This window comes from Nocardia sp. NPDC060249 (genome assembly GCF_042728755.1).
GTDB lineage: Bacteria > Actinomycetota > Actinomycetes > Mycobacteriales > Mycobacteriaceae > Nocardia.
Window position 1 is genome coordinate 1373300 of the sequence record NZ_JBHXAQ010000001.1, and the last position, 113415, is coordinate 1486714.

Annotated in this window: 111 protein-coding genes and 1 riboswitch (2 of these 112 only partly in view); of the genes, 65 read left to right on the forward strand and 46 right to left on the reverse strand. The window is 68.9% G+C overall.

Going from position 1 to position 113415, the window contains the following annotated elements; all coding sequences use genetic code 11:
• On the reverse strand, positions 1-760 hold the 5' portion of the coding sequence (locus ACFWFP_RS06180; protein ID WP_379293436.1) for an epoxide hydrolase family protein. The gene continues 380 nt to the left of window position 1, outside the view; the window shows 760 of its 1140 coding nt (coding positions 1-760); it begins with the start codon at positions 758-760; its stop codon lies beyond the left edge, outside the window.
• An 85-nt stretch (positions 761-845) separates the two neighbouring features.
• Between ACFWFP_RS06180 and ACFWFP_RS06185 the strand changes: the two genes are divergently transcribed.
• Positions 846-1853 (forward strand): helix-turn-helix transcriptional regulator, encoded by a 1008-nt coding sequence (locus tag ACFWFP_RS06185; RefSeq protein WP_379293437.1) that lies wholly within the window; start codon positions 846-848, stop codon positions 1851-1853.
• A 97-nt stretch (positions 1854-1950) separates the two neighbouring features.
• Here the strand turns inward: ACFWFP_RS06185 and ACFWFP_RS06190 are convergent, their stop codons facing one another.
• Complete coding sequence (locus ACFWFP_RS06190) at positions 1951-2370, reverse strand: RidA family protein (RefSeq protein ID WP_379293438.1); 420 nt, start codon at positions 2368-2370, stop codon at positions 1951-1953.
• A gap of 64 nt (positions 2371-2434) precedes the next feature.
• On the opposite strand from ACFWFP_RS06190, the gene ACFWFP_RS06195 reads away from it, so the two are divergent.
• Positions 2435-3415: a helix-turn-helix transcriptional regulator gene (locus ACFWFP_RS06195; RefSeq protein ID WP_379293439.1), complete on the forward strand. Its 981-nt coding sequence runs from the start codon at positions 2435-2437 to the stop codon at positions 3413-3415.
• 122 nt (positions 3416-3537) lie between these two features.
• On the opposite strand, the gene ACFWFP_RS06200 is transcribed toward ACFWFP_RS06195, so the two are convergent.
• The 4 genes from ACFWFP_RS06200 to ACFWFP_RS06215 form a co-directional block, all read right to left on the reverse strand.
• On the reverse strand, positions 3538-8025 hold the full coding sequence (locus ACFWFP_RS06200; protein WP_379293440.1) for an SbcC/MukB-like Walker B domain-containing protein: 4488 nt from the start codon (positions 8023-8025) through the stop codon (positions 3538-3540).
• Between the two features lie 2 nt (positions 8026-8027).
• Positions 8028-9407, reverse strand: a complete 1380-nt coding sequence (locus ACFWFP_RS06205; protein WP_379293441.1) for a TIGR02678 family protein — start codon at positions 9405-9407, stop codon at positions 8028-8030.
• A 73-nt stretch (positions 9408-9480) separates the two neighbouring features.
• Complete coding sequence (locus ACFWFP_RS06210) at positions 9481-10983, reverse strand: TIGR02677 family protein (protein ID WP_379293786.1); 1503 nt, start codon at positions 10981-10983, stop codon at positions 9481-9483.
• Between the two features lie 132 nt (positions 10984-11115).
• Positions 11116-12255, reverse strand: a complete 1140-nt coding sequence (locus tag ACFWFP_RS06215) for an XRE family transcriptional regulator (RefSeq protein ID WP_379293442.1) — start codon at positions 12253-12255, stop codon at positions 11116-11118.
• 348 nt (positions 12256-12603) lie between these two features.
• On the opposite strand from ACFWFP_RS06215, the gene ACFWFP_RS06220 reads away from it, so the two are divergent.
• On the forward strand, positions 12604-12909 hold the full coding sequence (locus ACFWFP_RS06220) for a hypothetical protein (RefSeq protein WP_056809962.1): 306 nt from the start codon (positions 12604-12606) through the stop codon (positions 12907-12909).
• 297 nt (positions 12910-13206) lie between these two features.
• On the opposite strand, the gene ACFWFP_RS06225 is transcribed toward ACFWFP_RS06220, so the two are convergent.
• Entirely contained in the window at positions 13207-14037 is an 831-nt protein-coding gene (locus ACFWFP_RS06225) for a PAC2 family protein (protein ID WP_266295485.1), read from the reverse strand.
• A 192-nt stretch (positions 14038-14229) separates the two neighbouring features.
• Between ACFWFP_RS06225 and metH the strand changes: the two genes are divergently transcribed.
• The 8 genes from metH (at position 14230) to hisG (ending at position 25706) form a co-directional block, all read left to right on the forward strand.
• Positions 14230-17826: a methionine synthase gene (gene metH / locus ACFWFP_RS06230; protein ID WP_379293443.1), complete on the forward strand. Its 3597-nt coding sequence runs from the start codon at positions 14230-14232 to the stop codon at positions 17824-17826.
• Positions 17827-18058: 232 nt separating this feature from the next.
• Positions 18059-20008 (forward strand): protein kinase, encoded by a 1950-nt coding sequence (locus tag ACFWFP_RS06235; protein WP_379293444.1) that lies wholly within the window; start codon positions 18059-18061, stop codon positions 20006-20008.
• Positions 20009-20088: 80 nt separating this feature from the next.
• Complete coding sequence (locus ACFWFP_RS06240) at positions 20089-20760, forward strand: HAD family hydrolase (RefSeq protein ID WP_379293445.1); 672 nt, start codon at positions 20089-20091, stop codon at positions 20758-20760.
• A 180-nt stretch (positions 20761-20940) separates the two neighbouring features.
• The gene (locus tag ACFWFP_RS06245) at positions 20941-21804 is read left to right on the forward strand and encodes an arpA protein (RefSeq protein ID WP_379293446.1); all 864 of its coding nucleotides are present in this window, start codon (positions 20941-20943) and stop codon (positions 21802-21804) included.
• 12 nt (positions 21805-21816) lie between these two features.
• Positions 21817-22632 carry a class I SAM-dependent methyltransferase gene (locus ACFWFP_RS06250; protein WP_379293447.1) on the forward strand — a complete coding sequence of 272 codons (816 nt, stop codon included), beginning with the start codon at positions 21817-21819 and terminating at the stop codon, positions 22630-22632.
• Between the two features lie 9 nt (positions 22633-22641).
• The gene (locus ACFWFP_RS06255; protein ID WP_379293448.1) at positions 22642-24462 is read left to right on the forward strand and encodes a choline/carnitine O-acyltransferase; all 1821 of its coding nucleotides are present in this window, start codon (positions 22642-22644) and stop codon (positions 24460-24462) included.
• Positions 24463-24517: 55 nt separating this feature from the next.
• Complete coding sequence (locus tag ACFWFP_RS06260) at positions 24518-24799, forward strand: phosphoribosyl-ATP diphosphatase (RefSeq protein WP_174562637.1); 282 nt, start codon at positions 24518-24520, stop codon at positions 24797-24799.
• A 55-nt stretch (positions 24800-24854) separates the two neighbouring features.
• Positions 24855-25706: an ATP phosphoribosyltransferase gene (gene hisG / locus ACFWFP_RS06265; protein WP_379293449.1), complete on the forward strand. Its 852-nt coding sequence runs from the start codon at positions 24855-24857 to the stop codon at positions 25704-25706.
• Between the two features lie 69 nt (positions 25707-25775).
• On the opposite strand, the gene ACFWFP_RS06270 is transcribed toward hisG, so the two are convergent.
• A complete protein-coding gene (locus ACFWFP_RS06270; protein WP_379293450.1) occupies positions 25776-25979 on the reverse strand; it encodes a hypothetical protein in 204 nt (67 codons plus the stop codon).
• A gap of 95 nt (positions 25980-26074) precedes the next feature.
• On the opposite strand from ACFWFP_RS06270, the gene ACFWFP_RS06275 reads away from it, so the two are divergent.
• The 3 genes from ACFWFP_RS06275 (at position 26075) to ACFWFP_RS06285 (ending at position 27680) form a co-directional block, all read left to right on the forward strand.
• Positions 26075-26281: a hypothetical protein gene (locus ACFWFP_RS06275; RefSeq protein ID WP_379293451.1), complete on the forward strand. Its 207-nt coding sequence runs from the start codon at positions 26075-26077 to the stop codon at positions 26279-26281.
• Between the two features lie 134 nt (positions 26282-26415).
• Positions 26416-26550 (forward strand): hypothetical protein, encoded by a 135-nt coding sequence (locus tag ACFWFP_RS06280; protein ID WP_255532827.1) that lies wholly within the window; start codon positions 26416-26418, stop codon positions 26548-26550.
• A complete protein-coding gene (locus ACFWFP_RS06285) occupies positions 26550-27680 on the forward strand; it encodes a YeiH family protein (RefSeq protein ID WP_379293452.1) in 1131 nt (376 codons plus the stop codon). The genes ACFWFP_RS06280 and ACFWFP_RS06285 overlap by 1 nt, the downstream gene beginning before the upstream one ends.
• A 19-nt stretch (positions 27681-27699) precedes the next feature.
• Here ACFWFP_RS06285 and ACFWFP_RS06290 read toward each other — a convergent pair whose 3' ends face one another.
• Entirely contained in the window at positions 27700-28101 is a 402-nt protein-coding gene (locus tag ACFWFP_RS06290; RefSeq protein WP_379218177.1) for a nuclear transport factor 2 family protein, read from the reverse strand.
• A gap of 92 nt (positions 28102-28193) precedes the next feature.
• Positions 28194-29093, reverse strand: a complete 900-nt coding sequence (locus ACFWFP_RS06295) for a RecB family exonuclease (protein ID WP_379293453.1) — start codon at positions 29091-29093, stop codon at positions 28194-28196.
• A 123-nt stretch (positions 29094-29216) separates the two neighbouring features.
• Between ACFWFP_RS06295 and ACFWFP_RS06300 the strand changes: the two genes are divergently transcribed.
• Positions 29217-30050, forward strand: a complete 834-nt coding sequence (locus tag ACFWFP_RS06300; RefSeq protein ID WP_379293454.1) for a tRNA (adenine-N1)-methyltransferase — start codon at positions 29217-29219, stop codon at positions 30048-30050.
• Here ACFWFP_RS06300 and ACFWFP_RS06305 read toward each other — a convergent pair whose 3' ends face one another.
• Positions 30051-31331 (reverse strand): acyltransferase, encoded by a 1281-nt coding sequence (locus ACFWFP_RS06305; RefSeq protein WP_379293455.1) that lies wholly within the window; start codon positions 31329-31331, stop codon positions 30051-30053.
• A 205-nt stretch (positions 31332-31536) separates the two neighbouring features.
• Complete coding sequence (locus ACFWFP_RS06310) at positions 31537-32067, reverse strand: hypothetical protein (protein WP_379293456.1); 531 nt, start codon at positions 32065-32067, stop codon at positions 31537-31539.
• A 187-nt stretch (positions 32068-32254) separates the two neighbouring features.
• Here ACFWFP_RS06310 and arc point away from each other — a divergent pair, with 187 nt between their 5' ends.
• Entirely contained in the window at positions 32255-34015 is a 1761-nt protein-coding gene (gene arc / locus ACFWFP_RS06315) for a proteasome ATPase (RefSeq protein WP_379293457.1), read from the forward strand.
• Between the two features lie 296 nt (positions 34016-34311).
• On the opposite strand, the gene ACFWFP_RS06320 is transcribed toward arc, so the two are convergent.
• Both ACFWFP_RS06320 and ACFWFP_RS06325 read right to left on the reverse strand, forming a co-directional pair.
• The gene (locus ACFWFP_RS06320; protein WP_379293458.1) at positions 34312-34992 is read right to left on the reverse strand and encodes a peptidylprolyl isomerase; all 681 of its coding nucleotides are present in this window, start codon (positions 34990-34992) and stop codon (positions 34312-34314) included.
• Between the two features lie 165 nt (positions 34993-35157).
• Positions 35158-36279 (reverse strand): methyltransferase, encoded by a 1122-nt coding sequence (locus tag ACFWFP_RS06325; protein ID WP_379293459.1) that lies wholly within the window; start codon positions 36277-36279, stop codon positions 35158-35160.
• A gap of 230 nt (positions 36280-36509) precedes the next feature.
• Here ACFWFP_RS06325 and ACFWFP_RS06330 point away from each other — a divergent pair, with 230 nt between their 5' ends.
• Both ACFWFP_RS06330 and ACFWFP_RS06335 read left to right on the forward strand, forming a co-directional pair.
• Positions 36510-37148, forward strand: coding sequence for a TetR/AcrR family transcriptional regulator (locus ACFWFP_RS06330; protein WP_379293460.1), 639 nt, complete (start codon positions 36510-36512; stop codon positions 37146-37148).
• Positions 37145-38647 carry an ArnT family glycosyltransferase gene (locus ACFWFP_RS06335; protein WP_379293461.1) on the forward strand — a complete coding sequence of 501 codons (1503 nt, stop codon included), beginning with the start codon at positions 37145-37147 and terminating at the stop codon, positions 38645-38647. Before ACFWFP_RS06330 ends, ACFWFP_RS06335 begins: the two co-directional genes overlap by 4 nt.
• Positions 38648-38674: 27 nt before the next feature.
• Here the strand turns inward: ACFWFP_RS06335 and ACFWFP_RS06340 are convergent, their stop codons facing one another.
• Positions 38675-40069: an aminotransferase class I/II-fold pyridoxal phosphate-dependent enzyme gene (locus tag ACFWFP_RS06340; protein WP_379293462.1), complete on the reverse strand. Its 1395-nt coding sequence runs from the start codon at positions 40067-40069 to the stop codon at positions 38675-38677.
• Positions 40070-40192: 123 nt separating this feature from the next.
• On the opposite strand from ACFWFP_RS06340, the gene ACFWFP_RS06345 reads away from it, so the two are divergent.
• From ACFWFP_RS06345 to ACFWFP_RS06375, 7 genes are read left to right on the forward strand one after another with little or no spacing between them, the layout of a single operon-like run.
• Positions 40193-41032: a nitrilase-related carbon-nitrogen hydrolase gene (locus ACFWFP_RS06345; protein ID WP_379293463.1), complete on the forward strand. Its 840-nt coding sequence runs from the start codon at positions 40193-40195 to the stop codon at positions 41030-41032.
• On the forward strand, positions 41032-42450 hold the full coding sequence (gene hydA / locus ACFWFP_RS06350; RefSeq protein ID WP_379293464.1) for a dihydropyrimidinase: 1419 nt from the start codon (positions 41032-41034) through the stop codon (positions 42448-42450). The genes ACFWFP_RS06345 and hydA overlap by 1 nt, the downstream gene beginning before the upstream one ends.
• Before the next feature lie 28 nt (positions 42451-42478).
• Positions 42479-43522: a TIGR03842 family LLM class F420-dependent oxidoreductase gene (locus tag ACFWFP_RS06355; protein WP_379293465.1), complete on the forward strand. Its 1044-nt coding sequence runs from the start codon at positions 42479-42481 to the stop codon at positions 43520-43522.
• A gap of 40 nt (positions 43523-43562) precedes the next feature.
• Positions 43563-44498, forward strand: coding sequence for an ABC transporter permease (locus ACFWFP_RS06360; RefSeq protein WP_379293788.1), 936 nt, complete (start codon positions 43563-43565; stop codon positions 44496-44498).
• Between the two features lie 47 nt (positions 44499-44545).
• A complete protein-coding gene (locus ACFWFP_RS06365) occupies positions 44546-45385 on the forward strand; it encodes an ABC transporter ATP-binding protein (RefSeq protein ID WP_379293466.1) in 840 nt (279 codons plus the stop codon).
• A complete protein-coding gene (locus ACFWFP_RS06370; RefSeq protein WP_379293467.1) occupies positions 45382-46146 on the forward strand; it encodes an ABC transporter permease in 765 nt (254 codons plus the stop codon). The genes ACFWFP_RS06365 and ACFWFP_RS06370 overlap by 4 nt, the downstream gene beginning before the upstream one ends.
• A gap of 13 nt (positions 46147-46159) precedes the next feature.
• Positions 46160-47302 carry an ABC transporter substrate-binding protein gene (locus tag ACFWFP_RS06375; RefSeq protein WP_379293468.1) on the forward strand — a complete coding sequence of 381 codons (1143 nt, stop codon included), beginning with the start codon at positions 46160-46162 and terminating at the stop codon, positions 47300-47302.
• 52 nt (positions 47303-47354) lie between these two features.
• On the opposite strand, the gene ACFWFP_RS06380 is transcribed toward ACFWFP_RS06375, so the two are convergent.
• A complete protein-coding gene (locus tag ACFWFP_RS06380; protein ID WP_379293469.1) occupies positions 47355-47858 on the reverse strand; it encodes a nitroreductase/quinone reductase family protein in 504 nt (167 codons plus the stop codon).
• 58 nt (positions 47859-47916) lie between these two features.
• On the opposite strand from ACFWFP_RS06380, the gene ACFWFP_RS06385 reads away from it, so the two are divergent.
• Positions 47917-48285: an arsenate reductase family protein gene (locus ACFWFP_RS06385; protein ID WP_379293471.1), complete on the forward strand. Its 369-nt coding sequence runs from the start codon at positions 47917-47919 to the stop codon at positions 48283-48285.
• 1 nt (position 48286) lies between these two features.
• On the opposite strand, the gene ACFWFP_RS06390 is transcribed toward ACFWFP_RS06385, so the two are convergent.
• The 5 genes from ACFWFP_RS06390 to ACFWFP_RS06410 all read right to left on the reverse strand — a co-directional run bounded on the left by ACFWFP_RS06390 (position 48287) and on the right by ACFWFP_RS06410 (position 52128).
• Positions 48287-48835: an NUDIX domain-containing protein gene (locus tag ACFWFP_RS06390; RefSeq protein WP_379293473.1), complete on the reverse strand. Its 549-nt coding sequence runs from the start codon at positions 48833-48835 to the stop codon at positions 48287-48289.
• 75 nt (positions 48836-48910) lie between these two features.
• Positions 48911-49795, reverse strand: coding sequence for a membrane protein insertase YidC (gene yidC / locus ACFWFP_RS06395; RefSeq protein ID WP_379293474.1), 885 nt, complete (start codon positions 49793-49795; stop codon positions 48911-48913).
• 94 nt (positions 49796-49889) lie between these two features.
• The gene (locus ACFWFP_RS06400) at positions 49890-50189 is read right to left on the reverse strand and encodes a DUF6412 domain-containing protein (protein ID WP_379293475.1); all 300 of its coding nucleotides are present in this window, start codon (positions 50187-50189) and stop codon (positions 49890-49892) included.
• A 35-nt stretch (positions 50190-50224) separates the two neighbouring features.
• Positions 50225-51238, reverse strand: a complete 1014-nt coding sequence (locus tag ACFWFP_RS06405) for a DUF4873 domain-containing protein (RefSeq protein WP_379293476.1) — start codon at positions 51236-51238, stop codon at positions 50225-50227.
• The gene (locus tag ACFWFP_RS06410; RefSeq protein WP_379293477.1) at positions 51235-52128 is read right to left on the reverse strand and encodes a diiron oxygenase; all 894 of its coding nucleotides are present in this window, start codon (positions 52126-52128) and stop codon (positions 51235-51237) included. Before ACFWFP_RS06410 ends, ACFWFP_RS06405 begins: the two co-directional genes overlap by 4 nt.
• A 110-nt stretch (positions 52129-52238) precedes the next feature.
• Here ACFWFP_RS06410 and ACFWFP_RS06415 point away from each other — a divergent pair, with 110 nt between their 5' ends.
• Positions 52239-52964, forward strand: coding sequence for a TetR/AcrR family transcriptional regulator (locus ACFWFP_RS06415; protein ID WP_379293479.1), 726 nt, complete (start codon positions 52239-52241; stop codon positions 52962-52964).
• A gap of 1 nt (position 52965) precedes the next feature.
• Here ACFWFP_RS06415 and ACFWFP_RS06420 read toward each other — a convergent pair whose 3' ends face one another.
• On the reverse strand, positions 52966-54147 hold the full coding sequence (locus ACFWFP_RS06420) for a DUF418 domain-containing protein (protein WP_379293480.1): 1182 nt from the start codon (positions 54145-54147) through the stop codon (positions 52966-52968).
• Between the two features lie 148 nt (positions 54148-54295).
• Here ACFWFP_RS06420 and dop point away from each other — a divergent pair, with 148 nt between their 5' ends.
• From dop to pafA, 5 genes are all read left to right on the forward strand, one after another.
• The gene (gene dop / locus ACFWFP_RS06425; RefSeq protein ID WP_379293481.1) at positions 54296-55795 is read left to right on the forward strand and encodes a depupylase/deamidase Dop; all 1500 of its coding nucleotides are present in this window, start codon (positions 54296-54298) and stop codon (positions 55793-55795) included.
• A 120-nt stretch (positions 55796-55915) separates the two neighbouring features.
• The gene (locus tag ACFWFP_RS06430) at positions 55916-56110 is read left to right on the forward strand and encodes a ubiquitin-like protein Pup (RefSeq protein WP_019047503.1); all 195 of its coding nucleotides are present in this window, start codon (positions 55916-55918) and stop codon (positions 56108-56110) included.
• Complete coding sequence (gene prcB, locus ACFWFP_RS06435) at positions 56107-56952, forward strand: proteasome subunit beta (RefSeq protein ID WP_379293482.1); 846 nt, start codon at positions 56107-56109, stop codon at positions 56950-56952. The genes ACFWFP_RS06430 and prcB overlap by 4 nt, the downstream gene beginning before the upstream one ends.
• Entirely contained in the window at positions 56949-57722 is a 774-nt protein-coding gene (gene prcA, locus ACFWFP_RS06440; protein WP_379293483.1) for a proteasome subunit alpha, read from the forward strand. Before prcB ends, prcA begins: the two co-directional genes overlap by 4 nt.
• Positions 57723-57887: 165 nt before the next feature.
• The gene (pafA, locus tag ACFWFP_RS06445) at positions 57888-59246 is read left to right on the forward strand and encodes a Pup--protein ligase (RefSeq protein ID WP_194824832.1); all 1359 of its coding nucleotides are present in this window, start codon (positions 57888-57890) and stop codon (positions 59244-59246) included.
• A gap of 93 nt (positions 59247-59339) precedes the next feature.
• On the opposite strand, the gene ACFWFP_RS06450 is transcribed toward pafA, so the two are convergent.
• Positions 59340-59975, reverse strand: a complete 636-nt coding sequence (locus ACFWFP_RS06450) for a TetR/AcrR family transcriptional regulator (RefSeq protein WP_379293484.1) — start codon at positions 59973-59975, stop codon at positions 59340-59342.
• Positions 59976-60103: 128 nt separating this feature from the next.
• Here ACFWFP_RS06450 and ACFWFP_RS06455 point away from each other — a divergent pair, with 128 nt between their 5' ends.
• The 7 genes from ACFWFP_RS06455 (at position 60104) to ACFWFP_RS06485 (ending at position 65861) form a co-directional block, all read left to right on the forward strand.
• A complete protein-coding gene (locus ACFWFP_RS06455; RefSeq protein ID WP_379293485.1) occupies positions 60104-61255 on the forward strand; it encodes an acyl-CoA dehydrogenase family protein in 1152 nt (383 codons plus the stop codon).
• A gap of 16 nt (positions 61256-61271) precedes the next feature.
• Positions 61272-62024, forward strand: coding sequence for a 3-oxoacyl-ACP reductase FabG (gene fabG, locus ACFWFP_RS06460; protein WP_379293486.1), 753 nt, complete (start codon positions 61272-61274; stop codon positions 62022-62024).
• Positions 62025-62040: 16 nt separating this feature from the next.
• On the forward strand, positions 62041-63198 hold the full coding sequence (locus ACFWFP_RS06465) for an acyl-CoA dehydrogenase family protein (protein ID WP_379293487.1): 1158 nt from the start codon (positions 62041-62043) through the stop codon (positions 63196-63198).
• Positions 63195-63413, forward strand: coding sequence for a hypothetical protein (locus ACFWFP_RS06470; protein ID WP_379293488.1), 219 nt, complete (start codon positions 63195-63197; stop codon positions 63411-63413). Before ACFWFP_RS06465 ends, ACFWFP_RS06470 begins: the two co-directional genes overlap by 4 nt.
• A gap of 17 nt (positions 63414-63430) precedes the next feature.
• Positions 63431-63823, forward strand: coding sequence for a hypothetical protein (locus ACFWFP_RS06475; protein WP_379293490.1), 393 nt, complete (start codon positions 63431-63433; stop codon positions 63821-63823).
• A gap of 92 nt (positions 63824-63915) precedes the next feature.
• Complete coding sequence (locus ACFWFP_RS06480) at positions 63916-65409, forward strand: long-chain fatty acid--CoA ligase (RefSeq protein ID WP_379293491.1); 1494 nt, start codon at positions 63916-63918, stop codon at positions 65407-65409.
• Entirely contained in the window at positions 65406-65861 is a 456-nt protein-coding gene (locus tag ACFWFP_RS06485; RefSeq protein ID WP_379293492.1) for a MaoC family dehydratase, read from the forward strand. Before ACFWFP_RS06480 ends, ACFWFP_RS06485 begins: the two co-directional genes overlap by 4 nt.
• A gap of 51 nt (positions 65862-65912) precedes the next feature.
• Here the strand turns inward: ACFWFP_RS06485 and ACFWFP_RS06490 are convergent, their stop codons facing one another.
• From ACFWFP_RS06490 to ACFWFP_RS06500, 3 genes are read right to left on the reverse strand one after another with little or no spacing between them, the layout of a single operon-like run.
• Positions 65913-66296: a VOC family protein gene (locus ACFWFP_RS06490; protein ID WP_379293493.1), complete on the reverse strand. Its 384-nt coding sequence runs from the start codon at positions 66294-66296 to the stop codon at positions 65913-65915.
• 4 nt (positions 66297-66300) lie between these two features.
• Entirely contained in the window at positions 66301-67107 is an 807-nt protein-coding gene (locus ACFWFP_RS06495; protein WP_379293494.1) for a helix-turn-helix domain-containing protein, read from the reverse strand.
• 17 nt (positions 67108-67124) lie between these two features.
• Positions 67125-67430 carry an MTH1187 family thiamine-binding protein gene (locus tag ACFWFP_RS06500; protein WP_379293495.1) on the reverse strand — a complete coding sequence of 102 codons (306 nt, stop codon included), beginning with the start codon at positions 67428-67430 and terminating at the stop codon, positions 67125-67127.
• A 100-nt stretch (positions 67431-67530) separates the two neighbouring features.
• On the opposite strand from ACFWFP_RS06500, the gene ACFWFP_RS06505 reads away from it, so the two are divergent.
• The 7 genes from ACFWFP_RS06505 to ACFWFP_RS06535 all read left to right on the forward strand — a co-directional run bounded on the left by ACFWFP_RS06505 (position 67531) and on the right by ACFWFP_RS06535 (position 75532).
• Positions 67531-68526: a helix-turn-helix transcriptional regulator gene (locus tag ACFWFP_RS06505; RefSeq protein WP_379293496.1), complete on the forward strand. Its 996-nt coding sequence runs from the start codon at positions 67531-67533 to the stop codon at positions 68524-68526.
• The gene (locus tag ACFWFP_RS06510) at positions 68523-69506 is read left to right on the forward strand and encodes a helix-turn-helix transcriptional regulator (RefSeq protein WP_379293497.1); all 984 of its coding nucleotides are present in this window, start codon (positions 68523-68525) and stop codon (positions 69504-69506) included. Before ACFWFP_RS06505 ends, ACFWFP_RS06510 begins: the two co-directional genes overlap by 4 nt.
• Positions 69503-70531 (forward strand): 2-dehydropantoate 2-reductase, encoded by a 1029-nt coding sequence (locus tag ACFWFP_RS06515; protein WP_379293498.1) that lies wholly within the window; start codon positions 69503-69505, stop codon positions 70529-70531. The genes ACFWFP_RS06510 and ACFWFP_RS06515 overlap by 4 nt, the downstream gene beginning before the upstream one ends.
• A 92-nt stretch (positions 70532-70623) precedes the next feature.
• Positions 70624-70896, forward strand: coding sequence for a Sec-independent protein translocase subunit TatA (tatA, locus tag ACFWFP_RS06520; RefSeq protein WP_379293499.1), 273 nt, complete (start codon positions 70624-70626; stop codon positions 70894-70896).
• 109 nt (positions 70897-71005) lie between these two features.
• Positions 71006-71959 (forward strand): twin-arginine translocase subunit TatC, encoded by a 954-nt coding sequence (tatC, locus tag ACFWFP_RS06525; RefSeq protein WP_379293500.1) that lies wholly within the window; start codon positions 71006-71008, stop codon positions 71957-71959.
• A 3-nt stretch (positions 71960-71962) separates the two neighbouring features.
• Positions 71963-74662 carry a DEAD/DEAH box helicase gene (locus ACFWFP_RS06530; protein ID WP_379293501.1) on the forward strand — a complete coding sequence of 900 codons (2700 nt, stop codon included), beginning with the start codon at positions 71963-71965 and terminating at the stop codon, positions 74660-74662.
• A 120-nt stretch (positions 74663-74782) separates the two neighbouring features.
• Positions 74783-75532 (forward strand): DUF4333 domain-containing protein, encoded by a 750-nt coding sequence (locus ACFWFP_RS06535; protein ID WP_379293502.1) that lies wholly within the window; start codon positions 74783-74785, stop codon positions 75530-75532.
• A gap of 116 nt (positions 75533-75648) precedes the next feature.
• Here ACFWFP_RS06535 and ACFWFP_RS06540 read toward each other — a convergent pair whose 3' ends face one another.
• Positions 75649-76623 carry a 5'-3' exonuclease H3TH domain-containing protein gene (locus ACFWFP_RS06540; protein WP_379293504.1) on the reverse strand — a complete coding sequence of 325 codons (975 nt, stop codon included), beginning with the start codon at positions 76621-76623 and terminating at the stop codon, positions 75649-75651.
• A 97-nt stretch (positions 76624-76720) separates the two neighbouring features.
• Between ACFWFP_RS06540 and ACFWFP_RS06545 the strand changes: the two genes are divergently transcribed.
• Positions 76721-77848 (forward strand): M24 family metallopeptidase, encoded by a 1128-nt coding sequence (locus tag ACFWFP_RS06545; protein WP_379293505.1) that lies wholly within the window; start codon positions 76721-76723, stop codon positions 77846-77848.
• A 51-nt stretch (positions 77849-77899) separates the two neighbouring features.
• On the opposite strand, the gene ACFWFP_RS06550 is transcribed toward ACFWFP_RS06545, so the two are convergent.
• Positions 77900-78298 carry a PPOX class F420-dependent oxidoreductase gene (locus ACFWFP_RS06550; protein WP_379293506.1) on the reverse strand — a complete coding sequence of 133 codons (399 nt, stop codon included), beginning with the start codon at positions 78296-78298 and terminating at the stop codon, positions 77900-77902.
• Between the two features lie 75 nt (positions 78299-78373).
• Between ACFWFP_RS06550 and ACFWFP_RS06555 the strand changes: the two genes are divergently transcribed.
• The 3 genes from ACFWFP_RS06555 to ACFWFP_RS06565 all read left to right on the forward strand — a co-directional run bounded on the left by ACFWFP_RS06555 (position 78374) and on the right by ACFWFP_RS06565 (position 81364).
• On the forward strand, positions 78374-79126 hold the full coding sequence (locus ACFWFP_RS06555; protein WP_379293507.1) for an SDR family NAD(P)-dependent oxidoreductase: 753 nt from the start codon (positions 78374-78376) through the stop codon (positions 79124-79126).
• Positions 79123-80397 (forward strand): precorrin-6y C5,15-methyltransferase (decarboxylating) subunit CbiE, encoded by a 1275-nt coding sequence (gene cbiE / locus ACFWFP_RS06560; RefSeq protein ID WP_379293508.1) that lies wholly within the window; start codon positions 79123-79125, stop codon positions 80395-80397. The genes ACFWFP_RS06555 and cbiE overlap by 4 nt, the downstream gene beginning before the upstream one ends.
• 214 nt (positions 80398-80611) lie before the next feature.
• Entirely contained in the window at positions 80612-81364 is a 753-nt protein-coding gene (locus ACFWFP_RS06565; RefSeq protein ID WP_379293790.1) for a cobalt-precorrin-6A reductase, read from the forward strand.
• Between the two features lie 24 nt (positions 81365-81388).
• Here the strand turns inward: ACFWFP_RS06565 and ACFWFP_RS06570 are convergent, their stop codons facing one another.
• The 5 genes from ACFWFP_RS06570 to ACFWFP_RS06590 form a co-directional block, all read right to left on the reverse strand.
• Positions 81389-81931, reverse strand: coding sequence for a PadR family transcriptional regulator (locus ACFWFP_RS06570; RefSeq protein WP_379293509.1), 543 nt, complete (start codon positions 81929-81931; stop codon positions 81389-81391).
• Between the two features lie 151 nt (positions 81932-82082).
• The gene (locus ACFWFP_RS06575) at positions 82083-82574 is read right to left on the reverse strand and encodes a ubiquitin-like domain-containing protein (RefSeq protein ID WP_379293511.1); all 492 of its coding nucleotides are present in this window, start codon (positions 82572-82574) and stop codon (positions 82083-82085) included.
• A 277-nt stretch (positions 82575-82851) separates the two neighbouring features.
• Positions 82852-84441 carry a precorrin-3B C(17)-methyltransferase gene (cobJ, locus tag ACFWFP_RS06580; protein WP_379293792.1) on the reverse strand — a complete coding sequence of 530 codons (1590 nt, stop codon included), beginning with the start codon at positions 84439-84441 and terminating at the stop codon, positions 82852-82854.
• Positions 84442-84446: 5 nt separating this feature from the next.
• Complete coding sequence (locus ACFWFP_RS06585; RefSeq protein WP_379293512.1) at positions 84447-85082, reverse strand: precorrin-8X methylmutase; 636 nt, start codon at positions 85080-85082, stop codon at positions 84447-84449.
• Positions 85083-85125: 43 nt separating this feature from the next.
• The gene (locus ACFWFP_RS06590; protein WP_379293513.1) at positions 85126-85563 is read right to left on the reverse strand and encodes an Lrp/AsnC family transcriptional regulator; all 438 of its coding nucleotides are present in this window, start codon (positions 85561-85563) and stop codon (positions 85126-85128) included.
• Between the two features lie 131 nt (positions 85564-85694).
• Here ACFWFP_RS06590 and ddaH point away from each other — a divergent pair, with 131 nt between their 5' ends.
• A complete protein-coding gene (gene ddaH / locus ACFWFP_RS06595; RefSeq protein WP_379293514.1) occupies positions 85695-86558 on the forward strand; it encodes a dimethylargininase in 864 nt (287 codons plus the stop codon).
• Positions 86559-86580: 22 nt separating this feature from the next.
• Here ddaH and ACFWFP_RS06600 read toward each other — a convergent pair whose 3' ends face one another.
• The gene (locus ACFWFP_RS06600; protein WP_379293515.1) at positions 86581-87672 is read right to left on the reverse strand and encodes an RNA ligase (ATP); all 1092 of its coding nucleotides are present in this window, start codon (positions 87670-87672) and stop codon (positions 86581-86583) included.
• A gap of 80 nt (positions 87673-87752) precedes the next feature.
• Positions 87753-89039, reverse strand: coding sequence for a precorrin-3B synthase (gene cobG, locus ACFWFP_RS06605; protein WP_379293516.1), 1287 nt, complete (start codon positions 89037-89039; stop codon positions 87753-87755).
• A gap of 193 nt (positions 89040-89232) precedes the next feature.
• Here cobG and ACFWFP_RS06610 point away from each other — a divergent pair, with 193 nt between their 5' ends.
• From ACFWFP_RS06610 to ACFWFP_RS06635, 6 genes are all read left to right on the forward strand, one after another.
• Positions 89233-89907, forward strand: coding sequence for a hypothetical protein (locus ACFWFP_RS06610; protein ID WP_379293517.1), 675 nt, complete (start codon positions 89233-89235; stop codon positions 89905-89907).
• A gap of 33 nt (positions 89908-89940) precedes the next feature.
• Positions 89941-90696: a MerR family transcriptional regulator gene (locus ACFWFP_RS06615; RefSeq protein WP_379293518.1), complete on the forward strand. Its 756-nt coding sequence runs from the start codon at positions 89941-89943 to the stop codon at positions 90694-90696.
• A gap of 85 nt (positions 90697-90781) precedes the next feature.
• Entirely contained in the window at positions 90782-91252 is a 471-nt protein-coding gene (locus tag ACFWFP_RS06620) for a hypothetical protein (RefSeq protein ID WP_379293519.1), read from the forward strand.
• Positions 91249-91731, forward strand: coding sequence for a hypothetical protein (locus ACFWFP_RS06625; RefSeq protein ID WP_379293520.1), 483 nt, complete (start codon positions 91249-91251; stop codon positions 91729-91731). The genes ACFWFP_RS06620 and ACFWFP_RS06625 overlap by 4 nt, the downstream gene beginning before the upstream one ends.
• A 56-nt stretch (positions 91732-91787) precedes the next feature.
• A riboswitch (cobalamin riboswitch) is annotated at positions 91788-91915 on the forward strand.
• Positions 91916-91949: 34 nt separating this feature from the next.
• A complete protein-coding gene (cobN, locus tag ACFWFP_RS06630; protein WP_379293521.1) occupies positions 91950-95612 on the forward strand; it encodes a cobaltochelatase subunit CobN in 3663 nt (1220 codons plus the stop codon).
• 90 nt (positions 95613-95702) lie between these two features.
• Positions 95703-96557, forward strand: coding sequence for an acyl-CoA thioesterase domain-containing protein (locus tag ACFWFP_RS06635; RefSeq protein WP_379293522.1), 855 nt, complete (start codon positions 95703-95705; stop codon positions 96555-96557).
• A gap of 72 nt (positions 96558-96629) precedes the next feature.
• Here ACFWFP_RS06635 and ACFWFP_RS06640 read toward each other — a convergent pair whose 3' ends face one another.
• A complete protein-coding gene (locus ACFWFP_RS06640) occupies positions 96630-97085 on the reverse strand; it encodes a hypothetical protein (RefSeq protein WP_379293523.1) in 456 nt (151 codons plus the stop codon).
• Between the two features lie 133 nt (positions 97086-97218).
• Here ACFWFP_RS06640 and ACFWFP_RS06645 point away from each other — a divergent pair, with 133 nt between their 5' ends.
• Positions 97219-98061 (forward strand): NAD-dependent protein deacetylase, encoded by an 843-nt coding sequence (locus tag ACFWFP_RS06645; RefSeq protein ID WP_379293524.1) that lies wholly within the window; start codon positions 97219-97221, stop codon positions 98059-98061.
• Between the two features lie 237 nt (positions 98062-98298).
• Complete coding sequence (locus ACFWFP_RS06650) at positions 98299-100707, forward strand: MFS transporter (RefSeq protein ID WP_379293525.1); 2409 nt, start codon at positions 98299-98301, stop codon at positions 100705-100707.
• Positions 100708-100730: 23 nt separating this feature from the next.
• On the opposite strand, the gene ACFWFP_RS06655 is transcribed toward ACFWFP_RS06650, so the two are convergent.
• Positions 100731-100994 carry a helix-turn-helix domain-containing protein gene (locus ACFWFP_RS06655; RefSeq protein WP_379293526.1) on the reverse strand — a complete coding sequence of 88 codons (264 nt, stop codon included), beginning with the start codon at positions 100992-100994 and terminating at the stop codon, positions 100731-100733.
• A 119-nt stretch (positions 100995-101113) separates the two neighbouring features.
• Here ACFWFP_RS06655 and ACFWFP_RS06660 point away from each other — a divergent pair, with 119 nt between their 5' ends.
• Entirely contained in the window at positions 101114-101929 is an 816-nt protein-coding gene (locus ACFWFP_RS06660; protein ID WP_379293527.1) for a mycofactocin-coupled SDR family oxidoreductase, read from the forward strand.
• A gap of 59 nt (positions 101930-101988) precedes the next feature.
• Positions 101989-102756, forward strand: a complete 768-nt coding sequence (gene map / locus ACFWFP_RS06665; protein WP_379293528.1) for a type I methionyl aminopeptidase — start codon at positions 101989-101991, stop codon at positions 102754-102756.
• 45 nt (positions 102757-102801) lie between these two features.
• On the opposite strand, the gene ACFWFP_RS06670 is transcribed toward map, so the two are convergent.
• Together ACFWFP_RS06670 and ACFWFP_RS06675 are read right to left on the reverse strand one after the other, a co-directional pair.
• Positions 102802-103566 carry a 2-phosphosulfolactate phosphatase gene (locus ACFWFP_RS06670; RefSeq protein WP_379293529.1) on the reverse strand — a complete coding sequence of 255 codons (765 nt, stop codon included), beginning with the start codon at positions 103564-103566 and terminating at the stop codon, positions 102802-102804.
• A gap of 86 nt (positions 103567-103652) precedes the next feature.
• The gene (locus ACFWFP_RS06675) at positions 103653-104441 is read right to left on the reverse strand and encodes an AraC family transcriptional regulator (RefSeq protein WP_379293530.1); all 789 of its coding nucleotides are present in this window, start codon (positions 104439-104441) and stop codon (positions 103653-103655) included.
• Positions 104442-104496: 55 nt separating this feature from the next.
• On the opposite strand from ACFWFP_RS06675, the gene ACFWFP_RS06680 reads away from it, so the two are divergent.
• Positions 104497-105066 (forward strand): class I SAM-dependent methyltransferase, encoded by a 570-nt coding sequence (locus ACFWFP_RS06680; RefSeq protein ID WP_379293531.1) that lies wholly within the window; start codon positions 104497-104499, stop codon positions 105064-105066.
• A gap of 30 nt (positions 105067-105096) precedes the next feature.
• On the opposite strand, the gene ACFWFP_RS06685 is transcribed toward ACFWFP_RS06680, so the two are convergent.
• The gene (locus tag ACFWFP_RS06685) at positions 105097-106095 is read right to left on the reverse strand and encodes a hypothetical protein (RefSeq protein WP_379293532.1); all 999 of its coding nucleotides are present in this window, start codon (positions 106093-106095) and stop codon (positions 105097-105099) included.
• Positions 106096-106133: 38 nt separating this feature from the next.
• Positions 106134-106847 (reverse strand): glyoxalase, encoded by a 714-nt coding sequence (locus tag ACFWFP_RS06690; protein WP_379293533.1) that lies wholly within the window; start codon positions 106845-106847, stop codon positions 106134-106136.
• 115 nt (positions 106848-106962) lie between these two features.
• Between ACFWFP_RS06690 and ACFWFP_RS06695 the strand changes: the two genes are divergently transcribed.
• Together ACFWFP_RS06695 and ACFWFP_RS06700 are read left to right on the forward strand one after the other, a co-directional pair.
• Positions 106963-107343: a PPOX class F420-dependent oxidoreductase gene (locus ACFWFP_RS06695; protein ID WP_379293534.1), complete on the forward strand. Its 381-nt coding sequence runs from the start codon at positions 106963-106965 to the stop codon at positions 107341-107343.
• A 76-nt stretch (positions 107344-107419) separates the two neighbouring features.
• Positions 107420-108709: an acetyl-CoA C-acyltransferase gene (locus ACFWFP_RS06700; RefSeq protein WP_379293535.1), complete on the forward strand. Its 1290-nt coding sequence runs from the start codon at positions 107420-107422 to the stop codon at positions 108707-108709.
• A gap of 5 nt (positions 108710-108714) precedes the next feature.
• Here ACFWFP_RS06700 and ACFWFP_RS06705 read toward each other — a convergent pair whose 3' ends face one another.
• On the reverse strand, positions 108715-109125 hold the full coding sequence (locus ACFWFP_RS06705) for a VOC family protein (RefSeq protein WP_379293536.1): 411 nt from the start codon (positions 109123-109125) through the stop codon (positions 108715-108717).
• A 12-nt stretch (positions 109126-109137) separates the two neighbouring features.
• Positions 109138-109845, reverse strand: coding sequence for a TioE family transcriptional regulator (locus tag ACFWFP_RS06710; protein ID WP_379293537.1), 708 nt, complete (start codon positions 109843-109845; stop codon positions 109138-109140).
• Between the two features lie 81 nt (positions 109846-109926).
• On the opposite strand from ACFWFP_RS06710, the gene ACFWFP_RS06715 reads away from it, so the two are divergent.
• A complete protein-coding gene (locus ACFWFP_RS06715) occupies positions 109927-111078 on the forward strand; it encodes an erythromycin esterase family protein (RefSeq protein ID WP_379293538.1) in 1152 nt (383 codons plus the stop codon).
• Here ACFWFP_RS06715 and ACFWFP_RS06720 read toward each other — a convergent pair.
• From ACFWFP_RS06720 to ACFWFP_RS06730, 3 genes are all read right to left on the reverse strand, one after another.
• Positions 111071-111907 carry an HAD family hydrolase gene (locus ACFWFP_RS06720; protein ID WP_379293539.1) on the reverse strand — a complete coding sequence of 279 codons (837 nt, stop codon included), beginning with the start codon at positions 111905-111907 and terminating at the stop codon, positions 111071-111073. The genes ACFWFP_RS06715 and ACFWFP_RS06720 overlap by 8 nt on opposite strands.
• Positions 111908-111970: 63 nt before the next feature.
• Positions 111971-113350: a metallopeptidase TldD-related protein gene (locus tag ACFWFP_RS06725; protein WP_379293794.1), complete on the reverse strand. Its 1380-nt coding sequence runs from the start codon at positions 113348-113350 to the stop codon at positions 111971-111973.
• Between the two features lie 8 nt (positions 113351-113358).
• On the reverse strand, positions 113359-113415 hold the final stretch of the coding sequence (locus ACFWFP_RS06730) for a TldD/PmbA family protein (RefSeq protein ID WP_379293540.1). The gene runs 1476 nt beyond the window's last position; the window shows 57 of its 1533 coding nt (coding positions 1477-1533); its start codon lies beyond the right edge, outside the window; its stop codon occupies positions 113359-113361.

Sequence of the window (113415 nt, forward strand, 5' to 3'; positions counted from 1 at the left end):
AATCGTTCCAGCCCGCCGCGAAGGTTTGTGGCGCCGCCCGCAACAGCGCGTGGTGGTCGACGCCGCCGGTCATCCACTGCTGCATGTCCGCCCACTGCGCGCGGTCCTCGGCCGACATCACCGGCACGTCGGCCTCGGTCGGCATGCCGATCCCGCCGTCGAGATGGACGCCGATCACGTGCTCGGGGGCGGTCAGCGCCATTTCCGGCGCGATGTAGGCGCCGAGGTCACCGCCCTGGGTGCCGTAGCGGCCATAACCGAGCCGGTCCATGAGGCTCGCCCACATCGCGGCAACCCGGGCAGTGGTCATCCCGGGTTCGCGCGGCGCTGCCGAGAAGGCGAAGCCGGGGACGGACGGGATCACCACGTCGAAGGCGAGTGCGGGATCGAGGCCGTGGGCGCGCGGATCGGTGAGCGGGCCGATGGTGTGGGTGAACTCGACGAACGAGTTGGGCCAGCCGTGGGTCAGCAGCAGCGGCACCGCGTCGGGCTCGGGGGAGCGCACGTGCACGAAATGGACGTCGAGGCCGTCGATCTCGGTGATGAACTGGGGAAACGCGTTCAGCGCGGCTTCTTGTGCCCGCCAATCGAATTCATTCGCCCAGTAGGTGGCGAGCTCGTTCAGGTACTCGGTGGGGATGCCGCGTTCCCAGCCCTCGCCCGGCAGCGGAGCCGCCCAGCGGGCCCTGCTCAGCCGGTCGTGCAGATCGTCGATGTCGGCCTGGGGGATGTCGATGCGGAACGGGCGGATGGTGGTCATCGGGACTCCTCGTCGTCGGTGTGATGTCGACGCTATCGACCATCTAGGACAGTTCCGGTCCTAGATCTGCGGAAGAATGGACACCATGACCGACACCGCTGCCCGTCTGCTCCGACTGCTCTCCCTGTTGCAGATGCCACGGGAGTGGCCGGGCAGCGAACTGGCCGACCGGCTCGGCGTCACCGATCGGACCGTGCGACGCGACATCGATCGCCTGCGTGACCTGGGCTATCCGGTAGTCGCCGCGATGGGTGCGGCCGGCGGCTACCGGCTCACCGCGGGCTCGGCGCTCCCACCGCTGATCCTCGACGCGGACGAGGCCGTCGCCGTCGCGGTGGGGCTGAGAGTCGCCGCGGGACAGGCGGTCGCGGGCATCGAGGACGCGTCGGTGCGAGCCTTGACCAAACTCGAGCAAGTCCTGCCCGCGACACTGCGCAGACGAGTGCGCGTGGTCGGCGCAGCAGTCGTGGTCCGAGCGGGCGAGGGCCCCACCGTAGACCCGGAGGTCCTCACCACCCTCGCCGCCGCCGTCACCAACCGAGAACGCCTCCGCTTCACCTATCGCGACGCCACCGGCGCCGAATCCCGCCGCCACACCGAACCCGCGGGCGTCGCCGCCGCGGGCCGCCGCTGGTACCTCGTCGCCTACGACCTCGACCGCGCCGCCTGGCGCAGCTTCCGCGCCGACCGCATCGAAACCCCCCACCCCACCGGTGCCCGGATCGCCCCCCGCGACCTCCCCGCCGCCGACCCGTCCGACTACGTCGCAGGCCGCCGAACCGACTGGGCCACACCCGAATACCAGGTGGATGTCACCATCGAAGCTCCACGCGGCCGAATCGCAGGCCGACTCGGCGAGGAACCGGACACCCTTCGCGCCGACAGCAACGCCACCTGCCGCCTCATTGCCACCCGAGACGACGACCCCACCTGGCTCGCCGGGCAACTGACGTCCCTGGGAGTGCCGTTCCGCGTCCATGATTCGCCGGAACTGACCGCGGCATTGCGTGCGCTCACGAGTCGACTGCAAGCCGCCCTGGGTGATCGAGCGACCGCCCGTGCTCGTTCGAGCGTCTCGGATCGTCACCGATGAGGTTGCGGCCATCGACCATCTGTTCGTGCGGAAAGCGGCCCGGTAACTCTCCCCACCTGCACCGGGTTCGACAGCCCGAGGCAGGTGGGGAGAACACTCAGGGGCGGGCGGCGACGGCTTCGACCTCGAACAGGACGTCGGGGGTGGCGAGGCTCGCGACGCCGATCAGGGTTTGGGTGGGCGGGGTGGTGCCCCAGTGCGCGTGGACGGCACCGGCGATGGGGCCCAGTTTGCTGACATCGTGATTCACGACGTAGGTCCGGAGCTGGACGACGTGGCGGAGGTCGAGGCCGTGGGCGGCCAGGGCGGTGGCGATGTTGCGGAAGGTTCGGTCGACCTGCTCGGTGAAGTCGGGGGAGACCACTGCGCCGTCGGGTCGGGATCCGTACTGTCCCGAGACGAGAACCAGTTCGGTACCAGCGGGGACGACGGCGGTGTGGCTGTAGCCGAAGGGAGTCGGGTCGTGCAGGCCGTCGGGGTTGACGAGGGTGTGCGGCGCGTGTTCGGTGTTTGTCATGCCGATGAACCTGCCAGGAATACACGACATCCTCTGTCGTGTATTCCTGGCATAGTTTTCGCGTATGCGAGCTGACCGGTTGGTCTCCCTGGTGCTGCTGTTGCGGCGGCACGGTCGGCTGTCGGCGGACAGCCTGGCCCGCGAACTGGAGGTGTCCACCCGGACCGTGCTGCGCGATATCGAGGCGCTGTCCACGGCGGGCGTTCCGGTCTACGCCGAACGGGGCAGGCACGGCGGGTTCGCGTTGCTGCCCGGGTTCCGGACCGAGCTGACCGGGCTGAACCACGAGGAGGCGCTCGCGTTGCTGATCGCCGGATCACGGCGTGGCGCACAGGCATTCGGGCTCGGCTCGGCGCTCGCCTCGGCCATGCTCAAGGTGGTCGACGCCCTGCCGGAAAGCTATCGGGAGACCGCGAGCGACGCGGCCGAACGATTGCTCATCGATCCCGAGACCGATCTGCTCTCGCGCCGATTGGACGCCGAGGAGCTGCCCGACACCCTCCTCACCGAGGTCCGGCGCGCGGTGCTCGCCGGACACAAGCTACGCATCCACTACGCGGCCGTCGACCAGAGCCCCGAATGGCGCACGGTGGACCCGATCGGCCTGGTCACCGTCCGAGGCCAGGGCTACTTGCTCGCCACCAGATCCGGCGCGGACCGCACCTACCGGCTGTCGCGGATCGTGGCCGCCGAGGCGCTCGCCGAACCGGCCCGGCGACCGGACCGGGTCGATCTGGACCGGGCATGGCGGGAGCGCGGCGCCCGCTTTCGCGCAGGCGGCGATCTCGTCACCGTGCGGGTTCTGGTCGATCCGGCGCGGCGCGAGGAGTTGGTCGGCACCGCGGTGGCCGTCCACCGCGAAGAAGCGGACGACGAGGGACGCCTGCGGCTGGAGGTGGCCTTCCAGGATCGCCGACACGCCGAATGGGCGATGTGGCAGCTCGCCGCGAACGCGGAAGTCGTTGACCCGCAGTGGTTGCGCACCGCCTTACGTGACCGTGCCGCAGCGATCGCGGCCAGGTACGCGGTGTCATCAGAACGATGAGGCCCGCGCCGCATCCGACCGCCGCGGTTGCGCTGACACGCTGTGCGCGGGTGGGAGCGGTCGCACCGTACGAGGCTGCCGCCAGTCGTGGACGGGACGCGTCGGCGAACCCGCAGCGCTGATCAGCCCACCCGGGCGGGTTCGCCCGGCATCCCTTCCAGGGTCAACCCGCCCTCGATCGTGTTCGGGACGCGGCGGCGGTTGGGCGAGCCCAGCGCCGTGGTGAGGTCACCGCCGTCGTGCTCGGCGAGGAGCTCACCGCTGTCCCAGACGAGCAGGGTCGCGCTGACGGTGTTCTCGGCGGTGGAGTGGGCCAGGTCGTAGTGCGCGCAGCCGGGGACGTGGGCGTAGGTGATCCACAGGTCGTAGCCGGTCATGAACAGATCGAGGTCGAATTGCACACTGAGACCGAGCAATTCGCTGCGCCCGTTGTCGTCGACGCCGGCGAAGGCCTCATCGAGCGCCAGCAGGCGAGGGGCCTGCGGGTCGGCGGAGTCGAGCATCACGTGGGCGGCGGCGAACAGGGGCAGGTGCAGGGAGACCGACTGTTCGCCACCGGAGAGGGCGCTGTGCCGGGCGACGGTGAGTTTGTCCTCGGTACCGTCCCCGGAGATGAGCGTGAAGGAGAACACGCGCCAGGTGCGGTAATCGAGGGTGGCGGCGAGGATTTCGGGGTAGGAACGTTCCGGGTGCGCGGTGCGGGCCGCGCGGATCTCGGCGGCGAAGTGGGCGCGCACCGAGCCGAGGTCTTCCGGGCTCAGGGCGGTGGTTTCGCGGTCGAGGAGTTTGCACATGGTGCGCGCGGACTCCGACAGGCCGTCGGCGAGGATCCAGTGCACACCGATGGTGTTGCCCGACGACATCCGTCGCTGCTTCATCTCCGCGCCCATGCGGGAGATGAGTTCGCGTGCGTCGGTGGTGCGTTCGTGGATCTGCTGGGCCAGGCCGGTGAGCAGCGCGTCCTCGAGGATGCGTCGTTCGGCATCGGTGAGCAGCAGTTCCTGGTCGCGGCGGGCGGCGTCGATGCGGGCGGCGAAGTCGGCCAGGGCCGCCTGGCCGTTCTCGTCGTGGACGGCGACGACGGTGAGTCCGTCGGCGGCGTCCCAGTTCAGCCGGTAGTCGCGGCCGGACGCGGTGAGTGCGGCGTCGAATTCCTGGAGAGCGCTGGTGACCGCGGACCGGGTGGACTTGCGACCCGCCTCGGTGGCGCGTACCTGGCTGGTCGCGGTGTCGAGGTCGGCGTACAGGGCGGCCACCTCGTCGGGCAGCACCACCGGATCGGCTTGCGGCCCCGCGGCGACGATGCGGTATTGCAGTTGCTCCGGGGTGGACCACGCGGCATCGCTGCTGGGCCAGCGGTGTTCGACCGAGGCGCCGAGCAAGCTCAACAGGTCGGGCCGGGCGTAGGGTGCCAGTGAACGCACCTCGGCGAGCACTTCGGTGAGTGCGGTGGCGAGCGCTTCGTTGGCGGTGCGATAGGCCGCCTCGGCATCACCGACCGCCTCGATGGCGGCATTGGCGGCCTTGCGCGCGGCCCGCTGCTCGGCCTTGGCCGCCTCGATGGCACCGCGAGCCAGGTCGAGATCGCGATCGATATCGGCGGCGCCGGCGCCCAACGCTTCGCGCAACGTGTCGAGTTTGCGCTGCTGCTCGGTGAAGCCCAGCCGGGCTGCCTCGGCCTCTTCGGCGAACGCCTCGGCGAGTGCGCGGGCTTCGTCGTGCCGGTCCGTGCCCTCGCGTTCGCGTTCGCGTTCGCGCTCGTGTTCGGCGCGCAGCCGCAGCAGGCCGGTGCCGGTGTTCTCGAAATGGCGGATCGCGGCGGCCAGCGCGTCGAGTTCGCGTGCCTCGCGCGGGGTTCGGTGCGCCTGGGCGGCGGCGCGCGCCTTCTTGTCCAGGGCCGCGACGTCGGCGACGGTCTGGTCGAGTTCGCGCTCGGCCTGGGTGGCAGCGTCGACGCGCGAGCGCATCAGGCCCGCGGTCTCGGCGACCACCCGCAAAGCCGATGTCACCGTCGACGGGCGTGGCAGAGACTTGGCGGCGGCGGCCAACGCGGCCAATTCCGCAGTGGCCGAGGAATCTTCGGCTCGCGCGGCGTCGTACTCGGCAGCGGCCGTCTCGATCGCCGCTTCGATCTCGGCGAGCCGGGCCTCACGCCTGCGGGCCCGCGCGGTCGTTCCGATGAACTCGGCCTCGGGCTTGTGATGGTGGCCGACGAGAACGCCCTGCCGGAAGGACCCAGCGGGGCAGACGACGACCTGCGGTGTGTCAGCGGTGGTCAGCGCGGTGAGGGCGGAGACCGCACCTGTCTTCGGAGGCCCGGCGTCTCCGGGAGCTGTCACGCTCTCGGCGGAGAGCGTGTGTTCATCGTTGGCGCGGTCCGCTGGGGTAGACGCGTGCAGCGCGATCGAGGCGAGTACGGCAGAGACGGTATCGGTCGGGATGGTGAGTTCGGCCGAATCCTCTTCGGCGACAAGGACATCGGCGAGGGTGCGGCCGGTTGGTCGCTGGTCGGCGGGCAAGGGCAGCAGAAAGTGACCGGAGTCGATCTCGGCCGGCAGCGTCGGGCCGCAGATCCAGCTGTCGAGGAGACCACCGGACTGCAGTGCCGCTTCGATACCGGCCGCGTCGTGCGCAGAGACCGCATCGGCGAATCGCACCAGCCGCCACAGCGGCGCACCCGGAAGTCCTTCGCGGACAGCGGCTCTGGCGGGATGCGGCGGTGGAGCATCGTCGCGCTGGGCCGCGATCCGCTGGCGCTCGGCGACCAGGGCATCGCGACGCGCGGCAGCGGTGGTGGTGCGCGAGCGCGCCTCCTGGCGGCGGGTGCGGATCTGTTCTCGGAGCGGCTCGCACCACTCGGCCAAGACCTCTGATGCGGACGGAACATCCTCCACGCCCGCACCGGCCATCGCGGCGTCGAGCGCCGCGAACAAGCCGGTCCCACCGGCGGTCACCTTCGGCACGCTGGTGCTCGCAGTGCCCTGGTCATCGGGATGCGCGTCCGTGCGCCCACCTACCGGCCCGGCTGCCGGGTCGCCGGCACCGATCGATCTGTCCGACTCGACCATGCCACCGGTGTTGTCCACCGACACGCTCGCCGGCTCGGCGACAGCGGCGAAGATCTCGGTGTTCGCGTTCCACCAGGTGCGCAGGGTGGCGGCGGATTCGCTGCGGGCCAAGGCGACGGCGGCTTCGGCGTGCGCGACTTCGGCGGCGGCCGCGTCGCGCAGTTCGATGGCGCGTTCGGCCAGTCGCTCGGAGCGGGTGCGGTCGGCGGCGGCGGTTTCCCACTTGCCCACCGCTTGTCGCACGGCACGGACGTCGGCGTCACGTTCCTCCGCGTGGCCCCGGACCGCCGCGGTGAACTGGTCGCCGCGGCCTTCGGCGCTCGGCGGGGTCCACTCGATGCCCGCCTCTTCGGCGGCGGCGCGGACGGCGTCTTCGCCACGGACGAGGGCGGCGGCGGCCGTGCGCACCGCTTCGGTGGCGCGGGAGGCTTCTTCGGCGCGCCGTTGCAGCGTGTGCGAGGCTTCGGCGGCCTTGTCGCGGTGGGCCGCGGCGGAGGATTCGAGGCGGCGGACGGCGTCGGCCAGATCGTCGAGTTGCTGTTTGCCCTCGTACGCGCTGGAGCGCTGGAGGTTCTCGCGGTCGGCGATGGCCTGTTCGTAGGCCTGGTCGGCGTTGTCGGCCCTGGTCTCGGCTTCGGTGCGTTCGGTCTCGCGGCGGGTGCGCAGGGCGGTCGCGGCGAAGAGCGCGGTGGCGGCGAAGGTGGCGGCGTCGAGTCGGCTGCGGAGCTGGTCGACATCCGTTTTCGCCTGTACCGCAAGGTATTTGCGGTACACGTCGACGAAGCGGCGGGTAGCGGTGTCGGCCTGGACGAGACCGTCGAGGGTGCGGCCGACCTCCTCCATATCGCTGAACGACCGTGCGGCGTCGAGGATCATCTGCTCGTCGAGGGGGCGAAGGCCGTCGGTGAGTGCCTGGGAGAGACCGCGCGGGTCGAGGTTCTTGGCGAGCTGGGGCCTGCGCAGGGTGAGGATCAGATTGATCAGCTGGTCGTAGCGCTGCACGCCGAGCCCGAACATCCGCGCGTCGATCGCCGCCCGGTACTCCACGGGCCGGTCCACGATGGCGTCGCTGCCGATCTGCTCGGCCAGCTGCTTGCGGGTGAGCGGGCGGTCGTCGGGACCGATGAGGGAGAAGTCGACCCCGGCGCGGCCGTCGGCGACGAAGTACCAGCGGGTCACCTTGTCCGAGGAGCGGGTGGCCCGCATGCCGATGCCGACGGTGACGGTCTCGGGATCGTCCCAGCTGCCGCGCGCGAACTCCATCCACACATACGAGTAGGCCGATTCCTGCTTGCGGTAGAGCAGATTCGACTTCATGGTGCGTTCTTCACCGGCGAACGGATTCAGCCTGCGCGGTTCGATCCGCCCGTCCAGCACGAACGGGAACAGCACCTCCAGGGCCTTGGTCTTGCCGGAGCCGTTGGGCCCGCGTAGCACCAGACGCCCGTCGGCGAAACTGAACTCCTGGTCGCGGTAGTCCCACAGGTTGACGATGCCGGCCCGGGTCGGGACGAACCGCACTCCGCCGTGAATGAGTGACATGCTCAGACCCCTCCCTCTCCGGTGCTGCCGTCGGTATCGGCGGCGGTGACGAACAATTCCTCTGCCTTGCGCACCCGCACGGTGACCACCGCGCCGCGATACCTGGCCAGCGCGGGCAGGACCAGCAGCCCGTCCTCGACCGGCCGGATCAGCCGCAGCTTGGTGAGCAGCGCGAGTACCTCGGTGGTGAGCCCGACGGCATCGGCCTGCCACTGGGCGGCGAAGGTCGCGCCGTAGCGGTCGGTGAGCGCGGTGACCGTGGTCCGCACCCAGGCGTGATCCAGGAACGGAGAGGTGACCGCTTCACCGGCCGCGTTCTCGTCGTCGACGAAATCGGTGGTGGCAGTGCGGGGTTCGACGTCATCGGCGAGTGGTGTGAACACACCGGCCGTCGGGATGGACGCGTCGAGCTGGTCGAGCAGCGCGTCATCGGCGGTGAGCGCGCCGGGACGCCGGGGGATCGGGTTGTCGATGTCGAGCACCACGTCCGCGATTTCGCCGATCAGCAACAGCGCCACCTGTGCCAGGGTCCCGGTACCGGGGAATCGGGTGTCGGACAGCCGGCCCGAGGTGTCGATCAGGGCCACTCCCTCGGCCCGGCGCTCGGCTCGCAAGCCGGTGCAGTATTCGACCTCGTTGATCAGCCGGTCCTGGCCGAGTAGTGCGCGCTCGTCCTGCGACAGCTCCTCGAGATAGACGACCGGACGCTCCACCAGTGCCCGGCGAACCCGCCGGGCCTGATCGGACGGTGCCTGTTCGGTGTCCTCGGCCAGCAGGCCACGCACGCTGTGCAGGTGTTGCAGCGCTCGCGGGGGCCGGAACAGCGCGAAAACCACCGGCCGGTCGATGTCGTAGAGTGCCTCGCCCGCCTCCGGGTCGCTGGCCCAGCCGCCCGCGTCGCCGTCGGCCAGGGTCAGCGCACCTCGCGCGCCCAGCCAGCCGACGGCATCGACGAAGGCGTCGCGATCGGCGGCCCGCTCGGTCGACAGGTCGAGGCCCTCGATCCGGCTCGCGTAATCGGCCACGTGCTCGGCCAATTCCGACAGGGTGATCTGGTCGCCGGCCCGGCCGAGCGCGGCCAGCGCCAGCGACAGATAGGCGTAGCGGCGGCGGTCGAAGACGCGATCGTTGACGCTGCGGGCGGGCCGGGCGTCGTCGAGCCGATCGTGCACCGGGTACAGCCGGGCCGTGGTCTCGGTGACCTCCAAGCGGTAACCGAACAATTCGGCCAGATCCTCGCGCAATTCCGTCGCCCACCGCCGAATCAACGGCAACGCGATCCGGTCGGGATACACCCGGGTGATGAGGTGATTGGCCAGCATCATTCGCGCCGCTCGCTGATAGCTGTCGAGTGCGAGCGCATCGATCCGTTGTCGCTTCACAGTCTCGCCTCTCGCGCCGGCGTCGGTCGCGCCGACCGGTGGACGCCGCGATCGAGCGAGTCGATACGCCGTCTCATCGCGCCACCCCGCGACGGCTCGACTCGCGAACTTCGAGACGACGGTTGTTCAGATGGAGCAGCCCCGCCGCGGTGCGGATGACCGTCGACCCGTCGCAGGGGCGCACTGTCAACGTGACACCGTTGTCGGAACCTGTGGTGCCGTCGACCTTTCCGCTCACCGGAACCCATGCGGTCGAGGCGGCGTCGATCAGCCGCAACAGCACCTCGGTCTCACGCTGATCCAGCACTCGTTCGTGCACATTGCCCCGCGACAGCGAGGCGGCGGCCGCGGTGCGTTCGCGCTGTGCCGCCAGTTGCGCCTCCCGCAGCCGCCGCACGCCCGCGTCGTTGCGCGCGATCCGGGCCGGGGCGCCCGCCGTGGGCGCGCGACCGGTTTCGGCGAGCGTGCGCGAGATCTCCAAAGGCGGTGCTTCCCACCAGGATCGGCTGGTGGGGATCAGCTCCGCGTCGGGATGCTCGAGTGACAGATGGCGCGGCCTGCCCAGCCCGAACACCGCGTCGTAGAGCGCGTGCGCGCTGCCCGCGCTGGGGGTGGCGACGAACCATTCGGCCAGGTGGCGCAACGCCGATTCCCGGCTGACGCCACCGCGGCGGGTCTCGGTGACCCGGCGCAACAGCGACAGCACCGCCGCGATCGCGCTCATCGTCGCCTCGCGCAGCCGATCGGCCTCGCAGGTTTCCGACGACTCGCTGCCCGCGGTGACGAACCAGGTGCGCAACCCGTCCCAGCGGGAACGCCAATCCGCTTCGCGCTCGGCGAAACTCAGCAACACCCGCTCGTCGCACCCGGCCGCGCGGTCGATCAACTGCTCGACCCCCGTCGCCTCGACGTCGCCGATCGCCGCCGCCAACCGCGGGGCGAACCGGGCCAGATCCATGCTGAACTCCCGCATGTGCGCCAGCAGCGCGTCCTTGTGCGCGAGAAAGGATTCCGGCGTGATCTCGGTGGTGCGCACCAGATCGCCCAGTGACAGGTAGAAATGCGCGGCGCGCGCGGCCATGTCGGTGAGCGCGGCGTCGAGCCTGCGCAAGGTGGTGTAGACCCGCTCGGCGTCGCCGTCGCGGTTGGCGGTGGCGAGGGTGTGCAGGTCGGCGAGCAGCTCGGGCAGCACCAGCCGCGACAGCGACGCGTCCTCCATCCGCGCCGCGAGCACGCCGGCCACCGCCCGGTAGGCCTGGAACCCGGCCTGGGCGAACTGGTAGACGTAGTGCCGGTTGCGGTACTCGGCCAGGGTGGCCGCGCGGGTGCCGTCGTAGCTGCGTTCGAGCACGCCCCAGCGATGCAGTTGCTCGAGCAGTGGCCCGATCTCGACCGCGGGCAGTGGGACACCCGCGGCCGCCTCGACCCGACCGCCCGCCTCGGCTCTGACTATCCACTCGGCGACGTCGTCGGCGTGCAACAACACCACGTAGGCGGCCCGAGCGCTGTCGAAGGCGCGCAGCACCCGCAGGTAGTCGGCGCGCTTCTCGGCGGTCGCGAACGAGAACAACCGCAGACGCTCGTCCCAGAGGGCGGGTACGGCGCTGGGCAGGCCGTCGGCGGAGTCGGTCACCGTAGACAGGTTAGTGGTGGCCTTCCCGTGCTCCGCCGGACCCGTCCCCGATCGGCGTGGCATCGCCGCGTGAGCTCACCCGACATTGAGCGATCGCAGCTGCTCGAGGAACGTTTGGGTGCGCTGATCTCCTGGGTAGCGTTCGATGATCTCCCTGGCCGCCTCGCCCGCGATCCATGCCAGCGACGGCAGCGACTTGCGTCCCGCGGAGAACGCCGCGACACCCTCCTCGACCGCGCGCTCGAGGTCGCGATCGCGCACGGCCACGACGGCCAGGGTCAGCCGCGCCTCCGAGACCCGCATGGGATTGCGGATCGAACCGTCCGGTCGGGTCGAATCGCTGATCACCTGCTGGGCGTAGCGCTCGGCCAGTCGATCCTGGCCCGCCACCCGGCAGCAGTCCATCGCGTAGAAGTCGAATTTCGTGGCATCGACGACGAAGTGGTTGTCCAGATCGGCCGGATGACCCATCCGCGACAGGATCGCCCTGCCCTCGTCGAGGGCGGTCTGCACATTGCGGCGATCACCGAGCCGGGCCCAGCCCTTGGCGCGCTGCGCCGCCAGCTGCACCCCCACACTCGACGACGTGGTGCCGGCCATCGCCTTCTCCGAGACATCGATCGCGCCACGGAAGTTGCCCTGCGTCAACGCGAACCACGCCGACATCTCCGCGGCCCACCCGACGATCTCGGCATTGCCTGCCTCGCGGCCCAGCGAATCGGCGGCCCGGCGGGTGGCTTCGGCGCCGCCCCGCCGGCCCAGATCGTAGTCGACGCAACCGACCAGCAACGCGACCCAGCCTGCCAGGACGAGGATTTCCCGATGCTGGCTCAGCGTCAGTCTGCCATCGAGCAGAGAGGTGATCCGGCGCAGCCACGCGGTCCCCTCGGTGTGCAGTGCGTAGGGGTCGGCGTAGGCGTATTCGCAGCACAGCCTTTCGGCGGTGATCCGCACCGCGTCCAGGGTGGCGCTGTTGACGTCGGACATTCTGAGTCGCCCGATGAACTCCAGTGTGTCCATACCGGTTGCCGATAACAGCTCGTCATCCCGGTTGGGACGGGCCTTCGGGAAGAACGCGGCGGGGACGGTGTCGAACGCGGCCGCGATGATCGGCGCGTAGAAGTCGTCAGGTCGCGATTCCCCGGATTCCCAACGGCGCCAGTTGCGCAGCAGGGTACTGTCCGTCGGCAGGTTGTGGGAGGACTTGGCACGCATCGCGCGAACGGCATCGGCTTGCGACCACCCCCTCGCGTCACGTTCCGAGCGCATCCGAACAGCCCAGACGGGTCGATCATCAGTTGCGGTCACGGCGGTAGTATTCCACCAGTTAACGTTCGGCGTCCCGGATAGGGCAAGGAGATGTCATCGGATTGACATCTGCTGCCGGGGGCCATGATTGTTCATCATGGAAGCAGGTACTCGGCTCGACAACCGGATGCCGGCTCTGCAGGAGAGCTTGCAGGGCAACGCAGTACCCCCGCGTGGCGCGTCGCGCGACGCGGGGGGATCGGTACACAACAGGTCCGACAACAGAACAGCGATCCCAATCCAACGGAGGTTCGGGTGGAAGCGTTGATCTATGGATACTTGCGGGACGATCTGGCCGATGGTCAGAGCGACCAATTGGAGGATGCGCTACGCAGCCTCGCACGGACCGCGGGCATGTGTTTCGCCGCGACGTTCCACGAAGCACCCGCGGGTGACGGTGCGGCGTTCGCCGAACTCACCCAGGAATTGAAGCGGGCCGATGCGCACCACGTGGTGGTGCCGTCACTCGATCACCTTGCCGGTCAGACGATTCCGCGTGACCTGCTGATCGCGAAGCTGGCGCACGAGGCGGCCGCTCAAGTGCTGACCCTGGAGCGTTAGCCATGGGATCCGATGACTGCGCCGATCCACCATCTCGGTAGTGGCCGGGCAGACCCCCAGTGCGCGCCGGTCGGGGAGCATCGTGGTGAGCGAGTTCCCCGGCGGCGGCGCCGTCGACCGGTGTCACGGTGAAATGTCTTCCCGGGACCGCGATTCCGACGCGATCGGGGTGCTCGTCCGCCGAGACCGGTGGGACACAGACCATTCGGCGCTGGCCTCGGTCCGGCCGTACACGGAATCCGCGCGACGCTGATCCGGTCGAGGAGCCGACGGTCCCGGGCACCGCGGCGCACGAGGCTACAGGCCGAAGCTGCCCGGCCCGCGTCTGCGCAGGTACTTCTCGAACTCCGCCGCGATGGCGTCGCCGTCGATCTTGGACATGGTCTCGTTGAGATCGATCGCCGCGTCGCCGCGCTCCTCGAGCGAGCGCACGTATTCGCTGATCTCCTCGTCGCCGAGAGTCATCTCGTTGACCGCGGCTTCCCACTCCTCGGCCTGTTTCGGCAGCTCACCCAGCGGAACCTCGATATCGAGGACGTCTTCGACCCGGTGCAGCAGCGCGATCGTCGCCTTCGGGTTCGGCGGCTGCGACACATAGTGCGGGACCGCGGCCCAGAACGACACCGCGGGCACCCCGGCCTTCACGCACTGGTCCTGCAGCACGCCGGTGATTCCGGTCGGGCCCTCGTACCTGGTCTGTTCCAGATTGAACCGCTCGGCGGCCTCGGGACTGTAGGCCGAACCGGTCACCGGCACCGGCCGGGTGTGGGGGGTATCGGCCAGCAGCGCGCCGAGGATGACGACCGTCTCCACGCCGAGTTGCTCGATGAACTCGAGCAGGTCGTCGCAGAAACTGCGCCATTTCATGTTCGGTTCGATGCCACGCAGCAACACCACATCGCGGTCGCTACCGGGCGGGGAGCACACCGACAGCATCGTCGAGGGCCACTGGATCTCCCTGGTCACCCCGTCGACCTGACGGACGGTCGGCCGGTTCACCTGGTAGTCGTAGTAGTCCTCGGAATCGAGCTCGGCCAGCGGCTCGGCATCCCAGATCAGCTCCAGATGCTCGATGGCGCCACTGGCGGCATCGCCGGCGTCGTTCCAGCCCTCGAAGGCGGCAACCATGACGGGATTGCGCAAGGTCGGCAGTTCCGTCTCGGGGGTCTCACTGGCATCCACCCGGTCAGCCTAGTGTCTTGTGCGAATTGTTTTGCGGTGACCGACGGTGTTGCGTGTTTCCACGGGCAACAGTGGCGCAGGCCACTCGATTCACCCACAGTGGTCTTGTCCGTCGGGGGCGCCCTCTAGTCTTGACTCATGTCTGCGTCCTTGCCCACCGGGTTCGATACCACGCTCCTCGACACGCTGCGGCGGCGTGTCGTCATCGGCGACGGCGCGATGGGCACGATGTTGCAGGCCGCGGATCTGTCGCTCGACGACTTCCGCGGCCTCGAGGGATGCAACGAGATCCTCAACGACACCCGCCCTGATGTGCTCGCCGAGATCCACCGCGCCTACTTCGCCGCGGGCGCGGACGCGGTGGAGACCAACACCTTCGGCTGCAACCTGCCCAACCTCGCCGACTATGACATCCAGGACCGGATCCGTGATCTGTCCGAGCGCGGCACCCGGATCGCCCGCGATGTCGCCGACGAGATGGGCCCGTCCGCCGACGGCACCCCGCGCTATGTGCTGGGTTCGATGGGGCCCGGCACCAAGCTGCCGACCCTGGGCCACGCGCCGTACGTGTCGCTGCGTGATGCCTACACCGAAGCGGCGCTCGGCATGCTCGACGGCGGCGCCGACGCCATCCTCGTCGAGACCTGCCAGGACCTGCTCCAGGTCAAGGCCGCGATCACCGGCAGCCGCCGCGCCATGATCGCGGCCGGCCGCCGGATCCCGATCATCACCCACGTCACCGTGGAGACCACCGGCACCATGCTGGTCGGCAGTGAGATCGGCGCGGCGCTGACCGCGCTGGAACCGCTCGGTATCGACATGATCGGGCTGAACTGCGCGACCGGGCCCGCGGAGATGAGCGAGCACCTGCGGCACCTGTCGCGGCACGCGAACATCCCCGTATCGGTGATGCCGAACGCGGGTCTGCCGGTCCTCGGCGCCAACGGCGCGGAATACCCGCTCACCCCCGAAGAGCTCGCCGTCGCGATGAGCGGGTTCGTGTCCGAGTTCGGGCTCTCGCTCGTCGGCGGTTGCTGTGGCACCACCCCCGAGCACATCCGGCAGGTCGCCGAGGCGGTCCGCGAGGTCGAGAAGACGCTGCCGCCGATCACCGATCGTCGCAGGCCCGAGCACGAGCCCGCCGTGTCGAGCATGTACACCGCGGTCCCGTTCGAGCAGGACGCGTCGATCATGATGATCGGTGAGCGCACCAACGCCAACGGCTCCAAGGCTTTCCGTGACGCGATGCTGGCCGCCGACTGGCAGCGGTGCCTCGAGATCGCCAAGGACCAGACCCGCGACGGCGCGCACATGCTCGATCTGTGCGTCGACTACGTGGGCCGCGACGGTGCCGACGACATGAACGAGCTGGCCTCCCGGCTGGCCACCGCCTCGACGCTGCCGATCATGCTCGACTCCACCGAAGTGCCGGTGTTGCAGGCAGGTCTGCAGCACCTGGGTGGCCGGTGCGCGGTGAACTCGGTGAACTACGAAGACGGCACGGGCCCGGACTCACGGTTCCAGCAGATCATGCGGCTGGTCTCCGAGCACGGTGCCGCCGTCGTCGCGCTGACCATCGACGAAGAGGGTCAGGCTCGGACGGCCGATCACAAGGTCGCGATCGCCGAGCGGCTCATCGACGACATCACCGGCAACTGGGGCCTGGCCGAGTCCGACATCATCGTCGACACCCTGACGTTCACCCTGGGCACCGGACAGGAGGAGTCGCGCAAGGACGGCGAGGAGACGATCAAGGCCATCCGTGAGCTCAAGCGCCGCCGCCCGCAGGTGCAGACCACCCTGGGCCTGTCGAATATCTCCTTCGGGCTGAACCCGGCCGCTCGGCAGGTGCTGAACTCGGTGTTCATGCACGAATGTGTCGAAGCGGGCTTGGATTCGGCGATCGTGCACGCGTCGAAGATCCTGCCGATGAGCCGGATCCCCGACGAGCAGCAGCAGGTCGCCCTCGACCTGATCTATGACCGCCGCACCGAGGACTACGACCCGCTGCAGAAGCTGATGGCGTTGTTCGAAGGCGTCTCCACGGCCTCGTCGAAGGCTTCGCGCGCCGAGGAAATGGCTCTGCTGCCCTTGTTCGAGCGTCTCGAGCGGCGCATCGTCGACGGTGAACGCAACGGTCTCGGTGACGACCTCGACGAGGCGATGCAGACCGTGCCGCCGCTGCAGATCATCAACGAGACCCTGCTCTCGGGCATGAAGACCGTCGGTGAGCTGTTCGGTTCGGGCCAGATGCAGCTGCCGTTCGTGCTGCAGTCGGCCGAGGTGATGAAAACCGCTGTCGCGCACCTGGAACCGCACATGGAAGCCTCCGACGACGCGGGCAAGGGCCGGATCGTGCTGGCCACGGTGAAGGGCGATGTCCACGATATCGGCAAGAACCTGGTCGACATCATCTTGTCCAACAACGGCTACGAGGTGGTGAACCTCGGCATCAAACAGCCCATCGCGACCATCCTCGACGCCGCGCAGGACAAGAAGGCCGACGTGATCGGCATGTCCGGGCTGCTGGTGAAGTCGACCGTGGTGATGAAGGAGAACCTCGGTGAACTCAACTCCAAGGGTGTCGCCGAACAGTTCCCGGTGCTGCTCGGTGGCGCCGCGCTGACCCGTTCCTATGTGGAGAACGATCTGACCGCGGTCTACGACGGCGACGTGTACTACGCCCGTGACGCCTTCGAGGGTCTGCGGTTGATGGACGAGATCATGACCGTCAAGCGTGGCGGCGGGCTCGACCCGGACAGCCCGGCGGCGATCGCGGCCAAGGAGAAGGCCGCCGAGCGCAAGGCGCGCCACGAGCGGTCCAAGCGGATCGCGGCCGAACGCAAGGCCGCCGAGACGCCGATCGTGGTGCCCGAACGCTCCGACGTGGCCACGGATCTGCCCGTGCCGACGCCGCCGTTCTGGGGCACCCGGGTGATCAAGGGTCTGCCGCTGGCGGAGTATTCGGGTCTGCTGGACGAGCGGGCGCTGTTCCTTGGTCAGTGGGGTCTGCGAGGGCAGCGGGCCGGCGAAGGCCCGACCTACGAGGATCTGGTGGAGACCGAGGGTCGGCCGCGGTTGCGCGCCTGGCTGGACCGGCTCGCCACCGAGGGCGTGCTCCAGCACGCGGCCCTGGTGTACGGGTACTTCCCCGCGGTGTCGGAGGGCGACGAGGTCATCGTGCTGACCGAGCCGAATCCTGATGCGCCGGAAAGGTATCGGTTCACCTTCCCGCGTCAGCAGCGCGACAGGTTCCTGTGCATCGCCGACTTCATCCGCTCGCGCGAGCAGTCTCGCGAGACCGGGCAGGTCGACGTGTTGCCGTTCCAGCTGGTGACGATGGGGCAGCCGATCGCCGACTTCGCGAACGCGTTGTTCGCCGCCGACAACTACCGCGACTACCTCGAGGTGCACGGAATCGGCGTGCAGCTCACCGAGGCGCTGGCCGAGTACTGGCATCGCCGGGTGCGCGAGGAACTGACCGTCGACGGCAAGTCCATCGCGGCCGACGATCCCGCCGACGTTCAGGAATACTTCAAGCTCGGCTACCGCGGCGCGCGCTACTCCTTCGGCTACGGTGCCTGCCCGGACCTGGAAGATCGTGCCAAACTGGTCGACCTGCTCGACGCGGGCCGGGTCGGGGTGACGCTGTCCGAAGAGCTGCAGTTGCACCCCGAACAGTCGACGGACGCGTTCGTGCTGCTGCATCCGGAGGCGAAATACTTCAACGCCTGAGACACTGCAGGCAGCGAAATACGCCAGGCGTCGGCAGATCGGACCGGTCCCGCGGACCGGTCCGATCGTCGTTGCCGCGCATGTGAGTCTGGTCACGATGCGGCGCCGGGTCCATGGACCGGGCTGTCCCGCAACAGGATCGAAGCAGTTCAGCACGTAGGATTTTCGGAAGTTTCATCCCGCTGTGGCGCGGAGGGCGAGACGACTCAGCGGTAAGCAGGAGGGGCACGATATGACATCGGATCGGTTGATCGCGGGACGCTATCGACTCACCGACCCGATCGGCACGGGCGCGATGGGAGTCGTGTGGCGCGCCACCGACGTCCGGCTGCGGCGCACCGTCGCGGTGAAGCAGGTGCTGCTCGCGCCCGGTCTCACCGGTACGCAGGCACTCGAAGGAAAGCTGCGCGCGATGCGGGAGGGCCGGATCGCGGCCCGTCTGCACCATCCCAACGCCATCACCGTCTTCGATGTCGCCGAAGAGGACGGCCAGCCGTGGCTGGTCATGGAATACATGAACGCGCCGAGCCTCGCGGTGAAGCTGGCGGGTGGGGTGACGCTGCCGCCGATCGAGGTGGCGGGGATCGGCGCTCAGGCCGCCGCGGCGCTGTCGGCCGCGCACGACGCCGGGATCATGCACCGCGATGTGAAACCGGCCAACCTGCTCGTCGGCGACGACGGAACGGTCAAACTCACCGACTTCGGCATCTCGCACGCGACCGGCGATGTCACCGTCACCGCCACCGGCTTCCTGGCGGGCACGCCCGCCTACCTGGCGCCCGAGATCGCGCGCGGCGACAACCCGAAACCCGCCGCCGACGTGTTCGCCCTCGGCTCGACGCTCTACGCCGCCTCCGAAGGCGCTCCGCCGTTCGGCGAGGGCGACAACCCGCTGGCTGTGCTGCACGCCGTCGCGCGCGGGGTGGTGCCGGAGCCGAAGAACGCGGGCCCGCTCGCCCCGGTCCTGATGTGGCTGCTGACCGCGTCCGCCGAGGACCGGCCGACGATGGCGCAGGCCCGGGTCGCGCTGGAAGACGTTGCGGCGGGCCGTGTTCCGGCACTGCCCGCCTCGGCCACGAAGATTCTGCCGATGAGCGAGGCGGCCACGACACTGATCCCGCCGGCCGGCGCACCCGCGAACGGGGGAGCGAAGTCGGGCGCGGCCGCGTTGTTCGGCAGTGGTCTCGCCAAGGCCAAGGCTGCCCGCTCGGCCATCTCGGGCCGAAATTCGACCGGCGCGCCGCAGTCGCCGGAGGTGAGCGGGAGTGCGGCGTCGGGCGCGGTCGGCAACGCGGCGGAAGGGGGCGTGGAGAACGGCCGAGCGGCAGCAGGCGGGATCGGGCAGGCAGGCGCGGTGCGGCAGGCAGCGGCAGGCGATCCCGGCCTCGTTCGCCCGCGCGACGCCGCGTCCTCGACCGCGGACGGCGTCGAACGCGCCGGTGACCAGGCTCAGCTGCGTGCCAGGGCCGCGGCTGGGCCGACGGACGGCTCGGGGCTGCATCCCGCGTTCCCCGCCCCGCCCTCGCGCACCGATCGCGCGAACAACAGCCGCGCCGTGCTGCTGTTGGCCGCGGCCGTCGCCGCCTTCACGGTCATGCTGGTGGTGCTGGTGGTCACCCGCGACCGGGGCGGTGAGTCCGATCAGCAGGCGCAGGTCCCGGCATCGCCGGTCACCGTCACGACCGTGGTCGACGGCAAGGTGAGCACGGTCGTCATCGTGCCCGAGCAGGAAACGATCACCGTGTCGGCCCCGCCCGAGGCTCTGCCGGGCGGTGCGACGAGTACCGGTGCGACCCCGACCAGCACCTCCGCCAAGCCCACCCCCACCACTCCGAAACCGACCGGCACGACCATCACCACCACGCCGTTCGGTCCGCCGACCCCGGACCGGATCAACCAGTTCATCGCCGGGTACTACGGCATGCTGCCCGGCAATATCGGCGGGGCCTGGGCGCAGCTCGCTCCCGGTTACCAGGCGCAGACCGGCGGGTTCGGGCAGTACTCGTCGTTCTGGTCGTCGGTGCGGTCGGTGACTGTCGGCTCGATCACCCCCAGCGGCCAGAACCGCGCGGTCGTCACGCTCACCTATCAGCTCACCAATGGCACCGTGACCTCGGAGAACCGGTGGATCCAGGTCTCCGGTGACGCGGGCAACCTGCAGATCGCCGGATCGGGTGTCTGAGGCGGACCCGTTACCCTGAACGGGGTCCGGCGTGCGCCGGGCACTTCGGTGATGTGTGACGAGAACGAGGCGAGTAACAGGTGAGCGCGCGACCGGCCGCGGTGCTGTGGGACATGGACGGCACGCTGCTCGATTCGGAGAAGCTGTGGGACATCGCGGTTCGCGAACTGGCCCGCGAACACGGTCGCGAGCTGACCGACGAGGTCCGGCACGCCCTGATCGGCGCCTCGGGTCCGAACGCGCTGCGCATGCTCTTCGACGGCATCGGCGTCGACCCGTCGCCGCAGACGGTCGCCGAGGCCGGGGAGTTCCTGGAGCGCCGGGTCACCGAGTTGATGCTCGGCCCGATCCCGTGGCGTCCGGGCGCCAAGGACGCACTGGGCATGGTGCGCGAGGCGGGCATGAAATCAGCGCTGGTGACCAACACCAAGCGCTCGCTCACCGAATACGGCCTCGACACCCTCGGCCGCGACTTCTTCGACACTTCCGTCTGCGGTGACGAGGTGGCGCACGGCAAGCCCGATCCGGCCATCTACCGCCGCGCCGCGGAACTGCTCGGGGTCGACCCGGGTGACTGTGTCGCGATCGAGGACTCGCCGACCGGTTCGCTCGCGGCCCAGGGCGCGGGCTGCGGTCTGATCGTGATTCCGTGCGAGATCGCGGTTCCCGAGGTGCCGGGGCGGGTGTTCCGGGAGTCGCTGGTCGGCTTGTCGGCCGACGATCTGCGGGCCGCACTCGACGCACGCGTGTGAATGTTTCGACAGCGTCGCGTGATAGAGCGCAATAGCCTACCGTGATAGTACCGAAACCCAGGTTGAATTTACGAAAACTGTTGCCGCACAGTTGAATTCGCACGATTGTGATCTTCCCGGGATACGCCCGATTTGTCGAAACCACGGGCGCTCGCGCGAATATTCCCGCAAACTGGGTACATGACGGGCACGCGGGGGCTTGACGAAATCGTCGACATCGCACGGTATCCACTCACCGATCTCGGTGGTTCGGGCAGGCAGGCGGCCATCGACGCCGCCCGCGCCGAGCTGGCCGAGGACGGCTGCACGGTGCTGCGCGAGTTCATCCGTCCGCAGCTGCTCGACACGCTGCGCGCCGAGGGGGAGGCGATCGCACCGCACGCCCACTACAAGGTGGAGCGGGTCAACGCCTACAACATTCCCCTCGACGCCGACCTGCCCGCAGGCCATCCGGCGCGGATCGTGCTCGACCGCGGTAACGCGTTCGTGGCCCGCGACCGGATCCCCGCCGAGGCGCTGATCCAGCGCCTCTACACCGACCCGGTGTTCCAGCGCTTCGTCGCCGACTGCTTCGAACTCGAGGATCTGCACGAATTCGCCGACCCCCTCGCGGGTTTGTGCCTGAACGTGGTGGAGCCGGGGATGTCGCATCCGTGGCATTTCGACACCAACGAATTCACCGTCAGCATGCTCACCCGCACACCCGACGCCGGCGGGGTGTTCGAATACTGCCCCAATATCCGCGACCCGCACGCCGAGCACCTCGACGACGTGCGCGACGTGCTCACCGGTGACGGCGCCCGCCTCATCCGCGCGCTGGAACTGCGCCCCGGCGATCTACAGCTGTTCAAGGGCCGCTTCTCCCTGCATCGCGTCACCGAGGTGGCCGGTGCGGGTCAACGACATTCGGCGATTTTCGCCTACACGGACCGTCCAGGGGTGATCGGCACGGTCGAACGCACCAGGCAGTTGTTCGGCCGTGTCCTGCCCGACCACGTGGCCGCCGCGGCCGACGCCGTCCGAGGTGACCGACTGCTCGACTGAGAGGAACCGCCCATGTCCGTTCCGTTGCACACCACCGGCAAAGCATCCTTCGACGACATCTACGAAAGTCCCGATCCCCGTGCGTATTTCGCCCGGATGAACGAGCTGGACTACCGGATCCCGGAACTGGCGAAGCCGCACTTCGCCGAGCAGCTGCGCCAGTTGCGGGCCGCTCGGCCGGGCCGGATCCCGACGGTCCTCGACCTCGGGTGCTCCTACGGGGTGAACGCGGCGCTGCTGCGCAGCGACACCACCGTCGACGAATTGGCCGGGCACTACCGCGATCACGCCGACACCGACAAGATCGGGCTGATCGCCGCCGACCGGGAGCGGTTGCGCGGTGATCTGATGCCCGACGTACGCTTCATCGGGATGGACGCCGCACGCCCGGCGCTGACCTACGCCCACGCCGCCGGACTTCTGCACGACTACGTGCACGCCGACCTCGAGGCCACCGAGCCCACCGAGGCGCAGCGCCGTGTGCTCGCCTCCGCCGATCTGGTGATCTCCACCGGATGCGTCGGCTACATCACCGAGAAAACCCTGTCCAGGGTCGCCCAGGCAGATCCGCGCAAGCGACCGTGGATGGCGCATTTCGTGTTGCGGATGTTCGATTTCGGTCCCATCGCCGAGGAACTGGCCGCGCTCGGCTATCGCAGCGAGCAACGTCCCGGTATGTTCCAGCAGCGGAGGTTCGCCTCGTCGCAGGAACGGGAACAGGTGCTGGATGCGTTGGCGGCCAAGGGAATCGACACCACCGACCACGAAGCCGAAGGCTGGCTCTATGCCAACCTGTTCCTGTCCCGCCCGCATCCCATCGAGACCTGAGGACTTGGATTGAACCAACCCACGTTCGCCGCCGAAGACACGCTGCCCCGGGTACCGCTGCCGAGTCTGGACGACAGTTGCGCGCGGTTCCTGCAGTGGTGTCAGCCCCTGCTCGGCGCCGAAGAATACGCCACCACCGAGGGCGCGGTAGCCGAGCTGCTGCGCCCCGGTGGGGCGGGGCGCGCGCTGCACGCCGCCCTGGCCGACTACGACGCCACCCCCGGCGTCGGTAGCTGGCTCGACGAGTTCTGGCCGTCGCGGTACCTGGGCCGCCGGGACCGGATCGCGATCAACGCCAACTTCGTGTTCCTGTTCCGTGACGACACCCCGCTGGCGGCGTCGACCATCGCCGGGCAGACCGAGCGGGCCGCCGCGATCATCGGGGCGGCAGTCGACTACAAGCTGGCACTGGACGCGGAGAAGATCGCGCCGGTGACCCAGCGCGGGCAGGCCCTGTCGATGTGGCAGAACAAGTACCTGTTCTCCGAGACCCGGATTCCCGGCGAGATCCAGGACAGCGTCCGCAAGCCCTACAGCCCGGAATGGCCCGGCCCCTCGGATGCCCGCCACATCGCGGTCTTCTACCGCGGCAACATCTTCCGGATGGACGTCATCGGACCCGACGGCGCGCCGTACGCGTTCGACGACGTGGTCGACGGGCTGCGAGCGGTGATCAAGGGCGGCACCAAGCCCGCCGCGACCGACACCTCGGTCGGCCATCTCACCACGAAAGCCCGTGCGGCATGGGCGCGCAGCCGCGAAGTCCTGCGCAGCGAGCCCGCCAATGTCGAAGCCTTCGACGCGGTGGAGACGGCACTGTTCTCGGTGTGCCTGGAAGACTTCGCCCCGCGCGACGAACTGCACGCCTGCGATCAGCTGCTCCACGGTGACAGCGGCAACCGCTACTTCGACAAGTCGGTGTCGTTCATCGTCTTCGCCGACGGTCAGTCCGGCATCAATATCGAGCACTGCGGACTCGACGGCACCACCGTGCTGTCGTTCGTCGACGCGCTGCTCGAGCGGACCGCCCAGGACCACGCGGCGACCAGCGGCGCGCAGTCGCAGGGGCTGCCTTCGGTGGAGCCGATCGAGTTCGTGCTCGACTCCGCCGCCCGCGCCGACATCGCCGCGGCGGGCGCCGACTTCGCCCGCTTCGCCGCCGACACGGCCACCTCGCTGGTCTCGTTCGACGACTTCGGCACCGGCGAGGCCAAGAAGCTGGGCATCTCACCCGATGCCTTCGCTCAGCTGAGCTACCAGCTCGCCCACCGGCGCAGCAAGGGGCTCACCGGCGCCACCTACGAATCCATCGCCACCCGGCAGTTCCGCAACGGCCGCACCGAAGCCATGCGCGTGGTGACCCCGGAGATGGTGGCCTTCGTCGACGCGATGGAGTCCGGCGACGCCGACCCCGAGACCAAGCTGGCCGCGGCGCGCACCGCCGCGTCCGCCCACGTCGCGCGGGCCAAGGAATGCCAAGCCGGGCAGGCGCCCGAGCAGCACCTGTGGGAACTGGAGTGGATCCAGCGTCGCCGCGGCGAACAGCTCGGCGTCGCCGAGGAGCGGATCGCGCTGTTCGACAGCCCCGGCTGGACGATCATGCGCGACGACTACCTCTCGACCAGCTCGGCCCCGTCGAAGTACATCCGCTACTTCGGTTTCGGCTCGACCAGCCCGCGCTGCATCGGCATCGCCTACGTGCTGCTCCCGGATCGGTGGAACATCTACCTGGCCACGCCGAAATCGGTGTCCGACCAGATGTACGCCTTCGCCGATCACCTGCGCACGGCCGTAGCCGACCTGCGCGAACTGCTCGCTCAACCGGCGTGATCGTTTCCCGGCGTGCCGCACCGCGCGGTGCGCCGGGAAAACCGCTGGGTCGGGTATGAAACAATCTCTACTCGTGAAGAACTTCGAATCCCTGTTCGCCGAGCTGACCGAGCGTGCCCAGACCCGTCCCGAGGGCTCTGGCACCGTGGCCGCGCTGGACGCAGGCGTTCATTTCCAGGGCAAGAAGGTTCTGGAGGAGGCAGGCGAGATCTGGCTGGCCGCCGAGCACGAGAGCGATGAAGCGCTCGCCGAGGAGATCTCCCAGCTGCTGTACTGGGTCCAGGTGATGATGCTGGGACGTGGGCTGAAGCTCGAGGACGTGTACCGACATCTGTGACGGCTGATCCGTCCCGATCGACACGTTTCTCACTTCCCCGAAAGGATCCCATCCCATGTTGCGCGTCGCAGTTCCCAACAAGGGTTCGCTGTCGGAAGCCGCCACCTCCATCCTGAGCGAGGCCGGATACCGCAAACGGACCGATTCCCGCGATCTCACCGTTCTCGACCCCGCCAATCAGGTCGAGTTCTTCTTCCTTCGCCCCAAGGACATCGCCATCTACGTCGGCTCCGGCGAGCTCGACCTCGGCATCACCGGCCGTGACCTGGCGCTGGACTCCGGTTCCCCGGTGAGCGAGCGGCTGTCGCTCGGTTTCGGACGCTCCAGCTTCCGTTACGCGGCCCCCGCGGGTGAGGACTGGAAGGTCGAGGATCTGGCGGGCAAGCGCATCGCCACCTCGTACCCGAACCTGGTCCGCGCCGACCTCGCCCGCTTCGGCATCGAAGCCGAGGTGATCCGCCTCGACGGCGCGGTCGAGATCTCGATCCAGCTCGGTGTCGCCGATGCCATCGCCGACGTGGTCGGCTCCGGGCGTACCCTGCGTCAGCACAACCTGGTCGCGTTCGGCGAGTCCCTGTGCGACTCCGAGGGCGTCCTCATCGAACGCACCGGTTCCGATCGCGACGACCGCGCCCGCAACCAGCTCATCAACCGCATTCAGGGTGTCGTCTTCGCCCAGCAGTACCTGATGCTCGACTACGACTGCCCCAAGTCGCTGTTCGACCAGGCCGTCGCCATCACTCCGGGTCTCGAGTCACCGACCGTCTCCCCGCTGACCGACCCGGACTGGGTCGCCGTGCGCGCCCTCGTCCCGCGCAAGCAGGGCAACGAACTGATGGACCAGCTGGCCGACCTCGGTGCCAAGGCGATCCTCGCCACCGACATCCGTTCCTGCCGAGCCTTCTGATCCGTTACCGGCGAAACCCCTCACCCGTGTTCTCTCCGGTGAGGGGTTTCGTGTTCTCGGTGCCTGAAGCTACTGGGCCGACAGACTCTCGAGCGCCTCACGCACGAAACACAACGGGCAGATCGGGTCGAACGGTGGTGTCGGCGCGCCGTTGACGATGGGCTGGGCGACGGTCGGCGCTGTGGCTGGGCTCGCGGAGGCGACAGCTGGAAAGGTTGCCACCGCCAGCGCGATTCCGGCGGCTGCGACGGTCCGGGACAGGCTGCGGTTCATTGGTTTCTCCTCGCCGTGCGGGATTCGCTGTATGCCCGCGACCTGCATTTTACGGGGGGCGAGGTGCTACCGGAGGACCCGGAATATCGGGGCATGTGGCCGCCACCGTGTGTGCCGGGTCGACGCCGTGGCCGGGCACAGCGCCGCGAGTAGGCTGGACGGCAGATTTGTCCGGGCAATCCATGATCGGGGCGAACATGTCGAACAAGAACGAGCACGAAGAGAAGATCGAGAAGGAGCAGGTCGAGCGCGAAGAAGAGCGGCGCCGCTTGCAAGAAGAAGAGGAACGCCGCCTGCAGTAGGCCGGCCCCTCGTACATCATGCGGCCGATCGTGCGGTCAGCGGCGAGATCCGCTCAGGCTGAACGCAATCGGTGTGCCTTCGCGATTCCGTTGCTACCTTGCGTTTTCTCGATGAGGAACAGCAAGGAGTCACCGTGTCGCAGACAGAGCCCGAGCCGCGGCCGGGCAGCGCATTCAGCTGGAACGAAGACTGGTTGGCTACCGTCGTCGGGCTCGTTCTGATCGGCCTTGTGCTGGTCGGGGCGATCCCGGATTGGCTGGTGCCGTGATGGGGGAGACGGCACGGACTACGTCGGAAACCGCGGCGTTGCAGGGGAATTCGCGGCCCGCGGTGGCCGATATCGTGGCGGGGATCGCGCTCGTGCTCGTGCTGGGCGCGTTGACGCGGTTCTTCGACACCCATGTTCCACAGTGGGCGGCGGATACGCCGTTCAAGCGGGTCGCGAAGACAGTCGAGTACCCGGTCTACGCGATCGTGATCGGGTTGATCGGCAATGTGGTGTTGAACAAACTGGGGCTGCGAGAACGGCTTTCAGCCGGGTTCCGTACCGAGTTCTTCATCAAGACCGGCGTGGTGCTGCTCGGTGCGTCGATCAATCTGAAGATCCTGGTAACAGCCGCCGCGCCGTCGATCGTGCAGGCGCTGGCCTTGATCACCATCGTCTTCGGGTTCACCTGGTGGTTGGGCGGGGTGCTCGGCCTCGACGACAAGTTGCGGGCGCTGCTGGCGTCGGCGGTGTCGATCTGCGGGGTGAGCGCGGCCATCGCGGCGGCGGGTGCGGTGCAGGCACGGCGCGAGCAGATCGCCTACGCCGCGTCGCTGGTGATCATCTTCGCGTTGCCCTCGATCTTCCTGCTGCCCTGGCTCGCTGACGTTCTCGGGCTCTCCGATGCGGTGGCGGGCGCGTGGATCGGTGGCAATATCGACACCACCGCCGCGGTGGCTGCCGCGGGTGCGCTGGCGGGTGAGCAGTCGTTGCAGATCGCGACGATCGTCAAGACCACTCAGAACGCGCTCATCGGTCTCGTCGCGATCGCCCTCACCGCCTGGTTCGCGTTCCGCGTGGATCGCACCGAAGGTGCGGCGCGTCCGAGCATCGGTGAATTCTGGGCCAGGTTCCCGAAATTCGTGCTCGGGTTCATCGCCGCCTCGATCATCGGCACGCTGTATCTGCAGTCGGTCGACAAGAAGACCGGCGCCGCGCACATCGCCGTCATCAACGACCTGCGCACCTGGTTCCTGATCCTGGCCTTCGTCTCGATCGGCCTGGAGTTCTCGCTGCGTGGGCTGCGCGAAGCCGGGTGGCGGCCGATCGTGGTCTTCGGCTCGGCGGCGGTCGTGAATCTCGCTGTCGGCCTCGGTCTCTCGGTACTGCTGTTCCGCGACTTCGCGGTCTGAGTGCCCGCCGCGGGCAGCCTCAGGAATCGGCCCGGCTGCTCGCGGTCGCCTCGGCCTTGATCTGTTCGAACTGCGCGCCCATCCGCGCGGCCAGGGCGGTCGCCGCCGACAGCGGACGGACCATCACCATCAGCTCGTCGATCTTGCCGTTCTCGTCGAGGTGGACGAAATCGCACCCGGTGAGTTGCTTGCCGTCCACGGTGGCCTCGAACACCAGGGCGTGATCGCGTCCCTCGCCGATCTCGCGCACGTAGCGGAAGTCCTCGAAGACGCGGATCACCGCGCGCAAGATGGCCGCGGTGATGGCCTTGCCGGGATAGGGCTGGAAGGCGACAGGGCTGGTGAAGACCACATTCTCGGCCAGCAATGCCTCGATGGCCGCTTCGTCACGCGCTTCGACCGCCGTGCGGAAAGGATGCATCTGTCACTCATTTCATATTCAACGAGTTGCATAGGGTGTTCGCAGCTTAACCCGGACAACCGCGCCGGTGTGGCGATGCGAGCAGTTCGCTGTCACACGTCTTCGGGAAGCCGTTCTGTCACCAGGTCGGCCGGGGCCGTGGCCTGGACCGGCCACCCCGGGTACGGCGGCGGCGTGCCGCCGAATTCGGGGCACAGGGGTTTGAAGTCGCAGAACTTGCACATCGAGTTGCGAGTGGGCGGGAAGTCCCCGGTTCTGCCCGCGTCGATGATGGCTTGCCAGAGCGCGGTGAGGATGCGCTGGAAGCGATCCAGCTCCTCGCGCTCGGGTGTGTAGGTGAGAATGTTCTTGTCGGCCAGATAGATCAGGCGCAGTTGGGCCGGGACGATATCGCGGGTGCGCAGGATCATCAGCGCGTAGAACTTGAGCTGGAACAGCGCTCGCGCTTCGTGCAGGGGGCCGGGGGAGCGACCGGTCTTGTAGTCGACAACCCGCAGCAGCCCGTTGGGCGCCACGTCGATGCGGTCGACGAAACCGCGCAGCGGGATGTCGCCGTCGAGGTCGACCTCGACCCGTTCCTCCAGCGCGTGTGGCTCGAATCGGCGCGGGTCCTCGAGCTCGTAGTAGCTCGCGACCAACGTGCGCACCTCGTCGAACAGCGCCTCCGGCCCACCCTCGGCGACGAGCTCGTCCATCCCGTCGCGCTCCGCGCGCACACGCTCCCAGGCCCCCGCCACCAACTCGGCGGCCCGCGCCGGCTGACGCTCGGCCGCGGGCAACCCGAACAGATCTTCCAGCACCGCGTGCACGACGGTCCCGCGCACCGCCGCTCGCGACGGCGGTTCCGGCACCCGATCGATCGCCCGCAACCGGTATTTCAGCGGGCACTGCTTGAAATCGCTTGCCCGCGAAGGCGACAACGCCGGACGCGACCGATGCGCCGGCGCGCCGGCGGTGTCATCGGTCAGGGGCACGGACAGGGGCACGGACATGTTTCGCAGGGTAACCGCACACACCGACACGATCGCGCGGTCGCCGCGAAACAGCTGACCCGTCGATCGCGCGGATCGGCGCGCCTGGCAGGCTGACAGGTCCATTCGAAGAACGGGAGATCAATGACGGCCAGACGAACCGGTCCATTCGCTATCGGGGACCGCGTGCAGCTGACCGACGGTAAGGGACGCCTCTTCACCGTGGTGCTCGAGGAGGGTAAGGAATTCCATACCCATCGCGGCGGCATCAAGCACGACGACCTCATCGGCAACGACGAGGGGACCGTGGTGAAGTCGGTGAACGGCACCCCGTATCTGGCCCTTCGCCCGTTGCTCACCGACTATGTGCTGTCGATGCCGCGTGGCGCCGCGGTGATCTACCCCAAGGACGCCGCCCAGATCGTGCACGAGGGCGATGTGTTCCCGGGTGCGCGAGTGCTGGAAGCCGGCGCCGGTTCGGGTGCGCTGACCTGCTCGTTGCTGCGCGCGGTCGGTCCCGGGGGCGAGGTGATCTCCTACGAGATCCGCGACGACCACGCCGAGCACGCCGTCCGCAATGTGGAGACCTTCTTCGGCGAGCGGCCGGCGAACTGGTCGATCACGATCGCCGACGTGGCCCGGTACGAGGGGCCGCAGGTCGATCGCGTCGTGCTCGACATGCTGGCGCCGTGGGACGCGTTGCCCGCGGTGTCGAAGGCGCTGGTTCCCGGTGGGGTGCTGGTGGTGTACGTCGCCACCGTGACCCAGCTGTCCAAGGTGGTCGAGGCGCTGCGTGAGCAGGAATGCTGGACCGAACCACGCTCGTGGGAGTCGATGGTGCGTGGCTGGCACGTCGTCGGTCTGGCGGTGCGCCCGGAGCATCGCATGCAGGGTCATACCGCGTTCCTGGTGAGCGCGCGGCGGCTGGCCGAGGGCACCGTCACGCCCAAGCCGCAGCGGCGTCCGTCCAAGGGCTGATCACGCACGGGTGAGCAGGCGGGCGGCCAGCAACGCCGCCGCCGCGCCCGCGAACCAGATCCCACCGTCCACGGTGAGGCCCCATCGGGTGGCTTGCAGGATCGCGATTCCGGCCGCGACCACGGCAAGCACGGTGGTGGCCGAGCGGACGCCGCGCACCGCCGCCACCGGCCCGTCCCACCAGCGCAACGGCGTGTTCTCCAGGCCACGCAGGCCGAGGAACAGTGCGCCGGTGAGCGCGGCGGTCGCGGTGAGCTGCACCGCCGTGAGCAGCCAGAACCCGGATTCGGTTGGTGCGGCGCGGTCGGCGTCCGCCAGGTGGCTGAGTACCAGCACGGTGAGCAGGGCGGGCATGTGCCACAGATACAGCGTCATGGCGCCGGTGTTGCCGATGACCGTCAACCACCAGACCCGGGGGCGTGCGGCGAGACGGCGCAACCACGGCGCCGCGGCGACGGCGGCGCAGCACAGCATCACCGCGTGCCCGGCCAGCAGCAGCGAGGGCGGCGCCAGGTTCGACAGCTGTTGGCCCGGCACGGTGACCATGCTCACCTCGTACGGGCCGACAAGGACCAAGAGCGCGTCGGCGAGCAGCACCGCCGCGGCCAGCACCGCCGCGGTGCGCCGGCGCAGCAGGCCGCGCAGATACCCGATCCCGAGCACCGCGGGCACCAGCCAGACGAACATGTTCAGGTAGCCGAGCTCGCTCGGCCCGCCGGCGAACCGCACCGCGTCGACGATCGCCGTGACGGCCACGATCACCGCGACCGCGGCGAACATCCGGCGACCGCTGGTGATCCGCGCCGCGAGCAAGGGCACGAACGCCAGCACCGCCAGGTACGTTCCGAGAAACCACAGCAGCTGCACGCTCGTCACCGCGAGTGGACGGTGCCACCCCGGCGCGAGCACCAGATCGGCCACCGTCACCAGCGCCACCGAGGCGGCCACGAAATAGCCGAGCGGTCGCACCAGCCGCTGGGTGCGTCGGAAAAGCCAAGCGCCCCATGATGTCCCGGGTCCGATGCGGCGCGCGCCCGCGGCGACGCCCGCGAAGAAGAACAGCGGAAGCACCTGCAGCACCCAGGTCAGCGGCCGCAGCATCGGCAGCTCGGCGAGCACATTGCCGAAATGCACCTCGGGGCCCGACACCGTCACGGTCAGCATCAGGCAATGGCCGGCGACGACCACCACCAGCGACGAGATCCGCAGCAGATCCAGGAACCGGTCACGATCGGCCGGGGTGTTCGCAGCGACCACCGCGACACTGGGAACAACGCTCATGCCCGAGACCATCGCAGAATTCGCGCCACGGTCACAGCGCGGAACTACCCCGGTCGCTGAGTGGAACTACGCGGCGTGGACCGCTGGTCGCGCCGGTGAGCGGTGGCGATCGATCCAGCCCGGGTGATCTTGTGGCCTGCGTGCGGTGCAGAGCGACGGCACGGCCCGGGTGGTACTCACGGACCATCCAGGCCGTGCCGAGCGGTCAGGCGGGCGCGCAGGGAGCCTGGGCGAAGCCGAGCAGCAGGCAGCCGCTGGCGTCGGAGAGCTTCCACGTGCCGTTCTCCTTCTGCCAGGTGACCGGGAACGAGGGCGCCGTGCCGTGCGGAGAGGTGATCGTCACATCCGCGGTGGCGGTGTCACCACTGGTCGCGACGTTGTCGACGGCGAAGGTCAGGGTGTAGCCGGCGAGCATGCCGTTCATCTGATCGATGTTGGACTTGTGCGCGTCGCCGTTGACGATCAGTTTCGCCTTGTCGTCGGTGGATACTCCGGGATCGGCGAACTTGATGAGAGTCGCCTTCAGGGAATCAGCGGTGGGGGCGGCGGCGTTGTCACCCGAAGCTGCCGGGGTTGCCGAAACGCTGGACGGAGCGGCCGCGATACTGGTACTGCTCGTGGTGGCGTTCGTCGAGGAATCGTCGGAATCGCCGCAGCCGGTCAGTCCGACGGTGACGGCGAGCGCCGCCGCCGCGGCGGCGACGGTGACACGGATCGTGCGGGGAGGAAGGAGCATGGACAGCAACCTTTCGACTCGTTCGGCGAGTGCCCCGTACGGGGTGTTAGGGGAGCCTAACAGGTGCGAATGTGTGGTTGATGTCGTACCGACCGTACAAGATGTGATCACGACGAAACCATGTCGGAAAGCGAGAACGGACCGCGCCCGGTAGCGTTGATAGACCGGGACTGGGAGGAGCAGCATCATGAGCCCCAACGAGAATTCGGATTCGGCGGCCTGGCGAGAGCTCGAGGCGGTACGCGCCGAGTCGGCTGCTCTTCGCAGGCAACTCGCCGATTCGCCGGATCGCGCACGCGAATTGGAAGCCAGGATCGATTCGCTGACCATCCGCAACGGCAAGTTGATGGACACGCTCAAAGAAGCGCGCCAGCAGCTGATCGCGTTGCGCGAGGAAGTCGATCGCCTCGGCCAGCCGCCGAGCGGATACGGCATCGTCATCCACGCCTACGAGGATCAGACGGTCGACGTCTTCACCTCCGGTCGCAAGATGCGCCTCACCTGCTCGCCCAACATCGACGCCGACGCACTGGAATACGGCCAGACCGTGCGCCTCAACGAGGCACTCACCGTCGTCGAGGCCGGAAATTTCGACGCCATCGGCGAAATCGGCACGCTGCGTGAGATTCTCGACGACGGCAGGCGCGCCCTCGTGGTCGGTCACGCCGACGAAGAGCGGGTGGTGTGGCTGTCGGGCCCGCTGTCCAAGATCGCCGAATACGACGACATGGCCGACCCCGATTCGCCGATTCGCAAACTGCGCCCGGGTGATTCGCTGCTGGTCGACACCAAGGCGGGCTTCGCGTTCGAGCGCGTTCCCAAGGCCGAGGTCGAAGACCTTGTGCTGGAAGAGGTTCCCGACGTCGACTACACCGACATCGGTGGCCTCGGCCGTCAGATCGAGCAGATCCGCGACGCGGTGGAACTGCCGTTCCTGCACAAGGATCTGTTCCGCGAGTACGCGCTTCGCCCGCCCAAGGGTGTGCTGCTCTACGGTCCGCCCGGCTGCGGTAAGACGCTGATCGCCAAGGCGGTGGCCAACTCCCTCGCCAAGAAGATCGCCGAATCGCGTGGTCAGGATGCCAAGGAAGCCAAGTCGTTCTTCCTCAACATCAAGGGCCCCGAGCTGCTCAACAAGTTCGTCGGCGAGACCGAGCGCCACATTCGGATCATCTTCCAGCGGGCCCGCGAGAAGGCCTCCGAGGGTACTCCGGTGATCGTGTTCTTCGACGAGATGGACTCGATTTTCCGCACCCGTGGTTCCGGTGTCTCCTCCGATGTGGAGACCACCGTTGTGCCGCAGCTGCTTTCGGAGATCGACGGTGTGGAGGGCCTCGAGAACGTCATCGTGATCGGTGCCTCCAACCGGGAGGACATGATCGATCCCGCGATCCTGCGGCCGGGCCGTCTCGATGTGAAGATCAAGATCGAGCGCCCCGACGCGGAGTCGGCGCAGGACATCTTCTCGAAGTACCTCACCGAGACGCTGCCGCTGCACGAGAGCGATCTGCACGAGTTCGACGGCGACAAGCAGGCGTGCGTCGAGGCGATGATCGAGAAGGTCGTCGAGCGGATGTACGCCGAGAGCGATGACAACCGGTTCCTGGAGGTCACCTACGCCAACGGTGACAAGGAAGTCCTGTACTTCAAGGACTTCAACTCCGGCGCGATGATCCAGAACATCGTCGACCGGGCGAAGAAGTACGCGATCAAGTCGGTGCTCGACACGGGTAACCCGGGTCTGCGGATCCAGCACCTGTTCGACTCGATCGTCGACGAGTTCGCCGAGAACGAGGACCTGCCCAACACCACCAATCCTGATGACTGGGCGCGGATCTCGGGCAAGAAGGGTGAGCGGATCGTCTACATCCGCACGCTCGTCACCGGCAAGAACGCCTCGGCCAGCCGGGCGATCGACACCGAGTCCAACACCGGTCAGTACCTGTAGTCACGAGCCGCGAAGGCCGCGTCCCGGTGGGGCGCGGCCTTCGCGTTTTCTGTTCACTTTTTTGGCCGAAACGCTGCGCGACGACAAGTGAATAAGGCACGCTTCACTTGTTCGTTTCACCTGATGAGGACTTACGAGGAGCGTTGTCATGGCCGGTTCCGCCGCTGAATTGCTGACCGAGATCATCCTGCAGACCATCCAGAACCTGTTCAGTTCGATCAGCGCCGGCTGATCGAACCAGCTGCTGCGACGAGGGCCGCGTCTCCCGAAACGGGAGGCGCGGCCCTCGTCGTCGCTCAGCTCTGAGTGGTGGTCACGGCGTTGAAGACCACATCGGCCACCGGGGCGCCATCGGCACCGCCACCCGCGACGCCGGCGTTGGCGACGTTGGTCAGGGCACCCAGGCCCTCGGTGATGGTGCCGAAGGGGGTGTAGTTCGGGGGCAGCTGGGTGTCGCGGTAGACCAGGAAGAACTGGCTGCCGTTGGTACCGGGGCCCGCGTTGGCCATCGCGACGGTGCCCGCCGGGTAGACCGCGCCCGCGAGGTTCTCGTCGGTGAACTTGTAACCGGGGCCGCCCATGCCGGTGGCGGTGGGGTCGCCGCACTGGAGCACGAAGATGCCCTGGGTGGTGAGCCGGTGGCAGCGGGTGTGGTCGAAGTAGCCCTCGCGGGCCAGGAAGGCGAACGAGTTCACCGTGCGCGGGGCCGCGGCGGCGTCGAGCGCGATGGTGACTGTGCCGCAGGTGGTGTCGAGGGTGGCGGTGTGGCTCGCCGCGGTGTCGATGGTGATCGCGGGCTCGGTGGGCCACTGCTTGCCGTTGGGCTGACCCGCCACGGCGGGCGAGCAGCCGGGGATGACTGCCTGACGCATCGGTGCGGTCTGCGCGGCGGGGGCGAGTGCCACCAGGGCGGCCGCGGCGATGCCGACGCCGACGAGCGCGCGAATGAAGGGTCGGTCCTGCGAAATGCTGGTCACCTTGGCGGGATCTCCTCGAAAGCGGGTGCTGGCGGACGATGTACCGCGCATCCTGCCAGCCACACCGGCTCGCGTGGGGACAGACCACCGGATCCGGTCCGCTCGTCGTGTGATCGACACAGAATCCGGCGCTTTCGGGCCGATCGACGGGCGAGAGCCGGTTCGCTAGCGGGCCCGCAAACGCCACAGCGTGGTCGTCTCGGCGGTGCGAGCCGCGGCGAGGGGGTCATCGCGATCGGTCGCGCGGGGATGGCGCGGCCGCGTGGTGAGCGTGCCCAGCACGGACAGGCCCGCGTCGTCGAGCAGGCGCGGGATGTGGTCGGCCGGGCGCAGGCCGAGCAGTTCGGCGAGGTCGGACAGCACCAGCCAGCCCTCGCCGTGGGGCGTGAGGTGCGCGCGCAGGTCGCGGACGAACTCGGTGAGCATCGACTGATCCTGGTCGTAGACACCACGTTCCAGGTCCGAGGTCGGCACGCCGGGCAGCCAGGGTGGATTGCACACCACCAGATCGGCGCGGCCGGGCGGGTACAGGGCGGGCCCGGTCACGGCGATCATCCGGCCGAAGCCGAGCCGTTCGGCGTTGTCCTTCGCGCACCGTAGCGCCCGCGGGTTGATATCGGTGGCGACGATCTCGGGGACGCCGCGGGTGGCGAGCAGCGCGGCCAGCACGCCGGTGCCGGTGCCGAGATCGAACGCCGTGCGGATCTCGGGATCCAGGGGCGCGTCGGCGACGAGATCGACGTATTCGCTTCGAGTGGGCGAGAATACGCCGTAGCCGGGGTACACGCGCGCTCCGAGCGCGGGCACTTCGACCCCCTGCTGCTGCCAGCGATAGGCACTCACCACACCGAGTAGTTCGGTGAAGGTGACCACGCGTTCGGCCTCCGCCGGACCGTACGCCGCCTCGCACGCCGCCGCCACCTCGGGAGCCCGGCGCAGATCGAGCTCGTAGCCCTTGCCCAGCCGGATCAGGAGCCCGCCGAGAATGCCCGCTCGCGTGCGCCTTCGGATTCGTTCGTGCTCGTAGAGCGCGCCGAGATCACCGGCAGCGGGCTTCTTCGCCGGTGTGCGATCGGCGCGCCGGCCCAGCGCCTGTAACAATTGGCGACCATTGTTGTAATCGCCCTGCCACAGCAGCGCCTCGCCCGCCCTGATGCGGCGAAACGCGTGATCGGCCGAGAGCCGGTCGTCGGCGGTGGTGACGATGCGCGGCGCGGGCGCGCCGTTCTCCGAATGCCAGACGGCGGTGTAGTGAACGTGGTCTTCGGTCCAGGCGATGGTGGACACGGACTGCTCCCGGTGATCGACGGTGCTGGTGACACGTGCGTGCCGACGTGGAACGCGACGCCGAGCGCCGGCGGTCGCTATCGCGTCGGGATACGCGCTGCCGCGTCGCCGAGGGCCATACCGGGCGTCACCACTGCCACCTTTCCGAGAGGGATGGTCCATTCTGCCGGATCGGCCCGCATCGCCGTCATCCAGGCGCGGATTCTGTCCGAACGTGCTAATTTCTGACCATGCGGCCAGAAAATTACCCGGATGGGCAGCAGCGGTCGTTCATCGAGGAGGCGCGGCGCCGCCAGATCATCGCGTCGGCCGCCGAGGTGATCTCGGAACTCGGCTACGCCAACGCGTCCCTGGCCCGGATCGCCGAGCGCGCGGGGATCTCCAAGGGCGTGATCTCCTACCATTTCGACGGCAAAGACGAGCTGATGTCGCAGGTCGTGATCCAGCTGTTCGTCGCCGGTGCCGAGTTCATGGGGCCCTTCATCGAGGCGGCGGCCGCGGATGGCTCCCGCGCGATCCTGCACGCCTATCTGTCGTCGAATCTGCAGTTCATCGACAACAACAGAAGCTATGTCGCCGCGGTCGCCGACATCGTGCTCAACCTGCGCGGACCGGATGGCACGCTGCGGTTCGACACCCCCGACGGGGACCGCGAGATGATCGCGCCGCTGGTCGCCGCACTGGCCGAGGGGCAACGCGCAGGCGAGTTCGGCGACTTCGACCCGACCGTGCTCGCGCGGTTGATCCGGGACTCGATCGACGGCGTCGCGAACCGGGCGGTGCGCGAACCCGATTTCGACATGCGCCACTACCGCACACATCTGCTCCGGATGTTCGACGCGGTGACCAGGAAGGACGACAACCGATGACGACGATGACGGCATCCACGGAACCCGGTGTGGCACGCGAGGTTCCGCCGTTCGCCACGCTGGGTGTCGGCGCGATCGCGCTGTCGGCCGCGATCGCCTTGTTCGCCGTGCTCGGGCAATACGGATTCTTCGGCGACGAGTTGTACTTCCTGGCGGCGGGCGGGCACCTGTCGTTCAGCTACGCCGACCAGGGTCCGCTGGTACCGCTGATCGCGCGGCTGATGGACACGATCGCGCCGGGTTCTCTGGTGGCACTGCGACTTCCGGCCCTGGTGATCACCGTCGCGGGGATCGTCCTCGCGGCGGCGATCGCGCGGGAGTTCGGCGGTGGGCGGGGCGCGCAGCTGATCAGCGCGGCCGCCTACGCGACGTCACCGTTTCTGCTCGTGCAGGGCGGCCAGCTCGCGACCAACACGATCGACGGGCCGCTGTGGGTGCTGATCACCTGGTTGCTCGTGCGCTGGGTGCGGACTCGCGCCGACGTGCTACTGGTCTGGGCGGGGATCGTCACCGCGATCGACATGCAGGTCAAATGGCTCATCCCGGTCTTCTGGATCTGCGTGGGGATCAGTGTGCTGGCCTACGGGCCGCGCGATCTGTTGCGCAGGCCCGCACTGTGGATCGGGGCCGCGGTCACCGCGGTCTCGATGGTGCCCAGTGTGCTGTGGCAGGCAGCGAACGGCTGGCCGCAGCTCGAGATGGGAGCGGTGGTCAGCGCCGAGCAGGAGTCGATCGGCGGGCGGCTGATCTTCGTGCCGCTCGCCCTCGGCGCGGCCGGGCTACTCGGCGCGATCCTGCTGGTCTACGGAACTGTTCGGTTGTTCCGCGCGGAATCGTTGCGGCCCTACCGGTTCCTCGGCCTGGTGGTCGTGCTCGTCGTCGTCGCGTTCGTGGCCACCGGCGGGCGGCCGTACTACGTCGTCGGCGTCTATCCGGTCGCGATGGCCGCCGGTGCGGTCGGGCTGGTCGAGGCCAGGATCGCCTGGCAGCGGATCGCGGCGGTCCCGGTGCTCGTGCTGTCGGTCGTTCTCGCGGCGGGGTCGCTGCCCTGGCAGCCGGAGTCCTCGATCCCGCCGAGTACCGGCGGCGTCGACCTGTTGCTGCACGGCAGGTTCGGGTGGCCCGAACTGGCCGCGTCGACCGACCTCGCGTATCAGGCCTTGACACCCGCCGAGCGTGCGCACTCGGTGATCGTCGCCGAAAGTTATTGGCAGGCAGGGGCTCTCGAAACCTACCGGCAGCAGTACCGCTGGCCCGCGGTGTACAGCCCGAATCGTGGGTACGGCTACCTCGGCACGCCACCGGACTCGGCGACCACGGTGCTCTACGTCGGTGGGGAGCTGGAGCGGCTGCGCGCGCACTTCGGCTCGGTGACGCCGATCGGCCGGGCGGATGCCCGACTCGGCTACGAGGGCGTCACCCGCGATGTGACGATCTGGCGCTGCGAACAGCCGGTGCGGCCGTGGTCGCGGATGTGGACCGACCTGCGTGCGATGTAGCGCGACGACGCGACCGCGCACCGCACGTCAGGATCTGCGGATACGCCGGTAGGTCGCGGTGGCGGTGGCCGCGGCGGCGAGTTCGGCGGCGAGCCAGGCGATATCGGTGTCGCCGAGGGCGCCCAGCGTCAGCCGCAGATGGTCGCTGACAGGCCGCTCGCCCGCTTCGAACGGGCCGCCCGGCGCGACCTTGATGCCCGCGGCGGCGAGGCTGATCATCGCGGCGTTCTCGTCGCAGACCGGCAGCCAGAGATTGATGCCGTCGCCCGCGGCCACGACGACATCGTGGCGGGCCAGCGCGCGGCGCACAACGGTGGCGCGCCTGCGGTATTCGAGGCGCGCGCCCGCGACGGTGGCGCGCGCCCCGGCATCGTGGAGCATCGTCAACAGCACGCGCTGCAGGAGCCGGCTGGACCACCCCGGCCCGAGCATCCGGCGTTCGACCACCGGATCCAGCAGTGCCGCGGGCCCACCCGCGACGGCCAGCCGCAGATCGGCGCCGTGGGACTTGGAGTAGGAGCGGATGTAGACCCCGCGGTCCGGGAAGCGCGCGGCCAGGGAGCGCAGCGGGGTGGTCGCGATGCCCGCGGAGTGGTCGTCCTCGATGATCAGCGCCGGGTGCGAGCCCAGGATCGCCGCCAGTTCGCGAACTCTGGCCGCGCTGAGAGAGGCTCCGGTCGGGTTGTTGGCGCGCGGCTGCAGGATCACCGCGCGCGGTGCCGGTCCGTCGAACGCGCGCGCGAACTCCTCGGGCAGGAACCCGGATTCGTCGAGGCCGACGGCGATCGGGCGCGCCCCGAGGCGGGCGAGCAGGTCGAGGAACGGGGGGAAGCACGGATCCTCGACGATCACCGGGTCGCCGAAACGCACATGGGCGGCGAGCAGCCGGTCCACCGCGTCCAGGGCGCCGTCGAGGACGGTCAGCCGTTCGCACGGCCACGGCCAGTCGGCGCGCAGTGTCTCGGCGAGCGCGGGCAGCACCGCCTCGCCGAGATAGTGGGCCGAGAGATCGCCCGGCGCGGTATCGCGTGAGAGCGCGTGCAGTGCGGCGGCCAGGTCGGGCAGCAGCGCCGGATCGGGGGTGCCGTGCGACAGGTCGACGCGAAAGGCGTTGTCGGACTGTGAGTGCAGGCGCTGATACCGCCCGATCGGCGCCTGCTGTGTCTCGCCGACGAAGGTGCCCGCCCGTCCGCGCGCGGTGATCGCGCCGGTCGCGGCCAGCGCGCGCCAGGCCTGGCTGACGGTGGCGGGGGAGACCCGGAGTTCGCGGGCCATCTCGCGCACCGTGGGCAGCCGGGTGCCGGGGGCGAGTGCGCCCGAGCGGATGCGGCGACCGATCGCGGCGGCGATTCCGGCGGCGGTTCGTTCGTCGAGGTCCCCGGCGAAATCCGCGGGCAGTGCGGTCGGCGAGGCTTCGGTCATCGGCTCATTCTGCGCGGTGGTGCGGGGCGGATCCTGGGTGCACCGCCAACGTTTACGGCACCGAAACTGTTTCCGCGCACTTGTAACACAACAGAATCAGTTGTAGGTGCAGTATAACAAAGCATGGGAATCGTCAGAGCGGCGCTCGTCCAGACCACCTGGACCGGTGACAAAGAATCGATGATCACGGCGCACGAGGACTACGCACGGGAGGCGGCGGCGCAGGGCGCGCAGGTGATCTGCTTCCAGGAGTTGTTCTACGGCCCGTATTTCTGCCAGCTACAGGACACCAAGTTCTACGAGTTCGCCGAATCGGTGCCGGGCCCGACGACCGAGCGGTTCGCCGCTCTGGCCGCCGAGCTGAACATGGTGATGGTGTTGCCGGTGTACGAGCGCGAGATGGAGGGGCTGCTCTACAACACGGCGGCGGTGATCGACGCCGATGGCTCCTACCTCGGTAAATACCGCAAACACCACATCCCGCAGGTGACCGGATTCTGGGAGAAGTTCTACTTCCGGCCGGGCAATCTGGGCTGGCCGGTATTCGATACCGCGGTCGGCAAAGTAGGCGTCTATATTTGTTACGACCGCCATTTCCCGGAGGGCTGGCGGGCGCTCGGCCTCGCGGGCGCGGAAATCGTGTTCAATCCGTCGGCGACGTCGAGGGGGCTTTCCAGCTATTTGTGGAAACTCGAGCAGCCGGCCTCGGCGGTGGCCAACGAGTATTACATCGGTGCGATCAACCGGGTCGGCATCGAGAGTGAATACGGCGACGACGACTTCTACGGTACGAGCTATTTCGTCGACCCCGAGGGGAAGTTCGTCGGCGAGGTCGCCTCCGATACTTCGCCGGAATTGGTTGTCCGTGATCTCGATATGGATCTGATCACGATCGTGCGCGAGAGATGGGCGTTCTATCGCGACCGTCGCCCGGAGGCCTACGGATCGCTGGTGAACCCCTGATGCGCACCTTCATCCACGGCGGGACGGTGGTGAGCGCCACCGGGTCCCAGCTGCTCGACGTGCTGATCGACGACGAGACGATTGTCGCTGTCCTGCAACCGGGTTCGACCGCCCTCGGCGCCGATCTGGCCGCCGGCGCGGACACGGTGATCGACGCGACCGGCAAGTACGTGATCCCCGGCGGCGTCGACGGGCACACGCACATGCAGCTGCCGTTCGGCGGCACCGAGGCCAGCGACACCTTCGAAACCGGGACAAGGGCCGCGGCCTGGGGCGGCACCACCACCATCGTCGACTTCGCCGTACAGAAACCGGGCCAGCGGGTGCAGGACACTCTCGCGGAATGGCACGGCAAGGCCGCCGGGCGGTGCGCGATCGACTACGGGTTCCATCAGATCATCGGCGATGTCGACGACGAATCCCTCAAAGGGATGAGCGAACTCGTCAGCGAAGGCGTCACCAGCTTCAAACTGTTCATGGCCTACCCGGGCGTCTTCTACTCCGACGACGGCCAGATCCTGCGCGCCATGCAGTCCGCGGGCGACCTCGGTGCGTTGATGATGATGCACGCGGAGAACGGCATCGCCATCGACGTTCTCGTCGAACAGGCCCTCGCACGCGGGAACACCTCGCCCTACTTCCACGGCACCAGCCGCCCGTGGCAGATGGAAGAGGAAGCCACCCATCGCGCGATCATGCTGGCGCAGTTGACCGGCGCCCCGCTGTATGTGGTGCACGTCTCGGCCAAGCAGGCGATGGATCAGATCGTGACGGCGCGGGACAACGGGCAGAACGTGTTCGCCGAGACCTGTCCGCAGTACCTGTATCTCTCACTCGAAGAACAGCTGGGCGCACCGGGTTTCGAGGGCGCCAAGTGGGTCTGCTCCACACCGCTGCGCTCGCGCGCCGAAGGCCATCAGGACGAGCTGTGGCGCTTCATCCGCACCGGTGACGTCACCGCGGTGAGCACCGACCATTGCCCGTTCTGCATGAAGGACCAGAAAGAGCTCGGGGTGGGCGATTTCAGCAAGATCCCGAACGGGATCGGCGGGGTCGAGCACCGGATGGATCTGCTGTTCCAGGGGGTCAAGGACGGGCGGATCTCGCTCGAACGGTGGGTGGAGGTCTGCTGCACCAGCCCCGCCCGGATGTTCGGCATGTACCCGCGCAAGGGTGTGATCAGCCCGGGCGCCGACGCCGACGTCGTGATCTACGACCCCAACGGGCACACCAGCATCGGTCTGGGCAAGACCCACCACATGAACATCGATCACTCCGCGTGGGAGGGCTTCGAGATCGACGGTCATGTCGACACGGTGCTGTCGCGCGGCCGGGTGATCGTCGACAACGGCGCCTACCACGGTCGCGCCGGGCACGGCCGGTTCCTCCGGCGCGGCCTGTCACAGAACCTGCTGTAGAAACCAACTGCCGAAACGGAGAGTGCCGATGGACATCGGAGTCGTCCTGCAGTGCACACCACCCTCGTCGCGGGTGATCGAACTGGCCAGAGTGGCCGAAACCCACGGGTTCTCGCACGTGTGGACCTTCGACTCGCACCTGCTCTGGCAGGAGCCCTATGTGATCTACAGCCAGATCCTGGCCGCCACCCGGAAGGTGACCGTCGGGCCCATGGTCACCAACCCGGCCACCCGGGACCAGACGGTGACCGCGTCCGTGTTCGCCACGCTCAACGAGATGTTCGGCAACCGCACGATCTGCGGCATCGGGCGGGGTGACTCCGCGGTCCGCACCGTCGGCGAGGAACCGACGACGTTGGCCACCCTGCGCGAATCGGTCGAGGTGATCAGGGCACTGGGCAACGGTCGCAGCGCCCGCGTCGGTGACATCGAGGTGCGATTCCCGTGGGCCGCCGATTCGCGGCTCGAGGTGTGGGTGGCCGGATACGGGCCCAAGGCTCTCGAACTCACCGGGCAGGTCGCCGACGGGTTCATCCTGCAGCTCGCCGACCCCGACATCACCGCGTGGACCATCGGCAAGGTACGGGCCGCGGCCGAGGCGGCAGGCCGAGATCCGCTGTCGGTGAAGATCTGTGTCGCCGCGCCCGCCTACGTCACCGATGGCTCGCAAGCCGGCCTGGAACACGCCCGTGAACAGTGTCGCTGGTTCGGCGGCATGGTCGGAAATCACGTCGCCGACATCGTCGCGAAATACGGTACGGGCGGCGATGTTCCGGCGGCGCTGACCGACTACATCGCCGGCAGGCAGGGCTACGACTACAACCAGCACGGGCGCGCGGGCAACACGCATGCCGATTTCGTGCCCGACGAGATCGTGGACCGGTTCTGCCTGATCGGGACCCCGGACGAGCAGCTCGCCCGGTTGTGGGAGCTCGAGCAGCTCGGCGTCGGCCAATTCGCGGTGTATCTGCAGCACGATGCCAAGACGGCCACGCTCGAGGCCTATGGCGAGCAGGTGCTGCCGCGGCTGAATCAGCAGGTCACCGCGATACAAGCGGCCGGTCTGTCGTGATCGCCGGGCAACAGCGGGTGGGAGTGCGCCGGTGACCACGATGACCATCGATCCGGCGACAGCTGCTGTCCCGCAGCAGATCCGCGCCTCCACACCCGGTCGGACCCGGTTGCTGCGCGCGGTCTACACGGTGAGCGCGTTCGTGCTCGTGGCGGTGATCTGGGAGCTGGTGAAAGTGCTGGTGCCCGCCGACGGCGTGAGCATCGCGGGCACCCGAGTACTTCCGCGCACCAGCGACGGCGCCCTCCCGCACGTCTGGGCGGTGCTCACCGTGCTCGGTGACGCGGACGGCAAGGGCACCGTCGGTGAAACACTGTTACGCACAGCAATTTTCACGCTGGCGCTGTCGTTGCTCGCGTTGTTGCTCGGCGCCGCGGTCGGCGTGGCGCTGGCGGTCGCGATGCAGCGGTTCGGCTGGCTCGAACGCGGACTGCTGCCGTATGTGGTGCTCTCACAGACGGTTCCGCTGATCGCGCTCGCTCCGCTGGTGGCGGCTTGGGGCGGCAAGCTGTCCATCGGTGGTGAGCCGTGGCGGCCGTGGATGAGCATCGTGGTGATCGCGGCCTATCTCGCCTTCTTCCCGATCGCCATCGGGATGCTGCGCGGGCTCCAGGCGCCGTCGGCGGCCTCGGTCGAATTGATGCGCAGCTGTTCGGCCGGTTGGTGGGCGACGTTGACGCGCTTGCGGTTTCCCGCCGCCGTGCCCTCGCTGATTCCGGCGCTACGACTGGCCGCGGCGGCCGCGGTGATCGGCGCGGTCGTCGCCGAGATCTCCACCGGCACCGCGGGCGGGATCGGACGCCAGATCATCGTGTTCTCCCAGCAGGCCACCGGCGACGCGGCCCGGCTGTACGCCGCCGTGTTCGCCGCCGCGCTGCTCGGTGTCGTCCTCACCGCGCTGGTCGGGCTGGTGGAGCTGGCGCTGCGCCGCTACAGCCACCCGCCGGGCACCGGCACAGCGGGCGATGGCCGATGAGCGCCGCCGCAACACTCTCCACGACAACGTTTCAGGAAGAAGTACCCATGACCACCCCAGCCGCCGAACCCGGCAGCCCGGTGCCGCCGGTCTCGGCCGCGGTCGAGCTGAGCCACCTCGGCAAGACCTTCGCCGCCGGTGCGGTGACGGCACTGTCGGATGTCTCGCTCACCGTCGCGGCGGGCGAATTCGTCTCGCTCATCGGACCTTCCGGCTGCGGCAAGTCCACCCTGCTGCGGATCGTCGCCGACCTCGAGACACCCAGCAGCGGCACGGTCACCGTGCACGGCAAGCCCGCGCGGCAGGCCCGGATCGACCAGGACTACGGCATCGCGTTCCAGCAGGCGGGTCTGCTCGACTGGCGCACGGTCGCGGCCAATGTCGAACTGCCCCTGGAATTGCACAAGGTGCCGAAGGCGCAGCGCAAGGCACGCAGCGCCGAACTGCTCGCCATGGCCGGGCTCAGCGAGTTCGCCGGCCGATATCCGGCCGAACTGTCCGGCGGCATGCAACAGCGCGTCGCGATCGCCCGCGCGCTGGCGCGCACACCGTCGCTGCTGCTGATGGACGAACCGTTCGGTGCGCTCGACGAGATGACCAGGGAACGCATGCAGGGCGAGCTGCTGCGCATCGCGGGGGAGACCGGCGCCGCCGTCGTGTTCGTCACCCACTCGATCCCCGAGGCGGTGTACCTGTCGGACCGGGTGGTGGTGCTGTCCGCACGACCGGGCCGGATCAGCGACATCGTGGCGACCGGCGGCTGGGATCGGGAGGCGGGCACCGATGTTCGGGCGTCCGCGGAGTTCTTCGCCGCCGTCGCCGCGGTGCGCGCGGCGCTGCGCGGCGAGCACGACGACACCGCCGTGGCCGGACGGGATCTGCGATGAAGACCTGGCTGCCGCCGGTACTGGTCGGCGTCGTCGTCCTCGCGCTGTGGCAGGTGCTCACCGCGGTGGCGGGCGTGCCCTCGTTCCTGCTCCCCGCGCCCAGCGCGATTGCCACCCAGTTCGGTGAGAACGCGGGCCGAATCCTCGATGCCTCGCTCGCCACCGGCACGAACGCGCTGATCGGGTTGGTCGCCGGGACGGTCCTCGGCCTGGCCGCCGCCGTTCTCGCGGTGCGGTTCGCACTGATCGACGGGCTGCTCACGCCGCTGGCCGCCGCCGCGGCCGCGGTACCGATCGTGGCGCTGGCACCACTGCTGAACTCGATGTACTCCACGACCACCGAGACGCCGCGACGGCTCGTCGTCACCATCGTCGTGTTCTTCCCGGTCTTCGTCAGCACCGCACGCGGACTGCGGCAGGTGCCGAAGGTGCAGGCCGACCTGATGACCTCCTACGCCGCGTCGGGCTGGCAGATCACCCGCACCGTGCGCCTGCCCGCCGCGCTGCCGCACCTGTTCACCGGACTGCGGATCGCCGCACCCGGCGCGGTCATCGCGGCGATCATCGCCGAGTACTTCGGCGGCCTGCAGAACGGACTCGGCAGCCGGATCACCTCCGCCGCGGCCAACACCGCCTACCCGCGGGCCTGGGCGTATGTCGTCGGTGCGATGTGCGTGGGCCTGGTGTTCCTGGCCGCCGTGCTGCTGCTCGAACAACTCACCCGCCGACCCCGAACCCCACTGCTGTCCACGATCCGATGAGGGAGATCAATCCATGACCCAGACCGCACTCCGGTTGCGTATCGCGGTGGCGCTGGCCGCCGTGGCCGCCGCCGCGCTGACCGGCTGTAGTACCACCGACAGTGACTCCGAGACCACCGCCGACGGCCTCATCAAGGTGACCTTGCAGCTGCAATGGTTCAAGCAGGGGCAGTTCGCGGGCTACCTGGCCGCGGTGGACCAGGGGTTCTACAAGGAACAGGGCCTGTCGGTGGAGATCCTCGACGGCGGCACCGACATCGTGCCGCAGACGGTGCTCGCCCAGGGCCAGGCCGACTACGCGGTGGCCTGGGTACCCAAGGCCCTCGCGTCGCGCGAGGCGGGCGCCGGGATCACCGAGATCGCCCAGATCTTCCAGAAATCGGGCACCAAGCAGGTCTCGTTCAAGTCCGAGAACATCGCCGGGCCCGCCGCGCTGCGGGGCAAGACCGTCGGAAACTGGGGCTACGGCAACGAATTCGAGCTCTTCGCCGGGATGACCAAGGCCGGCATCGACCCGGCCAAGGACGTGAAACTGGTCCAGCAGCAGTTCGACATGAACGCCTTCCTCGCCAAGGACATCGCCGCCGCCCAGGCCATGTCCTACAACGAGTACGCTCAGCTGCTCGAAACCGAGAACCCGGCCACCGGAAAGCTCTACACCGCGGACGATTTCACCACCATCGACTGGAACGACGAAGGTGTGGCCATGCTGCAGGACGCGCTGTGGGCCAACACCGAGAAGCTGAAGGACAGCAAGTACCAGGATCAGACGGTGAAATTTCTCACCGCCTCGCTCCAGGGCTGGGCCTTCTGCCGCGACAATCTCGACAAGTGCCGCGACATCACCGTGGCCGCGGGCGCCACGCTCGGCGCCGGGCACCAGCAGTGGCAGATCAACGAGGTGAACAAACTGATCTGGCCCGCACCCGCGGGTATCGGCACCATCGACAAGACCGCATGGGATCGCACGGTCTCGATCGCGAAGAACACCAAGAACGCCGAGGGCGCAACGGTGCTCACCAAGGACCCGGATGCCGATGCCTACACCAGCGAGTACGTCACCACGGCGCTCGATCGCTTGAAGGCCGCGGGCGTGGACGTGACGGGTGCGAGCTTCCAGCCCGCGCAGGTCACCCCGACCGAGGGCGGTAAGTAGTCACCCACCTGCGACGGTCCGTCGGGGCGGCCGATGGACCGTCGCCGTGCGTTCAGCGCGGTGTCAGGCCGATGACCACACCGCCCTGCTGCCAGGTCTGGTAGATGTCGGCCGCGGACGGTTCGCCGTCGGGGAGGTAGCCGATGCCGTTGAACTTCGCGTTCTGCTTGTTGTCGCGCGCGATCACCGCGAACAGCTCCAGGACGTGCTGTTCGTCGGTGTACACGGTGGCGGTGAAGGTTTCGGGTGCGCGGCCGCGCGACAAGCGCACCTGCGCGCCGCCCTGGAGGTTTTTCACCCACGGCCGCAGCGCCGTGCCGATCAGCAAGTCGCCGCCGTGCACGGTGTAGGCCACCGGGACGTTGTAGACGGTGCCGGATTTGCGGCCGACCACGTGCAGGGTGGCCAGCCGTTTGCCGACGATGCCGGAGAGCACCGGCACCTTCAGCAGGCCCCGGATGACGGTATTGAGCCGGGACTGAGAGGAGCGGATCGGCTCGGGGCCGGTGGTCGTCGGTGTGCCGTAAGGGTTTTCGGGAGACACGGAATCGCTCATGGTTCCAGTATCGCCACGGGCCGCCAGGCCCGCAGCGCAGGTGACCTACGCTGCGACGATGACATCTGGGCAGACCGAGATCTGGCACAACCCGCGCTGCACGAAGAGCCGCAACGCCACCGCGCACCTCGACGCGGCCGGCGTGGAGTACACCGTGCGGCGCTACCTCGACGACCCGCCGACGGTCGAGGAACTGCGGGGGGTGCTCACCCGGCTGGGTGCGCAGCCGTGGGATATCACCCGCACCGGCGAGCAGATCGCCAAGGATCTCGGCATGGCGGACTGGGGGCGCACCGAGGCGGATCGGGACCGGTGGCTGCACGCGCTGGCGCAGCATCCGAAGCTGATCCAGCGCCCCATCGTGCTCACCGCCGACGGCGGCGCGGTGCTGGCGCGCGACGAGGAATCGCTGCGCGCGCTCGACTGAGTCAGGGTCGCGAGCCGCCGCCGGTGAGCAGCCCGTCCAGGACTGCCCGCGTGTCGGGAACGAACGGCCACGCCGGATCACGCAGGTGCGCACGCAGTTCGGCATCGGTCCACCACCAGCCGTCCGCGATCTCGGACGGCTGGTGGACGATCGGCCCGTCGCAGCGGTACTCGTAACCGAACAGGTGGCAACGCAGTGGGCGGCCCGCCCAGTCGCCGTCCCAGGACGCGGTGGCGCGCAACGGAAGTACCGTGCCGGCGGGGACGCCGATGCCCAGCTCCTCGCGGAGTTCGCGGATCGCGGTGTCGGACGGGGTCTCACCCGCGCCGACCACCCCGCCCGCGAGGCAGTCGTGCATGCCCGCGAAGACGAGTTTGGTGCCGGTGCGCCGGTGGACGTACACGCGGGTTCCGTCGGACGAACGCACGAGAACGCCGGCGCTCGCGTGCCACAGACCGTCGCGGTACACGGTGCCCCGATCGGCTGCGCCGATCACCAGCCCCTCGGCGTCGTAGACGGCGAGCAGTTCGTCTTCCGGATTCGCTGACACCGCCCGAGGGTAACCGCCGGGAGCGCTGGCCGGCCGCGAGTGCGGGCAGTGCGGTCCGCGCTCGCGGCCTGCGATTCACCGTTTCCGGCGCTGTGGTTTCACCCCCGGTCGCGGTGCGGCGGCTCGGGCCGCGGTGGCGACCAGCGACTTCTTCCCGGCTTCCTCGGCAGCGAGGGTACGCCGGATCAGATACTGCTGGCCGCAGGTCCACAGGGCGTTGGTGGCGAAATAGGCGAGCACGATGACGGGCAGGACGGCGCCGCTGATGAGCGCGCCCGCCGGGAACACCCACAGCGACAAGGTGCGCATGATCGCGGCCGTGCTGTTGTCCGCGACCGCCGGGGTGAGCCGGGCCGTGCAGTGCGTGGCGAGGGCGGCGATCAGCACCAGCGGTACGGCGAGCGCGGCGACCGCGACGACCACCTCACCCGCGCCGGACAGGGTCGCCGACAGCGGTGCGCCGAACAATCTGGCGTCGAGGAACGCGCGGACCTCGGGTGCGCCGAACACATAGTTGGCGGTGGCGTTGTTGACCTCGACCGACAGCGGGTGCTCCGTCGAGGTGAACGGGCCCACCGCGTAGGCGCCGGTCCGGTCGAACGAGCGCAACACGTGGAACAGGCCGAGGAAGACCAGCCCCTGCGCGATCAGCGGTACGAACCCGGCGAACATGCTGACGTTGTGTTCGCGATGGAGCAGCCGGATCTTCTCGGCCTGGGCGCGCGGGTCGTCGCGGTGGGTGCGGCGGATGGCGTCCATCTGGGGTTGCAGTGCGCGCAGGACTTGCTGGGAGCGGGCTTGCCGGAGTGCGGTGCGCACGAGCAACGCGCGGACGGTGACGACCAGCGCGACGACGGCGAGTAGCCAGGCGAGACCACTGGCCGCGCCGAGCGGCATCGCGAAGAGCTGGTGCCAGCACCACAGGACCGCGGACACGGGAAAATAGACGACATCGAGCATGGCGGGACGACCTGTCCGTGAAGCGTGCGCGAACGCACGGAAGGGGGAGTGGGATCACGAAATCCGACAGGCGGCGCCGACGGCGCGGCACCTGTCAGCGGTGATCGGTCCCCGGAGCTCGTGGACGTGGACGACCGGCGGCATCCGGATTGCTCTGCCGCAGAAAGGAACCGCGCAAGCGGCGCTGCGCCGACCGCGGCGGACCCACACTCGCGATCCGGACAGGCAGCCGGCTGCGGCCGGTGACCGCGACCAGCGCACACACCATCGCGGCGGCGACAGCACCGAACGCGAGCATGCGGGTGGCCTCGCCGCCCGGTGTGGAGATGAGCACGAAGGCGGGCAGCACGCACGCGAGAACCGCGTACGCCATCACCATCGCCCGTGCCTGCATGTCACCGAGCATACCGGCGGTGGCGGGTGGCGCTACTACGTCCGCAGCGCGAAAGGTGGGGTGCCGACGCCGGTCACGCGGAGATTGCCCCACGGGTCGCGTTCGGTGAGCTTCGCTGCCGCGGGTGCGCGGCCCGGCAGGACGAGGAAGGCGGATGCTCGCGTCGGTTCGGGCAGCGCGCTGGTCTCGGCGGGGTCGAGGCGGCCGTACCAGTGGTAGTGGCCGTCGATCGGATCGGTGTGGCCGGTGAGAGTGGCGATGACGCGATATTCGGCGCCGGGGAGGTCCAGGACGGCCGGCCCGGCGTAGTCGTGATCCGGGTGCCGGTCGGCGGCGACGGTGATGTCGAAGTGATGGGGTTTCGGGCGGCCCAGGCGAGGAGTGCCCGGGGTCAGGCCGCGTCGGCGGTGGTATTCGTGCTGGGTGCTGGCCCGCACTTCGATCCGGGTACCCGAGTGCCGCTGCAGAGTACGGACCCAGGTGGCGATGAGATCGACCCTGGCCGACTCCGCGGACCATAGTTGCTCGACCCGGGGGTCGGTGTCGCCGGCGAAGAACAGGTTCGGGAAGCCGTGGGTCGCGATACCGCGAAAGGTGACTGGAGCGTGCGACCACGCCGCGTCGAGTGCGTGGCCCTCGCGTCCGGTGACCGGCAACCGGACGCCCGACGATGTCTCGGGCAGGACGTTGACCGGGCGGTCTGTCGTTTCAGGTGCCGTGTCGGCGCGGAGACGACGGGTCGTGTCGGCAGTCAGAATCACTACCCTCGCGTTGGCGGCCTGGTTCCCGACCAGGTGGATCACCCAGTGGTCCTCGCTCTCGTCGAAGACGAGTTCGCTGACATCGACCGCGTGCCGCGGAACCGGCCGATCCTGGCGAGACAGCCACCGGTGCCGAGTCCTCCACGGAATCCGGCGCTGGCTGCCGACCGGGGATCGCGACGGACACCCTGCTGAAACCGGTTGGTAGACACTCACTTCGGCGATGCCCACCGCCCGCAGCCGCCGCACGATCGCCCGGAACTCGGTCCCGATGACAGCGACGCTCACAGCAGACCCACCGCCCGCCACCGCCTGCGTCCGGCCGATCCGATCAGTCCGTGCTGACCCAGAAACGTCACCAGCTCCGCCGCCCCGGCCGCCCTCGATTCTCGCGCGACCGGATTACCGAGCGCCGCACGGTGCGCCTGCCGACCGTCGAGTCCGGCGCGAACGTACAGGTGCCGGTTGGTGATCAGTGACACGAACAGCGGACCGGCCACCGCCACACACAGCCGGATATAGGCCCGCTCACCCGCCGACATCGCGGGAACGCGCCGCGCCAGCGCGTCCCTGGCGAAGCCGATATGGCGTGCCTCCTCGGTGACGTGGATGCGCATGGCGCGCGCGACGATCGGCTGCAACTGCGGATCGTCGAGCATCCGCCGCTGCAGTGCGTCGAAGATCTCCTCACCGACCAGCGCCGCCACCCACACCATCGGGCCGCGCAGCACGGCGGGTAGCGCGGTGATCGCGAGCCGCGCCGCCGGACGCGGCCAGTACGGGCGGGCCTCGACGCGCTCGATGAGTTTGCCGAACATCATCATGTGCCTGCACTCGTCGGCCATCTCGGTGAGCGTGTAGTGCGAGGTCGCCGACGTGGGGTCGCCGCGCAGCAGCTCGCGCAGCAGCAGCCGATTGAGCAGGTTCTCGAACCAGATGCCGACCGAGAGCACATTGGCCAGTTCCTGGCGGGAGAGTTCGCGCTGCTGGCCGGGCGTCATCGCCTCCCACAGATCGGTCCCGTAGAGCGAGATGACGCGCGGTGGCAGGAACAGCTTCGCCGGGTCGAGGGGCTGCGCCCAGGCGATGTCGACCACCGGGTCGTAGGTTTTTCGCACCGAGCCGATCAGCAGGCGCTGGGCGAAAAAATCGCGCGGGGAGGCGGTAGCGTTGCGCATCGCGGGCTCACTCTCGGCGGAACGTGCCACACTAGGTGTTACGGCGTGTATCACAAAGGTTAGTGGAACATGGTGTCACGGTCAATGTCGGCACGGGTATCGTTAGCACTGTGACTGCACCATCCGCGCACGCCGAGCAGACCGCCGCCGACGGTCGCGCCACCCGCTGGCACGGGCACAAAGAGCGCCGCCGCGCGGAGATGATCGACGCCGCCATCGAGGTGATCGAGGAACACGGTCTCGAGATCTCGGTGCAGCTGATCGCCGAGCATCTGGCGCTGCCCCGACCGGTGGTCTACCGCCATGTCGGCGGCCGGGCCGAACTCGACGCGCTCGCGCGGCAGCGGATCCTGGAACTGCTGCTCGCGGAGTTGCTGCCCGCGCTGCAGTCCGAGGGCGCCCTCAAAGAAGCCGTGCGCGGCGCCATCGGCACCTACCTCGGCTGGATCGAGCGCCACCCGAACCTGCACCGCTTCCTCGGCGACGCCGCACCACAGGGTGCCCCGAGTCTCAGCGGCGCGGGCCGCGCGGTGGGTGGACAGCTCGCCGACATCTTCGCGGCCACCCTGGCCCGCTTCGGTATCGATCCGGCGCGCGGGCGGCCGATGGCGTTCGGCATGGTCGGCCTCGTCGACGGCGTGGTGGCGAGCTGGCGGGCGGAATCGGAGCCGGTGCTCACCACCGAGCAGGTGCAGGGCATCCTGACCGAGTCGGTGCTGTCGCTGTTCGAGGGCAATGCCCGCAGTCTCGGCGTTCCGCTGCACCGGGATTCGCTCATCGCCGACCTGCTCATCGCGCCGGACGCGGCCCCGCCGCCCGACAAGCGGCTGCGCTGACTCACCCGGCCAGCGCGCGATAGGTTCGATTCCACAGCCACTCCACGGGACCGCGCTCGAAACGTCGCAGCCACAGGTGCGCGCAGGTGATGATCGCGACGGCCACGACCAGGTAGATCGCCACCGTGAACGGCACCCTGGCCGAATCCGACACCCGCGCCGCCAGCCCGAAACCCCAGCCGTAGCAGAGGATTCCGGCGATCAGGTTCTGCAGGATATAGCAGCTCAGCGCGGTGCGGCCGACTTCGCTCAGTCGTGTGCCCGCGAACCCGAGGTGCGGCCTGCGCAGGTAGAACTCGGCAACCGCGGCCAAGATACCGAGGGCGACGAACGGTGCCGTTCCGTACCGCGTGACGAAGATGACGTCGCCGCCGCCCGCGATGCCCAGCGTCAGATCCAGCGGCGCGGCGACCGCGAACCCGATCACCATGAGCCGCCGTCGAATGCGCGCGCCCTCGGGCTGGAAGACGCCCGCCCGGAACAGGCGCGCGCCGACCAGGAACAGGGCGATCGACATCGCGAACACGAAGATCGGCTCGAGCCGGAAGATCAGCGCGTTGTCGAGGCGGAACAGCACCAGATCCCAGAAGGAGCCGTCCGCGTAGGGATTCGGATCCAGCGGTGCGGCCTGCGCGCTGTCCGGCTGTGGCGCGAACGCCAAGGCGGTGGCGATCAACGTCAACATCGTCACGTGGACCGAGGCGGCGATGATAAGCCAACGGCGTTGTGCTCGTTCGGTTGTCGCGAGAATGTAGGCGACGACCAGGCCGGTCATCGCATAACCCATCAGGACGTCGAATTCCGCGACCAACAGGAAGTTCAGCAACCCGTCGAGGAACAGCAGCCCCGCGCGGTACGGATATCTGCCCGGCCACGGCCGACCTGCCCGCTGCGCCGAACCCTGCTGGATGGCCAGGCCGATCCCGAACATCACCGTCAGCAGGCCGAGGAACTTGCCCTGCGCGAGCTGCTGGAGCACCCGCTCGGACCACATCCAGGCGTTGTCGGGGGTCGCGGCGAGCTGGTCGAGGTAGCCGACCATGCCCGCCGGGTTGGTGAAGATCCAGATATTGGTGCCGAGGGTGCCCAGGATCGCGATGCCGCGCAGCACATCCAGCGCGATCATGCGAGCGGGCCGGGGCGCGACGGGCGCTGCGGTGGTGGGTGCGACGGCATCGGTCATGCACCGAGTATCGGCGCGTGACCGGCCCGGCGGATCGCTCACGAGAACGATTCCGGGGTCCCTCTCTTGGGGGACGTTGCCGGCCCCCAGCAGCCCCGCTGGGCGGAGATGCGGGTGCGGGTACAGCGCGTCGCCTAGGCTCGACGGTATGCAGCGCATCATCGGAATCGAGGTCGAATACGGCATCTCGACCCCCACGGAGCCGACGGCCAACCCGATTCTCACCTCCACGCAGGCCGTTCTCGCCTATGCCGCCGCCGCGGGAGTGCCGCGAGCCAAGCGCACTCGCTGGGACTACGAGGTGGAATCCCCGCTGCGTGACGCGCGTGGTTTCGACCTCAGCCGGATGAGTGGGCCCGCCCCGGTCATCGACGCCGACGAGGTCGGCGCGGCCAACATGATCCTCACCAACGGCGCCCGGCTCTACGTCGACCACGCCCACCCGGAGTACTCCGCCCCCGAGGTCGTCGACCCGCTCGACGCGGTGATCTGGGACAAAGCGGGCGAGCGGGTGATGGAGGCGGCCGCACGGCACGCGTCGAGCGTGCCAGGAGCGCCCCGGCTGCAGCTGTACAAGAACAATGTCGACGGCAAGGGCGCGTCCTACGGCACCCACGAGAACTACCTGATGAGCCGCGACACCCCGTTCAGCCACATCATCGCGGGACTGACCCCGTTCTTCGTCTCACGTCAGGTGATCTGTGGCGCGGGCCGGGTCGGCATCGGTCAATCGGGTGACCACGCCGGTTTCCAGCTGTCCCAGCGTGCCGACTACATCGAGGTCGAGGTCGGCCTCGAGACCACGCTCAAGCGCGGCATCATCAACACCCGCGACGAGCCGCACGCCGACGCCGACAAGTACCGGCGGCTGCACGTGATCATCGGTGACGCCAACCTCGCCGAGATGTCGACCTACCTCAAGGTGGGCACCACCGCGCTGGTGCTCGACATGATCGAGGCGGGCGAGGACCTCTCGGAGTTCCAGCTGGCCCGCCCGGTCACCGCCGTACACCAGATCAGCCACGACCCGACACTGCGCGCCACCGTCGCGCTGGCCGACGGTCGCGAGCTGACCGGGCTTGCGCTGCAACGGCTCTACCACGAGCGCGTGGCCAAGTTCGTCCAGCGCGAAGCCAACGAAGATCCGCGCGTGCTCGACATCATCGACAAGTGGGCGATGGTCCTCGACCTGCTCGAGCGCGATCCGATGGAGGCCGCGCACCTGCTCGACTGGCCCGCCAAACTACGCCTGCTCGAGGGGATGCGCAGCCGGGAGGGCCTGGGCTGGGCCGCGCCCAAACTGCACCTGATGGACCTGCAGTACTCCGATGTTCGCCTGGACAAGGGGCTCTACAACCGCCTGGTGGCCCGCGGGTCGATGCAGCGGCTCGTCAGCGAACAGCAGGTGCTCGACGCGATGACCAACCCGCCCACCGACACCCGCGCCTACTTCCGTGGTGAGTGCCTGCGTCGCTTCGGCGCCGATATCGCCGCCGCCAGTTGGGATTCGGTGATCTTCGATCTCGGTGGCGATTCGCTGGTCCGGATTCCCACGCTGGAACCGCGCCGGGGCACGAAAGCGCACGTCGGCAAGCTGCTCGATGCCTCGCGCACGGCCGCGGAACTGGTCGACCAGCTCACCCACTGACGCGATCGAAGGGGTCGACTGCGCGACAATCCGATCGCTATCGACCACCTTGTCGGATCCGCTCGGTAGGGTTGTGGGACACACACGATCATCGTGATGAGGAAGAGGAGGTCGGCTGCCATGGCACAAGAGCAGACCAAGCGCGCCGGGGGTGGCGACGAGGACGAGGGCCCCGAGGGCGTCGACGCGGCAGGGCAGGAACGTCGCGAGAAGCTCGCGGAGGAAACCGACGACTTGCTCGATGAAATCGATGACGTGCTCGAAGAGAACGCCGAGGACTTCGTGCGGGCATATGTGCAGAAGGGCGGCCAGTGACCTCAGGTGACCCCTTGCGCCTCCACGCGGGGCGGGCTCTCTCCTCGTTCACCGAACATCTGCGCATGCACGCTCCGGACCTGTTGCCCGCCAACAGGTTTCCGGCCTCGGATCTGACCGCGACGAAGGATCTGGCGCCACACGGCACCACCATCGTCGCGGTCAGCTACCGTGGCGGCGTGCTGATCGCGGGCGACCGCAGGGCCACCATGGGCAACCTGCTCGCCAGCCGCGACACCGAGAAGGTGTACATCACCGACACCTTCTCGGCCGCGGGCATCGCCGGTACCGCGGGCATCGCGATCGAGATGGTGCGGCTGTTCGCCGTGGAGCTGGAGTACTACGAGAAGATCGAAGGCGTGCCGCTCACCTTCGACGGTAAAGCCAACAAGCTGTCGAAGATGGTTCGCGACAACCTGCCTGCCGCCATGCAGGGCCTGGCCGCGATCCCGCTGCTGGTCGGTTTCGACGACCAGATCCTCGACCTCGACCGGTCCGGCCGCATCGTGTCCTACGACGTGGTCGGCGGGCGGAGCGAGGAGCGGTTCGGCTACACCGCCGTCGGGTCCGGTTCGACGTTCGCGAAGTCGTCGCTGAAGAAGCTCTACCAGCGCGGCATCGACCAGGACCGGGCGCTGCGGATCGCGGTGGAATCACTGTTCGACGCCGCCGACGACGACACCGCCACCGGTGGTCCCGACATGCTGCGCGGGATCTACCCGACAGCGGTGGTGATCGACGCCGAGGGTGCGGACGAGATCGGTGAGGATCGTCTCGCCGAGATCGCCCGCGGTGTGATCGCCGACCGGGAAGCCGCGGAAGAAGGGGGCGCCGTCCTATGACGCTGCCGTATTACGCCTCGGCCGAGCAGATCATGCGCGACAAGACCGAGCTCGCCCGCAAGGGCATCGGTCGCGGTCGCAGCGTGGTGGTGCTGGTCTACGCCGACGGCGTGCTGTTCGTCGCCGAGAACCCCTCGGCGACGTTGCACAAGGTCAGCGAGCTCTACGACCGCGTCGGGTTCGCCGCGGTCGGCAAGTACAACGAGTTCGAGGCACTGCGCCGCGGCGGCATCCTGCAGGCCGACCTCAAGGGCTACCAGTACGACCGGCGCGATGTCACCGGCCGTGGGCTGGCCAACCTGTACGCGCAGAGCCTGGGCTCGATCTTCACCGATCAGCTCAAGCCCTACGAGGTGGAGCTGTGTGTCGCCGAAGTGGGTTATCCGGAACAGTCGCCGACCTCGGTGCTGTACCGGATCACCTTCGACGGGTCCATCGTCGACGAACGCGAGTACGTCGTCATGGGCGGCACCACCGAGCCGATCCTGACCCAGCTCAAGGCCGCCTACAAGCCGGGTCTGTCCCTGGACGACGCGTTGAAGGTGGCGATCGGCGCACTGCTGGCCGGTCAGCCCGAGGCCGACAAGGACAAGCGGTCGCTCGGTGAGGCCTCCCTCGAGGTGGCCACACTCGAGCAGCAGCGCCCGCGCCGGGCGTTCCGCAGGCTGCAGGGCCCCGCCTTGGAGTCGGCGCTGGCCGCCTCCAAGCCGAAGGCCAAAGCGGTGAAAGAGGCGAAGCTGCCAGAACCCGACGACGACGCGGGGAAATAACCCACCGTCACGATCATGATCGGGCCTGCGAATCACACCGGTTCGCAGGCCTGATCTCGTCGTGTGCGCGCAGGTCGTTCGCTGTCCGAATCGTTGTGAACACGTATGCGAATGGGATGTCAGGAGCGCCGCGCGGGCACTGGTCATGGCTGTACTGTCGATAGTGTGCAGCGACGAATCATGGGGATCGAGACCGAGTTCGGTGTGACATGCACCTTCCACGGTCACCGTCGGCTGTCCCCCGACGAGGTAGCCCGGTACTTGTTCCGCCGGGTGGTGTCCTGGGGCCGTAGCTCCAATGTCTTCCTTCGCAACGGTGCCAGGTTGTACCTCGACGTCGGATCGCATCCCGAGTACGCCACCGCCGAATGCGACAGCCTGGTGCAGTTGGTCACCCACGACCGGGCGGGCGAGCGGGTATTGGAAGACCTGCTCATAGACGCCGAACAGCGCCTCGCCGAGGAAGGCATCGGCGGCGACATCTACCTGTTCAAGAACAATACCGACTCCGCGGGCAACTCCTACGGCTGCCACGAGAACTTTCTCGTGGTCCGGGCGGGCGAGTTCTCCCGGATCTCGGATGTGCTGCTCCCGTTCCTGGTCACCCGCCAGCTCATCTGTGGCGCGGGCAAGGTGCTGCAGACGCCGAAGGCGGCCACGTTCTGCCTGTCACAGCGCGCCGAGCACATCTGGGAGGGCGTCTCCTCGGCGACCACCCGCTCGCGCCCGATCATCAACACCCGCGACGAGCCGCACGCCGACGCCGAGAAGTACCGGCGCCTGCACGTGATCGTCGGTGACTCCAATATGGCCGAACCGACCACCATGCTCAAGGTCGGCACCGCCTCGCTGGTGCTGGAGATGATCGAGGCAGGAGTGTCGTTCCGCGATTTCGCGCTCGACAACCCGATACGGGCCATTCGCGAGGTCAGCCACGATCTCACCGGTCGCCGTCCGGTGCGCCTGGCGGGCGGACGCCAGGCCAGTGCCCTGGAAATCCAGCGTGAGTACTACGCCCGCGCCGTCGAGCACCTGCGCAATCGCGATCGCGATCCACAGGTCGACGCGGTGGTGGACCTGTGGGGTCGCACCCTCGACGCGGTCGAGGCGCAGGACTTCGCCAAGGTCGACACCGAGATCGACTGGGTGATCAAGCGCAAGCTGTTCCAGCGCTACCAGGACCGCTACAGCATGGAGATGTCGGATCCCAAGATCGCCCAGCTGGATCTGGCCTACCACGACATCAAGCGCGGGCGCGGGGTCTTCGACCTGCTCCAGCGCAAGGGTCTGGCCAAGCGGATCACCGAGGATGACGCCGTCGACGCCGCCGTGGACACCCCGCCGCAGACCACCCGGGCCAAGCTGCGCGGTGACTTCATCACCGCCGCCCAGGAGGCCGGCCGCGACTTCACCGTCGACTGGGTGCACCTCAAGCTGAACGATCAGGCGCAGCGCACGGTGCTGTGCAAGGATCCGTTCCGATCGGTCGACGAACGCGTCGACCGGCTGATCGCCTCGATGTAGGCGAACCCCTCAGACGGGGGGACCGACAACAGAACCGGTGGCGCATGGGAGCGATCGCGTAGGCGCCACCGGTTTTGTTGTGTGCGGGCGCGCTCAGTCCGCGATCACGACCGTCGCGTAGGTGGCGGTGAGGCCGGCGATGAACGCGGTGAGCGCCAATTCGAAACTGTCGTCGTCGATTTCGTCGGCGATCGCCCGCAGCAGGTGGGCCTGATTCAGGTGCGGGTAGCGGTCGCGGTAGACCTGCACGTCGTCGGCGAAGCCGCCGGCGAACGAGCCCACTGTCGAACCCATGACCAGGTAGCGGGTGGCCGCGCCGATCATGGTGGCGTAGCGCGGTGGCCAGCCCGCACCGACCAGACCCCCGTGTACGGCGTCGGCGGCGCGCAGGTTCTCGGCTCGGCGGCCCGGGCCGGTGGCCAGGTACGGCACGAAGTTCGGATGGGTGGCCAGTGCGCCGCGATAGCTGCGCGCCCAGTCCGCGAGTGCGCGATCCCAGCTCATGGTGTCGAAGGCCGAGGTGTCGACCAGGCTCATGACGCCGGTGGCGATGTCGTCGAACAGGTCGTCCTTGTTCGGGTAGTGGCCGTAGAGCGAGGCGGCCTGGACGCCGAGCTCGGCGCCCAATTTGCGCATGGAGACTTCGGCGAGCCCGTCGCGGTCGATCAGGACCAGCGCGGCGTCGCGGATGCGCTCGCGGCTCAACAGCGGTACGCGCGGCCTGGCCATGCGGTACTCCCTCTCTCGTCGGGAATGGAACGGTATCACCGATGCCGAAAACAGCTCTTGATTAACCGAACAGCGTTAGGATACGGTGCCCGAGTAAACCTAACGCCGTTTGGTTCAGGAGTGGTTCCGTGGATTTCCAGCTCACCCCCGCGCAGTCCGACCTGCGTGCACTCGCCCGTACGTGGGTGGACAAGGAAGTCGTGCCGTACGCCGCGCAGTGGGATCGCGACGAATCGGTGGACCCGGCGATCGTCGGCAAGCTCGGCGCTCTCGGCTTCCTCGGCATCGGGATCGCCGAGCAATACGGTGGCTCCGGCGGCGACACCTTCGATTACTGCCTGCTGCTCGAGGAGCTCGGCCGCGGTGACAGCGCGGTGCGCGGCATCGTGTCGGTCTCGCTCGGGCTGTTCGGCAAGTCGATCGCCGCGTACGGCACCGAGGAACAGAAGCAGCTGTTCCTGCCGGGGATCTGCGCGGGCGACCAGCTGGGCTGTTTCGCGCTGACCGAGCCCGGCACCGGCTCCGACGCGGCGAATCTGGACACCCGCGCCGTTCGCGACGGGTCGGACTGGGTGCTGTCCGGCACCAAGATCTTCATCACCAACGGGACCTGGGCCGATCACGCGCTGGTGTTCGCGCGGACCGGCGGGCCCGGCCCCAAGGGCGTCACCGCGTTCGTGGTGCCGACGGACGCGCCGGGCTTCGGCCGGACCGAGATCAAGGGCAAGCTCGGGCTGCGCGGCCAGGCCACCGCCGAACTCGTCCTCGACGGGGTCCGGGTGCCCGACGCGCTGCGCCTCGGCGAGGAGGGGCAGGGCTTCCGGATCGCGATGTCGGCGCTCGACAAGGGCCGCATCGGGGTCGCGTCCGGCTGCGTCGGCGTGGCCCGCGCCTGCCTCGAAGCATCGGTGCGTTATGCCGGTGAGCGCGAACAGTTCGGCCGGCCGATCGCCGGTTACCAGCTGGTCCAGGAGCTGCTGTCCGATATCGCCGTCGCGACCGACGCCGCACGGCTGCTCGCGTGGCGCGCGGCCGATCTCGCCGACCGCGGGCAAGCCTTCGGCACCGCCGCGTCGATGGCGAAGCTGTTCGCCTCCGAAGCCGCGGTCTCGGCCGCCAACAACGCGATCCAGGTGTTCGGCGGCTACGGCTACATCGACGAATACCCCGTCGCCAAGTACCTGCGCGACGCCCGCGTGCTGACCCTCTACGAAGGCACCACCCAGATCCAGAAACTGCTCATCGGACGCGCCCTCACCGGCGTGAACGCCATTGTCTGACACAGGAGTACGACCCATGACCCACAGAACAGCCCTCGTCACCGGGGCGGCCCGCGGGATCGGCGCGGCGACCGCCGCCCGCCTGGCCGACGACGGGTTCGCCGTGGCCGTCGTCGATCTCGACGCCGACGCCGCGGTGCTGGCCGCCGGGAAGATCAACGCGGCAGGCGGCACCGCGATCGGCCTGGGCTGCGACGTCGCCGACGAGACGCAGGTGGCCGACGCCGTCGCACGCACCGTGGCCGACCTCGGCTCGCTCGACGTGCTCGTGAACAACGCGGGCGTGCTGCGCGACAACCTGCTGTTCAAGATGTCGGTGCAGGACTGGGACACCGTCATGGCGGTGCACCTGCGTGGCGCGTTCCTGTGCAGCAAGGCCGCGCAGAAGCACATGGTGGACAACGGTGGCGGCGCCATCGTCAACACCTCGAGCGTCTCGGCGCTCGGCAATCGCGGACAGGCCAACTACGCGGCGGCCAAAGCGGGCATCCAGGGCCTGACCCGCACGCTCGCCATGGAACTCGGCCCGTTCGGGATTCGCGTCAACGCCGTCGCTCCCGGCTTCATCGCCACCGAGATGACCGCGGCCACCGCGGCGCGAATGGGGGTGAGTGCCGAAGACCTGCAAGCCAAGACGGCCGAGATCACCCCACTGCGACGGGTCGGCGTGCCCGCCGATATCGCGAACGTGGTGGCGTTCCTCGTCTCCGACGATGCCGGCTTCGTCACCGGGCAGACCGTGTACGTCGACGGCGGACGCCGTCTCTAGATAGCGGAGAAACCTCATGCAGAGAACAGTTTTCAACGATGAGCACGAAGCATTCCGCAAGACCGTGCGGGCATTCATCGAAGCGAAGGTCGCACCGGTCTACGACCAGTGGTACGAGGCGGGCATCGTGCCGCGCGGTTTCTACGCCGACCTGGCCGACCTCGGGGTGTTCGGGATCGAGGTGCCCGAGGAATACGGTGGCGCCGGCATCGAATCGTTCAAGTTCCAGGCGATCCTGCTGGAGGAGACCACCCGCGCCGGTGTGTCTTTCGGCGGCTCCGGCGTCCACGTGGGCCTGTGTCTGCCGTATCTGAAGAACCTCGCGACCGACGAGCAGAAGCAGCGCTGGCTGCCGGGGTTCGTCTCGGGCGAGATCATGTTCGCGATCGCGATGACCGAGCCCGGCACCGGCTCCGATCTCGCCGGAATGCGCACCACCGCGCAGCTGTCCGAGGACGGCACCCACTATGTGCTCAACGGGTCGAAGACCTTCATCACCGGTGGTGTGCACGCCGATCGGGTGATCGTCTGCGCGCGGACCGCCCCGCCGTCGGACACCGATCGCCGCCACGGGATCTCGCTGCTCGTCGTCGATACGAAGTCGCCGGGATACGCGGTGGGACGCAAGCTGGACAAGCTGGGTCTGAAGGTCTCCGACACCGCCGAGCTGTCCTTCACCGACGTGCGAGTTCCGGTGTCGGACCTGCTGGGGGAGGCGGACAAGGGGTTCAGCTACCTGGGCCAGAATCTGCCGCAGGAACGGCTCTCGATCGCGCTCGGCGCCTACGCCCAGGCCAAGGCGGCGATCCGGTTCACCCTCGAATACACCAGGGGGCGCAATGTTTTCGGCCAGCCGGTCGCGCAGTTCCAGAACACCAAGTTCGAACTGGCCGCCTGTCAGGCCGAGGTCGATGCCGCCGAAGCGGTCGTCGACCGGGCGCTCGAGGCCCTCGACCGCGAGGAACTCACCGCCGCCGACGCGGCCTCGGCCAAACTGTTCTGCTCCGAGGTGGCCTCGCGGGTGATCGACCGCTGCCTGCAACTGCACGGCGGCTACGGCTACATCAACGAGTACCCGGTGGCCCGCCTGTACGCCGACAACCGGGTCAACCGGATCTACGGCGGCACCAGCGAGGTGATGAAGATGATCATCGCCAAGGACATGGGCTTGTGACCGGCACCGCGTACCTGGTCGACGGCGTGCGAACGCCGTTCGGCCGGTACGGGGGCGCACTGGCCGGGGTGCGACCCGATGACCTTGCCGCGCACGCGATCACGGCCCTGATGCAGCGTCCGCCGAGCGTGGATTTCGGCGCACTCGACGATGTGGTGCTGGGGTGCGTCAATCAGGCGGGCGAGGACAATCGCAATGTCGCGCCGCGCTCCTGATCGCCTCCGAAGACGCGGTGCGCCGGTACGGTCTCACCCCGCTCGCGCGGGTCGGGGCGGTCGCGGCGGCGGGTGTGCAGCCACCGACGATGGGCATCGGCCCGGTGCCCGCTGTCGAAAAGCTGCTCACCCGAACAGGTCTGGGTATCGACGAGATCGACGTGCTCGAACTCGACGAGGCCTTCGCCGCCCAGGCGCTGGCGGTGTTGCGTGGTCTGGGCCTGCCCGATGACGCCGAGCACGTGAATCCCCACGGCGGCGCGATCGCACTGGGTCACCCGCTCGGGGCGAGCGGTGCCCGGCTCGCTCTCACCGCCGCGCTCGAACTGGTCGAACGCGATGCCCGGCATGCCATCGCGACCCTGTGTGTCGGCGTCGGCCAAGGTCTCGCCGTACTCCTGCACCGCTGACCGGTGCGGTGACCGCCCCGGTCGCCGCCGCACCAGGCCCCGCTCCGGGCGGTGGCCGCTCTTTCCGCCAACGCTGTCGTTAGGAACCACCCGTGAACGCCACTCTTTCCCTGGCGAGCATCCTCGCCGAACCCGCCCGCCGCCGCCCGCATCACCTCGCGCTGATCGAGGGTGAGCACCGCATCACCTTCGCCGATCTGTGGCGTGAAGCCCGCGAACAGGCGGGCGCCCTGATCGCGCGCGGTGTGCAACCCGGCGACCGGGTAGCGCTGCTGTGTCCCAATACCGCCGACTTCCCGCGTGCCTACTTCGCCGTCCTCGCCGCGGGCGCGACGGTGGTGCCCGTCCATCTGCTGCTCACCGCGCCGGAGATGGAATACGTGCTGCGCGACAGCGGCGCCTCGCTGCTGATCTGTCATCCGATGGTCGCGGCGACGGGGAGCGAGGCGGCCAGGAACGCGGGAATCGACGTCGTGGCGCCCGAAGAACTTGCCGGCGCGGCGATCTCGAACTTCGTCTCGCGTGGTCCGCTCGATACGGCGGTGGTCTTCTACACCAGCGGCACCACCGGCACGCCCAAGGGCGCCGAGCTCAGCCATCTCAACATGGTGATGTGTGCGACGGTGAACACCTTCGACGCCAACGAGATCCACCGCGACGACATCGCGCTGGGCGCGCTGCCGCTGTTCCACGTGTTCGGGCAGACGGTGTCGATGAATTCGCAGTGGCGGGTCGGCGGCACCCTGGTGCTGATGCCGAGATTCGACGCGGCCGCGGCGTTGTCGCTGATGGCGGCCGAGCAGGTCAACCTGTTCCACGGCGTGCCCACCATGTACCTGTCGTTGATCGAGGCGGCAGGTGCGGCCCCGGTACTGCCCGCGCTGAAACTGTGCATCAGCGGCGGCGCCGCGCTGCCCGTCGCCGTGCTCGAGGATTTCGAGCGGATCTTCCACGCGCCGGTGCTCGAGGGCTACGGCCTGTCGGAGACCTCGCCGACCGCGGCGGTGAACCAGCCGTGCTTCGGCACCGAGGCGGGCACTGTCGGCCATCCGGTGTGGGGCGTCGACGTGGAGATCGCCGATCCCGCGATCACCGACCGCATCGAACTGGTGCCCATCGGCGACGTGGGCGAGGTGGTGGTGCGCGGGCACAATGTGTTCAGTGGCTACACCGGCAGACCGGAGGCGAGCGCCGCGGCCGTGGTCGACGGGTGGTTCCGGACCGGTGACCTCGGCACCAGGGACGACACCGGTCGGGTGCGCATCGTCGACCGGATCAAGGAGATGATCCTGCGCGGCGGTTTCAACGTGTATCCGACCGAGGTCGAAGCCGCCCTGCTGCGGCACCCGCGGATCGCGCAGGTAGCGGTGATCGGTGTGCCCGACCCCCATTACGGTGAGGAGATCGTGGCGGTTGTCGTGCCGGCGGGCCCGCTGACCGAGCGGGAAGTGATCGACTTCGCCAAGCAGCAGGTCGCGAAGTACAAGTACCCGCGCCGCGTCGAATTCGTGACCGAACTACCGCTCGGCCCCACCCACAAGGTTCTCAAACGCGCACTGCGCCAACGTTTCGGAGGAACTGCATGACCACGGATTTCGCTGATTTCGACGCCCTGCGGGCGGCGATCGGCACAGAACTCGGCCCCAGCGACTGGATCACCGTCGACCAGCGGCGCATCGACCTGTTCGCCGAAGCCACCGACGACCACCAGTGGATCCACGTCGACGCCGAACGCGCCGCCGCGGGCCCCTACGGCACCACCATCGCCCACGGCTTCCTCACCCTGTCGCTGATCGTGCCGATGACCCAGCAGATCATGTCCGTCAGCGCGGCGAAGGCAGGCATCAACTACGGCCTCGACCGGGTTCGCTTCCTCTCGCCGGTTCCGGTCGGCAGCCGTATTCGCGCCCACCTCACGCTCACCGAGGTCACCGAGGTTCCCGGCGGCGTCCAAGTCCACCGCCATGTCACCGTCGAACTCGAAAACGCCGACCGCCCAGCGTGTGTGGCCGACTCCATCGCTCGCTGCCTGCTGTGAAAGCCGGCCGTGGCGAGCGCGCCCCGCACTCGCCACGGCCGGTTCGGTGCCCTACCGGAGTTCGCCGCTGAGAACCCAGAGGTGCCCGAAGGGGTCCTTCACCCTGCCTTGCCGCTTGCCGTAGGGACGGTTGCCGACGGGGATCACGACCTCGGCTCCGTGCTTGACCATCCGGTCGGCTGTCGCGTCGGGGTCGGCGACGGTGAGCACGAGGAGAACGGGCGAGCCGCCCACCGATCCGGGGTCGGCCCACCCCCATTCCTCGGCACTCTGCGCCAGGGCGAACACGACGGAGCCGAGCGTGAGTTCGCCATGATGCACCACCCCGTCCTCGGCGACGCGCAGACTCAGCTGCGCTCCGAGCGCCTCGGTGTAGAAGGTGATCGCGGCGTCCGCGTCGGAGACCAGCAGTTTCGGGACAAGGTGGCTGTTCATGTCCCTATGGTCGTGGACCGCCAGGTTGCCTGCCTTGTAGATTTCGGTCCTCTTCCGCGAGCCAGTCCGTCGGCGTGGTGTTCATGAGGTCGCGGAACTCGCGCACGAGGTGGCTCTGGTCGTGGTAGCCCGACTCGGCGGCCACCCGTGCCCAGGACGTCGCGCCCGTGCCGGCGCGGCGAACCGCGCACTCCAGGCGCGCCACGCGGGAGGCGAACTTCGGGGTGACCCCCAGCGAGCGTCGCATCACCTCGCGCAGACGCCGGGCGCTCAGGTGCACGCGGTCGGCGAGATCATCGACCGACAGCGTCCCGCTACCTGCCCTGATCCGATCCAGCGCGCGCAGGGCGTGGTCGGCCGCGGTGTCGTACTCGGCCCGGTCCAGCTGCTCGAGCAGACGGATACGCAGGACACCCTCACGTCGACCGGCCGGGTGCTCCGCCAACTCCTCGCACAGCGAGTGCACCCACGGCAGTACGGCGTCGGCGATCACGCCGCCCGCGTCCACCTCACTCAGCGGCATGCCGAGCAGGCGGCGCATTGCCGCCGGTGACAACTCCAGATAGGCCGTCGGCTGCCCCGGCAGCAGGGCGGTGACCGGCGTCGCGACCCCCGGCCGCATCAAGCCGGCCACGACCGCCTGCGTGCGCAGGGTCTGTCCGTCGTAGTCGACCTCGAGCGGAGCTCCGAGACTGACAACGAGTCGAGCCGACAAGGTGGGGACAGCTCGATGGGCCCGAGCTGGACCAGCGTGCTCGCTGATCGACACCACGCCGATGCCCGCGGCGCGGCATGCCGGACGGAGTTCCATCCCCGCATTCTCGCAGGCTATCCGTCGGCGAGGTAGCGCTCGATCGTCTCGACCTTGCTGGTCAGCGCGTCGGTGACCCCGGGGCGGATGTCGGCCTTGAGTACCAGGCTGCACCGGGGCGCGGTGACGAGAACGGCGTCGGTGGCGGCCTTGATCACCGCCATCACCTCGTCCCATTCGCCCTCGATGGTGGTGAACATCGCGTCGGTGCGGTGGGGCAGGCCGGATGCGCGGACCACCCGGACCGCCGCGGCGACCGCTTCGCCGACCGAGCCGTCGTGGTGGGCGGAACCGCTGGGCGCAACGGAGAAGGCGACGAGCATCGTGATCCTTTCGACGGGTGGGCCCCGAGGTCTGCCGGGGTCGTTGCCCAAGTGTGCGCCGACGCGCGGGGGAGCGGGCGCGACCATTACCCTCTATCGAGTGGCGATATCCAAGGTCGAGCGGCTGATGAATCTGGTCATCGCGCTGCTGTCGACCAGGCAGTTCCTGAGCGCGGAACGTATTCGCGCCAGCGTGGCCGGTTACGAGGACTCCGCGACCGACGAGGCGTTCAGCCGGATGTTCGAGCGCGACAAGAACGAATTGCGCGATCTGGGCATCCCGTTGGAAGTCGGCCCGGTGGGACGGTTCTCGACACTCGAGGGGTACCGGATCAACCGGGACGCCTACGAGCTGCCCGATATCGATCTGTCCAGCGAGGAAGCCGCGGCGGTTGCCGTCGCGGTGCAGATGTGGGCCTCACCGGAATTGGCGGGCGCGGCCGAGGGCGCGCTGTTGAAGCTGCGCGCGGCCGGGGTCACCGTCGAGACCGACAACGTCGGGGTTTCGGTGCCCGCGGTGCCCGCACGCACCCGGGGGTCGGAGCCGGTGTTGCGGGAGCTGCTCGCGGCGATCGACGCCGGGCAGGCGGTGCGATTCGGCCACCACAGCGCCGTCACCGATCCGTTCGTGACCCGCGATGTCGAACCGTGGGGCGTGGTGACCCGGCACGGGCGCTGGTACCTGGTCGGGCACGACCGCGAACGCGATGCCGTTCGCACGTTCCGGCTGTCGCGGATCGGGGGACAGGTGCGGCCGTACGGTCCGGTCGACGCTGTCCACAAGCCCGCGCACACCGATCTGCGCGCGATCGTCGACCGGGTCACCGGTGACGCCCCCGTCACCGGGTCGGCCACCGTGTGGGTCGCCAAGGGCCGCGGTCGCGAACTGCGCCGCATCGGCACCGAAATCGACACCCGTGACCTGGGCGGACGGCCCGGCTCGGTCCTCGACGTGCCGGTCCGATCCCGCGACTGGGTGGCCCGGCTGATCACCGGCCTCGGACCCGATGTTCTCGTCCTGGAACCACCGGAACTGCGCGCCGACGTGATGAACCGGCTACGGTCGGTACTCGACCACACGGAGGTCACGTCGTGAGTTCGCGTCTGTCCCTACGCCTTTCGCGCCTGCTGAACATGGTGCCGTACTTACTCGCGCACCCGGGTATCAGCGCGGCCGAGGCCGCCGCCGAACTGGGTGTCACCACCAAACAGCTGATGAGCGACCTCAATCAGCTGTGGATGTGCGGCTTGCCGGGCTACGGTCCCGGCGATCTGATCGACCTGTCGTTCTCCGAGGAGAGCATCGAGGTCACCTTCTCGGCCGGTATCGAACGGCCGCTACGGCTGACCTCCACCGAGGCCACCGCGCTGCTGGTGGCGCTGCGCTCGATCGTGGAGATGCCGGGCATGGTCGACCCGACCGCCGCGCACGCCGCCATCGCCAAGATCGAATCGGCGATCGCCAGCACCGACGCCGTCGTCGCCGGCAAACCGGTCGATGTCCCCGTGGAGAAACCGGTGGTCGCGACCGTGCGCGCCGCGCTCGCCGACGCGCGCGCCCTGCGCCTGGTCTACTACTCCGCCAGCCGCGACGAGGTCTCCGAACGAATCGTCGACCCGATTCGCGTGGTGCTGGTCGACAACAACAGCTATCTGCAGGCCTGGTGCAGGCAGGCCGAAGGCGTTCGCCTGTTCCGGTTCGACCGGATCGAGGACGCCACCGAACTCGACGAACCCGCCCACGCGCCGAGCCACGCCGCCAACGACGCCGCGGCACTCGACCTGTTCCAGGACGATCCCGCCGTGCCGCTGGCCCGGTTGCGGATTCGCGCCGACTACGCGTGGGTGCTCGACCAGTACCCCATGCACCGCATCGAATCGCGCGCCGACGGCAGCATCGAGGCGGGCATGCGCTTCGCCTCACCGGACTGGATGGCCCGGTTGCTGCTCGGCTTCGGCACCGGCGTCACCGTGCTCGGGCCACCCGAACTGGTGGCCGCGGTGCGCACGCGCGCCGACGCCGCCCTGGCCGCCTACGCGGCCGCCGGACTGGTGGGGGAGACCGAACCCGCGTGAGTCAGCGAGTACTGGTCCTCGGCGCGGGCAGCGTTGGGGTTTTCATCGGCGGTCACCTGGCCGCCGCCGGCATGGAAGTGATCTTCGTCGGCCGTCAGCGGATCCTCGACGACATCGCCGAGCACGGCCTGCGCCTGACCGACCTGGACGGCGGCTCGACCGAGGTGACGCCCGACCGGTTCGGTCTCGCGCTCGAACCCGACGAGCCCGAGTTGGCCGACCTGGTCCTGGTGACCGTGAAATCGGCCGACACCGCCGCCGCGGCCCGTGCCGTCGCGGGCCGATTACGCCCCGGCACGCCGGTCGTGAGCCTGCAGAACGGCATCGGCAACGCCGGCGTGATCCGCGAGATCCTGCCGACCAGCGTCGTCCTGGCCGGGATGGTGATGTTCAACGTGGTGCACAGCGGTCGCGGGTGTTTCCACCGCGCCAGCGACGGCGACCTCGCGATCCAGGACGACCCGGTCGTCGACCGCTTCGCCGACCGTTTCCGGGCGGCCGGATTGCCGCTGCGCCGTCACCGCGATCTGCGTCCGGTGCAATGGGCGAAACTGCTGCTCAATCTGAACAACCCGATCAACGCGCTGTCGGGCAGGCCGCTGCGGGAGGAACTCGCCGAGCGTGACTACCGCCGCTGCCTCGCGCTGACTCAGTCCGAAGCCCTCGCCGTGATGAACACTGCGCGAATTCGGCCCGCGCAGCTCACCCCCGTTCCGCCCGAGTTGATGGTGCATCTGCTGCGTGTGCCCGACGCGATCTTCCGGCGGGTGTTCGGGCGGGTGCTCGCCATCGATCCGCTCGCCCGCTCGTCGATGGCCGATGACCTCGCGCTCGGCCGGCGTACCGAGATCGCGTGGTTGTGTGGGGAAATCGTGCGCCTGGGCGACATGGTCGGGCACCCGACGCCGGTCAACCGGCGGCTGACGCAGCTGATCAGGATCGCCGAATCCGGCGACACCGCCCGGTTCACCGGAAGCCGGTTGTTCGCCGAGCTGACCGGGGCGGCGGCCGCTGTCGCGGATTGAACGCGTGGCGAACACCGCTGCGGCTCGGCGTCCACCATGGTCCGAACACAGGTAGCATCGGTAATCACCACAGTCTTTGGAGGTATCTGATAATGGGCACGTTCAGCTGGACGCACCTGCTGATCATCGCGTTGCTGTTCGTTCTGCTCTTCGGCGCGAAGCGGCTTCCCGACGCGGCACGCGGTCTCGGCCGCTCGCTGCGGATCTTCAAGAGCGAGGTCGGGCAGATGCAGGCGGAGTCGGCGACGTCCGACGCGCCTGCGGCCACCCCGGCCACCCCCGCGCCGCAGCAGCAGTTGTCCGCGTCGGCGACGCAGGCGCAGACCCCGATCGTCGATCCGCAGCGGGGCCACAAAACCCTCTGACCTCGGCCATCACCCCGGAGTGGTAGTCACCGCTCCGGGGCGAAGTGCTGTCTCGTCAGAAGTTGCCGCCGAGCATCCGCCGAACCGAGGGTAAGAGGCACCACCCACCATGCGCATCCCGTTCGATCCCCGGCGCACCAAGCGCAGGACGAATCCCGACGGCACCATGTCGTTGGTCGAGCACCTGCAGGAACTGCGCACCCGGCTGCTGCTGGCACTGGCCGCGATCGCGGTGACCACCCTGATCGGCTTCTTCTGGTACGCGCACACCCTCTTCGGGATGGAGAGCCTGGGCGAGATCTTGCGTGGCCCCTACTGCGCGCTCCCCGAATCGGCGCGGGCCAGCCTGACGCCCGACGGCGCCTGCCGATTGCTCGCTACCGGACCCTTCGACCAGTTCATGCTCCGGTTGAAGGTCGGGTTCACCGCCGGTGTGGTGATCGCGACGCCGTTCTGGCTGTATCAGCTGTGGGCGTTCATCACCCCGGGGCTGTACGCGAAGGAACGCAAGCTCGCGGTCGGGTTCGTGGTGACGGGCTCGGTGCTGTTCGTGACAGGCGCCGTGCTGGCCTACGTGGTGGTCTCGCACGCGTTGTCGTTCCTGATGACCATCGGCGACAACGTCCAGATCACCGCGCTCAGCGGTAATCAGTACTTCGGTTTCATCATCCAGTTGCTGATCATCTTCGGCGTCAGCTTCGAGACGCCGTTGATCATCATCGGGCTGAACCTGGTCGGGGTGCTGCCCTACACCAAGCTCAAGGCGTGGCGACGGGGGATTGTCTTCGGCCTGTTCGTCTTCGCCGCGATCGTCACACCGCAGGACCCGTTCTCCATGCTGGCGCTGGCGATCGCGTTGACCGTGCTGTTCGAGCTCGCTGTCCAGTTCGCGCGGTTCAGTGACGCGCGCAAGGCCCGCCGGGAGGCGAAGGAGGGCTGGGGCACACTCGACGACGAACAGGCCTCTCCGCTGGAGACCCCCGAGCCGGTGGCGTCCGCCGATCCGGTGGGTGAGCCGGAGAAAACCGCGCGCCCGGTGTCGGACTACTCCGATACGCTCTGAGGGGTGACCGACACTCCGGGGCTGCCCAGCGAACTGGCGAAATTCGCCGGTGAAATCTCGTTCGATCTGGACCCCTTCCAGAGCACCGCGTGCGCGGCGTTGGAAGACGGGCACAGCGTGCTCGTGTGCGCCCCGACCGGTGCGGGCAAGACGATCGTCGGTGAGTTCGCCGTGCACATGGCGCTGGCCTCGGGCGGAAAGTGCTTCTACACCACGCCGATCAAGGCGCTGTCGAATCAGAAGTTCGCCGATCTCACCGCCCGGCACGGCCGTGACAGCGTCGGCCTGCTCACCGGTGACCAGTCGATCAACCCCGGCGCGCCGGTGGTCGTGATGACCACCGAGGTCCTGCGCAACATGCTCTACGCCTCCTCGGACTCGCTGCACGGCCTGTCCTATGTCGTGATGGACGAGGTGCACTACCTCGCCGACCGGTTCCGCGGCGCGGTGTGGGAGGAAGTGATCCTGCACCTGCCGCCGGACGTGCGGCTGGTGAGCCTGTCGGCGACGGTGTCCAACGCCGAGGAGTTCGGCGCCTGGATGGAAACCGTGCGCGGCGACACCGCGGTGGTGGTCGACGAGACCAGGCCGGTGCCGCTGTGGCAGCACGTGATGGTCGGCCGGCGGATGTTCGACCTGTTCGACACCAAGTCCAGCGACCGCAAGGTCGTGGTCGACGAGGACCTCGTGCGGTTCATCCGCCAGCGCGAGAGCGCCGACCGGATGCACGGGTACGGCGGTCCGCGCGGCCGTGGTGGGCGCGGCGGCAATTTCCGCCCGCTGCCCCGGCCCGATGTCCTGGCGCGCCTCGACGAGGAAAACCTGCTGCCCGCGATCACGTTCATCTTCAGCCGGGCAGGCTGCGACGGCGCGCTGGCCCAGTGCCTGCGCGCCCGCCTGGATCTGAGTCGTCCCGGCGAGACCGAGCAGATCGACCAGATCATCGAGAAGCACACCGGGGACCTGCCCAAAGGTGACCTGGAGGTGCTCGGCTACTGGGAGTGGCGCGAGGCGCTGCACCGCGGCTTGGCCGCCCACCACGCCGGCATGCTGCCCGCGTTCCGGCACACCGTCGAGGAACTGTTCGTCAAGGGTCTGGTGCGCGCGGTGTTCGCCACCGAGACCCTGGCGCTCGGCATCAACATGCCCGCTCGCACGGTGGTCCTCGAGCGCCTGGTGAAGTTCAACGGCGAAACCCATGCCGAGCTCACCCCCGGCGAGTACACCCAGCTCACCGGCCGCGCGGGCAGGCGCGGCATCGACGTCGAGGGCCACGCGGTGGTGCTGTGGCAGCCCGAGGTCGACACCAGCGCGGTGGCCGGCCTCGCCTCCACCCGCACCTATCCGCTGCGCAGCTCGTTCCGGCCCGGCTACAACATGTCGATCAACCTGATCGATCGGATGGGCGCCCAGGAGGCCCGGACTCTGCTCGAGCGATCGTTCGCCCAGTTCCAGGCCGACCGGTCGGTCGTCGGGCTCGTCCGTGGCATCGAACGCAACGAGGGCGCGTTGCGCAAGCTGGAGAGTCAGCTCGGCGGCGTCGACGGCGACTTCATGGAGTACCTGTCGCTGCGTGACCGGATCAAGCAGCGTGAGCGCGATATCCAGCAGCAGGGCCGGGCCGACCGGCGCGGCGCGGCGGTGAAAGCACTGATCGGTTTGCGTCGCGGCGACGTGGTGTCGATCCCCGTGGGCAAGCGTTCCGGGCTCGCGGTGATCCTCGAACCCGACCAGACGCCCGGCGACCCGCGTCCCCTGGTATTGACCGAGGACCACTGGGCCGGCCGGGTGTCCGCGGCCGATTTCCCGGAGCCCGCCGAAGCGCTCGGGCGCATGGATCTGCCGCGCCGGGTCGATCACCGGACCGCGCGTATCCGTCGCGACCTGGCCTCGGCGTTGCGCGGCACCGGAATCTCGGCTCCGCGCCGGGGTAGGCGCAACGACCGTGTCCGAGGCGGCGAAGATCGTCAGCTCTCGACGCTGCGGCGCAGTCTGCGGTCCCATCCCGCGCACCATCGTCCCGATCGGGAGCAGCTGAGCCGCACCGGCGAGCGGTACTCGCGCCTCGCCCGCGAGACCGAGACGATGCGCCAGAAAGTTGCCGCGACCACGAACTCGCTGGCGCGCACGTTCGATCGGATCGTCGGGCTGCTCGAGGAACGCGGGTTCGTCGCCCACGGCGAGGTGACCGCCGACGGCAGGCGCCTGGCCCGGATCTATGCCGAGAGCGATCTGGTGGTCGCCGAGGCCCTGCGCCAGAGCCTGTGGCGCGGACTCGGCCCGGCCGAACTCGCCGCGGTGGTATCGACGCTGGTCTACGAATCGCGGCAGGAAACCGGCCTGCTCACGCCGGCCGGGCCGACCGATCCGATCCGCCGGGCGGTCGCGGCCACCATCGAGGTGTGGTCGGAGCTGCGCTCCGACGAGGCGCGACACAAACTTCCGCCTACCCGCGAACCCGATCTGGGGTTCGTCACCGGGGTCTACAAATGGGCGCGTGGTGACGCGTTGGCCGAGGCGTTGCTGGCCAGCGGTGACCAGGGCACGACGATGTCGGCGGGCGATTTCGTGCGGTGGTGCAGGCAGGTGATCGACCTGCTCGATCAGATCCACAACACCGCCGACGACCCCGAGATCGCGTCCACCGCCGCCAAGGCGGTGCGTGCCGTACGGCGGGGTGTCGTCGCGGTGGACGCCGCGTAGTCGCGACGTCTGTGATTTGATTTCTTCGCGTACCGACCGTGAGGCGGATGTCGTGCGAATGCGGCAGGCCCGGCGCGGGGGGCTACCGTATGGACTAATGATGCGAGTGGAGGCGAGTGGATGAGCGGCCCTTACGGACCGAACAACCCCGGGGAGGGGAACAACGATCCCACCCAGCACTGGGGGGGTCAGCAGGGGGCCGGTGGCGCCGGCCCCACCCAGCACTGGGGTGGCGCGCAGCAGCCGCCGCAACAGGGCGCCCAGCCCACTCAGCAGTGGAAGGATCCGAACGCGCAGCAGCCGCAGCAGCAATGGGGACAACAGCCCCAGCAGCCGCAGCAGCCGTGGGGTCAGCAGCCGCAGCAGGGTGGCGTGCCGCCGCAGCAACCGACCGGGCCGCAGCAGCAGTGGGGTCAGACCCAGCCGCCGCCGCAGGACTGGAACAACCAGGCCGCCAACGCGCAGCAGCAGTGGGGTCAGCCCGCGCCGCAGCAGCAGTGGGGCCAGCAGCCTGCACCCCAGCAGCAGTGGGGCCAGCAGCCGCAGCAGTCCTCCGGCGGCAAGAGCAAGGGTCTGATCATCGGGCTCATCGCCGCGGGCGTGCTCGTGGTCGCCGCGGTCATCGGCCTGCTCCTGGTCCTGCTCTCCTCCGACGAACTCGACAACGTGGCCGTGCAGGACGGTGTCTCGCGCGTGCTGAAGGACTCCTACGGCATCGCCGACGTCTCCGATGTCAGCTGCCCCTCGGGCCAAGCGGTCGAGGTCGACGCGACCTTCACCTGCGACCTGAAGGTCAGCGGCGAGGCGAAGAAGGTCACCGTCAAGATCACCAAGGAAGACGGCACCTACGAGGTCGGCCGCCCCAACTAGGCGCTCGCACTACGTTTTCCGGGCCGTCCGCGACTACGCGGGCGGCCCGGTGTCGTTTCCGGCGGCGCGGAGCAGGACGGGCGATGGCGCTGTCGCGAGAACTCGGCGCGGGCGGGTCAGCCGGCGTGCGCCGCGGTCAGCGCGGTGACCAGGCGGGTGATCGGACTCTCGGCGTTGTACTCGGCAGCCAACGCGAGCAGCCGGTCGGGGTCGGCCGGGGTGGCGGGCAAGACATCCGGACGCGACAGGATGACATCGGCGTCGCGGACGACGCGTACGACCGGTGCGGCGACCTTCAGATAATCCTGTGCGGCACCGAGTTTCGCGCGCACACCCTTGGCGATATCGGAACCGGGATCTGCGACGGCGTCCATGAGCGCGTCGAGCGAGCCGAACCTCGTGATCAGCTGGGCGGCGGACTTGTCGCCGATGCCCGCCACACCGGGCAGGCCGTCGGAGGCGTCGCCGCGCAGTGTCGCCATGTCGGCGTAGGCCGGTCCCGCGTTCTGTTCGGGCACACCGTATTTCGCCGAGAGCTCCGCGGGGCCGAACAGTTCGGCTTTGGCCAGACCGCGGCCGACGTAGAGCACGCGGACCGGTGGGGCGGGCTCGTCGCGCACCAGTTGCAGCAGGTCGCGATCGCCGCTGACGACGACGACCGGGTCGGTGCGTTCCCGGCTCGCGAGGGTGCCGAGCACATCGTCGGCCTCGAGTCCTTCGGCGCCGCCGGTGGCGATGCCCGCCGCCGCGAGCACCTCGAGGATCATCTCGACCTGCGGGGTGAGCGTGTCGGGCACTTCTTCGGCGCCGGGCGCCGCGCTGGTGCTGGTGTCGAGGCGGTGGGCCTTGTACGAGGGCACGAGGGCCACCCGGAACGGGGGCCGCCAATCGAGGTCGAGCCCGACGACGAGCCTGCTCGGGCGATGTTTGGTGACCAGCGAGGCCACCATGTCGGTGAATCCGCGCAGCGCGTTCACCGAGCGGCCGTCGGCGTCCTTGAGCTTGTCGGGAATGGCGTAATAGGCGCGGAACCAGAGGCTGGCGCCGTCGAGGATCAACAGGGGTCCACGGGTGCTCTCGTCAGCGGTCACCCGGTGATTGTGCCCCGAACCACCGACACGGTGGCCGCGGCCGTGCCGATGGGCTTCGGTGGCCGCCCTCGGCGCGGGGCGGGTAACGTCGGATCGTATGAGCGCGCACACGGATGCCAGGTTCGCGGCGAAGGTCTACGGTCAGCGGCTGGAACGGGCGGTCGAATTGATGCGCGCGGCGCATCTGGACGCCTTGCTGATCACTCCGGGCCCCGACCTGCGGTACCTGATCGGTTCGGCCGCGCAATCCTTCGAGCGGCTCACCTGCTTGGTGATCCCGGCCGACGGATCGACGCCCTCGGTGGTCATCCCGAAACTCGAGCTGGCTTCGCTCGCCGACTCCGCGGCGGGCGAACTCGGCCTGCAGGTGCTCGACTGGGTCGACGGCGTCGATCCGTACCAGCTGGTCCGCTCGATCCTGCACGCCGGTTCCCGCATCGCGGTCGCCGACGCAATGCCCGCACTGCATCTGATCCCGCTCGCCGAATCGACCACCGGGCTGCCCGCCTCGGCGACGCCGGTGCTGCGCGAGTCGCGAATGGTCAAGGACGAGGCCGAGATCGACGCGCTGCGCCGGGCGGGCGCGGCCATCGACCGCGTGCATGCGCGGATGGGTGAGTTCCTGCGCGCCGGTCGCACCGAGGCCGAGGTGAGCGCCGATATCACCGCCGCGATAGTCGAGGAAGACCATACCGAGGCGGCGTTCGTCATCGTCGGCAGTGGCCCGCACGGTGCCGACCCGCACCACGAGGTCTCCGATCGCGTCATCGAACAGGGCGACGTGGTCGTCATCGATATCGGTGGTCCCGTCGAACCCGGCTACTACTCGGACTCGACCCGCACCTACGTGCTCGGCACTCCGAGCCCGGAGATCGTCGAACGGATGGCGGTCCTCGAGGCCGCCCAGGCCGCCGCGGTCGCGGCGGTGCGCCCCGGGGTGAGCGCGGAATCCATCGACGCCGCCGCCCGCGCCGTGCTCGCCGACGCGGGCCTGGCCGACGCCTTCATCCACCGCACCGGCCACGGCATCGGCCTGTCGGTGCACGAGGAGCCCTACATCGTGGCGGGCAACGACCTGGTTCTCGAAGCGGGCATGGCGTTCAGTATCGAGCCCGGAATCTACTTCCGCGGCGAATGGGGCGCGCGGATCGAGGACATCGTGGTCGTCACCGACAACGGTGTGGAGTCGATGAACAACCGGCCGCACGGCCTGACGGTGCTGTAGGCGGCTCGGAGACGGACCGGGGTCCGCAGGCGCTGAGCGGGATCTCAGAGGCTATTTCAACGTGCCCGACGACAGCACCCGGCGCACCTGGATCGCGACGACCACGCGCGTCGGGTTCTCGCGGGGCACCCGGTAGCGCTCGGTGTAGCGGCGCACGGCCTCGGCGACATCGGCGCTGTCGTCGAGCACCGTCGCCGGTCCTTCGAGGGTCAGCCAGCGCGGCCCCTCGACCTGGCTCACCGCCGCGTAGCCGCCCCGTTTTGCGTTGCGTGCCTTCACCGACGCGCCGTCGGTGATCACGCGAGCGATCCCGCTCTCCGGATCCCAGGTGAATCCCACGGCGACCACATGCGGGGTGCCGTCGGCGCGCAGTGTGGTGAGCGTGGCCAGATGCCGCTCGGTGACGAACTCGAGGGCAGCGGGGGACAGCTGTGCGGTGGCGGTCGGCATGCCCGAAACGGTAGCCGGGCCGACCGGCGCGCGGCTGCGCGGGTTTGCCCCGTGCCCGGATGACAGACTGGCGCCATGGGAATGCAGCAGAACGACGGGCCGGTGCTGGTCCTGGGTGGGCGCAGTGAGATCGGCCTCGAGGTGGCGCGCAGGCTGGCACCTGGACGGGTGGTGATCCTGGCCGCTCGCCGCGCCGACGCGTTGGCGGCCGAGATCGAGCAGGTGCGCGCGGCGGGCGCGACCGCGGTGCACGCCGTGGAATTCGACGCCGACGAGACCGCCACCCACGCGCCGCTGCTGGACAAGCTCGCCGCCGAGCACGGTGGCATCGCGACTGCGGTGCTCGCCTTCGGTGTCCTCGGCGATCAGGATCGTGCCGAACACGACCCGGCGCATGCGGTCGCGGTCGTGCACACCGACTTCGTCGCCCAGGTCAGTGTCCTCACGACCCTGGCGACCATGATGCGGGCGCAGGGATCGGGCCAGATCGTCGTCTTCAGCTCCATCGCGGGCGTGCGCGTGCGCCGGGCGAACTATGTCTACGGTTCGGCCAAAGCGGGCCTGGACGGCTTCGCCAGCGGCCTGGGCGATGCCCTGCACGGCACCGGCGTGCAGCTGTTGCTGGTGCGCTCGGGCTTCGTGATCGGGCGCATGACCACCGGCATGGATCCGGCCCCCATGGCCAGTACCCCCGGCCAGGTCGCCGACGCGGTGGTCCGCAGCCTCGGCAAGGGCGCCACCCGGGTCGCGATTCCCGGCCGCCTTGCCCTCGCCTTCTTCGTGATGCGCCTGCTCCCGCAATCCGTCTGGCGTCGGATGCCACGGTGACCGCGTCCGGCGACGCGGCGACGGACTGGACGGGCCCCCCGATCGTGGTGGCCGGAATCGGGGCCGACGGTTGGTCCGGCCTGGGGGACAACGCCCGCCGGGCCGTCGGGGACTGCGATGTGGTGTTCGGCTCCTCGCGCCAACTGGCGCTGCTCCCGGCCGGCGATATCGAGCGGGTGCCGTGGCCCACGCCGCTGCTACCGGCCCTGCCGGAGTTGTTCGGGCGCAATGCCGGTCGACGCATCGGCGTCCTCGCCAGCGGTGATCCCATGTTCTACGGCATCGGCGTCACCCTGGCGCGCCGGTTCGGCCCGGCGGCGCTGCGGGTGTTCCCACAGCCCTCCTCGGCGTCGCTGGCGTGCGCCCGGCTCGGGTGGCCGCTGGCCGAAACCCCGGTGGTGAGTGTGGTTGCCCGGCCATTGCCCACCCTCCTGCCCGAATTGTCCGAAGGGCGGCGGATTCTCGTCCTCAGCGAAGACGAAACGACGCCGAGCCGCATCGCGGAAATACTGCGCGACAAGGGCTTCGGCGATTCCTCGCTGACGGTCCTCGAGCAACTCGGTGGCCCCGCCGAACACCGGCGCACCGGCTCCGCCGCGACTTGGTCGCACCCGCCCGGCGATCCGCTCAACGTCGTCGCCATCGACTGCCGCGCCGATGCCGACGCGCGCCGCGACACCCGATTGCCCGGTCTGGCCGACGCCGCCTTCGCCGGTGACGGCCAGCTCACCAAAACCGAGGTTCGCGCCCTCACCGTCACCGCTCTCGCCCCCGCACCGGGGGAAATGCTGTGGGATATCGGCGGCGGCTCGGGCAGTATCGCCATCGAATGGTGCCGCACCCATCCGCTGTGCCGGGCCGTCACGTTCGAACGGCTGCCCGCCCGCCGGGAACAAATCGCGACCAATATCACCGCCCTCGGGGTACCGGGAATAACGATCCGTGGCGAAGTGCGCTCAGAGTTAGCCGAGGAAAAGATCGCGGCGCCGGACGCCGTATTCCTCGGCGGCGGTCTCACCCAGGACGGCCTGTTCGAGCAGTGCTGGCAGCGCCTGCGCCCCGGCGGCCGCCTGGTCGCCAACGCGGTCACCGCGGAATCGGAAGCGCTGCTGCTCGACTGGTCTGCGAGGTTCGGCGGAACCCTGCGCAAAATTCAGATCTATCGCGGTGAACCGCTCGGCGGGTTCACGGCCTGGCGACCGCACTTGCCGGTCGCTCAGTGGATTGTCCGAAAACCCGCTGGTCGCCGGAGTGTGGAGCCTGGAGCCTGATCACGATCAGATCACGCGCAGATCACGGTGAATCCGTTCCCGCAGGGTCCGCGGGCCGTAAAAGTTTCGGACCGAACGTGTAGAACCCACGGCTCGGGGGTAGGGTCGTTGCCGTTCCGGGTAATCCCCCCGGTTCGTTTTCCACGATGGAGAGTTACATGAAGTACTCGAAGTTCGATGGCGATGCCGGTGCCGATGATTTCGGAGGGCTGTCCTGAGAGTTCTGGTCCTCGGTGGCACCGGTGAAGCCAGGGAGTTGGCGCGCAGAGCGTCCGGCGAGCGTGGACTCGACATCGTGTCCTCCCTCGCGGGTCGAGTCGCCAACCCGCGGCTGCCGGTCGGTGCGGTCCGCGTGGGTGGGTTCGGTGGTGTCGAGGGCCTCCGAACCTGGCTACGCGAGAACGCGATCGACGCTGTCGTGGACGCGACCCATCCCTTCGCCGCGCAGGTGAGCGCGCACGCCGCCGCCGCGGCGGCCGACCTGGACATCCCGGCGCTGCATCTGCGCCGCCCCGAGTGGGTGCAGCGCTGCGGCGACCTGTGGACCCGCGTGCCCGATCTCGCCGCGGCGGCCGCGGCGCTGACCGCGCGCGACGAACAGGTCCTGCTGACCATCGGCCGTCAGGGCGTCGGCGCGTTCGCCGGCTGCACGGGCCACGGTTTCGTCATCCGCTCCATCGATGCCCCCGAAGTCCCGCTGCCGCCGCGCGCCAAACTGTTGCTGGCGCGTGGGCCCTTCACGTTCGACGAGGAACTCGTCCTGATGTCGCGTCATCGCATCGACGTGCTGGTCACGAAGAACAGCGGCGGCGAACAGACCGAGGCGAAGATCTTCGCTGCCCGCACCGCGGGGCTGCCGGTGATCATGATCGACCGGCCACCGCTGCCCGCGGGCGCGGTCACCGTGGCCGAGGTCGGCGACGCGGTCGAGTGGTTGCACGAATCCGCAGCGCACCGGGTGCGCTGAAATCAGCGGCGGGGCCGCGGTCCGTCAGCGCGGGTTCGGTGGTGTGAAGATCGTCGGCAGCTGGTCGAACCAGAGCAGGACCGCGCGTTCGTAGGCGATGCCGAATTCGAGGGTCGCCCGCTGGTGGGGAGCCAGGGCGGTTTCGTCCTCGTCGAGGTAGCGGTCGAGGCGATCTTGATGAATGTTCTTGTTGGCGGCGATGATCCGATCGCGATGCGCGGGATCCAGGTGCTCGCCGAAGGACAGTGTGAGCAGCAGCGGCACGCGGATGGTCTCGGCGCCGGGATCGCGCCCGATCCACTCGGCGAAGGCCTCGCGCCCGATATCGGTGATCCGGTACGGGGTGCGCTCTCTGGCGCCGCGTTCGCCCTTGGTCACCAGGCCCGCGGCGTCCATCGTGGACAGTTCGCGATAGACCTGGCTCTGCGTGATGGTCCAGAAGTCGCCGATGCGTTGCTGGGCCTGCGTGGCGAGATCCCAGCCAGACTTCGGGCCCTCGTGGAGGAACCCGAGTAGCGAGGCCGCGGTGGAGTTCAGTGGGCGGCGTCGAGTCGCGGTGTCGGTCAACGGTCAACTCCCTTCGAACTACATTCCTATGTGGAATGTTACGCCTGGGTGCGCGTTCCACCAATAGTGCCGGTGTTGCGGCGCGTTCGCCGGACCGGGGTGCGGCGGTGATGCTCGCGCGCTGAGCACCACCGCCGCGGTGATCGACCCGTCAGCTGGCCAACGCGAGGTTCACGACGTCACCGTCGGCCAGTTCGTAGGACGCCAGGGTGTTGGCGTCCTCGAGCTTGACCTCGCTCTCGGTGACGAGCTGCTGATCGGCCGCCGGAACGCCGGTCTGCTCCTGGATGAGGGCCTTGAGGTCCTTGACGGTCGCCGTGGTGTCGACCTCGACCGCGATGGCCTCGCCGTCCAAGCCGTTGACCGTCAAAGTGATGCCGGCCGCACTCTCGGCGAGCGGCGCTCCGGGCAAGCCGGGCAATGCCGGCAGTCCGGGCGCCGCGGGTGCCACCGGCGCCGCGGGCGCGACGGGGTCTGCTTGCGTCTGCGCTTCGGGTGCTGCCGGCGCCGGCGGTGCCGGGGGCGCGGGCGCTTGGGCGGCCGCGGTGACCGGAACCGCCATGGCGGCGGCTATCAGGCCGACCGTCACGCCGCGTCGTAATCGGGTACCGAGCGTGTTCTGTGCGTGGTGCTGAACTCTCATCGTGGTGAGTCCTTTCATCGTCCTCGTGGGACGCGTTGGGGAATCGAACCAGGAAACGAGCTGTCACACTGGTGTGCATGCGGGCATGCCCGCGGAACAAGTGTGCCATCGCACGGGCGTGTCGCCGGGCCTCGCGGGACACGTGGGTGGTCGAGGATCGCGGAAGTCCCGGTCGCTCGCGGGGTCGCCGGGGTCGTCCGCGGTGCTGATTCGGCGGCCGTTCGACCCGGGTGATGCGGGGTACCGCCCGTGCGGTTTGTGGACTGTCCGGCGCGGACTACCGGCTCGGTACCGACCCGTACCTACGCGAAGTAAAAACGCGGGTGCCTTCCGGCGTGTCGAACATGGTGGTGGTCGAGGATCCGATGATCAGCAGGGTGCGCATGTCGACCTCGTCGGGATCGAGCTCACCGAGAGTGATCACTCGGACCGATTCGGTCGGCCCGCCGACATCGCGGCCCAGCACCACCGGCGTGTGCGGCGGGCGGTGTTCGAGCAGGACGTCGCGCATGGCGCCGACCTGCCAGCGGCGCTGCGAGGAGGCCGGGTTGTAGATCGCGATGGCCATGTCGGCCGCGGCGACCGCCGAAAGGCGTTGTGCGACGACGTCCCACGGCTTGAGCCGATCCGACAGCGAGATCATCGCGTAGTCGTGCCCGAGTGGCGCGCCGACCCGGCTCGCCACCGCGTTGGCGGCGGTCAGCCCGGGCAGCACCCGCACCGGGACATTCGCGAACTGTGGTTCGGCCGACACCTCGAGCACCGCGGCCGCCATCGCGAAAACGCCCGGATCGCCCGAGGACACCACCGCGACGCGCGCGCCCCGCTTGGCCAGGTCCAGTGCCATCGCGGCGCGCTCGGATTCGACCTTGTTGTCGCTGGCGTGCCGTCGCTGACCCGCCCGCTCGGGGACGCGGTCGATGTAGGTGGTGTAGCCGACGAGATCTGTCGCCTCGGCCAGCGCGGCGCTGACCTGGGGGGTGGTCCAGTCCGCGTCACCGGGACCGAGCCCGACCACCACGACTTCGCCAAGCAGCTCCGCTGATCCGGCCTCGGTCGCGACGTGCGGCGCGTGGTCGGCACCTGGTCCCGAGTCTGCCGGGATCGCGGCGGCGCCCGCCGCCCCGCGCGCGGGGATCGGCGTGGTGGGTGCCGGGCCGGGTACCAGGGTGATCGAGAAGTACGGCACATCCGCCTCGTCGACATCGGCCGCGGCCAGCACCCGCTGACGGGTGCTGCTCGCGCGTTCGACGTAGTAGGCGTCGGTCAATCGGCCGGAGTCCGCGAGTGCCCGGCGCACACCGGGAAACGTGCGTCCCAGCTTCATGATCGCGGCGGCGTCGGTCTCGCGCAGGCGCTCGGTCAGCTCCTCGACGGGCATGGTGCCGGGCAGCACCGTGAGCACCTGCTCACCCTCCACCAGGGGAGTTCCCAGCGCCGCGGAGGCCGCGCTCACCGAGGTGATGCCGGGAACGATCTCGGCGTCGAATCGGTCGGCCAGCCGCCGGTGCATGTGCATGTAGGAGGAGTAGAACAGCGGATCACCGGCGGCGAGCAGCGCGACGGTGCGCCCCGCGGCCAGGTGGGTGGCCAATCGGGCGGCTGCCTGCTCGTAGAACTCGTCGATCGCGCCCTGGTATCCACCGGGATGATCGGTGGTCTCCACGGTCACCGGGTAGACGAGGTGCTCCTCGATCTGCCCGGCGCGCAGATACGGCTCGGCGATGGCGCGCGAGATGCTGCGGCCGTGCTTGGCGCTGTGGAACGCGACCACATCGGCTGCGGCGATGAGCCGGGCGGCCTTCACTGTCACCAGTTCCGGATCGCCGGGACCGAGGCCGATGCCCCACAGTTTGCCGGTGCTGATCTCACTCACTCCTGTTCGCTCGCCATCGCGTTCAGTGCCGACGCGGTGATCGCGCTGCCGCCCCGCCTGCCGCGGACGGTCAGATATTCGATCCCGCCGAAATCGATCAGTGCCTGCTTGGATTCGGCGGCACCGATGAACCCGACCGGGATGCCGATGATCGCCGCGGGCCGCGGCGCCCCGGCGTCGAGCATGTCGAGCAGGTGGAACAGCGCGGTCGGTGCGTTGCCGATGGCCACCACCGCGCCGTCGAACTGGTCGCGCAACAGGTCCAGCGCCGCCACCGAGCGCGTATTGCCCAGTCGCGCGGCGAGTTCGGGCACGCGCGGGTCGGTGAGGTTGCACAGCACCGCGTTGTCGGCGGGCAGTCGCTTGCGGGTCACCCCCGAGGCGACCATATTGGCATCGCAGATGATCGGCTTGCCCGCGTGCAGCGCGGCGCGCGCGGCGGCCACCACACCGGGGGAGAAGGCGATGTCGGGGGCCAGGTCGACCTGCCCGCAGCCGTGGATCATCCGCACCGCCACCCGTTCCACATCGGCGGGGAAACCGGCGAGATCCGCCTCGGCGCGGATCGTCGCGAACGAGCGCCGATAGATCTCGGCCCCGTCGGTGAGGTAGCTGGCACGCACGTCGGACATGGCGACAACCCTAGAACCTGGGTCTGACGTGGTGTCCGGCGGCTCAGGTACGGGGGCGTTCGAGAATGCGCGACATCACCAGCGAGCTGCGGGTGCGCCCGACGCGCGCGTTCTCCCTGATCCATTCCACCGTCACCTCGATCTCGGCCATATCGGTGGCCATCACGTGCACGAGCGCGTCGGCTTCGCCGGCGATGGTCCACACTCCGACGACCTGCGGGATCGGTTCGAGGGTGCGGCGCAGCTCGGCGGGGGAGATGTTGTCGCGATAGTAGACCTCGACATATGCCTCGGTCGTCCAGCCGAGGGCAGCCGGGTTGACCTGGGCGGTGAACCCGGTGATCTGCCCACTCGCGACCATCTTGTCCACCCGCCGCTTCACCGCGGGCGCCGACAACCCGACCACCGCGCCGATCTCCTGGAACGAGGCGCGGGCGTGGACGAGCAGCTCCGCGAGAATGCGCCGATCGATATCGTCCACGTCGCTCCTTCACGTCATGACGCAATGATTCCCCATTCTTACATCGAAATGCACAACGAATCGGTGTTCCGCGCGCAATGGAGCGGCGATTACGGTCGGGGAAACCGTCCGCGCAGCCACCAGGAGTTCTGATGACCGCCGCTAGTCCTCTTCGTGTCTCAGCACCCGCGCGGACCGCCTCCCCGCGCCGCTATGTGTTGTGCCGCCCCGACCATTTCGAGGTCACCTACGCGATCAACCCGTGGATGGATCCGGCCGCCCCGGTCGACCGGGCGCGGGCGCTGGCCCAGTGGGAGATCCTGCGCGCGGCCCTGGAAGCACACGGACACACTGTGGAAACAGTGCCCGGCGAACCCGGTCTGCCGGATATGGTCTTCGCCGCCAACAGCGGCATCGTGATCGGTGGCCACGCGCTCTCGGCCCGGTTCGCCCACCCCGAACGCGCCGCCGAAGGGCCCGCGTTCCATCGGTGGTTCGCCGCACGGGAACTGCGTGCGCTGGCCGCCGCGGCCGAAACCAACGAGGGGGAGGGCGATTTCGCGTTCGCCGGGCGGCGGATTCTGGCCGGTGTCGGGTTCCGCTGTTCGCTGTCCGCGCACGCGGAGGTGGAACGGTACTTCGATGTGCCGGTGGTGTCCCTCGAGCTGGTCGACCCACGCTTCTATCACCTCGACACCGCCCTGATGGTCCTCGACGACACCACCGTGGCCTACTACCCCGCCGCGTTCAGCCCGGCCGCTCGCGATGTGCTGACCACCCTCTACCCCGACGCGATCCTCGCCGACGACAACGACGCGCTCTGCTTCGGCTTGAACGGGCTCAGCGACGGCGAACACGTCTTCCTCGACCCCGGCGCCACCGGTCTCATCGCGCAACTGCGGGCGCGGGGATTCGTCCCGGTTCCGCTCGACCTGTCCGAACTGCGTAAGGGTGGCGGCGGCGTGAAGTGCTGCGTGCTCGAGCTGCACACCCGCCGCGACGCGAGCGTGGGCTAGCCGGCACGCGCAGCGCGGTGGTTCACTCGTACTCGGTGCCGCCATCGCGCAGCAGGTACGCGGCGGAGACGATCTTCCCGATCGCCCGGCCACCGAGGATCGGTGACTGGCGTTCGGAGGCAGGTCGCACCACCAAGCCCTCGCGGATGTTGGCGCCCGCCCCGCTGACCGTTTCGGCGCCCTCGGCCGACTCCATGAGCAACTCCGCGTCGTAGGGCCCCTCGTAGAGGACCGGCACGCGTGAGACGGAGAGGCCGAGATCGTCGAGCAGGGCGCTGATCTCGTGATGGCCGAGCCAGCGGACCGGCGCCGCGCCCGCGTCCACCGCGATGTCGAACAGCCCGAAGCCGAGCGTCTCGTCGTGCGCGGCGGACGCGCCGTAGTGTAGGTCCTGCACGCCCGCGCCGTACACCTCACCGAACAGGCCGATGCGATCCGCGTCGAGCGCGGCGGCGAGTTTGCGAGCGGTCTCGTCGAGCCGGTGGGCGCGGATCGCGCGCCAGTACAGGTTGCCGTCGGCCTCGGTCAGCGACAGCGACCGGCCACCGACTCCCTTGGACGACACCAGAATTCGGTCACCGTCGCGCACATGGGTGAGCAGGCAGGCGGTGCCGTGGATCTTCTCGGTCGCCACCACCGGTTCCCCGGGCGTGAAGATATCGGGAAACCGCTTGATGTTCTCGACCTCGACCCAGCGCAGCAGATCCGGCGCGGGCTCGACCTGCCCCGACATCGAGACCGGTACCGGCGGAACCCATTTCACGATCCCGAGCGACTCGGCGAAGTCGGTCCGCGCGAGCGCGGCCGCCGCGAGATCCACCCCGTCCAACGCGCCAGGGGCGCACACGATGCCCTGTGACACCTCGCCACGCAACCGGACCGCCTTCACCCGGTTGCGCGACGAGCCCGCGAGTTTCCCGGTGAGGCCGAGCTCGGCGATCAGCTCGTCGGGCAGCACCGACTGTTCCGGAATGTAGACCGCGTGATCCCCCGTCGTGAACTGACCTCTGGCGACCACGGCCCGGTACAAGCCCACCTGGGCAAGCTCGAGCCGATCGGCATTCGGATGTGGCACGACGACGAGCCGTTCGGCCGTCACCTGCAGTGTGGACATGGAAACCCCCTCGTGGTGAGAAGGCAAGAGTACGAAAGGATTCCGCGACCGTCGATCGAGTTTCGCTCGGCTGGAGCGGGTCAGGGCGTGGTCGGGTCGCCGGTCTCGACGCGATAGCCGTGATCGGTGGCGACGACATCGGTCACGGGTCCGCGTGGGCGACCACAGCGCCGATCGCATCCCGACCAGTGCTGGCGACCCGCGACGGTGACGGATTCGGCCGCGACGAGTTCGATCGTGGGCCTGCTCGGCTCGAAAGCCACAGTCGCGGTGCCGGTCTCGGAATCGGCCGGTGTGGCCGTGTTCTCGGCCGGCGCCGCGAGTCCGGCCGCCTCGGGCAGGACCCGATCGGATGCGACGGCGGCGGCCAGGTCGGCGCGGACATCGGTGCGCGATTTCGCGCAGCCGGGGCGTCCGGCACACGCGCTGACCTGCAACCACGGCGAATTCGCGTCGAAGATCAGACCCATCGGCGCCAGTACGCGCACCACGGTTTCGGCGGGTCCCTCGTCGAGGTCGGTGATCACCAGGCTGCGCCAGGGGGTGACGAGGACGGGCCGTTCGACAGCGGCGAGGAATTCGGTCGTCCTGGCCGATAACGTGCCCAGCGGCACCCCGGCGCCGAGCGTGACGAGGCCGTCCTCCTGATCGAGCCAGCCGATCGGAACAGCGTGTGTCGCACCGAGTTCGAGCGGTTCGCCGACGGGCGAGCGGTCGAGGGTCTCGACCACCGATTCGACCCCGCCCGCGATCTCGTGCAGCCGCCACTGCCCCGACTCGCTGGTTCCTCGCAGATCGAGAAATCCGCGCGCCGCGTCGAGCATCACGTCGACCGCTTCGCCCGCAGTGACCCGAAGCCCGGTGTCGGCGCCCGCCAGCAGCAGCGCGAACTCGTCGGCGCCCACCGCCTGCACACCGATGTCACCGTGCAGCGTGCTCACATCACCGCGTCCGTCGTCGAGGGTGAACAGCACGCGCCCCGGCAGCTGCGCCAGCTGCGGATCGGCGCGCAATCCGGCGTCGAGGTCGATCGCGAGCCCGTGCACGTCCGCGAACCCGCCGAGTCGCCCGGACAGCGGGGAGGCCACGATATTGCGGACCCGCTCGTGGGTCTCGCTGGGCAACAGTCCCGCCGCGCCCAGCCGTTGCGCGAGTTCGGAGGCATCACGCACCTGCCGCAGCTGGATGTTTCCCCGCGAGGTCAGCTCGAGGTTCCCGTTGCCCAGGTCACGCGCCGCGTCGGCCAATGCCTGCAGCTGCGCGGAGGACAACCGCCCGCCCGGCACGCGGATCCGCGCCAGCGGCCCGTCGGCAGCGTGATGCAACCGCAGAACCCCTGGGCAAGAATCGGGCGCGCTCCTGGTCATGATGCTCAAGCCTACGACGCATCCGCGACGCCCCGTACTGCACCGTGAGGGGCTGCCGCTCACCGCGCCCAGCGCGCCCGCGCGGCCCTGCGAATGTGACGAGGCCCTCTCGCGTGACGGGGCGATTCGCGGGTAGTCGCTAGGGTGAGTGGCGGATCCTTCGCCAGCCCGGTACTGACAGGAGAGTCGCCGCATGCTGCGTCAATTCGTGGACAAGCGTGTCGTTCCCGCGCTCGACAGGGTCGCACAGGCGCAGGCGCCGGTGGTGCACCGCTACGTCGACTGGTTGGGCCGCAGGCACCCGCAAGACGCGCCGGTGGAGATCGTGCAGCGGCTCTCGCGCCAGTACCTGGTGGTCGTCACCGCCAGCGGCGTCGCGGTGGGGCTCACCGCGGCGGTGCCCGGGGTGGGCACGGTGCTCGGTCTGGCCGCGACCGGTGTGGACACCGTCGTGTTCCTGGAGGCGTCGTCGGTGCTGTCGGTCGGCGCCGCCGCGGCGTACGGTCTCGATCCTGACGACTCGCGGCAAGCGCACCTGGTGTCGAAGGTCGTGCTCGGCGACGCGGGCACCAAGGTGCTCGACGAGACCGCGGGACACAAGACGGGCCAGTGGCTCTCGGTCGTCACCGACCACATCCCCGGCCTGGCGAGCATGCCCGACTCCCCGGCCAAACGGTTCATCGTCAACTACCTGGTCAAACGCACGCTGCTGTTGTTCGGCACCCTGATCCCGGCGGGTATCGGTGCGGTGATCGGTGGCGTCGGCAACAACGCCCTCGGTCAGCTGGTGATCGCGAACGTGTACCGCAATCTCGGTACGGGTTCCCCGGAGATGGTCGCCGCGGGCACCGACCGATCGACGACTTGACCTTCGACTCACTCGAACCCCGATCATGAACCGGTGCCCGACACCGAGCTGATCACCATCGGAGCCTTCGCCCGCGCCTGCGGCCTGAGCGCCAGTGCCCTGCGCTTCTACGCGGACGCCGGCATCCTCGCCCCCGCCGTCGTCGACGAGGTCACCGGCTACCGCTACTACGCCCCGGAGCAGTCCGCTCCCGCCCGCCTTCTGCGTCACCTGCGCGCTCTGGACATGCCGCTGCCCGCGGTGACCGCCCTGCTCGCCGAACCCGACCCCGCCCGCGCGCTCGTCCTCCTCGACGAGCACCTCGCCGACTTGGACCGGCACCGGGGCGAGGTCCGCGCCGCCGCCGCGGCCGCCCGCGGCGCCCTGCTGGCCGCCCATGGATCGGCGTCCGGATTCGGTGGGAACGAGCAGCGCGACCAGATCTCGGGAACGCGCGACGACGTGTGGGTGAGCGGGCCGGTGCTGGCGGCGGCGATCGACCAGGTCGCGACGGCCACGGTCGTCGATCCGGATCTGGCGGTACTCGACACGATTCTGTTCGAGACCGACGGACAGCAGCTGATCCTCACCGCGACGGACCGCTGTCGTCTGGCGACCCGCACCGTCCGCCCCACCCGCGTCGGCGCCGCGGTCTGGGACGCGACAGTGAACGCCGACGACCTCCGTGCGGCCGCGTCCTGGTTGCGTCGCCGGCACGCTGTCGCGATCCCGCCCCCACCGCGACAACGTCGAATTCCGCACGGCCACACCGGATTCAGGCGACCGAGACCGCACCGGGGGAGTCGGTGAGCCGACGACGCACCACACCGCCCAGCCGGACGGCACCCGACGCCGCTGCCGCCGATCGACCCACGACTTCCCCGACTACCGAGCGATGCTGGCCGCGCTCGCCCCGGTGCGGACGCGGGTCGTCCTCGCTCGCGCGGCGCTGCTCGACGCCATGGAACACGCCGACTCGCCCACGGTGGTCCTGCACACGACCTGCGCCGGCACCGTGTCCGTGACGGCCTCGAGCTCGTGGACGGAGCGCGCCTTGACCGGCACCGGCACAACGGGCGACTTTGTCGCGCAGGAGATTTCGAGTACTGCGGCGGCAGGGCGCGAGGCGCCGGAACCGGGTGCGGCCCAGCACATCCCGCAGGCGAGAGCCACCGGCCCTGCCATGGCGATCCATTTCGCCGTCACCACCCTCTACCCGGCCGTCGCCACCGCCGTCGGACCCGACGTGATGCTCGACCTCATCGCCCCCGATCAGCCTGTTCTGATCCGCTCCGCCGACGACGGCGACTTGTCGACGCTGGCCATGCCGTGCAAACCCGAACCCGCCGAGGAGACCTCCCGATGACCACCGCCGACCCGATCATGACCCGAATCACCCAGGGGGTCACCGACTTCCGCACCGGCGACGCCGACCGTGCCCGCACGGCTCTGCTCGAGGTCTGGGCCGAGATCGGCCCCGCCGGTGACCCACTGCACCGCTGCACGCTCGCCCACTACCTGGCCGACGCCTACGACGACCCGGCCGAAGCCCTGGTGTGGGACGTCCGAGCTCTCGACGCCGCCGACGCTCTGACCGACACCCGCCTGAACGACCACCACGCGGGCCTCCAGGTCGCCGGCCTCTACCCCTCGCTGCACCTGAATCTCGCCGACAACTTCCGCCGCCTCGGCGCATTCCCCGCCGCCACCCGTCACCTGGCCGCCGCCCGCGAGCGCCTCGATATCCTCCCGAACGACGACTACGGCGCGCTGATCCGCGGCGTCGTCACCGAGCTCGCCGCGTCCATCGCGGCCGAAGACACCGCCCGGCGACCCACCCATTGACGACAGCGACCGGCTGAGCACCGCTGATCAATTGTCCAACGGCGGGAAGCGGGCTGGAAAGTTGCGGGCGCGGCGGGCCCAGTAGCATCGTCTTGCTCGGCGGGCGTCGAGGAAACCGGTGGAAATCCGGTGCGGTCGCGCCACTGTGAACAGCCAGACCCTCCCCGGCGAGCACCGCACACCCCGATGGGCGCGTAACCCGAGGAAGGTCTCACCCTGTGATCCTGCTGCTGTCCACCTCCGACACCGACCTGCTGAGCGCGCGCGCGAGCGGCGCCGAGTACCGCTGGGGCAATCCCGCGCGGCTGCTCGTGGAGGATCTGCCGGGACTTCTCGACGGCGCTGATCTGGTGATCGTGCGAATCCTCGGCGGCAAGCGCGCCTGGGAAGAGGGCCTCGACGCGATCCGGGCCAGCGGCGTGCCGATGGTGGCGCTGGGTGGTGAGATCGCCCCCGACGCCGAGCTGATGGAATGCTCGACGGTGCCGGTCGGTGTCGCGGCCGACGCGCACAACTACCTCGCCGCGGGCGGCGCCGAGAACCTGCTGCAGCTGCACAACTTCCTGTCCGACACCGTGTTGCTGACCGGTCACGGTTTCGAACCGCCCGCGCAGCTGCCCACCTGGGGTGAGCTCGACCGGTCCCCGCGGATCCTCGAACCGCACGCTCCGACCGTCGCCGTGGTCTACTACCGCGCCCAGCATCTCGCGGGCAACACCGCCTACATCGAGGCGCTGTGCAAGGCGATCGAGGCCAAGGGCGCTCGCCCGCTCCCGGTCTACGCGGCTTCGCTGCGCACCGCCGAATCCGAGCTCCTCACCCTGCTCGGCCGCGCCGACGCCCTCGTGGTGACCGTCCTCGCGGCGGGTGGCAGCAAGCCCGCGACCGCCTCGGCCGGCGGTGACGACGAAGTCTGGGACGTGGCCGCGCTCGCCGCGCTGGACGTGCCGATCCTGCAGGGCCTGTGCCTGACCAGTGGCCGCGCGCAGTGGGAAGCCAACGACGACGGCCTGTCGCCGCTCGACGTCGCCACGCAGGTCGCGGTGCCCGAATTCGACGGCCGCATCATCACGGTGCCGTTCTCCTTCAAGGAGTTCGACGCCGACGGGCTGTCCGCCTATGTCCCCGACGCCGAACGGTGCGCCCGGGTGGCGGGGATCGCCGTGCGGCACGCCCGCCTTCGCCACATCCCGGCCGCGGACAAGCGGATCGCGATCATGCTCTCGGCGTATCCGACCAAACACGCCCGCATCGGCAACGCCGTCGGCCTCGACACCCCGGCCAGCGCGATCCGCCTGCTCACCGAATTGCGCGCCGCCGGTTACGATCTCGGCGATGTCGACGAGATCCCCGGTTTGGTCGAACGGGACGGCGACGCGCTGATCCACGCCCTGATCGCCGCGGGCGGTCAGGACCCGGAGTGGCTGAGCGCCGAACAGCTGGAGGGCAACCCGATCCGCATCGGCGCCGCCACCTACACCCGCTGGTTCGAGTCACTGCCCGAGGACCTGCGCGAGGCCGTCGTCGAGGCGTGGGGTCCGCCGCCGGGCGAACTCTACGTCGACCGGTCGGCCGACCCCGCGGGCGAGATCGTCATCGCCGCACTGCGTTTCGGCAATGTGGTGCTCATGGTGCAGCCGCCTCGCGGGTTCGGTGAGAACCCCGTCGCGATCTACCACGATCCCGATCTGCCGCCGAGTCACCACTATCTCGCCGCCTACCGCTGGTTGTCCGCGCCCGATGGTTTCGGTGCCGACGCGATGGTGCACCTGGGTAAGCACGGCAACCTGGAATGGCTGCCCGGTAAGACCCTCGGCATGTCCGCCTCCTGCGGTACCGACGCGGCGCTGGGCGATCTGCCGCTGATCTACCCGTTCCTGGTCAACGACCCCGGTGAGGGCACCCAGGCCAAGCGTCGTGCGCACGCCACCCTCGTCGACCACTTGATCCCGCCGATGGCGCGGGCCGAAACCTACGGCGACATCTCCCGGCTCGAGCAGCTGCTCGACGAGCACGCCAACATCTCCGCCCTCGACCCGGCCAAACTGCCCGCCATCCGCCAGCAGATCTGGACGCTGATGCGCGCCGCCAAGATGGACCACGACCTCGGCCTCGCCGAACGGCCCGAAGAAGATGTCTTCGACGACATGCTCCTGCACGTCGACGGCTGGCTGTGCGAGATCAAGGACGTGCAGATCCGCGACGGCCTGCACATCCTGAGCCAGGCACCCGAGGGCGAGATGGAACTCGACCTGGTGCTGGCCATGCTGCGTGCCCGTCAGCTGTGGGGCGGCGAGCAGAATGTGCCCGGCCTGCGAGAGGCGTTGGGGCTCAGCGAATCCGGCGACGAGGCTCGCGTTCGCGTGGATGTGGTCGAGGCCCGTGCTCGCGAACTGCTCGGTGCGTTGCAGGCGACGGATTGGTCGGTCGACGCGGTCGAGCAGCTGGTCGCTGACTTCGAGACCGCGATCCTGGACGGACACCGCGCCGCATCGTCGGGCGAGAACGTCGCAGTGGTGGTCGCCGACGCCGAGCGATTGGACCAGGTCGCCACCATCCTGCGGTTCGCCGCCACCGAGGTCGTGCCGCGCCTGCGTGAGACCAGCGTCGAGATCCCGCGTGTTCTGCACGCGCTCAACGGCGGGTTCGTTCCGGCGGGCCCCAGCGGTTCCCCGCTACGTGGTCTGATCAACGTGTTGCCGACCGGTCGCAATTTCTACTCGGTCGACCCCAAGGCTGTCCCGTCGCGGCTGGCCTGGGAAACCGGTCAGGCGATGGCGGAATCGCTGCTGGCCCGCTATCTGGCCGACCACGGCGAGTACCCGAAGTCGGTCGGGCTGTCGGTGTGGGGCACCTCGGCCATGCGCACCTCCGGCGACGATATCGCCGAAGTGTTCGCGCTGCTCGGTGTCCGGCCGGTGTGGGACGAGGCGAGCCGTCGCGTCACCTCGCTCGCGGTGATCGATCTCGAAGAGCTGGGACGCCCGCGCATCGACGTCACGGTGCGCATCTCCGGCTTCTTCCGCGATGCCTTCCCGCACGTGCTGGCCCTGCTCGACGACGCGGTCCGGCTCGTGGCCGACCTCGACGAGCCCGCCGAGTCGAATTACGTACGCGCACACGCCCAGGCGGACCTGGCCGAGCACGGCGACGACCGTCGCGCCACCACCCGTATCTTCGGTTCCAAGCCCGGTACCTACGGTGCGGGCCTGCTGCAGCTCATCGACTCCAAGAGCTGGCGCACCGACGACGACCTCGCGCAGGTCTACACCACCTGGGGTGGCTACGCCTACGGCCGCGACCTCGACGGCGCACCCGCCGCCGACGACATGCGCACCGCCTACCAGCGCATCGCGGTCGCCGCCAAGAACACAGACACCCGCGAACACGACATCGCCGACTCCGACGACTACTTCCAGTACCACGGCGGCATGGTCGCCACCGTGCGCGCGCTGACCGGCAAGAACCCCGAGGCCTACATCGGCGACTCCACCCGTCCCGATGCCGTGCGCACCCGCACGCTCTCGGAGGAGACCGCCCGCGTCTTCCGTGCTCGGGTGGTGAATCCGCGCTGGCTCGAGGCGATGCGCCGCCACGGGTACAAGGGCGCCTTCGAGATGGCCGCCACCGTCGACTACCTGTTCGGTTACGACGCCACCACCAACGTCGTCGCGGACTGGATGTACGAGAAGCTCTCCGAGAGTTACGTGTTCGACGACGTGAACCGCAAGTTCATGGAGCAGTCCAACCCGTGGGCCCTGCACGGCATCGCCGAACGGCTCCTGGAAGCCGCCGAGCGCAAGCTGTGGGAGCACCCCGAGCAGGAGACCCTGGACAAGCTGCGGCAGGTCTACCTGGAAACCGAGGGCGAGCTGGAGTGACCCCACTTGCCGCAAAACTGCAACACGTTCTAGTGTGAGGGATGGTGCGCCGCGGCGATCCGCCCGGCGCCCGCGGAGGAAAGGCGCACGATGAGTACCTCCCCTGGCTATTTCACGCACGCCGACGGTGTGTACACGCCGTTGCGGTACTCGCTGAGCCTGTGGGGGCCCAGCACGCTGTCCGGCCCGCCGGTGTGCGGGTTGATGGCGCGCGAGGTGGAGGCGGGCTACTGCGCCGACGGCTTCGTCCCGGCGCGATTGACCGTCGACCTGCACCGTCCGGTGCCCGCCGTGCCGCTGACGATCGCCAGCGAACTGGTGCGCGACGGGAACCGGGTCCGTTCGGTGACGATCGTCGTGCGCGCCGACGGTGAGATCGTCGCCCGTGGCAGCGCGCTCCTGCTGAAGCGCTCGGCCCAGCCGCCGGGTGAGGTCTGGCGCGCGGACCGGGATCGGCCGCTGCCGCCTCCGAGCGTGCTGGCCACCATCGACCAGACGATGCACCTGTTCGGCAGTGACGGGCAGGGGTGGTCGATGAATATGACCGAACATCAGAACGACGCCCGCAAGCGCAAGTGGGTGCGCAATATCCCGGTCGTCGCGGGGGAGCCGTCCTCGCCGTTCTGCTACGCGGCGATGACCGGCGAGCAGACCAGCCTGGTCACCAACTGGGGCACCGAGGGCATCGGTTTCATCAACACCGATGTGTCGATCACGTTCTCGCGCATGCCCGTCGGCGACGAGATGGGTCTCGAGGCGGAGAGCCACCTCAGCGACGACGGGATCGCGGCGGGCGCGGCGGTGCTCTACGACGAGCAGGGCGCGTTCGGCATCTGCACGACCACCGCGCTGGCCAACGAGCGCAGGCAGATCCGCGGCGATGTCATCGATGAGCTCTCGGAGTCGTTCATGGCGGAGGCGGTCGGGCAGCCGCAAGTTCGGTGAACGCCATCGCGACTGGGTTGGCGCTACAACGACATTCGACTTCGGCTTTCCGTTGGCCTTCCGTGCGGTGAGCTATGCGGAGATCAGGGTCACGATGAGTTCGTCGGCGATCGACTCCGCCTTCACCATGCCCGTGCCCACGTAGAGGGTTGCCGCGCGGGGGCGGCCGTCGGCCAGCGGCACGACCGAGACCGCGTCGACGCGGCGGCCCGCGAACTCGTCGTAGGGTGACTCGTCGGTGACGTCGAAGGCGGTGTACTTGCCGGAGTTGGCGACGTACTCGATGTTCACCGGGTCGACCAGTGGCTCGAACGGGTCGCGCCACGGTGCGCCGCCGATGCGCAGTTCCGCACCGTCGACGCCGGCGTCGAAGAGCAGCGTCGAACCGTTGTGGAAGGTGAATTCGATCGGGCCCTCGGTGCGGTCGATCTCGTCGCCCAGGACATAGAACATCCGGCGGACGGCGACGATGGTCCCGTCGACCGCGGCATTGAGCGCGGTGCGGCCGTGCTCATCGGTGTCGGACATAGGTTTTCCTCTGCAGCGGTCGATGCCGGGCGGAGGAAACATCATGTCGCCACGCGCCCACCACACGCAACTCGGCCCCGGCGTGTTCGTCCCGCGCACGACGCGCCGCCGCCCCGCTCGTAGAGTGGAGCCCATGGTGGACGACAACACCACCGACGCGGTGGCGCGCGCGGCCGAGCTGCTGAGCGGGCGCCGCACCGTGGTGATCTCCGGCGCCGGGCTGAGCACCGACAGCGGGATCCCCGACTACCGCGGTCCCGGTTCGCCGCCGCGCACGCCGATGACCTATCAGCAGTTCGTCGGTGACCCGGTGTTCCGGCAGCGGTATTGGGCGCGAAACCACGTCGGCTGGCGGCGGATGGATGCCGCCCGGCCCAACCCCGGTCATCGCGCTGTCGCGCGGCTCGAGCGGGCGGGCGTGGTGTCGGGAGTGATCACCCAGAACGTGGATCTGCTGCATATGAAGGCGGGGGCGCGGCAGGTGATCGATCTGCACGGAACCTACGCGCGAGTGCGGTGTCTGCGGTGCGAGAATCTGATCTCCCGAATGGCGCTCGCGCAACGTCTCGAAGACGCCAATCCCGGTTTCACGGAAAATGTTTCGGCACAGCCGTCCGGTATCGAAGTGGCGCCCGACGCGGACGCCGTGGTGACCGATACCGACCGATTCCGGATGGTCGACTGCCTGGCGTGCGGCGGAATGCTCAAACCCGACATCGTGTATTTCGGCGAGAATGTGCCGCCGGATCGGGTGGCGGCCGCTTTCGGCATGGTCGAACGAGCACAGGCGATACTTGTGGCCGGTTCCTCGCTGACGGTGATGTCGGGCCTGCGATTCGTGCGCAGAGCCGCGAAGAACGGTGTGCCGGTGGTGATCGTGAATCGTGGCCGGACCCGCGGCGACGAACTCGCCACCCTGCGCATCGATGCGGGCTGCTCGGAAACTCTGTGCGCGCTGGCCGAACTCGGCTGCTGAATTCCCGCGTGCCGAACTGACAGTTCTGCGTGCCGCGGCCTATCGCTTCCGTGTGAAATCAACGGTAACTTGATCCCTCGGTGAAGGCGGCGAATCCGACGTGGGTAAGCTCTGCGCACCAGTGCATGAAGAGTTCGACCCGCGGCGGAAAGTTTTCCTCGCAGCGGGGTTGTCGGCCCTCGTGTGGGCCGAATGATCGACCCCCATTTGCCAGCCGATCAGAACCAGGGCTTCTCCATGACCGATACCGTCGTTGCCGAATCACGCCTCACGCACCGCCAGACACTCACCATCCTGTCCGGGCTGCTACTCGGGGTGTTCCTCGCCGCGCTCGACCAGAACATCGTCAGCGTCGCGATCGTCCGGATCGCGAACAGTCTCGACGGATTCGACGAACAGGCGTGGGCGACAACGGCCTATCTGATCACCGCCACCGTCACCACGCCGCTCTACGGCAAGCTCGCCGACATCTACGGGCGCAAACCGTTCTATCTGCTGGCGATCGCCCTGTTCGTGATCGGCTCGGCAGCCTGCTGCTTCGCGACCACCATGTACCAGCTGGCCGGGTGCCGGGCCTTCCAGGGTCTGGGCGCGGGTGGGTTGATGTCGCTGGCGTTCACCATCGTCGGTGACATCGTCCCGCCGCGCGAACGGGTTCGCTACCAGGGGTATTTCCTCATGGTGTTCGGCATCGCGACAGTACTCGGCCCGGTGGTCGGTGGATTTCTGTCCGAGTACGAGAGCCTCGGCGGCATCGAGGGCTGGCGCTGGGTGTTCCTGGTGAACGTGCCCGTCGGGGTGCTGGCGTTCCTCGTGGTCGCGAAGGTGCTGAACGTGGGACACACCCGGCAGCGCAGCCGGATCGACTGGTTCGGCGCGATCACCCTCATCGTGGGTGTGGTGCCGCTGCTGATCGTGGCCGAGCAGGGCCGGATCTGGGGGTGGACCGAGCCGAAATCGCTGCTCTGCTACGGCATCTGCGCGGGCGGTCTGTCGTTGTTCGTCCTGGTCGAATTCCTCATGAAGGACTCGGCGCTGATCCCGCTGCGGCTGTTCCGCAGCTCCACGTTCAGCATCGCGATCCTCGGCGGGTTCCTCGTGGGTGTCGCGATGTTCGGCGCGATCACGATGGTGCCCCAGTATTTGCAGGTCGTGCGTGGTTTCTCGCCGACCGAGGCCGGACTGCTGATGCTGCCGCTGGTGCTCGGGATCATGGTGGGCGCGCAGATCTCGGGACTGATCACGAAGGCCACCGGCCGCTACAAAGTGCTGCCGGTGCTCGGCGCGCTGATCCTGGCGATCGGGTGCGCGCTGTTCGCCAGGATCACCTACGACGGTCCGCTGTGGCAGCCGCTCGCCTTCAGCGCGATCATGGGTTTCGGGCTCGGCGGCTGCATGCAGACGCTGGTCATCGCCGCGCAGAACGCGGTGGGGCGCACCGAGATGGGGGTGTCGACCGCGGCGGCGACGTTCTTCCGTCAGCTCGGCGGGACCCTCGGGGTCGCGGTCTTCCTGACCGTGCTGTTCGACCAGCTGCCCGGTTCGATCCTGGAAGCCTTCGGCGGGAGTCTGCCGCCCGGTCTCGACGGCGCGCGGCTCGACGGCCTGCTGAGCGATACCAGTGGCATCGCCACGCTGCCCGACGAGTTGCGGATCCCGATCCTCGAGGGATTCACCGACTCGATGCACAGCGTGTTCCTGCTCGCCGCCGACCTCGCCGTGGTGGCCTGCCTGGTGCTGGTATTCATGAAAGAGATTCCGCTGCAGGAGGATTCGGCACCCGAGGAGCAGTCCGATGCCACCGCGCTGCGTGATGTGAGCCTGCACGACGCGCACGAGATGGCCGGAAAGCTGCACCCCGTCGCCACCGGCCGGGTGATCGCGGGGCTGTTGCGGCGTGACGATGCGCGCCCGGTGCCCGCCGCGACGCTCACCCTGATCGATCAGCACGGGCATCAGGTGGCCCGCGGCAACGGCGACGCCCACGGCGCGTACGTGATCGAGGCGCCCCGGCCGGGCAACTATGTGCTCATCGCCGCGGCGGCCGGTCATCAGCCCGAAGCGGTGAGCGTCTCGGTCGGGGAGCGCGCCCAGCACGTCGACCTGATGCTCACCGGTGCGGGTGAACTCACCGGGATCGTGCGATCGGCCCGGCGCGGCGAACCGCTCTGGGGTGCCACGATCACCTTGACCGACCCCGAGGGCGAGGTGGTGGGCGCGGCGATCACCGGCGAAGACGGCACCTACGTGTGCCGCGATGTCGTGACCGGTACCTACACCCTGGTCGCGGTCGCCGATCACATGCGGCCGGCGGCGGTCGCGCTGACCGTGCCGGAGACGGGCTCGCTGCATCGCGATATCGACCTCGAACCGATGGCCATTCTCCTCGGCTCCGCCTGGGTGGACGGCGACCGTCCCGTCGCCGATGTGCAGATCACGGTCCTGGACTCGGGTGGTGATCCGGCAGCGACGGCGCGCACCGACGAGAAGGGCCGGTATCTGGTGCCGGATCTGCCGGAGGGGGAGTACACGGTGGTCGCCCGCGGCTACCCACCCGTCGCGAGTCAGGTATCGGTGACCCGCGGCGAGATCACCCACGATGTGACGCTGGGGTACGAGAACGAGGAATCGATGAACCGCCGGTAGCGACGCGCGGCGTGCCACGCCGATCAGGCGGACTCGGCGACCTGCTCGGCGCGGTAGGAGTCGGCCAGCTCGGTCAGGGGAATCGAGAGCGCCTCGGCCAGGCCGACGACCGTGCCGAAGGCCGGTGAGGGCAGCCGTCCCGACTCGATCTTGCGCAATGTCTCCGGGGAGATGCCCGCTCGCAGGGCCACCTCGGCGAGGTCGCGGTCGCCGCGCGCGGTGCGGAGGCGGCGGCCGAGCCGGCGACCTGCTTCGACCTGCGCGGGGCTGAGCGGGAGACGAACCATGCGACCGATGGTATGTCCTCGCGCACACGATGGCCAAGCTGAGTAGGGATCTCCGTTTTCGCCTCCCCCGGGCGGTGGCGGTGGTAGGTGTCAAGGGAGGACATCGAAGTTCGAAAGGTATGGGTATGACACGACGGTTCGAGGGCAAGGTCGTTTTCGTGACGGGAGCGGCGCGCGGGCAGGGCAGGGCCGAGGCGGTGCGTTTCGCGGAAGAGGGCGCCGACGTGATCGCGATCGACGCGTGCGCGGAGTTCGCCAGCACCAGCTACGCGGGCGCGACCGAGGCGGATCTGGCCGAGACCGTGAAGCTCGTCGAAGCGGCGGGCGGCAGGATCGTCGCGAGCAAGGTCGACGTTCGCGATTTCGACGGGCTCTCCGCCGCGCTGACGGCGGGCATCGAGCAGTTGGGCAGACTCGATGTGGTGGTGGCCAACGCGGGCATCTGTTCGGCGGCGATGTCGTGGGAGATCACCGCCGAGCAGTGGCAGGAGACCATCGACGTCAACCTGACGGGTGTCTTCCACACCGCGAAAGCCGCTGTGCCCCACCTGATCGCGCAGGGCCAGGGTGGTGCGATGGTGTTCATCAGTTCGGTGGCGGGTCTGAAGGGCACGCCGTTCACCGGCCACTATGTCGCGACCAAGCACGCGATCACGGGTCTGGCCAAGACGATGGCGAACGAGCTCGGCGCGCACCGGATCCGGGTGAACACCGTCCATCCCGCGGGTGTGGCGAGCGGCATGCAGATCAACGAGATGGGGCCGCTGTTCGAGGAGTACGGTGCCACCCTCGCGCCGATCTTCATGAACGCCCTGCCCAGTCACATCTGTCAGCCCGAGGAGATCGCGGCGACCGTGGCCTGGTTGTGCTCGTACGAGGCGGGCCAGATCACCGGTGCGCAGATTCCCGTGGACATGGGCAACCTGAACCGCTGAAGTTGGTATTTTTATACCAGCGCCACTAGTGTCGGTATGAAAATACCAAGGGAGGCGTGATGGTGGAGTTGAAAACACCCGCGGAGATCGAGCGCATGCGGGTGACCGGCCGGTTCGTCGCCGACGTGCTGGCCGGGGTGCGCGACCGCGCGGCGGTCGGGGTGAACCTGCTCGAACTGGAAGCGTATGTGCGGGAGCGGATTCGCGAGCGCGGGGCGGTGTCGTGCTACTGGGACTACTCGCCGTCGTTCGGGCGCGGACCGTTCCGCAATACGGTGTGCCTGGCGGTGAACGATGCCGTGCTGCACGGGCTTCCGCACGACTATGTCTTGCGTGACGGCGATCTGCTGACGGCTGATCTGGCCGTGTCGATCGACGGCTGGGTCGCCGACTCGGCGATCTCGTTCATCGTCGGTACCCCGTCGCCCGCGGACGAGCGACTGGTCAGGGCCACGCAAGAGGCGCTGACCGCCGGGATCGCGGCCGCGCAACCCGGCAACCGGATCGGCGATATCTCCGCCGCGATCGCGAATGTCGCTCGCGGGTACGGGTATCCGGTCAATACCGAGTTCGGCGGGCACGGGCTCGGGCGGACGATGCACGAGGATCCGCATATCGCCAACGACGGCAGGGCCGGTCGCGGGTTCCGGCTGCGACCCGGTCTCACGGTGGCCATCGAGCCGTGGTTCGCGGCGAGCACGGCGAAGGTCTACACCGACGCCGACGGATGGACCATCCGCTCGGCCGACGGCTCCCGGTGCGCGCACAGCGAGCACACCATCGCCGTCACCGCCGACGGCCCACGGATCCTCACCTCCCAGGACTGACCGATCGACTCCGGAACTGGTGTGGGACAGGGTTGCTGGTCCGTATCAGCGAGGTCCGCGATCGACGAAGGCGTTGCCGGTGAGAACCGGCACGGTGGCGTCGGCATTCTGTTCGATCGCGATGGCCACATCCTCGGCGAAGCCGATCGCGGCGAGTTCGCGGCCGGACGCGCACTCGGTGAGCAGCGCGGCCACGTCTGCTGTCGCGGCGAAAGACGCGGCAGCCGTGCGTGTTTCGGGCGAGGGAGTACTGATTCCGCGGTCGATCAGCGCGGCGGCGAGCGCACCGGCGCCGAGCCAGTCCTCGATCGCTGGTCGCACGGTGTCGGTGCCCGGCCAGTGCTCACCCGCCGGAACGATCGCGATCGGTCGATCGGGAGTGCCCCAGTGCTGGGCGACGAGCCAGTCGGCGACCGCACCGACATTGCGCAGGCAGGCGGCGACGACCGGCGTCGCCTCGACAGCGGCGGCGATGGTGGAACCATTGGGCGAGGGCAGCACCAGGCGTGGCGTGAACGGCGCGCGCCGGATCGCCGCCGGCGACAACGACCACGGACCGGTCTCCCGCCGTCCGACGGCCAATTCGGCGGCATTCTCCGCCGCGAAGGCCCGCGCCGACTCGTCACGCCACCGGTACGGGTACACCGCGGTACCGGCGGCGGTCGCGACGGACACCGACGTCGTGAACGACAGCACATCGATCACCACCAGGCACCCGGCCCCCGGCCCGAGTACCGCCGCGCCGGTGCGCCCCCATTCCACCCGGATCCCGAACCCGTCCTGCCGTGCCCACTGCGGTGCCGATCGCACGCTGACCTCCCGATAGCCGAATCCGCCAGTCCACCACGGAGATCGCTGACGCGCCACCGCTGGCCGCACCGCGCGCGAAACCCCGATCAGGACGACCGGTTGCCTCCGGAGCGGGCGAAGTACTGTCCCGGTGACGTGCCGACGGCCCGCCGGAACGCTGCCACATAAGCACTGGCACTGCGATAACCGACCCGGGCGGCGATGCGGGTCACCGGTACACCGTCGGCCAGCGGGGTCAGCGAGGCCGCCAGGCGGATCTGGGTCCGCCATTGCGCGAAGGTCATGCCCGTCTCGGCGCGGAACGCGCGAGCCAGGGTCCGCGAGCTGGCCGCGGCGTGCCGGCCCAATTCGGTGAGGGTGCGGTCGTCGGCGGGATTGTCGAGCAGCACTTCGGCGACCACGCGTGCTCGTGGGTCGGTCGGCAGTGGCGCGCCGATCGGGATGACCTGGACCGGCTCGAGCAGGTCGAACACCATCGCTTCGGCCCGCGCCCGGCCGTCGTCTGTCAACTGCCGCGATGTCATGTGGTCGAAGAGTTCTCGCAGGAGCGGGGAGACGCTCAGCAGCGTGGGCCCGGAAAACAGCGCCGGGCACCGATCGGGTTCGACGAAGATACCGCGCATATCGGCCCCGGCCGTCGTTCCGGTGCGATGCGCGACACCGCCGGGGATCCACAACGCCCTGGTCGGCGGCAGTACCCAGTGGTTGGCCGCGATGTCGATCCCGATGACTCCTCTGCCGGCCCAGGCGATCTGGTGCTGGGGGTGGCGGTGCTCATCGAACCAATATCCGGCGGGCAGGATTCCCGCGCCGAACACCATGGCCGTCGGGCCGGTGTCCGCGGCTAACAGCAGGTCATGTCCGTTCTGCGACACAACCTGTCAGCGTAGTGACTGTCAGCCACGGCCACCGGCTTCTACCGTCGTAGCCATGGCGATGAACTACTGGCACAGGCTGTTGTGCAGGTCCACGGCGTGGGAATGGGTGACGGCGACGAAGATCGTGCCGTGGGTGATGCGCGATCTCGACCTCGGGGCGTCCGCGCTGGAGATCGGCCCGGGTTTCGGTGCGAACGTGGCGCCACTGCGCGACCGCGCGGACACCCTCACCGGCCTGGAAATCGACCCCGTGCTGGCCGCGCGTCTGCGCACCCGATTCGCGCGGGACCTGCGCGTGGTCGACGGTGACGCGACCGCGATGCCGTTGCCGGACAAGGAGTTCGACTCCGTGGTCTGTTTCACGATGCTGCACCACGTACCCTCACCCGCGCAACAGGACGACCTGTTCGCCGAAGCGCTGCGGGTGTTGCGACCCGGCGGCGTGTTCGCCGGCTCGGACGGCCTCGACAGTCCGCTGTTGCGGCTCCAGCATCTGGGCGACACATGCGTTCCGGTCCCGGCGGACACGCTCGCCGACCGGCTGGCAGTCGCGGGATTCACCGGCATCGACGTGGAAACCGGCCTCGGAATGTTCCGGTTCCGGGCCGAGCGGCCCCACTGACCCCGGCCCGATACCGCCCGGTAGAGGTGCTCAGCGTACGAAGGAGGGCGTCAGATCCACGCCAGGCGGTGGGCGCAGGCGGCGGAGCGTGCCGTCGATGCTGGTGACGTAGAGCGACCACGCTCCGGTGGTGAGGTCGGGGGCCAGGCGGGCCGAGGTGGGGCCGATGGGCGGTGGGCTGGGAAGGGGGCCCCGGGGAGTGGTCCAGCCGGTGGCGAGCGTGCACCAGGCACCCGTGGCCGGGTCGACCTGGTAGACGCTGCCGGAGTAGTCGCCGGTGACGAAGGCGAGACCGGCGGCGGTGACATCGAGGTCGTCCAGTCCGGGCAGCAGACCGTCGTTCACGGTGGCGAGGGGAGTGGGCCGGTCGGGGGCGTCGAGGGGCACGCGCACGAGCTGGGAGGTGAGGATGTCCTCGGTGACGACCGCCCGGTGGTCGGGGGTGAGAGCGAGGCCGTTGGGGCGGGGGACAGGGGACCAGGCGAGGGCGAAGTCGCCGGTGGCGGGGCGGTAGCGGCTGATACCGACCGGGGGCCAGGGGACCGAGAGCTGGGAGATGAGCAGGTCACCGTCGGGGAGCAGCAGCAATCCGTTGGGCTGCACCAGGTTCGGGAGCAGGATGGTGACGTCGCCGGTGGCGGTGTCGAGTCGGCTCAGCGTGCCGCCGCCGTTCGGCGTGGTGCCGTCACCGGTGACGAAGTAGAGATCGTCGCCGATCAGCCGCAGGCCGGCGGGGTTGTCTAGGCCGGTGCGGATCGTGGTGACCCGGCCGTCGGCGGCGACGTGCAGGATCTCCCCGCGAACGATGCCGCTGACGTAGAAGCCGCCACGGCCGTCGTCCTCGAGGTTCTCCAGGCCACCCAGCTCGGACGCCAGCACGTCGATGTGCCAGCCCTCGGCACACGACGGCGCACCGGCCTGAGCCGTACCGGCCGGGCCGACCCCGAGGGCGGCGGCAACCGTGACTGCTGTTGCCAGACAACGGATCAGCCGCCCGCGGGTGGTGCGTTCCTGCCATCGACCTCGCATAGCCGAAGCCTACGGGCCCACTGCCCATCCGGCCCGGTTCAGTCGGTCGCGGTGCGCAGGGCAGTCAGGAGGTCGGAGGCGTCGGCGGCGATCGCCGCGCGCTCCTCGGTGGTCAAGGTGACCGCGTCGAGTTCGGATTTCCAGTGCGCGACCCGGTCGGCGTCCGCGGCGACGACGGCGAGTTCGGCGAGGGCGGCATAGGCGCGGGCCCGCTCGAGCGCGGTCGCGGCAGCGCCGAAACGGCGCAAGCCGGCCTCCAGAGCTCGGGTCGCCGCGCGGTCGTCGTTCTTGAAATCGCGCAGGATGCGGGCATTGTCGAGAACCCGGGCCAGTCCTTCCAGCTCGCGCGAGCCTCCGTATTCGAGTTCCATGGGCTCGTCGCGCTGGATCACCAGGACGGTGTTGCCGACCGGGTCGACCAGGGAGAACCGGGACTGGCCCGGACGGAATCGGGTGATCCGCGGACAGCCCTTGCTCGGGATCTTGCCGTAGTGCGCGCGCAGCGCGGCGGTGTACTCGGCGTGGCGTGCGGCGACGTCGTCGACCATCACCAGCGCGCCCGCGTGCTCCACCGGCAGTTCGATGCCCGGCGGCGCGGGTGCGAAATGCAGGGCGCAGCCGTGCTGTTCGATCGCGCCGTAGACATACGGGCGGGTTTGCTCGTGGGTGACGGTGTAGCCGAGCGCCCGGTAGAACTCGAGGGTGCTCGGCAAGTCGCCGCTCCAGAGCAGGGGCACCGCGGTATCGGTCATCGTCGGCCTTTCGCCAGAGTGTCGATGTCGCCCCAGAGGTTACGAAGACTTTCGCGAAAGCGCCCATACTCTTTTCCGCCCGGCTGAGAATCGCCGCGCCCACTAGGCTGGGGGCATGACGAACCGCCTCGGCGAACTGGCGACCGCGAATTACGTACTGCTCACCACCTTCCGCAAGGACGGCACGCCCGTGGGAACGCCCGTCTGGGCGGTGGCCCGCGACGACAAGCTGCTCGTCTGGACGGTCACCGACAGCTGGAAGGTCAAGCGCGTCCGGCGCAACCCCGAGGTGACGGTGCAACCCTGCACCGTGCGCGGGGACGCGCACGGTGCCATCGTGACCGGCACCGCACGGCTGCTCGACGCGGCCGAGACCGACGAACTCCGCTCGGCGCTGCGCAAGAAGTACTGGCTGACCGGCCCGCTCGTGATCCTCGGCAGCAACTTGCGCCGGGGCAAGGCCGGCACGATCGGCATCGAGATCACACCCTCCTGATGTGCGCCGATCCGATACGTAGAACCGCCGGTATCGGATACTGTGAGTCTTCGGCAGCACTTCCGAAGGGACTCACATGGCCGAGAAACGCAACCGAGCCGTCGTCGTCGGGGGCGCGCGAACGCCGTTCGTTCGCGCGTTCACCGACTTCACCCGACTCGACAGCATCGCGCTGGCCGGCGCGGCCGTCCGTGGACTGATCGAGCGGACCGGGATCGCGCCCGGCGAGATCGAGTCGATCGTCTGGGGCGGTGTGGTCCTGCCCAGTCACGCGCCCAATATCGCGCGGGAGATCGCTCTCGACCTGAACCTGGACTTCGGGTGCGAGGGGTACACGGTCACCCGCGCCTGCGCGTCCGGATTGCAGGCGGTGACCTCGGCGGCCGCGGCGATCGAACGCGGCGAGTACGACATCATGATCGCCGGCGGCAGCGATTCCACCAGCAACGCCGAGATCAAGCTGCCGCAGAAGGTCGTGCACGCGGTCGCGCCGGTGGCGCTGGGCAAGCCCAAGGCGGCGGACTACCTCGACGTCGTCCGGCAGCTCGCGCCGTTCACCGACATCCTGCCGCGCCAGCCCAAGATCGCCGAGCGCACCACCGGCGAGGTGATGGGCGAATCCGCGGAGAAGATGGCCCGCGTCAACGGGATCTCCCGCGCTGATCAAGACGCGTTCGCCGCCCGCTCGCACCAGCGGGCCGCGGCCGCGATCGCCTCGGGACGTTTCGACGACGAGGTTGTGCCGGTCCGCACGCCGTCGGGCACGCTCGTCGACGTCGACGGACTCGTTCGCGCGAATACCAGCGTCGAGAAACTCGCCACCCTGAAACCGGTGTTCGAGAAGAACGGCACGGTCACCGCGGGCAATGCCAGCCCGCTCACCGACGGTGCGTCGGCGGTGCTGCTGATGAGCGAGGAGAAGGCGCGCGCGCTCGGGTTCACCCCGCAGGCCGCCTTCCGCTCCTGGAGTTTCGTCAGCGTCGACCCCGCCGACCAGGTACTCATCGGCCCGGCGATCTCGATGCCGCGCGCCCTCGACAAGGCGGGCATGACGCTGGCCGATATCGATCTCGTCGACATCCACGAAGCCTTCGCCGCACAGACACTGTCGGTGCTGCGCATGCTGGAGAGCACCGAGTGGGCCAAGGCTCGTCTCGACCGCGACGAGCCGGTCGGCACCGTCGACATCGAGAAATTGAACGTGCACGGCGGCTCGATCTCGCTGGGTCATCCGTTCGGCGCCACCGGCGCCCGCATGGTCACCACCATGGCCAACGAGCTGGCCCGCACCGGGAAAGAGACCGCGCTGCTGGGGATCTGCGCGGCGGGCGGCATCGGCGCGTCGGCGGTACTCGAACGCGTCTGATCGGGTCAGGCGGGCGCACCGGGGCGGGGACGGTGCGCCCGGATGTCCACCGGGCGTCCATCCGGGTCCTCGGCCGTCATCGTCCACTGCGCGGGCAGGGTGTCGATCGGGCCGACCGGCAAGCCCGCGTTCGCGAGGCGATCGTGTACCGCACGCAGCTGGTCCAGCGTGCCGAGGCGCAGACCCCATCCCGCGCCGTCGAGCGGATCGCGATCGGTGCGCGGCGCGGTGGTGGTCTCCACGAGCACGAGGTGGTCGGCGCCGCCGACGTCGACGATCGCGATCCGTGGATCGGCCGGGGTAGCCGCGCGCTCGAAAGACAATGTCGCGCCGAGGAATTCGGTGTAGTACCGCACGAGACGATCGAGATCGGCCGTGGCGAGCGTCAGATGATTGATTCCGAGGAGATCAGGCATGGTCGTGCCAGCCTAGCGGCGTCGCGCGGCGCAATATCGGCTCAGCGCGGCGGCGGCGTCGAGCATGCCCACGCCACGGGCGGTGATGGTGGCCTGCCAGTCGGTGAGGGCCTTCGCCAGCGCCTCGGTGCTGCCCGCGGCGCGAATCTGCCCGATGACGGTGGCGATCTGGTCGAGGCGGTAGTGACCTCGGCGCAGGATGTGGGCGAGTTCGGCGTCACGCAGGTCGGCGGGGTCGTAGCGGCGGTAGCCAGTGGCCGGGTCGCGATCGGGAGACAGGATGCCTGCCGCTTCCCACGCCCGGAGGGTGGCCGGGGTGACTCGCAGGTGGTGGGCGAGCTCGCCGATGGTTCTCGTAGTCGTCGAATCCGCTGTGGCAGAGCTCGATTCGGTGATCAGGTGGTCGACGGCCCGGCGGACCGTGGCGAGAGTCTCACGGTCTCGCAGGAGCTGGCTGTGCCCGCGGTCGATGACCGTGAGAGCCCTGTCGAGGTCGTCCGCGTGCAGCGCGCGCATGACGTCGCCCGCCTGCGCGTGGCCGTAGGCGGGGATCAGGGTGAGGTAGGTGCGCAGCGCGGCCGCGTGCAGGTCGGTGTAGATCCGGTAGCCGGCCGGGGTGCGTTCGGCCGGCGGGAGGCAACCGTCGCGCTCGTAGTTGCGGACCGCCTGGGTCGAAATCGCGTGCTCGCCGGCCAGGTCGGACGGTCGTAGGGTTCTCACTGCTTTGAGACTTGACGACATATCTCCCGAATCAACGCTGCTCGAGTCTCCACCGTTCTTTCAACGATACGGTTGATAGGTATGAGCCAGAAAATCAGCGACTTCGTCCGTGCGTCCTGTGAACTGCTTGCGCTCGGGGAACCGACGCACAAAGAACCCGGCTTCGCGTCGGTCCGCAACGAACTGTTCGCCGAGTTGGTGGCGAGTGGTTTCCGTTCGATCGCTCTCGAAACGGATCGGGTTGCCGCTCTCGCCGTGGACGATTTCGTTCGAGGCGGCACCGGCGCCTTCGACGAGGTGATGCGGACAGGCTTCTCGCACGACTTCGGCGAACTCGACGGCAACCGGCAACTGGTCGCCTGGCTGCGCGACTACAACGCGGGCAGGCCGGTCGAGGATCAGGTCCGCTTCCACGGATTCGACGCCGCGATGGAGACGATGAGTGCGCCGAGCCCCCGGTCCTACCTCGAATTCGCCCGCGACTACCTCGAACTCGACTTCGACATCAGCGGGCCCGCCGGCAGCGACGAGCGATGGGGCCGCGCCGAAGCGGTCCTGGATGCCGACGTCTCGCCCGGTGCCACCCCCGAGGCCGAGCGGTTGCGGGTGCTGGCCGATGACATGCTCGCCCTGCTCTACACCCGCGCACCGGAGCGGATCGCGGCCACCTCCCTCGCCGAATGGCGAAGGGCCGAAATCCATCTCACCGCCGGGCTCGGCCTGCTCCGGTACCACCGGCAGGCGGCTCAGCCGACTGAGGACGGTGTGCGATGGAACAGTCTGGCCGCCGCCCGTGACGCGCTGATGGCCCAGAACCTGCTCGACATCCGGTCCACCGAAGCACGCCGTGGTCCGACCCTGGTGTACTCGCACAATCTGCACCTGCGGCGCAACACCAGCGTCATGCAGATGGGGCCGATGGAGCTCGTCTGGTCCGGCGCGGGGGCGATCGTCGGATCGCTGCTGGGCGAGCACTACGGCGTCATACTCGGCAGTCTGGGACGCAGCGACGGCCTCGAACTCGCCGAACCCGAACCGGGCACCTTCGAACACTCCCTGCAGAACCGCGTCGGCACCTGGGGTTTGATCCCGGCGGCGGCCCTCGGACCTGGCGTCACCCGCACCGATGTCACCCAGGAACAGGGGTACTTCCCGCTGGACGCGGACACCGTGCGCGCGACGGATACGATCCTGCACCTCAGCGTCGGCCGGGCGCCGACAGCGGTCAGCTAGCCGAGTCGCGCTGTGCCGAGCCGGCCAATTCCTCCAGGTAGGCGGCGACACCGTCCTCGTCGTTGGACGGGAGCACCCGGTCGGCGAGTGCGATGACCTCGGGTACCGCGTTGGCCGGAACCAGCGCGGTACCCGCCCACGTCAGCATCGCGACATCGTTGAGCGCATCGCCCGCGGCCGCCACCTGGGACAGATCGATACCGTCGAGCGCGCACAAGCGGGCCAGCGCGCTGGCTTTCGACACGCCCTGCGCGGCCATCTCCATGTACGCGGCGCCGGAGTGGGTCAGCTCCACGCCGGTGATCCCCACCGCCACCGCCGTCCGGTACAGCTGCGCTCCCGCCAGCTCGGGATGCCGGGCGACGATCTTCACCATCGCCTCGATTCCGGTCGGCAAGGAATCGGACAGCTCCATCTCGTGGGGATGCCGGTGATGGTCGGCGAACGTGCACAGGGCGGCATAGGCGGGCTCGGCGACGAACCGGGTAGCGCCCACGTTGGCGAAGACGACACCGGGAATCAGGTCGCGGATCTGCGCCATCACCGCATCCGCCGCGCCGGTGTCGATCGAGACGGTCTCGATGATCTCGGGCGTGCCGTCGGCCAGGTCGAGCAGCACCGCACCGTTGGCACACACCGCTTTACCGCGGAAACCGCACGACTGCGCCAACTCGTGGACCGAATGGCGGGCCCGGGCCGTCGCCCACACCACCTCGATGCCCGCGGCTCGAGCACCGGCCATCGCCTCGGCGGTACGCGCCGAGATCGTGCGATCCGAACGCAGCAAGGTGCCGTCGAGGTCGGTGGCGAACATCCGGATACCAGTCACCCGATCATGCTGTCACGTTCGGGGCCGTCGAACGGAGGGGGTTCACCGCGGCCAGGTGGACGGTCAGGTGGCCTGGCTCACCGACGACATGTGGAAGTCGGGGATGCGCAGCGGGGGCATCGCGGTTCGGGTGAACCAGTCCTTCCATTCGCGGGGCAGGGTGATCTCGGTAGCGCCCGCCTCCGAAACCCGCCGCAACAGATCGAGGGGGCTTTCGTTGAAACGGAAGTTGTTGACCGCGCCGGTCACCTTGCCGTCCTCGACGAGGTAGACGCCGTCGCGGGTGAGGCCGGTGAGCAGCAGCGTGGCGGGGTCGACCTCGCGGATGTACCACAAGCAGGTGAGCAGCAGACCGCGTTCGGTGCGGGCGATCATGTCGTCCAGCGACGCCTCGCCGCCACCGGTGAGCAGCAGGTTCTCGCCGGGAACTGTGGCGGGAGCGGAGAATTCGGCCGCCGTGGCGCGCGGATAGACCAGCGATTCGATGACGCCCTCGCCGATCCAGTCGACCCGCCGCGCGGACAGACCGTTGTCGAACACCGACAACGACTCCGACGACGACGGAGTCGCCACGAACGGCCGGTATTCCAGGCCGCTCGCGTTCGGGTCGGAGTACAACGTCAACGGAATGTCGCTGAGCCGTTCACCGATGCGCGTGCCGCCGGCGCGGGAGAACGCGGTGTGGCCTTCGTGCGCGCCACGGCCCTCCATGCTCCACGCCAGATAGATCATCAGATCGGCCACCGACGACGGCGGCAACAGGGTCTCGTAGCGGCCGGCGGGCAGCTCGACGCGGCGCTTGGACCAGTCGAGGCGCCGCGACAACTCGGCGAGCAGGCCCGGGGTGTCCACGTCGGTGAAATCGGCGGTGCCGACCCCCACCCACGCGCTCGCCAGGTCCTTGCCCTCGCCACGCTTGCCGTTGATCTCCACCGAACCCGTCGGCTGACTGAACCGGCGGCGAACACCGGTCGAGGTGCCCAGCCAGGTGGTGTGCACCTGGTGGTGGGCGAAACCGTAGAGGCGGTCGGTGCCGTCGAAACCGGTGGACAAATCACGCGCCAACCCGGCGAACACGTCGATCTCGGTGGCGCCGGGCGCCTGATCCCACGCGGCGGTGTCGTCGTCGGTGGGTTCGAGCAGCGGCATCGCGTCGCGGGCCGGGGCGGCCGTGCGCGCGGCTTCCTCGCTCGCGCGCACCACGGCCTCGATCTCGGTGGGATCGACGCTGGTGGAGCTGATGGAACCGACCCGTGCGGTGTTCGGGCCGTCACGGAACACCGAGATCACCGCCCAATCCCGCGAAATCGACGAGCCGTTGGTGGTCATCGAGTTGCCCGCCCACCGCAGCGACGCCTCGTGCGCGTCGGTGACGATCACGATCGCCTCGTCGGCCTTCGACGCCGCCAGCGCACGCTCGACCACCGTGCCCGCCGGAAACAGACCCTCGCTCACTGACCGCCCTCCGTCCGGGTATTGAGAATGTTGACCCCGCGCACCAGCACCGA

Bases quoted from the DNA above. Each gene is read 5' to 3' on its own strand.
- ACFWFP_RS06715 (WP_379293538.1), top strand. From the start codon at position 109,927: ATGAGCCAGAAAATCAGCGACTTCGTCCGTGCGTCCTGTGAACTGCTT.
- ACFWFP_RS06635 (WP_379293522.1), top strand. From the start codon at position 95,703: ATGAGTACCTCCCCTGGCTATTTCACGCACGCCGACGGTGTGTACACG.
- ACFWFP_RS06655 (WP_379293526.1), bottom strand. From the start codon at position 100,994: ATGGTTCGTCTCCCGCTCAGCCCCGCGCAGGTCGAAGCAGGTCGCCGG.
- ACFWFP_RS06465 (WP_379293487.1), top strand. From the start codon at position 62,041: ATGCAGAGAACAGTTTTCAACGATGAGCACGAAGCATTCCGCAAGACC.
- ACFWFP_RS06700 (WP_379293535.1), top strand. From the start codon at position 107,420: ATGGCCGAGAAACGCAACCGAGCCGTCGTCGTCGGGGGCGCGCGAACG.
- ACFWFP_RS06195 (WP_379293439.1), top strand. From the start codon at position 2,435: ATGCGAGCTGACCGGTTGGTCTCCCTGGTGCTGCTGTTGCGGCGGCAC.
- ACFWFP_RS06695 (WP_379293534.1), top strand. From the start codon at position 106,963: ATGACGAACCGCCTCGGCGAACTGGCGACCGCGAATTACGTACTGCTC.
- prcA (WP_379293483.1), top strand. From the start codon at position 56,949: ATGACGCTGCCGTATTACGCCTCGGCCGAGCAGATCATGCGCGACAAG.
- ACFWFP_RS06300 (WP_379293454.1), top strand. From the start codon at position 29,217: ATGACGGCCAGACGAACCGGTCCATTCGCTATCGGGGACCGCGTGCAG.
- ACFWFP_RS06375 (WP_379293468.1), top strand. From the start codon at position 46,160: ATGACCCAGACCGCACTCCGGTTGCGTATCGCGGTGGCGCTGGCCGCC.
- ACFWFP_RS06500 (WP_379293495.1), bottom strand. From the start codon at position 67,430: ATGCTCGTCGCCTTCTCCGTTGCGCCCAGCGGTTCCGCCCACCACGAC.
- ACFWFP_RS06360 (WP_379293788.1), top strand. From the start codon at position 43,563: ATGACCATCGATCCGGCGACAGCTGCTGTCCCGCAGCAGATCCGCGCC.
- ACFWFP_RS06690 (WP_379293533.1), bottom strand. From the start codon at position 106,847: ATGACCGATACCGCGGTGCCCCTGCTCTGGAGCGGCGACTTGCCGAGC.
- ACFWFP_RS06685 (WP_379293532.1), bottom strand. From the start codon at position 106,095: ATGCGAGGTCGATGGCAGGAACGCACCACCCGCGGGCGGCTGATCCGT.
- ACFWFP_RS06385 (WP_379293471.1), top strand. From the start codon at position 47,917: ATGACATCTGGGCAGACCGAGATCTGGCACAACCCGCGCTGCACGAAG.
- ACFWFP_RS06295 (WP_379293453.1), bottom strand. From the start codon at position 29,093: ATGTCCGTGCCCCTGTCCGTGCCCCTGACCGATGACACCGCCGGCGCG.
- ACFWFP_RS06370 (WP_379293467.1), top strand. From the start codon at position 45,382: ATGAAGACCTGGCTGCCGCCGGTACTGGTCGGCGTCGTCGTCCTCGCG.
- ACFWFP_RS06650 (WP_379293525.1), top strand. From the start codon at position 98,299: ATGACCGATACCGTCGTTGCCGAATCACGCCTCACGCACCGCCAGACA.
- ACFWFP_RS06225 (WP_266295485.1), bottom strand. From the start codon at position 14,037: ATGGTTGCCGCCTTCGAGGGCTGGAACGACGCCGGCGATGCCGCCAGT.
- tatC (WP_379293500.1), top strand. From the start codon at position 71,006: ATGCGCATCCCGTTCGATCCCCGGCGCACCAAGCGCAGGACGAATCCC.
- ACFWFP_RS06200 (WP_379293440.1), bottom strand. From the start codon at position 8,025: ATGTCACTCATTCACGGCGGAGTGCGGTTCGTCCCGACCCGGGCCGGC.
- ACFWFP_RS06600 (WP_379293515.1), bottom strand. From the start codon at position 87,672: ATGTCCACACTGCAGGTGACGGCCGAACGGCTCGTCGTCGTGCCACAT.
- ACFWFP_RS06575 (WP_379293511.1), bottom strand. From the start codon at position 82,574: ATGAGAGTTCAGCACCACGCACAGAACACGCTCGGTACCCGATTACGA.
- map (WP_379293528.1), top strand. From the start codon at position 101,989: ATGGTGGAGTTGAAAACACCCGCGGAGATCGAGCGCATGCGGGTGACC.
- metH (WP_379293443.1), top strand. From the start codon at position 14,230: ATGTCTGCGTCCTTGCCCACCGGGTTCGATACCACGCTCCTCGACACG.
- ACFWFP_RS06190 (WP_379293438.1), bottom strand. From the start codon at position 2,370: ATGACAAACACCGAACACGCGCCGCACACCCTCGTCAACCCCGACGGC.
- ACFWFP_RS06305 (WP_379293455.1), bottom strand. From the start codon at position 31,331: ATGAGCGTTGTTCCCAGTGTCGCGGTGGTCGCTGCGAACACCCCGGCC.
- ACFWFP_RS06245 (WP_379293446.1), top strand. From the start codon at position 20,941: ATGACGGGCACGCGGGGGCTTGACGAAATCGTCGACATCGCACGGTAT.
- ddaH (WP_379293514.1), top strand. From the start codon at position 85,695: ATGACCGCCGCTAGTCCTCTTCGTGTCTCAGCACCCGCGCGGACCGCC.
- ACFWFP_RS06235 (WP_379293444.1), top strand. From the start codon at position 18,059: ATGACATCGGATCGGTTGATCGCGGGACGCTATCGACTCACCGACCCG.
- ACFWFP_RS06335 (WP_379293461.1), top strand. From the start codon at position 37,145: ATGACGACGATGACGGCATCCACGGAACCCGGTGTGGCACGCGAGGTT.
- ACFWFP_RS06270 (WP_379293450.1), bottom strand. From the start codon at position 25,979: ATGAACCGCAGCCTGTCCCGGACCGTCGCAGCCGCCGGAATCGCGCTG.
- ACFWFP_RS06450 (WP_379293484.1), bottom strand. From the start codon at position 59,975: ATGGCCAGGCCGCGCGTACCGCTGTTGAGCCGCGAGCGCATCCGCGAC.
- ACFWFP_RS06285 (WP_379293452.1), top strand. From the start codon at position 26,550: ATGGGGGAGACGGCACGGACTACGTCGGAAACCGCGGCGTTGCAGGGG.
- ACFWFP_RS06185 (WP_379293437.1), top strand. From the start codon at position 846: ATGACCGACACCGCTGCCCGTCTGCTCCGACTGCTCTCCCTGTTGCAG.
- ACFWFP_RS06260 (WP_174562637.1), top strand. From the start codon at position 24,518: ATGAAACAATCTCTACTCGTGAAGAACTTCGAATCCCTGTTCGCCGAG.
- ACFWFP_RS06420 (WP_379293480.1), bottom strand. From the start codon at position 54,147: ATGACCGATGCCGTCGCACCCACCACCGCAGCGCCCGTCGCGCCCCGG.
- ACFWFP_RS06380 (WP_379293469.1), bottom strand. From the start codon at position 47,858: ATGAGCGATTCCGTGTCTCCCGAAAACCCTTACGGCACACCGACGACC.
- ACFWFP_RS06680 (WP_379293531.1), top strand. From the start codon at position 104,497: ATGGCGATGAACTACTGGCACAGGCTGTTGTGCAGGTCCACGGCGTGG.
- ACFWFP_RS06340 (WP_379293462.1), bottom strand. From the start codon at position 40,069: ATGACCGAAGCCTCGCCGACCGCACTGCCCGCGGATTTCGCCGGGGAC.
- ACFWFP_RS06355 (WP_379293465.1), top strand. From the start codon at position 42,479: ATGGACATCGGAGTCGTCCTGCAGTGCACACCACCCTCGTCGCGGGTG.
- dop (WP_379293481.1), top strand. From the start codon at position 54,296: ATGCAGCGCATCATCGGAATCGAGGTCGAATACGGCATCTCGACCCCC.
- ACFWFP_RS06310 (WP_379293456.1), bottom strand. From the start codon at position 32,067: ATGCTCCTTCCTCCCCGCACGATCCGTGTCACCGTCGCCGCCGCGGCG.
- hisG (WP_379293449.1), top strand. From the start codon at position 24,855: ATGTTGCGCGTCGCAGTTCCCAACAAGGGTTCGCTGTCGGAAGCCGCC.
- yidC (WP_379293474.1), bottom strand. From the start codon at position 49,795: ATGCTCGATGTCGTCTATTTTCCCGTGTCCGCGGTCCTGTGGTGCTGG.
- ACFWFP_RS06660 (WP_379293527.1), top strand. From the start codon at position 101,114: ATGGGTATGACACGACGGTTCGAGGGCAAGGTCGTTTTCGTGACGGGA.
- ACFWFP_RS06430 (WP_019047503.1), top strand. From the start codon at position 55,916: ATGGCACAAGAGCAGACCAAGCGCGCCGGGGGTGGCGACGAGGACGAG.
- ACFWFP_RS06365 (WP_379293466.1), top strand. From the start codon at position 44,546: ATGACCACCCCAGCCGCCGAACCCGGCAGCCCGGTGCCGCCGGTCTCG.
- ACFWFP_RS06625 (WP_379293520.1), top strand. From the start codon at position 91,249: ATGACCACCGCCGACCCGATCATGACCCGAATCACCCAGGGGGTCACC.
- fabG (WP_379293486.1), top strand. From the start codon at position 61,272: ATGACCCACAGAACAGCCCTCGTCACCGGGGCGGCCCGCGGGATCGGC.
- tatA (WP_379293499.1), top strand. From the start codon at position 70,624: ATGGGCACGTTCAGCTGGACGCACCTGCTGATCATCGCGTTGCTGTTC.
- arc (WP_379293457.1), top strand. From the start codon at position 32,255: ATGAGCCCCAACGAGAATTCGGATTCGGCGGCCTGGCGAGAGCTCGAG.
- hydA (WP_379293464.1), top strand. From the start codon at position 41,032: ATGCGCACCTTCATCCACGGCGGGACGGTGGTGAGCGCCACCGGGTCC.
- ACFWFP_RS06535 (WP_379293502.1), top strand. From the start codon at position 74,783: ATGAGCGGCCCTTACGGACCGAACAACCCCGGGGAGGGGAACAACGAT.
- ACFWFP_RS06250 (WP_379293447.1), top strand. From the start codon at position 21,817: ATGTCCGTTCCGTTGCACACCACCGGCAAAGCATCCTTCGACGACATC.
- ACFWFP_RS06290 (WP_379218177.1), bottom strand. From the start codon at position 28,101: ATGCATCCTTTCCGCACGGCGGTCGAAGCGCGTGACGAAGCGGCCATC.
- ACFWFP_RS06555 (WP_379293507.1), top strand. From the start codon at position 78,374: ATGGGAATGCAGCAGAACGACGGGCCGGTGCTGGTCCTGGGTGGGCGC.
- ACFWFP_RS06490 (WP_379293493.1), bottom strand. From the start codon at position 66,296: ATGAACAGCCACCTTGTCCCGAAACTGCTGGTCTCCGACGCGGACGCC.
- ACFWFP_RS06645 (WP_379293524.1), top strand. From the start codon at position 97,219: ATGGTGGACGACAACACCACCGACGCGGTGGCGCGCGCGGCCGAGCTG.
- ACFWFP_RS06610 (WP_379293517.1), top strand. From the start codon at position 89,233: ATGCTGCGTCAATTCGTGGACAAGCGTGTCGTTCCCGCGCTCGACAGG.
- ACFWFP_RS06705 (WP_379293536.1), bottom strand. From the start codon at position 109,125: ATGCCTGATCTCCTCGGAATCAATCATCTGACGCTCGCCACGGCCGAT.
- ACFWFP_RS06545 (WP_379293505.1), top strand. From the start codon at position 76,721: ATGAGCGCGCACACGGATGCCAGGTTCGCGGCGAAGGTCTACGGTCAG.
- ACFWFP_RS06585 (WP_379293512.1), bottom strand. From the start codon at position 85,082: ATGTCCGACGTGCGTGCCAGCTACCTCACCGACGGGGCCGAGATCTAT.
- ACFWFP_RS06400 (WP_379293475.1), bottom strand. From the start codon at position 50,189: ATGCAGGCACGGGCGATGGTGATGGCGTACGCGGTTCTCGCGTGCGTG.
- ACFWFP_RS06345 (WP_379293463.1), top strand. From the start codon at position 40,193: ATGGGAATCGTCAGAGCGGCGCTCGTCCAGACCACCTGGACCGGTGAC.
- ACFWFP_RS06215 (WP_379293442.1), bottom strand. From the start codon at position 12,255: ATGCGTGCCAAGTCCTCCCACAACCTGCCGACGGACAGTACCCTGCTG.
- cobG (WP_379293516.1), bottom strand. From the start codon at position 89,039: ATGACCAGGAGCGCGCCCGATTCTTGCCCAGGGGTTCTGCGGTTGCAT.
- ACFWFP_RS06485 (WP_379293492.1), top strand. From the start codon at position 65,406: ATGACCACGGATTTCGCTGATTTCGACGCCCTGCGGGCGGCGATCGGC.
- ACFWFP_RS06495 (WP_379293494.1), bottom strand. From the start codon at position 67,107: ATGGAACTCCGTCCGGCATGCCGCGCCGCGGGCATCGGCGTGGTGTCG.
- ACFWFP_RS06620 (WP_379293519.1), top strand. From the start codon at position 90,782: ATGCTGGCCGCGCTCGCCCCGGTGCGGACGCGGGTCGTCCTCGCTCGC.
- ACFWFP_RS06410 (WP_379293477.1), bottom strand. From the start codon at position 52,128: ATGCGCAACGCTACCGCCTCCCCGCGCGATTTTTTCGCCCAGCGCCTG.
- ACFWFP_RS06550 (WP_379293506.1), bottom strand. From the start codon at position 78,298: ATGCCGACCGCCACCGCACAGCTGTCCCCCGCTGCCCTCGAGTTCGTC.
- ACFWFP_RS06330 (WP_379293460.1), top strand. From the start codon at position 36,510: ATGCGGCCAGAAAATTACCCGGATGGGCAGCAGCGGTCGTTCATCGAG.
- ACFWFP_RS06640 (WP_379293523.1), bottom strand. From the start codon at position 97,085: ATGTCCGACACCGATGAGCACGGCCGCACCGCGCTCAATGCCGCGGTC.